Genomic DNA, 115,343 nt, shown 5'->3' with positions numbered 1-115,343 from the left:
GGAAACATTCTTTCATCCTCTTTCTGTGATGCCTGTGCTGAGTTCATGGATATCATCTTACTTCCGTCGCCACCAAATTATGCAATGGATATGGCGATAGCCGTTGTTGACTCTATGGTTTCAACAATGGCAGAAAGCAGTGATCACATTATCCTGTTCGAAACCGCCCTGAGCGGGGAGTCGAACACAGAGGTGAATTTACTGCTGATACCGGAAGCGACCCTATTTGATGATATCATGAAAATGCTGGAAGGACTATGACCAACGAAATACTATTCATACCAACTGCAAATGCAAATGCGGTTATTATGAGCCGACAAAAAACGATAGTAGGTACGTATTGTTCCCTTAGCGGAGCATGTCCTTCTGATAGGTGTCATGCACAATGTAACGTGCTTGTTGAAGCAAGAGGCCATCTTGAAGGAACAATGCTAAACTCAGATGCCCGTTTGCTGGATGGGGAAATGTCCGCCGGCATTGGTGAGTACAAAATTGGCAAAAATGTCCTGCTAAAAGCTATGGGCCTTGGCTCATGTGTTGGAGTTGCCCTCTTTGATTACTCAACCGGAATTAGCGGAATGGCACACGTCCTGCTTCCCGGAGCATCGAATGATGGGAAAACAAAACATGCTGAAAATGCAATTCGTGCAATGCGTGACGAAATGATTGAACAGGGAGCGGTAAAAAGAAGAATTGTAGCTAAATTTGCAGGCGGTGCCCAGATTTTCAAGCACATGAGCCTGGAAATGCTTCAAATTGGTGATCGTAACATTAAATCCGTAGAGGAAACCCTGAAAAGAGAAAGGATTGAGATCGTGGGTCAGGATACAGGTGGCGAAATAGGAAGAAATGTCCTTTTTAATGCCATCGACGGAAGCATGATCATAAAATACAGCAATGGAAAGGTACTATGGATCTAAATACAGGTGACTTTAAGCTCCTGATGAATACGATTTCTAAGCAATCAGGCATAGATCTTGGAGGATACCGGGAAAGCTATCTCCAGAGGAGAATTGATCTGAGGATGAAGATTGTCAATGTATCCGATTACTCAGAATACAAAAGGATCATCGAAGAAGATCCCGAGGAGTTTCAGGAACTCTTAACCCACCTGACAGTTAACGTAACAGAATTTATGCGGGATAAGACGCCATTTGTGTATTTCCAGAAAAACTTACTTCCAAATGTAATGGAAAGGAAAGCGCATGCAAACAGCAAGCTTGTCCGATTCTGGAGCGCTGGTTGCTCCTATGGGGAAGAGCCGCACTCAATTTCAATCTGTGCAAAAGAATTTTTCCCTGAAGACTGGAATGTATCAATTTATGCTACCGATATCGACGATAATTGCCTGAAAAGCGCGTCTGAAGGCGTATATGGTGAAAAACAGCTTCAAAATGTTGATGAAAAACTTGTAGAAAAATACTTTGATCCCTTTGAGGGAAATTTCAGGAAAAAGAAACTCCAAAACCTTACCATAAGGTTCAGAAAACATGATTTAACCGGAGATTCACCTGTTTCAAGGCATTTTGATGTTGTATTCTGCAGGAATGTAATGATATATTTCACCGAAGAGCAGAAAATTAAAATGTTCACCAACTTCCATGAATCCCTTTCAAATGGCGGATATCTTATCATTGGCAAATCCGAAACTATGCCTCCTGAAGTAAGAGATCTATTTACACCCGTGAGTTTAAGGGACAAGGTTTATGCAAAAGCCTGAGAATTCAAAACTCACACTTTTCCTTAATTTTCTTTCGTGCCTGTTTAACAGTTTTGATCCAACAGGACACAATAATAATTGTCAAAAAAGCCTAAACTATTCATTTAGTATAATCGCTAGAGAAAGCAACCTTCTTTTTTAATTGATTCTCTGGAAAGTTATTGCTGGAAATCCTGAACCCTTTTCAATCTTGTCTGGATGTCTTCAAGTTCGCTCTTTATGGTTCCGATACTAATGTCCTCACCCTCCAGAGCATCCATAAAGTTAATGCCTTCCTCTTCCACAACACGGACTTCACTTTTCAGCGATTCAATCAGGTTATCGCTGCCATCTCCGAAAGCAACTTGCACATCATCAGCATTGAATCCGAATCCATCCATATCCTCATCTGAAGAAGGTGAATCGGGACTTCCAAAGTCAAGACCTCCAAGATCTCCTCCCAAATCCCCGCCAAGATCATCTCCGAATGACATGTCCCCAAACGACATATCATCATCGGAAAATGCACCATCAAGAGAAATATCATCTGAGCCCTGATCTGCGGAGGGCAAACTGTCCGGAGGAGCAACCGGAGAACTCAAGCCCCCTCCTGGAACACTATCGACTTTAATTGCAGATGAACCAAAGCCATCAGAAAATGAGCCCTCTGAAGGAAGTGCAGCAGAACTTAGATCATCAGACAGCATATCGTCGGAAGACATCCCGTCAAAAGACAAATCCGGAGAAGGTATGTCTCCAAATGACATGTCATCGGAAGGGTCTACATCCCCTGGCTCAAATCCAAATCCAAAATCATCGGAATCAATTTCAAAATCACTATCTAAGGATGCACCCGCATCCATGGAAGGAGCTGGAGCTTCTTCAATTGGGGCAAAACCTGCGTCATCAGGAGTTATACTGCTTGCAGTTGCCATTTCGGAAAGTATATCATCTCCAAAATCCAGTTCACTTTGCTTGGCCTCAAGGATATCATCCAGATTCAAACCCCCTTCACCGCTCATTTCTACTGTGGGAGCAGCTTCTGGAGCAGCTACAGGTGCTGCTTCTTTAGCCGGGCCTCCGAAGTTTGTGAGATTGGGAGGTGAAGTTAGATTCAGTGACTTCATTTTTTCTTTCAGAATGCCTAAAATTGTCTGGATTTTCTCAGTGTCTACCTGAGGAAGTGTCAGTTTTATTTTCTTCGCCTTATCAGTATTATTTGAAGATTCATCTGAAACCTCGCTTAAAGCCTCACCCTGGGCCTCTGAATCGGAGTTTCGTTTCTTGTAGTAGAAAATACCTATAGCCAAAGCTGCAAAAATAATTCCTATCAGTATTATGGAACTTAACTCTAAGACCACGTTCAGACACCTCCTTCGAATATCATGTCAAATGCGAAAATCGAATCAACCAATGGTGGTACGATAATCATCATTATTCCGGAAAGTATGAAAAATATTGCCCCGTAGAATACATTAAGGTAAATTGGACCTCCCTTTACAATATTTACCGCAAAAATATTTGCCAGCGAAAGGACAATTATTACAACCACAACATATTGTCCCAATAATTCAACTGGAACTCCCCCGAATATGCCCAGGTTCATACCTCCCACACCTCCGGGAATACTATTCATTTGTTGACCATTAATATCAAACTGTTCAAACAGGTTTGAAATAACGGTTGTGAAAATTGTCAGAATCTGTCCTATAAAGAGAAGAAGGGAAACCATCGCAATGTGCAGAGGTACAACGAGGAATGTAAACGCTGAGGAAATACGATCCCTTTTCATCCTCAAAAGCACAATTTCAAGGTTAGCTGAACTTACAAGCTCACCAACCGTCTCTGCATCTCCACCCAGATCAACTGAGTCAACAAAAACACTTGTTAGCTTATGAATCAGATAGCTTCCGGATTCCCCGATGAACCTATCCCAGCTAAGGCGAGGATCAAGGCCTGAAGCAAGTTTCTTGTATAGCTCCTTGCTTATACCTTTGAGCTCTCCAAGATTCTTAGGATCAATTTTAGTCAGTGCGGCGGGAATTGTCAATCCGGAACCACTTACAATGGATCCGAGACTCTGGATGAAGGTTGTATAGCTCTCATCTCTCTTGTTCACCTTGGTAATATCCCGGTGGGCCATGATTCCCACAGGAACCATTATCAATCCTGCCAGAACCATACCAACCCCTTTGATATCAATGGGAAATTCAGCATTTGGAGCAAAAAATGCAGGAATCAGCGTAAGGAGTACGACTACCATAGCAGCCAATAAAAGCGTAATTTTAAACCATTTCTTGATGAAAACCTGTTCCTCGGATTTTATCGGCAGATTATGAACCGTCGAATCCACAGGAACCCCTTTGAAAAGCATCCCTACACCGGAAAATGACATGAGAGATATTGCAAATGCCGTACCATACAATGTTTCCTTCGGATCCCCGACACTGTAGATAATAACGGAAAGCAGGACGATGATGGATACAAGGGATGTTGACACAAGCAATGCCGTGTATGCATTTGACCACTCTTTTGTGGTTTCAAGCTGTCTCTCGAATTCATCCTTCCTTTTTGTTTTGTACAATTTCCATTCCTTGCGAAGGAAATCGGTATCCGGTTCACCCGCAGAAATTGCATTTGAGAACCTGTTGAAGAGCTCCTCCAGCCTGTCATTGGTTACCTTTCGGGAAACAAGTTCACATGCTCCTGCATAATCGTAATGCCAATTCTGGGAAAGATCCTTAACGTTCCTGAAATAGTGACTCGGGCAGTATTCCTTCTTTTCAGAAACATTTTCGAATATCTTATCCCTGCTCACATTTGCAGTTGATATGGAAGCCATGTATGTAAGTGAAAAAAGCAGATCATTACTCATGTAAAGCTCACGCTTGTAACGACGATATCTGCGGCCAAGCTGGTTGGAAGCCGACTTAAAGAGCTTTCCGTTTCCCAGCATTTCTTTCACATCTGGCTTGTCCATATGATCACCTGCAAATCAGAAGTCAACCTTCAACATACCGTGTTTTGTAATCTTTGCAGTGGTATCGAAGAATTCATAGAAATTCTTAATTCCTTCCTTGTGAAGCCTCTCGAGGATGCGTGCGCGTTTATCTATTTCATTATAGATAGCAATTTTTTTGTTGGCCGGTATTCCAAGCCTTGTTGCTATTTTTTGCTCCAGCAGGAATGAACTTCCCCATGCGCTGAAAACAAAATTATCAGTAACAGGATCCCAGGAGAAAGCTTCCACAAATGAAACTCCCCCACGGTCGGGGTCATATCCGACTATTTCATTGACACTAAGTACTCTTCTCACAACCTTTCCATCAGGTCTTCTGACCGCGGACTGTATTAAAACAAAATTCAGGTTGTCAATATAAGTTTTAGGAATATTAATTGGATCAGCAGTCAGCCTCTGGATCAGCTTCTCGACAGTCGCTGCGTGGAAAGTTGATGTTACGGGGTGACCTGTCTGCATAGCCTGGAAAGCTACATTACCTTCAACACCTCGTATTTCACCCACCAGAATATAGTTAGGCCTTTGTCTCAATGCTGCTTTCAGGAGATCGAACATTGTTACATCTGAACCGCTTCCTTCTCCCGTAGCTCCGGATCCTCTTGTACTACCACGAGTCATCTCACGGGTCCAGTTCTTGTGGGGAACCTGCAATTCCGGAGTATCTTCAATGGTTACTATTTTTGAATCCGGGGATATGAAACAGGTAATCCCATTCAAAGTCGTAGTTTTTCCACTTGCAGTCTCACCACAAATGAAACCACTCATTCCTTCAGAAAGCAAAAGCCACAGATATGCCGCAATCTGGTAGTCCATTGTACCGCTTTCGATGACCTGCAGGATACTAAATGGAACTTCATTAAACTTCCTTATAGTGAAGTTACTTCCGTTTTTACTGATATCGTTACCATAAACAATATTGATCCTTGACCCATCCGGCAACGTTGAGTCCACAATCGGATCCTTGAAAGTAATTGGCTTTCCGATTCTTTCCGCAAGACGTATGATGAACTGGTTAATGGTATCAGTTTCGATAAATTCAATTACACTTCTCAGGCCATCAAACACCTTGTGTTCAATAAATATCGGACCCAGACCATTGCAGGTAATATCTTCGATATGCTTATCGTTAATATAGGGATCAAGAACACCTAATCCCACTTTATCCCTGAGAAGGGAATACTTCAATGCTTCATACTGCTCTTTTTTAAGATAGATGTGATCGTCTTCTTTGCCTTCCTTCTTGGGAAGATATTTTGACACACCCAGCTTTTGAAAAATTGGAGAAGAAACATCAATTATCTTTTTTGAACCGATTACACAGATGTCATCAAGAGACTCAATAAGAATCCTCTTTTTCTCTTCCATGTCCTCAGGATCAAAATCAATTCCTGTAAGATAGTCAACAAGCTTGATTTCAAGCTCTTTCAGGAGGCTTCCGACACCTGTAAGAAGGATAGGTTCGATAGGGATGTAGAAGTTCCTGACATCATTTTTATTTGGATAGATGTGAACGTAAATCTTGTCGTTCACTTTGTAAATCAGGTTTGGACTGGGAATGTCCCCGTGTTTTGACTCAAGATTAGAAACATATCGTGGAATTCCAATTGTATCAATGGGAAGAATATGCAGGTATTCAAGAAGATGAAGATTCTGCTGGACCTCTTCCTGCAACTCGGGAGGTAGCAACCTGTAAAGACTGCATTTGTTCAGGTCCGAGTGATCATGGTTATCATATTTTTTTGGTTTGAATGGGAAACTCGCGCCAACCCCGGCTTTGAATTTGGGGTTTATGTCCCCTCCCATTGAATCTTCAACTATTTCCATAATAACCACGTTTTTTATAATCAGTAGCCGGTTAAGTCTTGGCCGATGATATTGGAATGATTCTCAATCCAAACCCAGGCTGGACTTCGAAACTGACAATATTACCGGTACTCTTCTTTGCGCCTCTTATTTTTGAGACTTCCATCACGCTTACATACCTGTCAGCAAGTTGCTCCTTCCTCAGGAAAAGATGACAGTCACATGCAGAGCGAACTCTCACGAGAGTATCTTCCTTGAAAGCATGCTGGTGAAGGGTGATGAAAATGGTATGACCTTTATCACAAAGGTTTTTCAGGCTGGTAAGGAATCCAAGGATATTGTCCTCACCAGTATATGTTGTAAACATAGTAAGTGAATCGATGATAGCTACTTTCTCTTTTCTGCTTTTGATGTGATCAGTAACAAGATTCAAGGTACCTTTCATTTGATCCTGTGACCAGTCAACGCCCTCAAGGTGGACGGGGAAAATACGGAAATACCCCCAGCTGTAAAACTCAGACACATCCAGACTCAGGCTTTCCATCTGCATAAGAAGGCTTTTTATTGTGTTTTCAGTTGTATAGTAGGCAATCCTATGCAACTGGTTTAGACCACCATAGATCATTTGCTGGCAGAGAACGCTTTTTCCAGTATCGTTTTCACCCTCAATTAAGATGAGGGAACCCAATGGAATACCTTCTCCAAGCTTTTTATCAATTTCATCCTTTCCACTTGAGATAATCTTTGATTTATCCATCTCAGTCACCTACTGTGTGTTCTGCAGAGGAAAGAATTCCGTTTGAAGTGGATACTTTTATAATTGCATGTTCCCCGGCAACAAATGTCTGGTTTATCTCAACATCCATTGTTTCAAGGGGATCGAGAATTCCAGGGTTTATTGTGTCGTTCTGGAAACTCATTGTCCAGTCATCACTATCCAGATAAGATGCGGATCCGTTTTTAACAACAATGACATCCCACAATTCAAAATTACTCAGTTTTGTTTCCCCGGTATTCTCGACTGTGAAGAAAATATGGCTGCTTGTATCATTGTACCATATAGATGGAATATCAATATCAGTGTGAATTCTATCAAATGCTACGTTATTGATTTCACTATATCCTTCATAAGCAGAATCTATAAGGTTTGTTGCACCGATTGCGAAAGTGTTTGCTACAAGGATTATGGTTGTAACAACAAAGAATGCTACAATTATAGTATCGAAACCCATAATATCACTTTGAGAAAATATCTGAATCGGAAACTCCGTTATAGAGTACAAAGTTGATATTGTATGTATCACTTGGAAGACTGCTAAGCTCAATATTGGCCATTATGGTTTCTCCGGAATCCCATGTATTGCCTCCTCCGTTCTCAAGAGTATAATCCCATGTCGGAGTGGAATTATCCTGAAAATTTGGATGCCAGTAGACCGAAGATGAAGTGATGAAGAAATCACTCATGGATAGGTGAGAGAGAGGAATCCTCGAGGAACCTACGTTTTTGATCCATACGGAGATATTATCCCCCTGGCTTGAGATGAATATTATGTCCATATCGGTTGTTACCTCGACTTCCATATCGTCTGCTAAAGAATTATACGAGTATGCCATCCCCTGAACTGAAGGAAGAATGGCATTTACAAAAGCAACAACTGCAATGACACTTGCAATTACAAGCAACGCTGAAGTTATCACTTCGTTTGACATGAATTACCTCTCTCACATTCATTGAGCATGAAATCCAGGACTTTGGAATCAAGACTTGAATCCCCAGGGTTTAGTACGGTATAAAGCCGATACAAATCCAGAACTGCAGAGTCAAGATTGTTGTCCTTTGAAAGGATAGATGCAATCTTAAGGATAATTTGCTTTATGTCATCTGTGAAATAACCTAATAATGAAAATACATCAACTAGTTCTTCGATGGTTTCGTAATCATATTTACTAACCATCTCTTTGCTCCATACAATGGTCTTATAAAAGGACATCGGATCAAATAATTCCAGATTAGGAATGTTTGGAACCTGTTGAAGAGGATCAGTTATTCCTGCCGGTACATCCATTTTTGGCTGGGTCTCCAGCTTTTCTTCTATTTGGATAGCCGCCGGTTCAACTTCAGCGGCCTCTTCTTCCTCAACCTGGGGAGTGGCAGGTGAAGCAGGGGGCATTAAAGCGCCCTCTGCTGCCATGTTAGCAAGGCCCTGAATGTTCTGGAAAGGGTTTTCGAGCACATTCATAGTCTCCCTTATATCAATAAGAAGAGTTTTGATTGCGCCTTTGACTTCGGAAACTTCAGCTTCCAGTCTGGCAACTTTTGACTCTATGGTGTCTTCTTCTGCACTCGCCACCATTGAGTCAATCATATCCTGATCGAAAGCTGCTGCATCGCTCATATTATCACCTAAACCTTCTACAGTCGTAGACAAAAAGGTAATGGTACTTACCGATCAATGGGCCATGCCCATTTCCTTAAAAAGGACTGATCAATAGAGTGTCATTACTCCATCTATCTGGGCAGGTACGGATCTCTCAAGTGTGTATGATGCTCCATCTGGCGGTTTTATCTCAACCTGGAATTTCTCGTTAACACCCAAGTTGTATGAGCTGAGATCAAGGGTTATCTCAAACTTCTCATATTTCTCAATCAGGTAATCTGAGTCACCGTTGAACGCATTGGTACGGGTCAGTTGCGCATCGTCTATTGTATAGGAGTCATGGTTAGACTGATCTGTATAGGTGACCAGTGTCTTATTGAGATCAACTGCATGCCCACCAGCTGTCAACTGCAGGAAAAGTGTGAGGTTTGCAACTGTATCCGAAGTTGTATTTCCTGTAGCAATAACATCACCTGTTAATTCAATGCTACTACTTGCCTGCTCGACACCTGTGTGAACGACTTCCTGACTCTTTTGGGTTGTGTAAAAACCTGCACCAAGCATGACGTAGCTAAAGACAGCGGCTACGACCACAAATGCAATCAAGACAATGGCAGCTTCAAGACCGGTGAAGGCTCTAGTATCATTTGATAGTTTTTTCATTGGAATCATAAAATCACCTCAGTATACAGTATAATAGGAATCTGCGGAGATTTCCGGAGGCATTGTCCTTGACAGGGCCAAAACAGCTCCCTCTGGTGGTTTGACTTCTATCTTAATGACTTCATTCATTGTTGGCTTGGACGTGATGCCGGAAGTAGCTGTGAAATTAACAACCACCTGATATTTCTCGCCTGCTTCCACAAGATTGTCAGGAGTTCCTTCGTCTGTTATTTCACCGGTGTATGACCAGTTACAATTGGATACGAAGTCACTTGTATCTGCATATGTAATCAACGTTTTATCAAGATCTACAGGTGCTCCACCTGCGGTGCTTGTAACATAGAATGTCAACGTGCTGGCATTATCACCATCAGAATCTCCTTTAATTATCACATCTCCGGATATTCCGATGCTGCTGCTTGCCTGCTGGACACCTGTGTGAACGACTTCCTGGCTCTTCTGGGTTGTGTAGAAACCCGCACCGAGCATGACGTAACTAAAGACGGCTGCCACGACTACGAATGCAATCAAGACAATGGCAGCTTCCAGACCTGTAAAGGCCGAATCATTTTTTTGGATTTTGCTAAACATGTACTTTTTCACCTCAAATGTTTTGGGGTTATAATGATGATGATGATGGTGATGATATTTATACCTTCCCCACACTTCACAAAAAGGACCTACAAAATAGTGCAAAATAACACATAGTTCGAGTGAAAATTAATAATTTTAATAAATAAATTTTTGATGCGAGTAATTCCACTTTTTGTTGAGTAATTAGATAATATTGTTAAGAGTCTCAGCTAGAGTGCTTATCGGTAGAAATGCACAGCTTTTGCTTAAGCATGCCAGTTAAAAATAGATTTTATGAAAATACGCATCTTGTTAACCCAATAATACAGCATTAGTGAGAACTGCAAAACACGAAATTTTTCAGCTGCTACTAAAAAGAAAGAATGGCACTATTAATAGGAGGACTCTCTTAGCAGCCTTTTTTTGCATTATTTTTATATAATATTATTTTGCTATATGTTTATAAAGCCGTTTGCCTCAGCAAATTCAGCGTGAAAGCCATGGCAGGGATCAGCGACCGATTTAAGGACCTCAGTACAAAACTTTTCAAAAAAAGTGGCTCTTCTGTTACAGATAGTGCATCTGGAGGGGAAGATCCTTTTGGTGAAAATAACTTTGGCGATCCAGATTCACCGTTTGAAGGTGACCCATTCAATGATACTCTGGATGATACAGCTGAAGATAATGAGCGAGAAGAGCAGAATAATTTTTTAGAAGAAACAAGCCAGAGAATGGATGCTCTTGACAGTCGTATTTCCAAAATCGATGTTGTTATATCAATGGTCCAAAAAGAGAATCAGGAAGTCAAGGAAACTGTTGAGAAAATTGACCAGAGCGTCCTTGATTTGCTTTCCCTTTATGAAATTGTATCCAATCAGGTTAATCCATTCGTTGGCGATGACCCTACAAGTAAAGCAGTCATCGAACGTTTTGATCAAAATGAGAAACGCATTGGAGAGCTGACAACCCTCGCTAAAATGCTTAAAAGCGAAATTGAAGGATTTGAACATCGCGAAGTTGCAACTGAACTTTCCGCTGAAGCAAAGCAGCAATTTGAAGACATCGAACAAAAAATGGAAGTCTTCGCCGATGCCATGATTAATCTCCACGAAAAGATAGAAGATCTTAATTCAACGCTTGCAGATATAGCAAACAGATCTGAGCAGCTGGAAACAAGCATGAAAGGGTGGGAAAAAAAGGCTGAAAACACCACTCTTACTGCTGTGAGGAAAAAAACCGTGGATAAAGCCCAAGGGTCCTCCCAACCATCTGCTTCTGATGAAGAAATCGAAGAGAATGAAAGTGATGAAAAACTACCTCTACTGATGCTGGCTTCTATCAAGAAAAATCCTATGAACATCGTTGTGCTTCTTAACTGGATAGAATTTCTGATGGAGAGGGTCGGGAGAAATAACCTGATGGACGCACTTGACTATTATGTGGACATTGGATGGGTGAGTGAAGAAGTCAGATCCGAAATAATGGCATACGCCAGAGGTATTGATTATTACGTAGAAAAACCAACCTGGAGGCTTCTTCCTGAAGACCACACCAAATCCCTTCTTTTCATTGAAAGACTGCGTGGAAAGAAGATAGATAAGAACCAGTTGAGTACTATCGACAGGGAAATGGCAAAGGTCAAGCACGGGCTGGAGGAGCTTTATGGGATTTGAAGTTGCCATTGTAGTTGCTATTTTTCTTGTGTCCGGCCTGGTTCTGGGAAGTTCTTACTATGGAGCAATCCATACAGCAGATGAAGTCGTTGAAGATGCACGTGCGGATTATTATACCCTCCAGCAGGAAAAATTACAAACTTCCCTTGCAATTGGCGACATACAAAGAATGGGAAGCGATAGTTCACATAGCCTTCTAATTGATGTCACCAATGATGGAAGTATATCCACCAACGGAGAGATTGTCAATCTGATCATTGATGGGGAACTGGTTTCAGCATCCTATTTATCTCCATATGAAATAATATTACCCGGCGAAACGGTCAGTTTTCTCGTGGATGACCTTTCAGGAAATCCTCACAAAATCAAGATTGTTTCCGAAAGCGGTGTTAGTACTTATGGCAATTATAGCAACTAAAATAATTTGATCCGATTATAAATATTAGATTTTTAAGATTTACAAAATACCAAAATGAGGGGATCTAATGCTAACTATCATGAAAAAGATGTTTCGTAATGATAATGCGGATAGTGCAATGACGCATTTGATCTTTTTTATTGCTGCAATTGTTGTAGCGCTGAGTGTGGTTGCTGTCCTGACTTCAAATGTCCAGTCCCTGACAGGATCTACCGCCGTTAGCAGTCAGATTATGGCCGAACAACTGAGAACAGACATAACGGTCATAAGCGATCCTGAAATGATACCTTATGATAGTTCTTCCTATACCTTTTATGTAAAAAACACAGGGCGGACAGAACTCGCAACTGGTTTTATAAATATTTTTATTGACGGCGAATTGATAGCGCCTGCGAATGTGAACATGACCCTTCCCGCGGGAGAAGTTATCTGGAGAACCGGGGACGTTCTTGAAATTGACATCTCTATCAGTGAACTATCTGCGGGTGATCATCGATTCCTGATAGCCGCAGAGAATGGAAAAACAGATGCAATCAACTTCAGGACAACATGAGGCTCAATCATGGATAAAAACGTTTTTTCGTTTCGGATAGACAGGGACGAGTTTAACGAAAAGCTCGGAAATGGATTTCCCAGAGGGTCACTTGTAGTCATTGAAGGAGGAAGCGGTGGCGGCAAGAGTACTATATGTCAAAGGATAACTTACGGATTAATTGAAAATGACATCAATGTTACCCTTGTTTCAACACAACTTACAACAAAAGGGTTCATCAACCAGATGTACTCCCTTGACTATCCCATTGCTAACCATCTCCTCAAAGGAAGATTACTTTACATTCCTGTGATTCCGCTTGTAAAGGCAGCGAAATCACAATTTGATTTCATAGAGAGACTTATGTCTGCTGAAGAACTCTTTGAGAAAGATGTTATTGTTATTGATACGATATCCTCATTGATTAAATACAGTGCCGATCCAGAGAAAAGTCTTGAATTGATCTCTTTCTTCAAGAAACTAAATGGAATGGGCAAGGTTATCATCCTGACAATTGAACCAAATCAGCTCACTGAAGAGCTGGCATCAATGTTCCGTTCGTCCTGTGATATTTTCATGACATTGAAATCAAAGGCAATGGCATCTGAAGTAAAAAGAATACTGGTGGTCAACAAATTCACCGGAGCAAAGGGAAGGGTTGGCCAGATGATTGGTTTCAGAATAGATACAAAAGTTGGATTGGTAGTAGAAATTGCCGCTGTTGCATGATAAGGAAGTGAAACTATGGCAGACAACGGATTCCAGAAAGCAATGCAAAGAAATCCCCATCTTAAACATTACATTAATAATTTCATGAAAAGGGGCGGCAAAATGCCCGACTTCGTAATAAATCTGCCAAGCGATCTGGATCAGGAAGACGTGAACCTCATTCTTCCTGTGGGAGATCCGGTTTTTATTCACCTGTATGGCACTCATGAAATGGGAGAAGCCAAATACTATTCCATCGAACCAAGATTGTCATCTAAGGAACAGAAAAAGTACCGGGTAATAATGGATTCAATTCTTGAGAAATCTGCAAAGGAACCTGTCCCTGAGTCCGAAAAACAACTTCGTGATATGATCCTCAAGCTCCTAAATGATTCAGTAGATGTTGGTTCCGGGGGAGATATTCCTGATAGCGGTGAAGGCAGTATTCTTCAGAAATTCAGGCCACAACTAAAGAAGGTACCTGTAAACAAAACGGAGTATTCCAATATCAGATATCACATCGAAAGGAACATCGTGGGCTCTGGCCCAATCGAACCAATTATCCGTGATCCGTATCTTGAAGATATTCACAGCATTGGCGTTTCAGGAGTATTCATTGTCCACAAAAAATTAGGAATGATGCAAACAGACCTTACTTTTGGAGATGAAGAGGGACTCGATGGTTGGCTCAGAAGTATGAGTGAACGTATCGGAAGGCCGGTTAGTGACTCAAAACCAATTGCTGACGGCGCACTTCCTGATGGTTCCCGTATTAACATCATTTACAGTTTGGATGTAAGCAAGCGCGGAAGCAGCTTTACCATGCGTAAATTCAGTGATGTTCCTGTAAGCATTATTCAACTGATTAACTGGGGTGCATTGAGTGCTGAAATGGCAGCATATATGTGGATGTGCCTGGAAAATGGAATGAGTGTTTTCTTCAGTGGGGAAACTGCAAGTGGTAAGACAACAATGCTCAACGCATGTCTTGTTTTTGTAAATCCGAAAGCAAAAATGTATACTGCAGAAGATACAGCTGAGGTTCAGCCACCACAAGCAGTTTGGCAACAATTGATTACCAGGGAAGACGGGCCACCCGATTCAAGGGTAGATACTTTTGCTTTGCTTAAGGCTGCTTTGCGTTCACGTCCTAATTACATCATTGTAGGTGAAATTCGTGGTGCAGAAGGAAATGTAGCTTTTCAGGGAATGCAAACGGGTCACCCTGTGCTTGCAACTTTCCACGCGTCCGCCGTAACCAAGATGATCCAGAGACTTACAGGAGACCCTATCAATGTACCTGTAACTTTTATTGACAACTTGAATGTTGCAATGATATTATCGGCAGTATATCGAAAAGGAAAATTCCTCAGGAGATGTCTTTCAATTGAAGAACTGGAAGGATACTATGAGGAAGCTGGTGGAGTTGTTACAAGAGGAGTATTCCAGTGGGATCCTGAAAGTGATAAACATCATTTCAGGGGAATGAACAATAGTTTCATTCTTGAAGACAAAATAGCTACAAAACTGGGATATGAAGACAAACGCCAGATATACGAGGATTTATTCCTCAGGGCAAGAATTCTGAATGAAATGAGAAACCGAGGGATTGAAGATTATCATGAGGTTCTCAAAATTGTTGTGAACTTTTACAAATACGGCGTCAACGGACTTCCATTTACAATCTGAGAGGATGGACAATGGACTACCATAAGGCATTCAAAGTAATGGAGATGGAACCTACAACCTATGTGTTGAAGTTTGCACTTCCATTGATTGCCATTGGTTTCCTTTTTCCCGCAATAATGTACACATTTTTCTCAGATCTTTTTACTGGATCAGCATATTATATTCCTGCTATAATCCCCCCTATTTGCATCCTCTTTGCTGTGTATTATCCTCTTTCAATACTCGGTGCAAAAGTCGGGAAAATAAATAACGAAATGCACTACTACATAACACAGATGGGTGTTATTTCAACGGCTGAAACCCCGCGAATTGATATTATCAGAATACTCTCTGAAAACAAATCATATGCCCTGCTTTCCGAGGAAAGTCGCAAAATTTACAACCTTGTTGTGGTGTGGAATCTCAGTCTTTCGGATGCCTGCAGATTCATCTCAAAAAGAACACCATCTGTGATTTTCCAGGATTTCCTCGATCGTTTCGCCCATGGACTACAATCAGGAGAAGATGTCCGAACTTTCCTTGAGTCAGAGCAGGCAGTAGTGATGCACGAATATGAATCAATGTATAACAGTGCACTCTACAATGTGGAAGTAATAAAAGAATTGTTTGTGTCGCTTGTCATGGCGCTCATTTTTATGGCTTCATTTGCAATTATCATGCCTGTAATTACAGGAATGGATGCAGTTCTTCTCATGACAATGGTAGCTGTAATGTTTTCAATGGTCTATGTTGCTATTTTGTTTTTCACAAGAAGCAAGGTTCCAAAAGATCCAATCTGGCAGCAGACCAAAAGGAACACAGAAAAAAAGGCCAGATTGTTTAGGACGATCCCAATTTCCCTGATAGCGTGCACAGTTATCGCTATTGTGCTCTTTTTTTATGACAAATTTCCGACGTTGATTGACATCCCTATGGTCATGACCCCCCTTATATACACAGGCAGAATGTCAAGCAAAATTGAAAAGGAAATCCGTAGAATGGATGAAAACTACCCTGCATTCATTCGTTCCCTTGGAAGCTCAGCCGGTGCCCGGGGCGGGATGATTGATGATGCGTTGAGATCCCTCACAAATCACGATTTCGGTGCACTTACTCAAGACGTTAATGACCTGTTTCGGAGAGTTAACACAAGGATTGACAAATTCCAGGCATGGGAAATGTTTGCCGCAAATACCGGAAGCAACCTAATCCAGCGATTCAGTGAGATTTTTGTGGAAGCGACAAATCTTGGAGGAAAACCGGAATTAATAGGGGATATGCTTGCAAGTAATTTCCTGAAAATTGTCAATCTTCGAAAAAAGAGATATCAGTCAGCTTCAAGCTTGGTAGGTGTCCTATATGGGCTGACTGCAGGTATCGCTTTTACCCTTAACATTTCTGTAAGCGTAGTCGGACTTATGCAGGATATGTTTACTTCCATGCAAATGGATTCGGATATGTCACTGGGAATGATCATTTACACTGACATCGGAAGTGTACAACTCCTTTCTCTTATGATCATGTTTATTGTGTTTGTGCACGCCGCTGTATCAGCACTCCTCATAAGAGTTGTTAACGGAGGGCATATGCTAAGCGGAACCACTGATTTCGTAATAATGATGTGGATAGGCGGAGTCGGTGCAGTGTTCACTGAAAACGCTGTAGGAGTCCTGCTGGGAACCTGAAAAGGATTTTAAAAATCAAACGCTGGAACGTAGTATCCTAACAACTTCCTATGTTAGTTCCTGAGTAGTTGCTTTTCCCCCAAGATCAGGAGTTTTGACACCGTTGGAAATCGCTTTTTCGACTGCCATCTCTACCTTTCCGGCAGCTTCGTCTTCGCCCATCCAGTTAAGTAACATTTTCACAGAAAGAATTGCAGCTATAGGATTTGCAATCCCCTGTCCTGCAATATCAGGAGCACTTCCGTGAACTGGTTCAAAAAATGCCTGGTTCTTACCGATGTTTGCACTTGGCACAAGGCCAAGACTGCCAACTAGAGCCGCCCCCAGATCACTCAGAATATCCCCAAAAAGATTGGTAGCAACAACTACACCATACTTTTCAGGAGAGCGGATCATATCGTAGGCCATTGCGTCAACAAGCATATCATTGTGTTCAACTCCCATAGAGTTCGCAACCTGTCTGCACGTATCCAAAAAAAGGGTGTCTGACTTGAGTACATTGGATTTATGCACTATTGTCAGTTTTTGATTGCGTTTCTTTGCAAATTTGCATGCAACCTCGGCAATACGGGCCGAGCCATGTTTTGTTACAACCCGCTTTGTGAAAGCTTCTTCTGAGCCTACTTCTTCGATACCTGAATACATACCTTCAGTATTTTCCCTGACTATCAGAATATCAAAATCGCTTGATGCATTTACACCGTGGATTCCTTTTATGGGATGAATAGGCCTTATATTTGCATAGAGATCAAGTTGCTTCCGAATCGTCAGAAGAACACTTTTGTAATTGGGATCAGGAGGGGTTGTAACAGCCCCAAAGAGGATACAATCGCAACCTCTGAGAAGTTCAATATCGTCGTCTGAAATTGCCTGTCCTGTTTTTTCCCAGCGCCCGTAGCCAACTTCAAATGGAACTTTTTCGAAAGAAATAGGAAAACAATCCAACACTTGAAGAGCAGCCGGTATAACTTCCTTTCCAACCCCATCTCCTTCAATTACTGCTAATTTCATCTGTTTTCCTCCTTAAGCCTCTGGACAAGGACACGAATCGCATCTGCAATCTGGAATTCCGAAGCACCCCAGTGGACTGTAGCTCCCGGAATATCATCAATTGTCACCTGTCCGGAACGTTCTGCTTGACAACAACGTGCAATAAATGGTTTTGTTGGTTTTACAATATCAGAACTAAAGGGACAAATACTGATAAATTTATATTCCAACCCCGGAAATCTGGATTCAAAAAGTGCTTGAGATATTTCACAACCTACGAGCAGGGAACCAGGCTCCGTAATAACATCATTGTCAAGGCATTTTCCTGAGAGCCCGGATGCAGAACATGGGAACACTGTATTATCCCCTTCAAACTGCTTTAGATCAACTATATTCTCAGTAAACCGCATTCCGAATTCACCAAAAATACCCGATTTCTCAAGTCTCCTGATCACATCACAAAGCCTTGAAGGATATGGAGGAGCCACATCAAGAATCTCAACTTCAATTATTTCAGAAATATCAGGATCATGAACAAAAGTCACATGATTGTCAATTCCCGTAAAAAGAACTGTATTGATATCTCCTTTGCAGAGAGAATGAGCAGTTTCAACCAGCAAATTCCTGTTTTTTATGTTCAGATGCTCTTCATAACTTAGTATGTTCTCAGGGCCAGCAAGCAACATAATATCTGTAACTCTCCGCAGCAGGCCTTCACCTTCATGCTGGACTTCGTAAAGCCAGTACTTTTTACTTGCTCCCTCAGGCTTGTTTACGATAATGTATTGTGAAAGAAAATAAACTGGTTCATTTTCACTCTCTTCCGGAGAGATGTGAGTCATACCCACATGCTTGTATTCCTGAGGGAAGATCATGAATTAACCCTGTTTCTGTTTTTTGCGGTGCTCCACAAGACCACCATCGGTAAGAATTTCAAGCAGGAAATCTGGCAATTTGTGACCTTCAAAGACCTTGTCACCAACTGTGATTTGCCCTTTAAGAAGATCGACTTCCACTTCATCCCCTTCTTTGCAGGTAACATCTGCTTCCATAAGGGGAAGCCCTACGTTAATGGAATTGCGGAAAAAAATGCGCCCAAAGGAATTTGCAATTACGCAGCCTACCCCCGCATGTTTCAGGGCAAGTGGCGCCTGCTCCCTTGAAGAACCACAACCAAAATTATTCCTTGCAACTATTATGTCACCGGGAGATATTTTTTTGGAAAATCCGGGATCAATGCCCTCCATTGCATGATCGGCAAAGACCTGCATGTCGGTGGTTCTCAAATATTTCCCGGGGATAATAACATCGGTATCAATATCATCCCCGTACAGCCATGCTTTTCCTTTGATCATGCTTTTCATGCTCTCACCCGAATGTACGATTTGCACGATGATATTTGTAAGTAGCGGAAAACAAAAACATGGAGAAGTTAAAAATTTAATTAATCGACTTTTTTGCACAAGTAATCCTTTACTTGAGAGCCAAAACTTTCGTTCTGGATTGCAAAATCAATGATTGCTTTCACATAACCTAATTTATCCCCGGTATCATAGCGCCGGCCTGCAAATTTATAAGCATAGACTTTCTGCATTTTATTAAGCATACGAATACCATCTGTAAGCTGAATTTCGCCCCCAACCCCGATTCCAGCTTCATTTATGCAATCAAATATTTCCGGGGTAAACACATACCTTCCTATTGCTCCAATATCTGATGGCGCTTTGTCAATTGAAGGTTTTTCCACGATGTCTTCAAGAATGTAAAGAGATTCTTCAAGTGGTTGCCCCTTTATGATTCCATAACTACTAACTTTCTTACGTGGAACTTGCTCCACTGCAATCGTAGAACACTGATATTTTTTGGATACTTCTATCAGTTGCCGAATACAGGGAGTTTTGTTAACAATTATATCATCGCCTAAAAGCACCGCAAATGGGTCGCCATTGACATGCTTTCTGGAACGCATTATGGCATCACCAAGTCCTTTTGGTTCTTTCTGCCTTATGTAATGGATATCAACCATTGAAGAAATATCTTCTACGATTTTCAAGAGATCATCTTTGTGACTATTGCGAAGGTGCATCTCCAATTCTGGGGATTCATCAAAATAGTCTTCAATGGAACGTTTACTTCTACCTGTAACAAAAATGATGTCATCTATACCTGCAGCAATAGCCTCCTCAACAACATAATGGATAACTGGTTTGTCAATTATTGGAAGCATTTCTTTCGGCATGGACTTCGTCACCGGAAGAAAGCGAGTACCAAGACCTGCAGCAGGAATAACCGCCTTTTTTATTTCCATTGTAAACAATCCTCAAATAATGAAAAAACAATCAAAAAGTAGCTATGAATCATAATTCGATCACATTCCCATCCAATACATCCCTTTCAGCAACATCTACTTTTTCCACTACATCACCGTAAGTCACCGCATATTGGCTAACAGGCATAGTATCAAATTGTGTCTCGCCAGCCAATGAGCCCAGAGTTGAATATGGAACAACGAATTCAAATGCACCATCCGAAACCATTGATTGTGAATAAAGGAATGTTCTACCTGTGCTCGTTTTAATTGTTGTGCTAATAGTCACAATTTCTCCTTCTGGAGCTTCACCTGCAATGGTCGCACCTTCAACATATTCAAAGATTTTTACATACCCTGTGTTTGATTCTTCAATATTGTTACCATTGGAAAATAGCACATTGTAGACTTGTTTGTATCCAATCTCTGCTGTGCTGGCAGCCGGTGTTTCGTGAACCAGGCGATATTGTTCAAGACCATTTCCGTCGAAAATATGCAAACGTGATTCCATAGAATTGAAATATCGTTCTCCTGGAACGGTTTGTGTACCCTGATCGGTTTGTACTCCGACATAATAATCATTCGTGTCAAGTGTCCATGCAGCCATAGCATAGAATTTTCCAGTTGCCATTTCAACATCTGATACTACATAACGTGCACCTGCTTTATCCGGATCAGGGTGGACTGCTTCAAGCACTGCAGTTGCTTCCCCTTCAGATTGAGCTGTGAAGAATGTGGATGCTCCGGGTTGATTTTCTTCATCAATACTATTTCTCCGCCCACCAACACCTTGCTGGAATGGGTTTGCATTTGGAATACGGTGCCCTATGACTTCGATCCAATGACCGTAATCCCACCATGACATTACACCATACGCTGTATCAGGATATGGGTATAACTCACCACTATCAATGACATCATAGCTCTCATAGTAGTCCAATCCCGGATCCGGTGTGTTAGAGTTTAGCCACATCGTAGCTTCTATCCAGTATCCATTAGGACCACCCGTTCCACGAGTCTGTTGGTCAGCTATATCATATGAAGGATATGCCAAAATCAGAACCATTATTATCAAGGAAACTACATGAAGTGGTTTGATTTGTTTGAACCACCTTCCAATGCCATCAGTAGCTTCCTTAAATGGATTATCCACATCTTTCCATCCTGCAAAGTCCAATACTTTGACTCCGAGATATGCAGCCAATATTGAAGCATTGACGGAGTAATAGTATGCAAAGCGGTTTTGCTGGAGCATCGCCCAGATGATCATTACTGACCAGACAATCAAAAATGTTTGTTCCCGATTGTTGTGTTTGTAGATAGCAACATAAGCCAGAATTGCAAGCGCTATGAAAGAAAATACTCCTGCAAGGGCAAAATTGTACCAAATTGGTTGGAGAGTGAAAACACCACCTTGTATGAGAAGAGGCGAGGCTTCTGCAACTGTTAATCCGCCCCCAGTAAGCGTGAAATAACTTGCCAGGCTTGTAACCAGTGAGTAAGTAGGTGGAGACAGTATTTTTGCAGCTGCAACCACAATTACAGATAAAAGTAAAATTGAAAGTGGATAGTAGTAATTCTTAAGATTCCTTTTATTTAGCTCCATGGAAATTAAAGTAAGAATGGGGAATGCAACAATTCCACCAGCTAGACCTCTCATCAATAAAGATCTTCCACGAAGTTCTGGTACCAAAAGTACCATCAACAATGCAATTGCAAAAACAACTACACCAGTGATTGCCAAATAATCAGTTGACCGTTTGTGCATATGGTCTACAACATGTTGCACCGTTATGTATATCCCAATTATGAAACTGAAAAAGACTGCTCCCAGCCATGCAAGAGAATATGCACCCAAAGAGATACCTGCAAGAATGATATACGGTAGAACCGGTTTTAATGCACTGAATTCATGATTTTTCAAGTTTGCAAAACTAATTGGATGCTCCTTCAATGTCCTTAAAGCCATTATCAAGAACATAACAATAATGGTGGTCAATAGTGTCTCAGCAATGTGGTGATCGTTAAAGCCTATTATTGACCTTGAAAGGAACTGTCCTGGTGCAACTGCAATCAAAAAAGACGCAAGTAAACCTACTCTACGATCAAATAACCACTTCGCAGCAAAATATGTTGGAATTACAACAAGTGCGCCTAAAAATGCAGGATAATAAGCCGCTGTTGTGTGGATAAGTTCTTGGCTAGGATTTCCAAATCCAAGTATCCATATAATTAGCGCCAAAAAGACATCATAAAGGGGTGCAAAAACCTGAGACGTGCCATAAGGATACTGTGTATAAGCATCAAACCATAGTATATTAGGGAAATTGTTCAAAATATAATCTACATTTCTTAAATGATACCATGGATCGTTACCCCCAAACCGTACGAATCCATTTGAAAGGAAAACACTTGCTGATGGACGTAGTCTGATGGATAGCGCAATTATAAACGAAATAGTTACTCCTAGGATATAGGGTAAACTACTGAGAAGCTGCTTTTTCCTGTTTTCAATATCCATATATTCCACTTGCCGTTATCTGTTATGAGTTTTGCATTATATGATTATATAATAGGATATAAGTATTATGAAAAGCCATTTTGAGAACGGATGCATTATATGTTAACAGTTGTAGCATCCCTTCAAATTGGAACAAAGGTTATCTACATTTAACACATGCCTTAGTGGTGCAACTCCAAACAATTAAATATTAGATTACTGAAGCAAACTTCTTGGCATAATTGACGAGGTAATTTGTTTATGCTTGTATCTGTTATAGTGTGTGCTTATGATATTGGCCGCTATGATGATTTCATAGAAGCAATAGAGAGTCTCTTTGATCAAGATTTCCGAAATGTCGAAATCATAGCTGTGGTGGATGGAAACAAAGAATTCTATGAAAAAATAATAAAATACAAAGAACTCAACCAATTGAAAATGAAGGTCCTGCTCAATAAAAAGAACCTTGGACTTTCTGAAAGCAGGAATCGGGGAATTGCGGTAGCTACTGGAGATGTGCTCGCATTTTTTGATGACGATGCAATTGCAGAAAAAAATTGGATCAGTGAGCTTGTGCGCATGTACGATAAATATGATGCCATTGCTGCTGGCGGGAAATTATTTCCACTATGGGTAGATGGAAAAGCTGATTTTCTTCCAGAGGAGTTTTACTGGATGATTGGCGCAACACACAAAGGATTTCCTGAAAAAGTTACCGAAGTTCGGAACACCTTTGGTTCAAACATCAGTTTCAAAAAAGAAGTTCTTGACGAATTTGAAGGGTTTAAAGGAGATATGGGAATTAAAGGTAAAGGGGCCCTTCAAGCTGAAGAAACTGAAATTTGTGAGCGCATGAAAAAGCTTTTCGGTAAAGGGGTAATGTATAATCCTCATGCAATTGTCCACCACAAGATTTTTAAAAGTCGCACTAGGCTTAAGTTTTTGTTGAGAAGAGCGTTTTGGCAGGGATACTCCAAAAAAATGATGGCAAATATGGGTTATTCCATGGATGTTGAGAGTGATTTCCTCAAGAGACTGATAAATCCAGGGATCTATGGAAGAGTAAAGGCTGTTCGTAGTATGGGACTCGGACCATTAATTCAAATATTCTTTTTGATTCTTTTTACATTTGTTGTTAGTTTAGGATACGCTTTCAAGTCAATAGAATTGTTTTCTTCATCTCTTACAGGAGCCAAGCAAGCATGAATGTAAATCAGGTTAATGTGGTTCCAAACGGAGTAGATACAACTCAATTCAAAATATACAATAAGGACGTTCAACGGAAATGGTTTGAAAGAAATTTTGAAACTGATCTTGCTGATGGCATTAATATAATCTATGTAGGACGTTTTTCTGAAGAAAAGGGATTACGTTATTTAATCAAATCACTTGACTACATTGATCTCCCTTTTAAGCTGTTTCTAGCAGGGGACGGACCTCAAAAAAGCGAAATTGCAAAGCTAATAGAAGCTTCCGGTTTAAACGGTAAAGTTTGCATTTTAGGAAAAGTCCCACATGAAAACTTGTCTAAACTTCTCAATGCTATGGACATTTTCGTATTGCCTTCAATTTCGATGGAAGGTTTTTCAAATTCTATGCTTGAAGCAATGGCTTGTGGGTTGCCAATTGTAACAACTCATGTTGGAGCGGGAAGCGAGGTAATAACAGATGATGTTGGGTTTGTTGCTGAAATTAAAAACCCAAGCCAAATTGCAGATGGAATCTTAAAATACGCGTATCTTGATAGAAATACAATCAGGGACTATACTGAGAGTCATTTTTCCTTTGATGTTGTTGCGGATAAGGTATATGCCCTTTATTCTGATCTTTGTGGAAAAGATGTCGATAGTATTTGCTATTGCTCTCTTTATTCACCACCTTATCAGTTGTCTGGGGCAGGTCGGCAAGTTCATGAATTATCAAAAAGATTGTCACAAAAATGTGATGTTTCTGTCATATCTACCGGAATTGGAGGATCTAAGGATGGGCAGCTAGAAGGTGTGAATTATTATCGAGTCAAATACGTAAAAGGAGAGTCCTTGTCACGATTCTGCTATAGTACTTTAGGTTGCCTTAAAGGTCTTTCATTGGATGCTTTTGATGTTGTAGATGGACGAAATTGGGAAGGCGGATTGATCTCCACATTTCTTTCCAAGCACAAAGGAAATCAGTCAGTTATCAGCTTCCGGGGAGAAGGTGCTTTAGAAGGACCATGGATTAAAAACCGCATTAACAAGTACATTGCAAAGAGAGTTGATCTTATGACTGCCACAGACAGCAGAACAGCGTCAAAAGCTGAGCGCATTCTAAATGGGTACAAAGGTGATGCTTGAGTGTGCGGCATAGCAGGCGTCTACGGACTGTCAGATCAACATCTTTTGAGAAAAATGTGCGATGTCATTGAGCATCGAGGACCCGATGACGCTGGCTACTATGTAGATGAGCAAATCTCTATTGGAATGCGCAGATTAAGCATAATAGATCTCTCAGGAGGGCACCAGCCCGTTTTTAACGAAGATGGAAGCATAGTTGTCGTTTTCAATGGGGAGATATATAATTTCAGAGAGTTAAGAGAAGACCTAGAAAAAAGAGGCCACATTTTTAGTACAAATTCAGACACCGAAACAATTGTTCATGCATACGAGGAGTATGGAAATGATTGCCTGAACAAGTTTAACGGAATGTTTGCAATCGCATTATGGGATACTGAAAAAAAAGAACTGTTTCTTGCACGTGACCGTTTGGGCATAAAACCATTGTATTATTCTCTTTTTGAAGATAAACTCATTTTTGGCTCCGAGATCAAATCCCTTATCGAATATGGTCTTAAGCCAGAAATAAAGGAAGAAGCCCTAAGTGAGTATTTTACATTTCGATATGTACCAGCGCCCTTGACAATGTTTAGAGGTATCTTTAAACTAAAACCAGGCCACTTCATTAAAATCGGAGCAAACGGATTCCATGCAAATAGCTATTGGAATTTAGATTTTACAACATCAGAAGGTAGTGAAGGCTACTTTAAAGACAAAATTCTTGAAATTCTTAAGGAATCTGTACGAAAAAGACTTGTTGCCGATGTTCCAATTGGCTCCTTCCTTTCAGGCGGATTGGACTCTTCTATAATAACGTCATTTGCAAGTGAATTGTCTAATGAACCAATAAAGACTTTCTCTGTTGGTTTTTATGGTTCAGATTATGATGAGACTCCTTATTCGAGAAGGATTGCAGAACACTTTGGAACTGATCATACTGAAGAATGGGTTGATATTGAAAACACTTCTGTTTTGCCCAAGCTGATATACCATCTTGATGAACCTCTAGCAGACCCTGCAATATTACCCACATACCTGATATCTGAAACTGCAAGGAAAAAAGTAAAAGTGATATTAAGTGGTGAAGGCGGTGACGAGGCATTTGCAGGATATGGGAGATATCAATCTGAATTGAAAGCTCATAATTTCTCAAAATATTTACCTCGCGTACTCAAAAACTCTGCTTTTAGACTAGGCAGCATAATCGAAGAAAGTAAAATCAAGAAGTACGCATTGTATGCAGGTTCTCGAAATGGACAAAAAAACAGTTATTACTACCGTTTGAAACTGAGGGATAATGGTCATCTCAATCCTAACATCCTGCAAATTGATGATACCAATCTTCCACTTGATCTTTTTTATGAATACGACAACTATTTGAAATCAATGTTGAAGTTCGACATCAATTACTGGTTGCCGGATGATCTTTTAATGAAAGTAGACAAGATGACCATGGCTACGTCCCTTGAAGCACGTGTTCCTTTTTTAGACCACAATTTGCTAGAACTGACGTCTACCATCCCTCCAAATTTAATGCTTAATAAACATTTGTTAAAGCTCTGTGCTAATGATCTCTTGCCAAAAGAAGTTATGGAAAGAAAAAAACATGGTTTCGATGTTCCAATTAGGGAATGGTTTGAGAAAGACACACTCGATGAGTTCCTATCTGAAGAAAAAATTAATAGCACACCTTACTTGAATAATAGTGAGATCCAGAAAATACGTGAAAGGCATCGTGCAGGAAAGGGAGATTATAGTGTTTTATTATGGAAATGCCTATGCTATACTATGTGGTATAATGAATTTTTAAGTGAGAATTAAATGTTTGATTGTTATGAATGGTAAAAATAAAATTGCTATGTTAACTACGACATTTTTCCCACAGGTCGGTGGAGCAGAATATCAGGTTAAATGGCTGGCTGAAGAATTATCCAAAAATGGTAATGAAGTTTCTTTGTTTACTCCTTATGAAGCAAATGGGTTCATCGAATCTTACGGTAAATATCCTCTTGTAAACATTTCTTTAAGGAAAAAGGATACGAATGTTTTCCAGGATGGAAGCAGAATGCTTTATAGGTTTATCAGCAATGTTTTAAAAATTAAACCTGATATCATTCATGCTCATTTTGCATTTTCATCTGGATTTTTGGCAGTCATAACCAAGCCAATTCACAAAGCTCCTGTAGTTATAACATCTCATGGAGAAGACATACAATTGGTTGAAAGCATTGATTATGGTTTAAGGAGAAGTAAAATCAAAAGCTATCTAATAAAATTTACACTAAGATACTGTGACAAACACGTCCTAGTAAGCAACTCGATGAAAAATGACGCTTTGTGCTCAGGAAGCTCTGAAAACAAAATAGAAGTGATACACAATATTTTCAATCCGCCAAATATAGAAATCACGAATTCCGATGAAATCGATTTAAAAGCTAAATACGGCATAAAACACAGCTCAAAAATTATTCTATCGGTATCAAGACTTCATCTTCAAAAGGGTTTAAATTACCTCATTGAAGCCATGGTTACTGTCCTAGATAAACATCCAACTGCGCTTTTAGTAATTGCGGGTACTGGACCAGAAAAAGAAAATTTAGAGAGGCTATGTCAAAGCAAAAAAATAGACAAGAATGTAATCTTTTTGGGATACATCACAGATAAAGAAAAGCTTATATTGACAAAAGCTTGTGATATATTTTGTTTGCCTGCAATTGAAGAAGCTTTTGGTATTGCCTTATTTGATCCAATGTATTTCTCAAAAAATATAGTTGCTACAAATGTAGGGGGCATCCCTGAAGTTTTGGGGAATGACAAGATGCTAGTTCCGAAAATGGATTCTGTTGGCTTGGCAAATGCTATCATTGACGTATTTGATGATGATAAAAATACTTTGCAATACTCAACTAATCAGTTAGAGACTTTTTATCCAAATTCTATTGTAAAGCAATATAGTGAACTTTATCGGTCCTTGCTAAGGTGAGTGGAATAATGGTATTTAACTATAATATTCATGGTTTGGTTACAATTTGCTCCGATCGATCTCTAGCGATTGACAACATTGAATTACCAGACGTTTTTCTTGTAGAAGACATTGAAGATCCTGATATTATTATCAAGATAAAAGAAATAGATCCAAAAGGTTTTGTTTCTGCTGAACGTGTGGGAGACAAATTTAGATGGGATGGAGAAACTCTGTATCTCAATTGGGGTGCCCCCTCTATATTTAATCTTAGTGCAGCAATAAAAGGATTGGAATGTGACAAAACTGAACTGACCTTCTCACCTTTCTTTTGGAAATTTGGTAATGTGTCCCATATTATTGGGTCATCCATTTCAATTCACTTACTGAAACACAATGTTACTCCTGTGCATGCAGCATGTATTTCCTTAAACGGACAAGATATTCTTATTTCGGGATTGAGCAATATGGGAAAGACTTCTACAATACTTAACCTTTTGTCACATTTCCCGAATTCAAAACTTTATGCCGATGACACTGTAATTTTAGGAGAAAATATTGCATATTCGTTTCCCAGAGAGGTAGGAATTTCTCCAGAAACTGATACTGGTAATATAGAAATGTCAAGCAAAAGCAAGTTTAGTAAAATTTTTAGAGATAAAGTTCTTAAGACCCCTGTAATCTCTGCTTTTTACAATAATCGAGGATCTATAAATTTGAATCAAGATATCATTGGTACTTCTTATCCTAATCAATGCTATTTCCTTAGAGACGGCCCACTGGGGATTAGCGAATTGGATAGTAAAGAAGCTGCAAAACTCCTCTTTGACAGCACTCAAACTCTTACTCACTTCAGAGCAAATTCTCATCACAGTGTTGCTACCTACTCATACATTATGAAAAGCAAAATGGACTTACATGAGTATGAAGTTGAACGTCGGTCTATTGTTGATAACTTCTTTGCCGATGTCCAATGTTACGAAATTTCCTCTAATAAGAAAGGAGAGTTTGCCCAGCTTATAAAAGATCAGCTGAGTTGACACTAAAGTTATCATGAAAGCGAATATCATAGATGGTTTGGATGAATCTAGGATTGATATTTGGAAAAGCGTATATTATCAATTCCATGGACTAATTGAGCAAAATAGAATTTTCTCTAAGATCCCTAATCGAATTATGATAAGGGCATATTACTCAAACGAGTATAAAAGTTTCAGAAACAAGGTACTTAATATTTGCAAAGGCCTCTTTCTCATTCCAACTCTACTTTTATGGACTATTCTCTTAAAGCCATTTGAGCAATTGTATTACAAAAAGAAGTATCCGGAAATAAGTTCTTTTAACGATATTCGCTCTGAAAGCTTTGATTATTTATTTGTACTCAATACAAAAGACCACACAATATCAGCCATTCCGGTAATCAAAAATCTTAGCAATTCGAAAAAGATTTTGGTAATTACTTTCAGGGATGTATATCGTAGATATAAGTCTGATTTTGATAGTTTTCATAATGTCAAAATTTTATTTTTTGAGGTCGAATTGAAAAATCTTCCAATTCGAGATTATGTCAATACTCTGCTGGAATCAAAGAAATATTTTTCATTATTGATGAATTTGGAAGTCGAAGAATATGTAAATAAAGTTCTTAAACTAGACCGTTTTTTTATAAAATTACATTTGACAGAAGAATTAGTACAATATTACGTTTTTAGAAGGGTGTTTGATTCCTATGATTTTAAAGGAGTAGTTTCAATTGTATTTACGACAGCTTTTGAAATTGCTGCTGAAAGAAGTATACCAACATTTATAATTCAGCATGGTATTGGCGGAGGCGGCCATTTGCCATATATTTCAGATTATATTTTTGCGTATGATGAACCTACTAAAGGTGAATTGAGTAAATGGACAGATGACACCGTATCAATTTTGCCATTGGGTGCTCCCAGATTTGACTATCTCAAAAATCTGAAACAAAGAAATTCAAATGGACTTAAGAGGGAATACGCTATTCCAACCAATAACAAAATTGTTACTTTTATCTCTGAAGGGGAACCTTACGACAATGACTTAACACTTCTATCTTTGAAGAAAATGCGCTCTGTTATGCCCGAATCTATTAATCTAATAGTAAAATTGCATCCACGCGAAAATTTGAATGAATCACATGTAAAAAAAGGTATTGAGGATATTTTTAATCAAAGTGAGTTGGCAAGTACAATATTCATCAGGAATGAAGTTGATTTTTACGAAGTATTAGCAAATTCTGATGCCATCATATCTACAGTTTCCACAGGAATATCAGAAGCTATAGCAATGGATATTCCCGTATTTCAGATCAATTTCACTGGAACATCGTATCCACCCAACCTAGATTTAGCATTTTTTGGAGGCACATCACCTTTTAATGATATCGATTCTTTAATTGAATCAGTTTCATCGATTTTAAACGACGACCTTGAGCACAACAATTTGGTAAAAAAACAAGAATATTTGAAAACTACTATGTTCAAAAACATTGGAAAAACTGGCAAATTGATTTCCGATGCCATCATTCAAAAATCTGAATTTATGAGTTGATTATGTGAATAAAGAGAAAATCATTGCCATTATCCCTGCCCGCGGTGGATCAAAAGGTCTGCCAGGGAAGAATATCAGACAACTGGCAGGCATGCCTTTAATTTATTATTCTATAAAAGCCGCCCTAGATTCAAAATACATTGACGCAGTATTTGTTTCTACAGATAGTGAACCTATTGCTAATACTTCAGAAAGGTGTGGCGCAAATATTATTAAGAGGCCTGCAGAACTTGCGAAAGATGATTCCCCGACAATTGACACAATTTTTCATGCAATTGAATTTTTAAAACATGATTACAATCCTTCAGTCGTTGTCCTTTTGCAACCGACTTCACCCTTAAGAGACACACATGACATTGACAGGGCAATTGAGCTATTTGTTGCAAATGATTACAGCTCAGTTTTTAGTATGTGTGAAGTAGAGCACTCTCCATATTGGGATTTCAAGTTTGACAATGCACACTTGAAGCCTCTATTAGGAGATGAATATTTAAAAAAACGCAGACAAGATCTACCAAAAGTTTATAGGCAGAATGGAGCAATATATATAAGTACTGTTCTCGATTTGTACAAAAACAATGATTTTTATTCAGGCAATGTTGTTCCCTTCATTATGCCTGTTGACAAGAGTGTTGATATTGACAATGAAATCGACTTTAAACTTGCAGAATTGTTGATTCAGGAGACAAAGGATGGAAATCAAGAATCGGTTAATAGGTAAAGACGCTCCTTGCTTTATCATTGCAGAAGCAGGAGTTAACCATAATGGTAATCTTGAATTAGCAAAAGAGTTGATTGATGCAGCAGTTGATGCGGGTGCCGATGCCGTGAAATTTCAGACATTTGTATCAGAAGAAGTTGTTAGTATTAATGCACCAAAGGCTGAATACCAAAAAATGACTACTGATGCTTCTGAATCTCAACTTGATATGATCAAAAGATTAGAACTATCAAAAGAAGAACATGAATATTTATTAGATTACGCTAGGAAAAAAGATATTCTCTTTTTGTCTACCCCTTTTGATGAAATGAGTGCAGATTTGCTTACAACCCTTGGGCTACCTTTAATCAAGATCAGTTCCGGTGAAATTACAAATCACCCATTTCTTAAATATATAGCAAAAAAAGATCTTCCAATTATCTTATCTACGGGGATGTCAACTCTTGAAGAAGTTGAAGAAGCCGTTTCGGCAATCAAAGAAATCGGATGTAACTCTTTAATTCTCTTGCATTGTACTTCAAACTATCCAGCAAGAATAGAGGACTGTAATTTGAGAGCCATGAAAACAATGTCTGATAGCCTAAGTTTACCGATTGGATATTCAGATCATACCCCCGATATTTATGCTTCTATTGCAGCTGTAGCTATGGGAGCATGTGTTATAGAGAAGCACTTTACAATAGATCGAAATCTTCCGGGACCCGATCATAAAGCATCCCTAGAACCTGAAAAACTAAAAGAAATGATTCGTGGTATACGGATGGTTGAAAAATCATTGGGTTCTCCTATTAAAGCACCTGTAGATGCTGAGCTTGAAGTACGTAGTGTTGCCAGAAGAAGCATTGTGGCTAAAATTGACATCCCAATGGGAGCTGAAATCACAGAAGATATGATTTCATTTAAAAGGCCTGGAACAGGGATCTCTCCAAAAAACTTGGCTCAAATTGTTGGTTCAAAATCTAAACAGGAAATAAAAAAAGATACAATAATAACTTTAGATGAACTTATGTTAAATTAACCCGAATAGACAAAATCCAAATAAAAACATTTAATATCTCTAGAACCACCACAAACTTAAATTTGGGATGTTGGTATTTGATGGTTAGAAAAATTGCCGTAATAACAGGAACCCGTGCAGATTATGGTTTAATGCGCTCTACATTAAAAGCTATTGATTCCCACCCAAAATTGGAATTGTGTTTAATTGCTACTGGAATGCATTTATCGCATGAATTCGGCTATACAATAAATGATATAAAGAAAGATGGTTTTTCAATTGCATCGGAACTAGATATTTTATTGAGTAGTGATTCAAAGACAAGCATGGCCACATCTGCAGGTCTGGGTATTATCAAGATTTCTCAAGCTCTTGAGCAAATAAAACCAGATATTGTAGTTGTTGAAGGTGATCGTTGGGAGGCAGCTTCTGGAGTAATAGCATCTGCATTTCTGAACATTCCGGTTGCGCATATTTCAGGTGGTGATGTTACAGAGGGTGGATGCATTGATGACTCAATAAGGCATGCTATAACTAAGTTTGCCCATATACATTTTCCTGGAACTTCCAAAAGTGCTGAAAGGCTTTCGAAGATGGGAGAAGAAGGATGGAGAATACATATGGTGGGAGACCCTGGTAACGATCTCCAAGATTTTAAATCAATTGAACCACAAGAGCTTGAAAATTACTTTAGTATCAATTTGAATGATCCACTTCTGCTTGTTGTCCAGCATCCAGTTACATATGAAATTGAGCACACAGCAGATCACATGCGCGAAACTATGGAATCAATAGTTGAATTAGGCTTGCAGACTATAGTTATATATCCGAATGCAGATTCTGGTGGCAAATTGGCGATTGAAGTTATAAAAGATTTTTCAGAGTATCCGAATATAAAAATATATAAAAACCTAACCCGAGATGTCTATTTGAGCCTAATGGCTGTGTCCAGCGCAATTATTGGCAATTCAAGCAGTGGGATTGTCGAGTCTCCATTCTTCAAAATACCCGCTGTGAACATCGGCACTCGACAAAGTGGGCGTGAACGTTCCACAAATGTTATTGATGTTGAATATGACAGACATGAAATCGTCTCTGCGATCAAGAAAGCTTTATCAGATAAAGATTTCAAAGAGAACGTTAAAAATTGTCCAAACCCTTATGCCTCAGAGAACACTGGAATAAAAATAGCGAATTTGTTATATAAAATTGAGATTGATAATAAATTGATAAATAAAAAATTCATTTTGTGAGGGTTACAAAATGGGCTCTTGGGACTCAAAGTGGGAAGAAGTTTATAGAAATCAGGAATGGGGGAAGTATCCTCCTGAAGAATTGATTAGATTTATAGCACGAAATTTTTATAATAACGATTTTAGAAATGACGTTCACATCTTGGATATTGGATGTGGAACCGGTGCAGAAACTTGGTTCTTGGCTCGAGAAGGATTCTCTGCTATTGGAATTGATGGATCTAAAACAGCAATATCAATAGCTAAAAAACGTTTCAGCGACGAAAACCTCAGCGGAGATTTCATTGAAGGGGATATTGAAGCCTTGAATTTTGCAGACGATTTTTTCGATGCAGTGATTGATATAGTTGCAGTCCAACACAATAAATAGTCTAATATTTGCATTATAGTTAATGAAGTGCATAGGGTGTTGAAACCTGGTGGCAAGTTTTTTTCAATGATAGTGGAAAAACGGTCGTTGGGATATGGATTAGGAAAAGAATTAGAAAAAAATACCTTTGCTGAAATAAAGGAAGGCCCTTATGCTGGTAAAGGAACAATCCATTTCACAGATATCGATGAATTAACTGAAATTTTTAGTCATTTTGAATGTTTTGATGTTGAATACAGTATGAGGACAATAAATAATCGTAAAGACAAAATTTGCCATCATGTTATTTCTGCAAAAAAATGATACTACGAAAAGAAAGCAATCGAGCCAATGGAACTCCACCATTCGGTGGCATCGGCAGTGAATTTTATTTGCCCACTAACACTATTTTCAAAAAAAATCATAAACAGTTTTACAAGTACTCATCAAACGGAAGGAGATCATTCGTATCAAGTGGCAGGGATGCATTACACTATGCTATCAAAACTCTTGGGTTATCTATAAAAGATGAGGTGCTTCTTCCATCATATTTGTGTGAAGAAGTTCTTAAACCATTCAAAGATAAGACTAGTTTTGTTTTTTACAAAGTAGATGAAAATCTATCAATTGATCTTGATGATATATGTTCCAAGCTTTCGGAACGTACAAAAGTGATTTTAGTTATACACTATTTTGGATTTCCTCAAAATCTATCTGGTTTAAAAGAGATTCAAGAAAGGAACTCTTTTATAATTATAGAAGATGTTGTTCAAGCCTTTTTGACTGAATGCAACAGCAACATGATTGGCCATTGTGCGGATATTAGTATATCAAGTTATAGAAAATGGATACCAGTTCCCGATGGAGCTTTGATCACATTTAGTGATAATGGGAGGGAAATTGATTCTCCCTTAAATTCTGATATTTCCCATCGTTTGTACATAGCACTTCGATTTTTAGGACTCCTAACCAAATATTTATACGTGAAATATAGAATCAGTAACCTTAAGCCTTTTTACACATATTTTTTTCAAAAATCAGAGCGTTTTTTGTTGAAATATAGTAAACCTGCTAAGATGTCAAAAATTACGGCATTTCTACTGGACAAATTCAACTACGATTTTATCATAACCCAGCGTCGCAGAAACTTTAAATATCTTTTATACAATTTGAAAAACGAAAAGACTATAGTTCCATTGTTTGAGACTCTTCCTGAAGGAGTCTGCCCACTTGGATTTCCTATATCGGTTGATGATAGAGATAGATTGAAAAAACTACTCATCGAAAATTCTGTTTATCCTCCAATACATTGGGAGTTACCTGATGACATTGACAAAAAAGACTTTCCGCTTTCTTGGGATATTTCAAAGCATATATTAACAATTCCAATTGACCAAAGATATACAGAAGAAGATATGGAGTATGTTCTAGGATTAATCAAAAGAAAGGACGTTTGAGATGGCCAAAGAAAAATGGAAACTTGAAATACTTCATAATAGCGGTTCTGATCTTATACGATGGAATAATCTGTTAGAGAGTCTTGAAAGTAAAGATTTATACTTTACTCCTACTTATATGAAATTATTTGAAGATGTACCTCTTGAAGTTTTCCAGAACTTTGGAGGTGAAGCCCTTTTAGCATTTTATGGGAATGAAAAGAAGTACGTCTTATATCCCTTTTTTAAGAGACCTTTGTTTGAATTAGACTTTTATAAACCAATGTTATCAGACTACGGAAAAGTTTATGACATAAGTTCACCTTGGTTTTTTAGTGGCCCATTAGTATCGAAATTTAAATTGAGCAATAGTGCTTCATATGAAAAACTTATGTCTAGCTTTTTTGAAGCATTCCATGAATATTGTGTTGAACAAAATATTGTTGCAGAATTCATCCGCTTGCATCCCTTCATTAAAAACCATTCCTTGCTAAGAAATGGTTCTGAACAACTTGAAATCTCTAATAGTGTAGTATATGTAGATCTAAACTCTTCTATTGAAGACATAGTGAAAAAATTCAAGAAGGCTAACCGGAATTGTATTTCAAAAAGCTAGAGAAGCGGTGTCAAAGTCTTCCAAAGTAATAGTAAGAAGGACATTGAATCCCTATATCAGTTATACACACGTACTATGGAGAGGATTGACGCGAATACCAAATACTTTTTCCCAAAATCTTTTTTTTACAATTTATTTGATCTCTTAGGCGAAAATGCCACACTATTCATAGCTGAATACAACAACAATCCAATTGCTGCCTCTGTATTTTTGAATGATCATGATTTTGTACACTATTATTTATCTGGTTCCAATCCAGATTTCAGGAACTTATGTTCTACAAATCTAATCTTGTATGAAGCAATAATATGGGCAAAGGCAGAAGGTTATAAGATATTCGAACTGGGCGGTGGTTACAAAGCTGGAGACAGTTTATACAAGTTCAAATCTTCGTTTTCAAGCACAACTGAAATTTTTTACATATACAAGAAAATACACAAACAAGAGCTATATGATCTCCTTTGTGATTTAAAAGCCAAATATGAGGGAATAGATGTATCTGATTTGATGACTTCTGGATATTTTCCTGCATACAGGAAATAAAGGCAATAATCAAGAAATCTTGACGCGAACTATTTCTAAGAAATGTTTAAGTAAATCACATGGGTAGGAATAAGTATGGATGAATGGAAAGTCCCACTTTTTAAGATCTTTCATACCACTGAAGACATTAACAGTGTCGTGAACAATATTAAAATGGGAGCTAACTGGGCTACTGGACCAGATGTTGGAAAATTTGAAGACGAAATAAACCAATTCATAAACTCTAAGTATGCAGTGACTTTTAATTCTGGAACTTCCGCATTACATGCAGCTTTAAGTGCATATGGAATTGGAAAGGGTCATGAAGTTATTGTACCTTCATTTACATTTATTTCTACAGCAAATGCACCTTTGTTTGTGGATGCAAAACCCATCTTTGCAGATATTGAAGAAAATACGTATGGCTTGGATCCTGAATCTGTTGTCGAAAGTATAACTGATAAAACAAAAGCTATTATCCCAATACATTATGGCGGTTGCCCTTGCGATATAGTATCCTTAAGAGAAATAGCAGACGACTATAACTTAGTCTTGATTGAAGATTCAGCAGAAGCTTTTGGTGCCGAAGTTAACGGGGAAAAAGTAGGAACTTTTGGTGATTCTTCAATGTTCAGTTTTTGTCAAAATAAGATCATCACCACAGGGGAAGGTGGTGCAATCACAACTGATTCCAAGGAGATATACGAAAAATTAAAGTTAATAAGATCTCATGGTAGATTGGAATCTCATGATTATTTTTCGTCTACAGAGTTATTTGACTATGTTACACTAGGCTATAATTTCCGTCTATCAAACATTTCTGCATCGCTAGGTAGATCTCAACTTAAAATGATAGATGAGATCATTAATATGAGAAGAAATAACGCTCGATATTTGATGTCAGCGCTTGATAACCTCTCTTCCATAAAAATTAGTGTACCACAAGAAAATTATTTCCATGTATACCAAATGTTTACCATTTATGTAAATGAGTACCGTGATGAATTAATGAATCACCTTAAAGAAAAGGGTATATTTACAAAAGTTTATTTTTCCCCCGTTCATTTGACTCATTTTTATAAACAGGTATTAGGATACAATCCAAATTTACCAATTACAGAGAATGTGTCAGATCACGTTTTAACTCTTCCAATGTATCCTAATCTTAGTAAAAGTGAAATGGACTATATGGTAAGTCAAATACAAAAATTTTTTGAGGTGGGTTTGTGATTGAATTACGCGATTTCTACAAAGGCAAAACTATTCTCGTAACAGGCGGTGTTGGTTCAATTGGAAGTGAGATTGTAAGAAGTATCCTTAAGTATGAACCCAAAGCTGTAAGAGTTTTAGATACAAATGAAACTGGATTGTTTGATCTGGATCAAGAATTAAAATCTGAAAAGATAAGATTATTAGTTGGGGACATCAAAGACAAAGAGAGATTAAGAAGAGCAATTGAAAATGTTGACGTGGTTTTCCATGCTGCTGCCTTAAAACATGTTCCCCTTTGTGAATATAATCCTTTTGAAGCTGTTAAAACGAATGCTGTTGGAACGCAAAATCTTATTGATGTTGCACTTGATGGTGGAGTCAGAAAGTTTGTTACTATAAGTACGGATAAAGCAGTAAATCCAATAAACGTAATGGGTGCTACAAAATTATTAGCTGAACGCTTAACGGTTTCTGCCAATTTGTATAAAGGTAAACACGAAACGGCATTCTCTTGTGTCCGCTTTGGCAATGTGACACACACTAGGGGTTCGGTTATTCCACTTTTCATGAAGCAGATCCAAAGCGGATCACCTTTAACTGTTACAAATATGGATATGACTCGATTTATTATGAGCATAAAAGAGGCTTCTGAATTAGTATTAAAAGTTCCTGAAATGTCTAAAGGGGGAGAAATTTTCATTCTTAAAATGCCTTCAATGCGGATGGATGACTTGGCAAATGCAATGATTGAAGAATTTTCTTCTAAATATGGCTACGACCAGAAGGATATCGGGATACAAATTATAGGAAAAAGGGCCGGAGAAAAATTATTCGAGGAGTTAATGTCGGAAGATGAATCGACCAATGCCTTCGAAGATGAAAACATGTTCATCATTTTGCCAGAGGCTATGATTGCCGAAGATGACATTCCGGCGACCTTTAAAAAAGTGCTCGATACCGAATATTCATCCGAAAATGCGAAACTGCTTACCAAAGAAGAATTGAAAAGGGTATTAACAGAATAAATTATGTTGCCAAGAAATGGACTTTTTTTCATATCCGATTATCGAGACGTAACTTGTGATCCAGGAAGAGATCCATCTTTTTGGATATTAAAAGCTCTTAATAAAGATGCAAGCTTCGATGTCCACAGTACAGCAAATACTATTTCCTACAGGCATTGTTTTGAAAACATTGATTTTTTACCTCTCAATTTTAGGGGCAGTATCAACATTCAGATCCCAAAATATAACTATTCTATTTATAAAGCATATAAGAAAGTTGAAAGCAAAGTGAATGTCATTCACCATTGCGAGAAATTTCAGTATGAAAAGGGATACAATTTAATCCCTTTATTATCTAATTTGGACGATAAGAATTTAATTATTGGCCCGGTGCAATTCCCCCACAAAGTTTTTGAGAATGACTATCTTGTTGGAAAAGCAGGGCTGGAAAGAATAATTCATAAATCTGTTTTCAAAAGCAAATATCTATTGAACCCCCTATTTAGTACATTGTTTAAGAAAACTATCATGGATGCTGATAAAGTAATTGTTCCAAATCAATATGTAAAAAAATCAGTGAAAAAATATGTCTCTCCAAAAGACATAAAGATAATCAACTATGGTGTTGATTTAGAACTTTATAATAATTATTCGTACTGCGCAGATGAAAACAATTTTAAAATTGTTTTCCCAAGCATGGCAATTGAGAGAAAAGGCGTTGAATACTTGCTGAACGCAATATCCATTTTAAAAAATGATTACCCCTCTGTGAAATTATGCCTTCTATCAAATGGATATTTAATAAATATGTATAAGAAAATGTCTGAAGAAATGGGCATTTCTGAAAATGTATTTTTCTATGGAACTATGAGCAAAAAAGACTATCTCGATTTTTTATCTGGATGCAGAATTTTGTGCTTACCTACCTTATCTGAAGGCTACGGCTGGACGATATTAGATGCGTTGTGTTTGGGCGTTCCAGTTGTTACAACTGATAAATGTGGATGTCCAGAACTATTTGAAAATGGAAATATTGGTTCCATTGTTAAAAGTGGAGATTCATATGCATTAGCAGAAGCTATATCCAAGTTATTTGAGAACTATGATTTATGCAAGAAGCTGAGTGAGAATGGACTTAGAAAGAGAGAACAATATGACTATGGGAAAATCGTTTTTGAGTATTTGGAATTATATGAACAATTTAAGTGAATGTGTTTAACAATATTATTTAAGCTTGAATTTATTATTGCCTTTTCATTCTTTTTCACGCTAAATTTTAATTTAGGGTTTTCTGCTAGACGGAAACTTATTAATTGCCTTTGTAATCCAACTCGCTTTTATGTTTAACTTCTCATTTAGATCACTCAATAACATTAAGTCTTCTTCTTCAAATCCCTTTGTTAAATAAATTAAAAGTAAATACACAATGCCAAACAATATAGTTCCAAAAATTAATGCCACAAATGAACTTTGGTTCAATCGTTGAGAAACTTCAAACACGATTATTATCGCAAATAGTGCAGATACGAAGGGCTTTATAAACGAGTTTCTGAAAGGATGAGTTCCTCCAATTCGATATGCAAAGATCAGATGAAATATGCTAACTAATGTGATTGAGATAGACGTTGCAATTGCAGCTCCGCTAACCCCATAGAGCGGTATTAATAAGAAATTTAAAATTATATTTATAATTGCTGTGAACGAACTGCCCCACATGATAGTTTTTGTTTTTCCATACACTGTTATGATTTGCTGTGCTGGCCCTACTGTTGCTGAGATAAACACTCCGAATGCTAATATTGCAAGCGCATTTGCTCCTGACACATAAGCCTCACCAAACAAAATTGCCAAAATATCATTTGAAAACAGTACCATTAATAAAAAACCTGGAAATACAATAGAAAATATCCATTTTGTGACAATAGAATATATGTTTCCCAGATGTCTCAATTTTCTTTCAGCGTACAGTGTTGCTAATACTGGAAATAGTATTTGCCCAATTGGACTTAACACCATGCGTAATAGTTGGGATGTTGGTAAAGCTGCATTATATATGCCAACTTCTGAGGAAGTTGCAAAATATCCAAGCATAAATGTATCTGTCCAACCCGTTATCAAACTCGCTAGTCCTGCAAAAATTAAAGGAAAAGAGAAATAATAGAGTTCCTTATCCACTGAAATAGCTTTTACTTTTTCTATAGAAGGTGATAATACTTTTTTTGTAAGGAAGTAGAAGGATAAAATAGTCATCCCTATTACTGCAATAATCCAACCAATAGCAGCCCCCAATACATCGTACCCTAATAGTAAAAGAATAAGGATCATTAATAATTTGGCTGAATCTTTAAACAGATACATTGTGTATACTTGGTATTTAATTTGATGGAATCCGATGTATATAGAGTTGAAAAAAGTTGATAGTGTCCAAAATGGGATGCCAATCGAAAATACTATTAATACTGGTTTTAAGTTGTCTTCATGAAATATGTTGCTGGAGATCCAATCAGAGCCTACTAAAACAACTCCCATTGAGAAGATACTCATTGGAACAATTATTTTCAATGAAGATACTATTGTCCCTTTTAGTCTTCTTTCGTCTCCTTTTCCGCTATAATATGCGATATATCTCTGGACGCCAGTGCTCAAACCCATTAATGAAATCGTTGCTGAGATCATCATGACTGAATAGCCAAGGGATATGAGACCATATCCGTCCGGTCCCAAAAACTGAGCTATTAGCATCCTTGATATGTAACCAATAAAGGTTCCGAAAAAAACACCTATAAAACCAATTCCCGATCCTCTTATGATTGTCTTAAGGGAATTGCTTAAATGGAGATCATTCATCAACTAGTCTCATCCTTACCCATTGGAACTAAAATAAACATGTACACTTCTGGTTTATATTTTCTATTTCGAACTCCGATTTTGGATTCTAAGTTAACCCAACCCCTTGTACCATTTTACAAAATTTCCGATGCCTTCGTGAATTTTAACACTTGGTTCCCATCCAAGTATTCTGATCTTGTTTGAATCTGCAAGAGTGTCGTTCACGTCTCCTTTCTGCTTTTCAATATATTCCACATTGGCTGTCATACCAATGTTTTCTTCAAGTATCCTAATCAATTCATTGACACTAATCTTTGTGCCCCCACCGACATTGAAAACCTCCCCCTCTACATCACCAAATGCAGCTTTGAGATTTGCATCCACAATGTCACTAACATAAGTAAAGTCTCTCGTTTGTTTGCCATCGCCATAGACTGTTATTAGTTCATTTCCAAGAATTGCTTTTACAAAAAGATGAATTGCCATTTCAGGCCTCTGTCTTGGACCATAAACCGTAAAGTACCTTAGTGAAACCGTTGGGATACCATAATTCTTATAATACAAATAGCACAAATTTTCAGCGGCAAGCTTGGTTACGCCGTAAGGAGAAACAGGTTTTAGTAACAAATCCTCTTTCATTGGTAACCCTGCATCCCCATAAACAGACGATGAAGAAGCATAAACAAACTTTTTAATTGACTTGTTTTTGTAATATTCTAATAATTTTTGTGTTACTAAGATATTATCACTTGTATATTGGCTAAAGTCTGAACCCCAGCTTTTTCGAACTCCTGCCTGTGCCGCTTGATGAAAAATATAATCTACTTCCGGAAACTCTTCTAACGACAAAATGTCTTCCTCAAAAAGAGTGAAATTTTTGTTCTTTTGAGCATTTTTCAAGTTGTTTTCCTTATATCTTCTTGGATAATAATCTGTAAAACAATCAATTCCAACAACTTCAATCCCTTTTTCCAGTAGACTTTCAGTTATGTGAGAACCAATAAAGCCAGCACAGCCTGTCACAAGAGCTTTCATTTTTTGCCTCTTTCTTTTTGCTAAAATTCAGCTTCAAATCTTTTGACTCAAAAGAGATTATATTTTGTAATTTTTAAGTCAACCGTTGCTTAGATGAAATTATATCAGAACTTGATCTTTCAGAGTTTTCGACTTTCTCTTTTGCAGATTTAAAACCTAAAAACGATTGTGAAATCTTACCAAGGTACTCTATATAAAGCACAATTAATCTTAAACATTTGGATTTGGAACTCTCTTAGAAATTACTTTTAAAATGCCACCTAAAAAGACTTCAAATTCACCAAAAAAGAAAAAGACTAAAGCTCCAAACCTGATTTTTCAGATCCAGAGCCAACCAAAATCAAAACTCAACTCCGCACACTCTCAGAGCACAAAACCACAGACACACCTGACCTAGTAACAATCTCGCACAAACCATCTATCGCCTGAGAATACTCCTCACTGCCAACCGGAACTCCCCTACAAAGCGTCTCCTGCAGCAACTCGTCATCCACATAGATACAATGTGTGCCCTGCATGGAAAGGCGATCATAATTTGCCTGTGCATCTTCCTTTTTGTCTCCGGAATACCTGATAACCCTGGCCTTTACAGATTCGCATCCTTTGGCGGGAGATACCTGACGGTACTTTGTAATCATGCCTGCAGCAGCAGTCTGGTTGGTATGTGGATCGATGACAATGAATGAACCTGTAATCTTATTCTCAGAGTAAATGTCCGCAAATATCGGGCTCTTTAATTCAAGGTTCACCTTTCCGATTTCATTCAAACTCAGGAACTCTGAGGATTTTTCAGTAATGTCATCCGGATCAAATTCGTGAAGAACTTCCGTAAAGCTTCCTTTCACAGTTTTAGTGGTATGCTTGATAAGATAGTCCTTCCCGATTTTCATGGAGTCGCTGTCCATCCAGACAATATTTGCTTCCAGACTTCCAGTTATCGCCGGGAGATCATCACTTTTTGCAATAACATCGCCGCGACTTATGTCAATATCATCCTCAAGGCAGAGAGTTATCGCCATGGGAGCAAAAGCATAGTCAAGATCCCCGTCATAGGTGACAATCCTTGAGATTTGGCTTGTTTTTCCTGATGGCAAAACCCTTACTTCATCTCCCTTGTGAATAACCCCGGAGGAAATTGTTCCACAATAGCCCCTGAAATCATCGCCACCCCCCCAGTTAACATACTGGACAGGGAATCTGAAATCAGTTAGGTTGCGACCACCGGATACATTTACATTCTCCAGGTAATCAAGTAATGTAGATCCCTTATACCAGGGCATATTTTCACTTCTCTCGATGACATTGTCACCTTTGAGAGCACTGATCGGTATGAAATAAATTGATTCTTCTGACAGCTTGTCAGCAAACTCATTGTACTCCTTTACAATGCTATCAAACACTTCTTCCGAATAGTCAACGAGATCCATTTTGTTGACCGCAACCACAAAATCCCGAATCCCGAGAAGAGATGAAATAAAAGAGTGCCTTTTTGTCTGGGTCACAATTCCATTCCTGGCATCAATGAGAATCAATGCGAGAGAAGCATTTGAAGCTCCTGTGGCCATGTTTCTAGTGTATTGCTCATGCCCGGGAGTATCAGCAATAATGAAGCGCCTTTTCGGGGTTGAGTAGAACCTGTAGGCGACGTCAATTGTTATTCCCTGCTCCCTTTCTGACTTGAGACCATCGGTTACAAGGGAATAATCAATTTCCTGATTCCTGTGGGTTTTTGAGAACGTCTTGATTAAATTAAGCTGATCTTCGAAAATTGACTTTGAATCATACAGAAGCCTGCCAATAAGGGTTGATTTTCCATCATCCACGCTTCCAGCGGTAGCAAACCTCAGCAAGTCAATATTCTGGTTTTGTTCAATTAAGGAATCGGAACCACTCAGAAGTATCCCTCCTTCTTCTTTTGTTCCATGGAACTATCCTGATCGTGATCTATCACCCTTGTAATACGTTCAGAGTGACGGGCAACCATCATTTCCTCAATGATTTTTGGCAAAGTGTCTGCATCTGATCTCACAGCACCGGTACAGTAATGACATCCAAGTGTCCTGAAACGGCACATAACTTCCTTGACTTCTTCCTTGTGCTCATCCGTATAAACCGGGATTAATTGACCATGTTTCTCGATAACCTTTCTTTTCTTCGCAAAGTAAAGAGGAACAATCTCAATATTCTCGTGGTAAATATATGTCCAGATATCAAGTTCGGTCCAGTTTGAAAGCGGGAATACCCTTATGGATTCCCCGGGATCTATTTTTGAATTAAAGAGATTCCATAACTCGGGTTTCTGATCCTTTGGATTCCATTGCCCATGCTTGTCCCTGAATGAGAAAATCCTTTCCTTTGCCCTTGATTTCTCTTCATCTCTCCGGGCACCTCCAAAAGCAGCATCATAGCCGCCTTCATTTAAGCCGTCAAGAAGGGCTTTTGTCTTCAGTTCAGCGCAGCACTTGACAGTCCCAACTGAAAGAGGATTAATTCCCCTTGCAATGGCTTCTTCATTCCTGTGAACCTTCAGGTCAAGATTGTGCTTTTTTGTATAGGAATCCCGGAATTCGTACATCTCAGGAAACTTGAACCCTGTATCAATATGTAGTAAAGGAAATGGCACTTTTTTCGGATAAAAAGCCTTGATTGCAAGATGTGCCATAACCGAGGAATCTTTCCCCACCGAGTACAGCATCACAGGATTTTCGAATTCTGCTGCGACCTCCCTCATTATGCCTATACTTTCTGCTTCGAGTGTTTTTAGATTAGAGAGCCGATAAGATTCTTCTGCTGCAGCCATATTTAAGCCTCCCCTATGCCTTTTTCACCACGATTTCCAATGGCTTTTTCGATTGGTGTATAATCTGTTTTACCCGGCATGTTTATCTGGAAAATTTCCTGAAAACGACCAATCCTCAAAAAAGATTGTAATCTCTATGCCGTGATTATCTTCTCACAATTATTATTCAACCTTTGATCTCAGAGCATATTTAATAAGAGTTTCTAAACAGGCAATTCAAGTGTTTTGATTGAAAAGCTCCTTCAAATCAGGGAAATCATTTCGAAATCGTGACCTTATAAGGTAATACCCATTATCCAATTTGTTTGCTATAAATAGCTCTTCGGTCAAATAATTCCAAAAGGACAAAATCCCTTTTAAGCAAATATTCGGGGAGAAACAGATGAAGGACAAAGTATTACTTTACAAGCAAGAAATAGGTAAATCAGACCCTGCAGTAGCCTTTTCAGCAGTTATGGATGAAAAGGGGAAGATTTACAGGAACAGATTGTATCGCTTCTATTCCGGACATGGTTATAATCGGAGATAATAATATCTCCATTTACTTCTTTTTCCTGGTTTTTTTGCTACTTACCAATGCTCCTGTAAGTCTTATGTACCAACAGGACAAAAGTCAATTATATGCCACACTTTGACAAAAATACCAACATTCTTGAAACCCTGTTGAGGGAAAGGGCAGACACGTACCTGATAATCGGAAATTCCAGTGATGCTGATCTCTATTATGCAACTGAATTCCTGGCGGCAGATCCGTTTTCCTACATGCAGACAAAACAATCAAAGGAGCTGTTACTTGTTTCCAGCATGGAACTCGGGAGAGCCAGGAATGAATCCCGAATTACAAATATCCTGACACTGGAAGATTGTGATTTCCGGAAGAAAGTGAAAGAAACCGGTGATTCCTCTCGTGCGTATGCGGAATGTTTGGCCGGCATACTCCAGAATGAAGGTGTAAGGACTATTTGTGTTCCCTATGATTTCCCTTATTACACCGCACAGGTTCTCAAGGAAAATGGGTTTTCAATCATCAGTACAAAAAGCCCTTTCAAAACGATAAGAGCTGTTAAGGCCAAGGAAGAAGTTTCACTGGTCCGGGGAGTCCAGAAGGCCTGTGAAAAAGCTATGGAAAATGCCATTGATCTGATCCGGAATGCTGAAATCAGGGATGATGTTCTCTATAGTGACGATAAAGCCCTTACTTCTGAGACAGTGAGATATGAAATAGAAAAAACTCTTCTGGAATATGGATGTGAGGCTGATAGTACAATTGTGGCCGGAGGAGAAGGATCTTCAAACCCTCACTGGGCCGGAGAAGGAAAGCTAAGCGCAAACGACCCTATTGTCATTGATATTTTTCCGAGGCACAAGGTGCATCGCTATCATGCCGACATGACACGTACTGTTTTGAAGGGTGAAGCAAGCGAAAAACTTGTCAGCATGTACGAAGCCGTAAAAGCTGCGCAGGAAGCTGCCTTTAAAGTTCTGAAAAGCGGGGTGCTTGCAAGTGAAGTTCATACCGCTGTTTGCGATGAATTCAGGAAGCGCGGATATAATGTCGGTACAACTGAAGGATTCATGCATTCAACCGGTCACGGTGTAGGCATTGAAATCCATGAATTGCCTGCTGTCAGTACTCTGGATGTGACACTTGAAGCAGGAAATATCATCACCATTGAACCGGGGCTTTACTATCCGGAAATTGGCGGAATAAGGCTTGAAGACATGGTTGTTGTAACAGAAAACGGCTATGAAAACCTCACGAATTTTCCAAAGGAATTTGTACTATAACATCTTTTTCTAAAGTCTACAGGTGTTGAATAATGGCAGACAAACTTCAGGAACTGGAAGAAATTCTCGTTAACTACCTGACCGCAGGTGAGATACTTTCAACGGTGAGGAAAGAAGCAAAAGAGAAAATCAAAGTGGGAGCACGTCTGCTTGACGTTGCGGAGTTTGTCGAGCAAAGAACTATAGAACTGGGCGGTAAACCAGCCTTTCCCTGCAATATTTCACGCAATGAAGAAGCTGCTCATGCCACACCCAGAACTGGAGATGAAGACGTCTTCGAGAAAGATATGGTGAAACTCGATCTGGGAGTCCATGTTGAGGGATATATCGCAGATGCAGCCGTTACAGTTGATCTTTCAGGAAATCCGGATCTTGTTAAAGCTTCAGAAAATGCACTTGCAGCAGCCATTGATACGGTGAAGGCGGGCGTAAATACCGCTGAAATAGGCGCGGTTATCGAAGAGACAATTCGAGGATATGGATTCAAGCCCATTACCAACCTTACAGGCCACGGTGTCTCCCGCTATCTCGCGCATACACCTCCAAGTATTCCAAACAGGCATGTTGGACATGGTGTTGAGCTTGAACAAGGGCAAATGATAGCGATAGAACCTTTTGCAACAGACGGTGCCGGTAAGATTTCGGAAGGGGCGCTTACGGAAATATTCCAGATCGTCCAGAACAAGCCAATACGTATGCCTGCAGCCCGAAAATTGTTGAAGGAATTGCAGGAATACAAGACATTGCCTTTTGCAAAACGCTGGCTCACTTCACCCAAACTTGATCTATCTCTTATGCAGCTCGAAAGGGCGGGTTTGATAACTTCTTATCCGGTTCTCAAGGAAGTAGGCGGAGGACTTGTGTCCCAGGCCGAGCACACAGTAGTTGTCACAGAAGACGGCTGTGAAATAATAACAACCTGAAACCGGGGAGATTTTGTATTGCTCTGGTTGCAATACACAATCTGTTTCTTGATTCTTTTAGAAAACAAGAACCAAAAAACAAACACAGAAACACTTTGACTTAGGCACAAAACCAGAAACGGTGAAGCAAATGATCATCGAGCAAATAAAGATCGGAGACAAGACTGCAGTTGGTCTCCAATGGAAAATGGAAAATGCAGCCCTGCTGGTTATCAAAGCGGATAAGGGCTTTGTTATGTGTGGATACCTGAACATCGAAACTGCCAACAAATTGGGAGATGTAGCAGCTGTTGTGAGTGGAGTTAGCACCTTTGATGATGTTTTGGAAGCACCACTAAAAGCAGTAAGCAAAAATGCGCAAAAACTCGGGATTAGCGAGGGAATTACCGGAAGAGAAGCCCTTGAATTGATGTACTGATTGTATGCTTTACGCTTTTGAACTCTCAGGCGATCATGAAGAGATCGCTGCGGCCGAAGTATTTGCCTGTCTGGAAACCGAAGGTATACATCCGGAAAACCACATTTTATTTGATCATTGTATTGTGGTTGATATTGCCGGTGATGAATCCCAAATAGAAAACGCTCTCAAAACAGTTGCCAGCAGGATTGCGATGTGCCACCATATCCTGAAAGTGATTGCAATAACTGAAAACGATCCCGGCTCCATACGCAAAGCAGCCGGAGACAGTGATATTTCAACTCATATTAATCCCGGACAGACCTTTGTGGTTCGTGCAAGGAGAGTAAAACATAATACCGACATCAATTGCGCACAACTGGAAGGCCGCATTGGAGGAGCCATTTTCGCAAAAGGTTTCCGGGCAGATCTCAAGAATGCGGATGTTACTTTCAGGATAGTGATGAGTGAGAAGGCCATATTCGGTTCAATAATCGCTTCAGTTGACAGGAAAGCCTTCCATGACCGCGCTCCCCACAAAAAACCGTTCTTTTATCCAGGCGTCCTGATGCCCATCACAGGAAGGGCTATTGTAAACCTGACCGGTGTCCAGGCAGGCATGAAATTACTCGACCCTTTCTGCGGAACTGCCGGTGTGCTTACAGAAGCCGGATTGCTGGGAGTTGAAGTGGTTGGTGTTGAAGTGCGCTACAATATAATTCAGGGAGCAAAACTCAACCTTGAATGGTTCAGTTCCGATTTCGCGCTGGTACAGGGTGATGCTTCCCGTCTTCCATTTACCGATAATTCATTTGATGCAATCGTCACAGATCCGCCTTACGGGCGCTCAGCGATGATAAAAGCAGAATCCCTGGAAAAATTGTACCGTGAATCATTCAGGGAAATGTTCAGAGTGCTCAAAAAAGGCAAAAAAGCTGTCATTGTTTCCGAAATTCCCGCTGCTGAAATTGCACGGGAAGCTGGTTTTACTGTTCTTTCGGAATATCAGCAAAGGGTTCACAGAAGCCTTACACGAAATATTGTCGTACTTCAGAAGTGAAAGGTCATTCCTGTGGCTCTCTCGGGAGAAATTGCTCCATCAATTCCGCCATTACCATGTGATATTTAAGATATTCCTGAACCTTTTCACCGGAGCGTTTGACAGCATAACCATCAGTTATCCAATCAACTGATTTACCATAATTTACATCCAGAAGAATCAGGCCATAAGGAGCTGAAGGCTCAAGCCCTTCCTCGAAAATTTCAGGTTGAATCATTTGTTCCAGCCATTCTGTGTCCCGCTCACCACTTCCAACAAGCATCAGGGAGGTAACAATCTTGCGAACCATCTTCCAGAGAAAACTGTTGGCTTCAACATCTATTTTCAGGAGATTACCAGTAAGTCTGACATCGATTTTCTCAATTGTCCTGATGGTGCTTCTTCCTTCTTCATTTACACAAAAATTAGCAAAATCGTGTGTCCCCAATAAAATGCGCGAAGCAGACCTGATCAGGGAAATATCGTGGTCATCTACCGGGACAATATAACGATATGTCCTGCGTCTTGCATAACGACGGGGATGGAAATCATCCGGGACTTCCGCATGTGCCCACGCCCAGATATCATTTGGGAGCTTTGAATTAATTACCCTGGGAATAGCGAGATTCGGCTTATCCGTATCAAATGCTACTACCTGACCCATGGCATTGACCCCCGAATCAGTGCGGCCTGAGCTGACAAAATTCGCGGAGGCCGGATTGTCAATAACTTCAAGTTCCTTAAGGGCTTCAAAAAGCTTTCCTTCTATGGTAGGTACATTCGGCTGGATCTGGAGCCCGTGATATGCGGAACCGATATAGGCAATTTTGAGAGCAACTCTCATGAATATTCACTTCTGCCCATCTATACGCTTTTTCCTCTTATATATTTCCCACACTGCCAAAATTGTCAGTACAGACAGGCATCCTATCAAAAACCAGACACTTACGTGGGAAAGGAGATCCGGAATGAATTGTGTGCCACCATCAGCAACAGAATCAGCCATTGACATTGAAGCGGCATCACTCTGAGGGATCATGGCTTCTTCAAGAACTTCCTCTTCCATTGCAGGAGAAACCATGGTAATGTTAAATTCTTCTTCAGCTGCCACATCAGCAGCTGCACCCATTTCGCTTTCATTTGCCATAAAAGCCATTTCGGGAAGAGATTCATCCATTACACGCATTTCCGAAGCCCCCATAAGAGGTTGCCTGGAAAAACCGTTTAATGATTCAATTCCTGCTGCTGCGAAAATTGCACCTGCACCAAGAGCCAGGTATTTCTTCAGCATATCGAGGACACTGGATTTATCCGGACGTTTGGTACCGGGCATTACGACAATCATTTTCTGGACAGGCTCATAGATCTTAATTTCCCTGCCTTTGCGGCTCCATCGGGTATCTTTTACCTGAATCAGATCAGCCTCAATCAGGCTGTCCAGATTGTATTTGACAGTTGTCAGTGGCAGGTCAAGAGAATCTGCAATTGAAGTTGCTGACATGGGTTCCTGAGCCAGCAGTTCCAGAATTTTCAATGCCTTCTCATTGGAAAGGGTCTGGGTAACCTGGCGGGACTCTTCGCTCAGGGGAAGAATCAGTAATTTTTCCGTATTGTCTCCAGTCATATCCTGTTCCATAAAGGAAATAGTCCCAAGAAACCTAATAAACATACCGTAATGTACGAATTGATTCGAAGTTTTCCTGTTTCTCCTGTCATCCGTAAACTTAAATAGCACCTCATACAATGTGTTGTAACTTTTGAGGCATTATTATGATTACAAAGCGGGAAATAGCTGATATTCTTAATTCGTATAACACCGATGAACTTTCTATTGCAACAGTCTGTTCACATTCCAGCCTCCAGATTTTCGATGGAGCACGCAAAGAAGGTTTCAAAACCATCGGAATCTGCATAGGAAAACCCCCGCGATTCTATGACGCTTTCCCAAAAGCAAAACCTGATGAGTTCATCGTTGTTGACAGCTATGAAGAAATTATGGATATTGCCCCCCTGCTTCAGGAAAAAAATGCAATCATTATTCCCCACGGTTCCTTTGTAGAATATATGGGAGCTAACAAGTTTCTTGACTTCGGCGTGCCTACCTTTGGAAACCGTGCGGTTCTGGACTGGGAATCAGATCGGGATAAGGAAAGAGAATGGCTTGAAAGTGCAGGTATTCACATGCCGCGCCTTGTCGAACCCGAAGATATCAACGGCCCTGTCATGGTGAAATATCATGGTGCCAAGGGTGGAAGAGGATTCTTTGTCGCAAAGAACTATGACGAATTCCTTGCCAACATTGACAAAAGCCAGAAGTACACTATCCAGGAATTCATCGTAGGAACCCGCTATTACCTTCACTACTTCTATTCCCCGCTTAAAACCGAAGGGTACAAGCTGAGCAAAGGTACTCTTGAAATGCTCAGCATGGACAGAAGGGTAGAATCCAATGCAGACGAAATTTTCCGTCTGGGTTCCCCAAGGGAGCTTGAAGAAGCAGGTGTTTATCCAACATATGTTGTTACCGGAAATGTCCCGCTCGTTGCAAGGGAATCACTGTTACCCAAGATTTTCGCGCTTGGTGAAATGGTAGTTGAGGAATCACTCTCCAGATTTGGTGGAATGATTGGTCCTTTCTGCCTTGAAACAGTATTTACGGATCAGCTGGAAATCAAGGTATTCGAGATCTCCGCCCGCATTGTAGCAGGCACAAACATTTACACAAACGGCTCTCCTTATTCCGATATGATCGAGGAGAATCTCTCAACAGGTCGCCGTATTGCGCAAGAAATCAAAATGGCAGCCAAACTCAACAAACTTGAAGAAATAGTATCCTGAAAACATTACAAAAAAAGTGTTGAGGAATACTGATGAGGGGATGAGTTTGGAGGATCAGTACTTAAATCACAATGGGGATTTGGGGGGTACTAATATCGTATTCCTCAACAGGACCCTTCATAGGCTGGATTCTATATATATTTTTGGTTCTACTGATTATTACTAAAAGTAATATTTCAGTTCTTATTTGTTTTCGTTCATAAGAAGAGAATAAACTTCATTCCATGCCGTAAGACCTTCATCTACCTCTTCAGCGGTAGAATTCATATCAAGGATCTCCAGATGAGGTGCATTTTCTTCCAGAGTTGTTCCCAATTCGTAGGAATTATCCAGAAAAGTACCATACCTATCCGAAACGTTCTGGATAGATGGAGAAAGGTTGTACGTAACCCTCACAAGGTTAGCTTCCATGCTATCCTGCCTCAGCTTAATAGCAGCTTCCGAAAGCTTTTCAGAATCCCTGGAGGACAATGAGTCACTGACATTTGTGTAATCGTTCCTGATTATTTGCATGGAATCTGTCATCCATGAAAGAAACTCCAGATCTTCTTTGGTTTGCGAGATGCTCTGGTTTACTTCCTCAACTGTATCCGTTATATCCGAACAACCTGAAATCAGTACGGAAAGAACAAAAATAGAAAAAAGAAGGAATTTCTTCATCGAAATTACTCCAGAGAAACAATATCAATAGGAAAAAGACAAGGGGACTTTATGCCCCTTGTGCGGTATAGACTTTTACAGAAGTTGGATTCTTTGTGATATTGCCCCTTTTCACTCCAACAAGGTTTTCTATTCCCCTGCTTGAGGCGATATCAAGTATTCTCTGGGTTATTACACCGTCAAATACGACACTTTTGATGTTTTCCTCAGACTCCTTTAGAGCGTTGACAAGATCCCTCACAGGTGTCTCGCTTATTACTTTATCCTCGTTATCCAGAAGTCTGGCGCCGAGGGTTCCAGTGAGATCTTCCGAGTGTTTCTTGAAACGACTGGCCTCCGGTGGATAAGATCTCCTTGCAGGAGACTGTCTTCTCTCCGGCCTGTGACGTGATTCCTTCCTTTCCTTGGGTTCAGCAAGATCTTTTGTTTTTGAAGCCGTTCTTGAGACATCCGGTTTAACAACCCTTTCCTTGCGTTTTGCAACACGTGGCAGTCTGCCTTTTTTGGCTGTTGCAGGTGTCTTGCCTGATGATTCGCCTTCAATGGAGTAAGCGTCAATTGCCTGCTCAACAGGAACTTTCTGCCTGAGTGACCTTACAATTTCACGCTGGACAAGATCTTCAACGCTCTTTCCATCGGGTGCACGGGCAACATAATCAATATCGGCAACCTGCAGGAGTTCCTTGATAATGAGTTTTCCTCCCCTGTCACCATCGGTAAATGCAGTAACTGTTTTCTTCTTCGTGAGTTCTGCCACTTCAGGGGGAACGTTAGTTCCGCCAACACAGATAGTATTCTTAATGCCGTACCTGAGGAGGTTCAGGACATCGGCACGACCTTCCACGACAACAATTGCATCAGAATCCAATACATTAGGACCGCATGGGATTTTGTTTTTCCCATAATACTGCATTTCTTCAATACGGACAGACTGCCTGACTTCCTCCGCAATCTCCTGGGATTCTGGAAGATTTTCATCAAACATGTCAGTGAGAATGTATTTTGCCCTGTCAATGATATGCTTCCTCTTAGTCGCACGTACGTCCTCAATCTGGCTTACCTCAATCTTTGCAGTGCAGGGACCCACCCTGTCTATGGTTTCAAGGGATGCTGCCAGAATAGATGTCTCGATACGGTCAAGGCTTGAAGGTATGTGGATATTTCCCCTTGTCTTCCCGCCTTTTGTGTTGACTATTACTTCAATACGGCCTATACGGCCTGTTTTTTGCAAATCCCTGAGATCGAGATCAGAGCCCAGAAGACCTTCTGTCTGACCGAAAATTGCACCGACAATATCGGGACGTTCAATGACCCCGTCGGCATTAACTTTGGAATGGATGATATATTTTGTTGTATCACTGCTTTGCATGATAATTTCTCCTTTTGCTTAACCGGACAAAATAAAAGAATCAAAACCAGAGGTAGAAAGAAGCAAAAAAATTCAGACGGTTTTCCATACCCCTGCATTTGATCGCAGCATCTCCCCTCCAAGAGATAGCTGGCAAATCTCCCCTGATTACAGGAGCCATAGAAGCATGCAAATAAACTTGATATCAACCAATTTTTATTGAGTAGTCTATTTGCACTACGGTATTGTTCAGTTACAGCACATATAAATTAAGATTGTAAGTTGAAATTATACCTTCTATGAGGCAATGAAACCCGAAATTGTGCTTCTTTGTGAATATTGGTTACCTTCTGATAACCAACGATGATGATTCAAATTATTTATGTTGGTTTTTAACCCATTGGATCATTCAGCACCCAATGGAATCATGATGATATGTGAAATGATCATTATTATGACCATTACCTAATTACCCTTTGGGTTTAAGAACTTTATGGTTCTTCCAAAAGATAATTAGCTATGCATCTCCACCAGAAATATGGTGGAAGAGCAGCATTTTTCTGGATTTAATCGTCGTCTTCAATGGAGATAAACTCTGAAGGTACATACTCCGTAAGTGCGATATCTTCGTTAGCACAGATGAATTCAATGCCTTCTTCTGAAGCTTCAAGAGCATTTATCTTTAAAACTATTGGATTGTCCGTATGAACAGAAGCAGCTTCATTTGCTCTCTGCCTGGAAGTGCTTAGGTGAACATATGTTTGCCTTATCGGGGAAATTCCCTGATCCAGCAGCATTTCAACTTCTTCCTGGCTGACACCATAATACAAGAACTCTGAATCACATACTGGATGATCCAGATCGACATCAACAGAATGCCCATAGCGTGCTCTTATGTACCTGTCTTCAATCTCATACCGCTTCTTGGTATCCGACTCCACAAGTCCAACCAGACGATCTTCACTTGTCCAGGGATATCGTTTCTTCATGACGGCACAGAACCTGTCAAGATCAACCCATCCCTGCAAATCCATCTGGAGTCCCAGATCATCAGGGAAATGGCGCAGAGCTCCGGAAACAAAACGTCCAAGACGTTGTTCCCTTTCGTCATCCAACAAATAACGACCCTTTTCACCACATTCCGGGCAGTTTTCTCCCCGGAAATAACCATGCTCCTGACACCTGCGAATCATGCTAACATTGAGAGTGCTTATACTTAATTACCTTATCGGAAAACTTTGACCTCTCAATCTTCAAATACCTTCAATCCCTCGTTAACTTTATCTCCTTCTCCGCAAAACTCCTCCCCTAAAAAGCCAGTCAAAGACAATGATCTTCAACTTTCAGGTGTTTTAATGGATAGCGAAATTGCCCCTATTTATGAGAAATTAGCAAGCGTGGTTTCTGAAGAAGAATTTCTGAGGAAAGTGAATGAGAAAATGGACAAAATGGGACCACTGTGTGATAAGAAAACCATTGCCCTACTTGTTGCAAGCGATCTGGGAGTGACAGATGCCTCTCAGGAACCTATGAAAATAGCCGACATTAATGAAAACAGTTCCAATGTTTACATCATTGGAAAGGTTGTTTCCCTATTCGATACACGTGAATTTTCAAGAAATGATGGTACAACCGGAAGAGTTGGAAACCTCATAGTTGCAGATAGCAGCGGCTCCATTCGTGTGACCCTCTGGGATGAACTGGCAGATCAGATGACAACCGGATCTATACAGGCAGGAAAATCATACAGGGTCAGTGGCTATGTTAAAGAAGGTTATTCAGGTCTGGAAATAAACGTTGGAAGATATGGTGGGATAGAAGAAGTCGATGAAGAGATCCAGATTGAATTACCTTCCATGAAGATAGCTGACATAAAAGAAAATGACTCCGATATTAACCTCAATGCTGTTATTTTACAGGTTTTGGACATAAGAACATTCAATAAGAGAACCGGCGGAGAAGGAAAAGTCCGTAACATCCTGGTGGGAGACGATTCCGGAAAAATCAGGGTCACCCTCTGGGACGAAAAGGCAGAACTTGACAGGAGCCTTCATGAAGGTGTTTCCATAGAAATTATCAATGGTTATGCACGCGTGAATAACTTCAACGATGAGGTTGAAATCCAGATTGGAAACCACGGTGTAATCAGGAAAGCAGATTCGGAAGTCCTGTACAAGGAACAATATACTCCTATCTCTGACATAATTCCCGGAGAAAGCTATTCTGTTCGCGGTTTTATCTCCGGTATAGGAGAAGTTCGGGAATTTTCCAGAAAAGATGGTGGTGTCGGAATGGTCTCAAATGTCTACCTTTCGGATGACACTGGCCGTATCCGTGTAACCCTGTGGGACGATATGGCAGAAATGGCAGAAAATGTTGACATTGATACAGAAATGGAAGTAATTGATGCTTATGCCAAAACCGGATTCAATGATGAAGTTGAATTGAATACAGGAAGGCGGAGCAGGGTTGTTTTCCTGTAACTACGATCAGATATATATGCTATTGAGAAGATAGTGATCTATGGAGTGTGATGCCGTTGGTCCTGCACGACAAAAACTCATCTTTTCAGGGCATCGAAAGCGAGGTTCCTATTAACGAAATAATGAACCAATGCGTTATCGAGCTAGACGTTTCCAGTACAGTACTTGAAGTTGCTAATGCAATGATGGAAAACGGTGTTGGAAGCATCATATTAACAAAAGATGGGGAAGCCGTAGGGATAATAACTGAACGTGATATCGTCGGAAAGGTAACTACAAAGGATGCGACTCCGAGCGCTGTAAAAGCCGGAGATATAATGTCCTCTCCGATAATATCGGCAGAACCTTCCTCAAGTGTGATCGATGCATCCAAGATCATGGTCAAATCGAATATCAGAAGACTTGCAGTTGCCAAAGGGGGCGATATAGTAGGTATTATTACGGATAGGGATATTCTCGCCATCTCACCTGTTCTGAATACTATTCTTGAGAATCTAATAGAGATGAACGAAGAAACCAGTTTACCTGAGGGAAAGGAAACGGGAAGAGGAATATGCCAGCGTTGTGGTGCCTATGTAGATATTTTAACCGAAACCGGTGGACTTATGCTTTGTGAAGACTGCATGGATGATGAAGGATATTTCGATTGAGGGCTGAAAACCAATAAATTGCATCTGCAAACAAAGGGGGAGATTAATACGCAGATAAAAGACATTATGACGGGAGACGCTGTCTACGTTCAGGAAGACAATACTGTAACAAATACACGCCAGATAATGAGAGACCACTTTCTGAGGGGTTTCCCTGTGGTGGATCATGATGGCAGGGTTAAAGGAATGGTTACGGATCAGGACATATTGAACATCACTTCAACGCGATCCGATGTGATTATTGGTGGATTTATAAGGGAGTGTCCACTCATTTGTCCTGACTGCGATATAGTCGCAGCTGCAAAAATGATGCTTGAGGCAAGGATGGAAAGATGTCCTGTCGTCAAATCTGAGAATGAAAGAGAACTTGAAGGGGTTGTGAGTGTCTCTGATTTGCTTCGAAATTTAAACTTCCCGAAAAGGGGGAATGTTACTGCATCAAGCATAATGAGTACGGACCTGATGACCTGTAATCCTGAAGACAGTATTTCAAAAGTATGGGCCAATATGCTCAACAATGATTATACCGGTATACCAGTGATTTCCAAAAAGAACGAATTACTTGGAATGGTAACCAGAAGAGACGTCATAAAAGCTGGTTTTGTGAGGGTAGTGCTTAGCGACAGTCACAAGAGTAATCCAAAGGATATGCCTCCTGTGGAGCGTATTATGTCAACGCCTGCATATACCGTGGATCCGCATGCATCCCTTGATGAGTGCAGGGATATTATCCTGCATAATGATGTTGGAAGAGTCACAGTGGTCGATGGTTCCAAACCTGTTGGGGTTGTAGATCGCAACGACCTGTTACGCGCATGTATAGACAATTCCTGATCGGCTTTTTTGCCTATAGGAATAAAATTGACCTAATGCAGACATCAGTTTTTGATGCCGATTTGTAATGCAAAGGACAGACAAACAAACAACTATTGAGAAAATAAAGATGGAGGTAAAACCATGAAAGATGTTTCCATAAAGGAAAGGCCAAGAAAAGACCCTCGTGCCTTTACTTCTGAGAGTGTGCTGGATCAAGGACCTGTGCAGTTCCATGATCGCATTTCGCAACACGAGGGAGATATTATGTCCATTGCAACAAGAGACGTTGTAACAGCTCAACCCACTACTCCCATCATTGATGCCCTGAAAACTATGACAAAGGGAAAATTCCGTCATATGCCTATTACAGATGCCGGAACAAATCGCCTCGAAGGAATCATTTCATCATTTGATGTAATTGATCTCTTTGGAGGAGGCGACAAAAGCCTTTTTGTGGAGAAAAAGTTTAAAGGGAATCTGCTTGCTTCAATAAACGCTGAAATCAGGGGAATAATGCAACATGAAGTTCATTCCCTTCCTGTAACTTCAGATATCGGTCGTGCTTTTGAATTGATGACAAAAAACAACGTTGGAAGCATTCCAATAGTTGACCGGAATGGCCAGGTTGTGGCAATTTGCACGGAAAGAGATTTCCTTGGATTCATGAGCGGTCTCAAAACAGATATTAAAGTCAGGCAGTACATGAAAGAAGGAGTTGAAACAGCAGATTACAGCACAAGCCTTTGGAACGCAGCAAAAATAATGGTGAAAGGACATTTCAAGCGTCTTCCTGTAGTCAAGGACGGAATTCTTGTCGGGATAATCACCGCCTTTGATATCATGAAGTATATCGGGGAGGGTGAAGCGTTTGAAAAGCTGGTAACAGGAAATGTGCATGAAGCTTTTGACGAGCCTGTAAGTTCGCTGATTGCCAGGGATGTTGTCTGGACTGATCCCGAAACTGATCTCGGGAAAGCAGCAGAAATTATGAATGAAAAGGGAATTGGTTCACTACCTGTTATTGAAAACGGGGAACTGAAAGGGATAATAACCGAAAGGGATATCCTTATTGCCCTAGCAAAGCACACCTAAACTTTGATATGGAGGAATTATTTTGAAAATTGCCGACATAATGAGCTCTCCAGTATACGCTATTGGACCTGAAGAGCCTGTATCGCATGCCAGAAACCTTATGCTGAGGCATAAAATCAGTACTCTCATCGTTGCAGAAGAAGAAAAAATGGTGGGAATTGTAACTAAAAGCGATATTGGAAACAGGCTGGCCCAGACAGAGCCAATGTGGAGAAGACGCCCAATAGACAAGGTTCCAATTCGTCTGGTCATGACTGAAGACCCACTGGTAACCATTTACCCGGATGCTTCAATTGAACAGGCCGTAGAGCTGCTTCTTGAAAACAACTTCAACAACCTGCCTGTAGTGGATGGTGATCTTCTTGGAATTGTAACTATAGGGGATATACTGAGATACATAGGAGATCAGCCTGGTGGAATAAAAATCAGCGAAGTTCTTGAAGGTGAACCTGTAATTGTACACCGCCACCACACGATCAACCACGTAATAGACGAAATCGAAGCAAATGAAGTCAGCAAAGTTCTCGTAGAAAACGATGCTGGAAACATTGTGGGAATGATCTCCACAAGGGACCTTGCCCTTAGCATGTTTAAGGATTCCGAAGGTAAATTGCCCGGAAAGAGTATCAAGATGGCACGCAGGCCTACAGCTGGAGGTGAAAAGACATACAGGTATGTAAAGGATGTTCCACTTGTTGCAGAGGATATCATGGTGGAACTTGATGGAATTGTACAGTATGAAAATACACTTGCTGAGGCAGCAAAACTGATGGTTGAAGAGAATCTCACCGGTGTGCCTGTTGAGAACGAAGGAAAGATTGTAGGTATGCTAAGCAGACACGATGTAATACGTGAAGCAAAATAATTTCCAGAGAGGGATTTGAAATGCAAGTACAAGATATAATGGTACAGCCTGTTAAGGTCGATAAAGCGGACACACTTTCCCACGCATTGGATCTGATGGAAAAAAACAGTACCCGAAGACTTCTGGTAACTCATGATAGCAAGCTTCTTGGAATCCTGACCATGAGAAACCTTACCAAAGAACTTGGGACCCGCAAGAAGGGAACTAAACCGGCATCTTCATTGCATGTGGCTACCGCAGTTTCGGAAAACTTTACCAAGGTGCTCCCTGATACAGAAGTAGACGACGTCATTACGCTGATGGCAAAGAATGGCGGGGTTGTAATTGTCACAGACAATGAGAACATACTTGGATGGGTGACCCCCCAGCAAATCATGGAGAACATGGAATTTAATGGCTATGCAGGAGAAATCATGCATAAGGAGCCTACCGTCGTTTCTCCAGCCGACAGGGTAAGCCATGTGAGGCACATTATCCTCGAGAATGATATGGGAAGGTTCCCTGTAGTTGAAAATGGAAGACTCATGGGAATGGTTACCGAAAAGGATATTGCAAAGGCTATGAAGGCTTTCAGGGAAATTGTTTCCGGAAACCAGCAGGATTCCAGAATTAAGAATCTGATAGTCGAGGACATTATGAAAACAGGTGTCCAGTCCGTGAAGACAAATACTCCTGTTTCCGAAGTAGCCAAACTCATGCTGGAAAGCAACTACGGAGGCGTTCCGGTGATGAATCTTGAAGATGAAATGGTTGGATTCATTACAAGGAGGAGTCTCCTGAAAACACTGGCATGATATGTCAATGAAAATAGCAGAAGGAAAGCTTGATATTCCGGCAGCTGCGGGATATCTTAAGCTTCCTGAGGAAAGGCTTGAAAATCTTACGCAGCGCAGACTGCTGGTACCAAATAAAGGCAGGTATCAGCAATTATTCCATTTTGAAACATCCGTGTCCGGTATTGAGCGTGGAAGTGTTCTTTACCAGAAGGAAAACGGTGAGTTTGAACTGATACATGGTTTTCCCAAGATTCGCAGGGCCATGCTCCTTGAACCTGCAATCAGGAAGCAGTTCATAAACACCAAAACTCTTTGTGTTGAAGAGAAAATGAACGGCTATAATGTTCGTGTCATTCTCTTTCAGGAAAGGCTTATTGCACTCACACGTGGCGGTAACGTCTGCCCTTATTCTACGGAAAAAGCAAACCTTTTATTAAATATTGATTTTTTCAGGGACAATCCCGATTACGTATTGCACGGGGAAATGATAGGCCCGGAGAATCCCTATGTTCCAAAAGAAATCTATGGGATTGAATCACTGGCATTTTTTGTATTTGATATCAGAGAAAAGAATACCGGTGAACCTGTTTCGATTTCCAGAAGACGCCAGCTTGCAGAGGAATACGGGTTTCTGGAAGCACCGCTGCTTGGGAATTATAAGCTTGAAGAGTCAGCGGAAGCAATTTTTAAGCATATACAGGAACTGGGAAAAATTGGGCACGAAGGAGTTGTTATCAAAGATCCCGAAATGATTGTTTCCCCCATAAAATACACCTGCTCACAGAGCAATTGCTCAGACCTTCTGCATGCATTTAAGTTTTACAATGATGTCGGTAGAGACTATCTTTTTTCCAGAGTCGTTAGGGAAGGATTCCAGAGTGCCGAATGGTCAGAAAGTGAGAATGAGAGAAGTGAACGTTGTCTCAGGCTTGGTGAGAGCATCCTTGTCCCGATGATTGAAACCGTGAAAAAAGTCCGGAAAAATGAGAGAGTCATTGATGAGGTTCGTATCCGTGTACAGGATCTGGAAACCCTCAAGGAATTTGAAGACTATTCAAGATTGCTGGGTCTTGAAGCTATTTTCAGTGAGCCGGAGAAGGTCGGTGACGAATACCTGATCCATATTCACAAAATAAACCGTAGTACCAGTGACAAAACAGAAGCCATGTGGAATGGCGATCTCTGGTAATTCGGGATAAACAGTAGCCTTTTTATGTTGTGAAGCTCTGTAAGGATTCAGGGATTTGACCATGACAAAAGTTGCTATTATCGGAAGTGAGCAAAGTGGCAGAACTTCTCTGGCCGCAAAGCTCGGTAAAAAAGGAAATGTTGCCGACATTACAATGTATGATTTTTCAAAAAACGATGTTGTGATGACCACAATAGATGCAAATGGTTATCCGAAATCTCTCAAATCCCTTGTTACTGCTCTTAATTTATCTGATATCGCACTTCTCTGCATCCCTCCTGAAGGACCGGATGTTTCCACAGGCGAATGCCTGGTTGCATTGGACCTGCTTCAATATAAGCATGGAATGATTGTACTTACAAAAGCTGATACAAGCTATGCCTATGCACAGGAAGAACTTGAAAAGAACATCAGGAAAATCATCACAGGAACCTGTATGGAAAACTGGGAGTTCATCAACATTTCAACCCAATCATTTGAAGGACTCGATGAACTCAAGGAAAAGATCCTTGAGCTTGACGAAAAGGTAGCTGAGGATAGCAGGAAACAGGATGATAAACCTGTGCGTGTGATGGTTGACCAGTCTTTCAACGTAACGGGTATCGGTTGTGTAGTGCTTGGTGTCGTCTCCCAGGGTACTCTCAATGTGAAAGACAAACTGACAGCTTACCCATCTGCAAAACCTCTTGAAGTTCGTTCAATACAAATGCATGATGTAGACGTGAAAAGCGCACCAACCGGGGGAAGGGTCGGGCTTGCGCTTAAAGGAATACAATCAAAGGATATCGAGCGTGGATTTGTTATTTCGGAAAAAGAGACGGTGGCAGAATCCTTTATTCTCAAATGTAAAATTTCCCCATTCTCAGCTCCTTTGTCCGTTTCAGATGTCCCTCATCTTTTCGTGGGATTGCAGTCTGCTCCTGTGAGACTGGAGAAAATTGAAATTAATGGGGAAGCTGCAGAAAAAGCAAGTCCCGGAGATGAATGTATTCTTCACCTTAGCGGTTCACATGAAATTGCTTTCAGCTCCTCAGACAGATTTATTCTCTCAAACCTTGACGCAAAACAGAGATTTGTAGGTTATGGGTTTGCGGAAACAGAAAACTAAAATAGTTCTCATTTTTCAAGTGTTATACCCTGTTCCCCAAAAATAAAAGGAACTTTTTCAGAGCTGTGCCTGGAACCACGGATTTTCATAATCTGAATAGTTGATGCCAGATTTTCATCCGGACTCTCCAGAAGGATAATTCCATCGGCGGTGCAATACTGGGGCGCTTCAAATGCCACGTTGTTACCTTCCGTAAGCATCATCACTGTGCATCCAAGACGCTTCAGGTTGCGTATGAAACGTGCCATTTCTTTCTTTTTCATGCAGGCATCTTTTGCTGCAAAACGAATTGCTGAAACAGGATCTATCACCAATCTCTTAACATCGTAGCTCTCAACATATGAGGCGATTTCCTTGAAAACAGTTGCTGCAGAAGGTGCGTCGTTTTCAATGGGAGCGTAAGAGGGAGCAAGTTCGGGGCTAATCACTTCCTGCAATTCATCAATGTAACCATATTCCATGTCGGGACTTAAGTCTGAAAACAGGACCTTTTTCATCTTAATCAGGGCTTCCAGATTCATGTCGTAGCCAGACATATTTGCTACAATATCATCTGATGTTTCCAGTAAGGTCAAATAGAGCCCTACGTCCCCAAAAGATGCACCATTGGTTAGAAACTGAATTCCGAAGGTTGTTTTCCCACATCCGGGAGCACCACTAACAATGTATGCTCTTCCTGCGGGCAGGCCGCCACTGCAAAGACTATCAAAACCTTCAACGCCTGTTTGTACTTTCATTTCCATCCCAAACAATAAACTATAAAGGAAGCATGCTATATTTGTAACCTGCTATTTATAAATCTATTAGATTATTATACTATATTATATATTAAAGTTATAGGTAAATTTGAGGAAGAAACATGATTAACATAGCCATTCCAAAAGGAAGCCTTGAGGAACAAACGCTTTTGCTATTCAAGCAGGCAGATCTCCCTATAAAGAAAACTTCAAGAGAATATAATCCGAAAGTTGAAGACCCCCGGATTGACAGGGTTAAAATTCTCCGCCCACAGGAAATCCCAAAATACGTTGAAGAAGGATACTTTGACATTGGTATCTCCGGAAGGGACTGGGTAATTGAATCTGATTCCGATGTTATCGAAATTGCGGATATGCCTTACAGCAAAACCGGTGCTGGAAATGTAAAAATTGTAATTGCTGTTCCACAGGAAAGTGACATCCAGACCTCTGCCGATATCAAACCCAATAGCAGGGTAACCACGGAATACCCCAACATTACCAAAAGACACTTTGAAAATCTTGGAATTCCTGTTGATCTCCATTATTCCTATGGCGCAACCGAAGCCAAAGTGCCTGATCTCATGGACGTAGTCGTTGACCTTACCGAAACCGGTTCAACCCTCAGGAAAAACGGTTTAAAAATTGTCGATGTAATGCTGGAATCTTCCACAAAACTCGTTGCAAACAAGGAAAGCTGGGAAAATCCCGAGAAGCGTCAGGAAATAGAAGAGATTAAAACACTGCTCTTATCAGTTATCGAAGCTCGTGGAAAAGTATTGATTGACATGAACGTGCCAATAGCCAAACTTGAAGACGTTATCAGCGCATTGCCTTCCCTGAAAAGGCCAACTGTATCCCAGCTATATGGTGCCGATTACTACGCCGTGGAGACTGTTGTCAACAAGAGCGATGTCAACATACTTATTCCAAAGCTCAAGGCACTGGGAGCTGAGGATATCCTTGAACTGGATATTTCAAAAATTGTCCACTGAGATAGTTTCAAATGGAACATGATGAAAACAAGCATGAGCTGAAAAAAGGGTTTTTCTGGTCTGCCAGATTGTTCCTGCTTTCAGCAATCCTTGCTTTTGCTGTTGCCATACTTGTGTATGCAGCAGTAATCTTTTTTTCCCAGACTCCGGCACCAATAAATCAGGCTGTTTCAGGCACAACAAACAGTGCGCTGGCAAAAGTCGAAGTCGGTGCCCGGTATGTGGGTCTCACTGCTTCCATCTTTGTTTTCAATAGCATTGCGGCATTCACCGGATCAGCCGGTGCTGCCCTAATTGTTTTTGTTCACAGGATGCTGCTTTCAGATCTTGATTTGCGCAAGAAATATCCCATTTATGGAAAGCTATCAAAGAAAACGGAAAGCTGGGGCAGACCCTTTTCCGGTCTTTTCAGACGCTTGTTTCCATCAACATACGCCTCATTTTCCAATGATGAAGTACATAAAAGTGAGGATTCAATCTGGAACTATTACGGCTATGACCGGGGTCAATACCGCATGTTTGCCTCCATGCTGCCCTATGCACCGCCCTTCCTCGTATCCGTAGCCAACGGAGTCCTTGCAGGAATTCTGCTTGCATTCATGGCTGTAAACGGCTCGGTTGAAGGAATGAACATCTTTGGAAACACAGGAATATTTACAGGTGCACTGGCAGGAATAGCATATTTTATGGCTTTTATCATTCCACATGGAATAATTGAAATTCCCGCTCTTTTCCTTTCAGCGGGCCTGGGTTATGTGTTTGCAAGCCGCCAGGCTACTGTTGTCAAAAATGAACTGCTTTTTTCAGGAAATTATGTCGATGATCTGAAGAAAGACATCAGCAAAACCGAGAAATGTGCTTCAAAATTCCTGAAATCCGCTTATTTCAGGAAAGCGATTTTTGCATGCGTCTGCCTGCTACTTATCGCTTCTTATATTGAAACCGAGATAACACCTGAAATAGGTGCAGCAATTTTTGAATTCGTGCTGGATTATCTCAACTAAAAAGAAAATGAAGTTCAGGAATCAAAGTTCCTAAGGGCAACAGCAATATTCTCCAGCAGCTTGCCTGCAATAGCCTGCGTGGGCCATGAACCCAGACCACAATCCGGCCCCACATACATCACACGATCGCCAAACCTGCTGTAAACTTCCCTCAGTCGCTCCTCGATGACTTCAGGGGTTTCCAGATCGGTAACCAGCTTTTCAAGCAGTTCAGGTTCCTTCCATGCATTGGTGTTGTATTCTTCGTTTAGACCTGCCACCAAATTGAAAACATCTGTTCGGGCAACTCCCGCACGCAGGTAGGAATCGGTTTCCTCCAATAATGCTTTGTCAATAAGATCAAGGTAGCCAGGATTGGAAGCCGATTCGACACCAATTACATTGATACCCCGTGTACGGCAGGGGATTTCGTAATGCAAAGCTGAATGGAGATGGATTTCCACGTCCAGCCCTTTTTCATGGGAATAGCTGCTTGCAAGTTCAAGAGCCTCGATAAGAGCGGCGTTATCAAATGAAACCTCTGGATTGATACCAAGGCTGGGCTCATCAATTGATATTGTGCGAACGTTGAAATTTTCCGCATCTTCTATGGCATTTTTGATGAACAGGTTGATACTTGAAGCAATTAGATTCAGTATATCCGGATAGACGGCGGAACCAAACTGCTGCAAATACAGCTCAAGAGGACCTGTGACACACACCCTTACATCGGGTTTGTTTCCGGTTTTCTCCCTGTATTGTTTTGCATAATTCTCGAGCACTTCAAGTTCTATGATTTTAGCGCATTCCGGTTTTACACTGAAAGGTCCATCCGTACAATCGGGATCATTGAGAATTGAAAGGAATTGTTTATTCATATCCTGAAACTGTGGATATGTTGGAACAGCAACTCCGGCTTCTAATTTTTGTAAAAAGGCAGAGCCTATAATCTCAGCGACTTTTTCTTTCTCCCCATCAAAGGCCGCTTCAACCCATTCCCGGGAAACGCCTTCAGGAAGCGGGTAACTTCCAATGTCGTCAAATATGAACTCTACCATGCCTTTTGTTATCCGTACATGATCATTTATAGCTAACGATTTCAGGGAAGCGGAATATGCCAGAGTAATCTGGCGACTATCAGGAAATGAACAATAAGAATCAATGGGAAGCCAATCCTGAACTTGGCCCTTCTGGTTTTATGCCGGAAAACATACATCCCCAGATAAGCTCCGGCAGATCCACCCGCCAGTGCCCATACGAACAAAGTTTTCTCCGGGATACGGTAAGCACCCTTGCGGGCTTTCCTTTTGTCCCACCACATAATCGACAGGGCGCCTGCATTGATTACCAGAAGGTATAAAAGCAGGAGCCTTTCAAAGAGCAGCATCGAAATCACATTGATTGAGGTGCATCAATTCCCAGAGTATCCAAGACATTTGCAATAACAACCCTTGCACAGTCCACAAGTCCCAGACGAGCCTGCCTTATTTCGTCGTCCTCAGCGGCAAGCACAGGTGAGAAGCGGTAGAACTGGTTGAAAGCATCTGCAAGTTCCCTTCCGTAAATAGCAAGATGATGAGGCTTGAGTTCGGATGCACACTTTTCCAGTACCTGGTCAAAGAGGGCCATTTTCTTGATGAATGCAATTTCCGAATCATCTATGAGAAGAGCCGGATTCAGCTCAGCTTCAGGATTCCACAATCCCTCTTCCTCTGCCTTCTTGAGAATACTGCAGGCTCTCGCATGTGAATACTGGATAAAAGGTGCTCCCTGCTTTTCAAAATCCAGTGCCTCTTTCCAGTCGAAGACGGTGGATTTCTCCGGAGTCACTTTGACAATATCATAACGTACTGCGCCAATGCCAACCATTCTTGAGACTTCCTTCTTGAATGAATCCTCCATCTCCGGCCTGCGGATGGTTACTTCCTCAAGGGCTCTTGCCTCAACCTGCTCCAGCAATTCATCTGCACTGATGAACTTACCCCGGCGGGTACTCATGGAACCTTCAGGCAAGGATACGAATTCAAAGATTACAACTTCAGGCTCCTGAACACCAACTGCATTCAGGGTTGCCCTGAGCTGTCCGGAAATGAGTTTGTGATCTGCGCCGAAAACATCGATAACCCTGTCTGCACGGGTTGCCTTCCATTCATGGTAGGCGAGGTCCCGGGTTGTGTACAGGGATGTGCCGTCACTGCGCTGTATAACTAAAGTTTTTTCATAGCCATAATCTGATAGATCAACTACTGTTGCCCCATCGTCGACTTCGGTGCGTCCGGTTGCCTTGATTCTCTCAACAATATCACCAACCGCACCCGAGCGGATAAAGCTTGATTCGGTTACAAAAGAGTCGTGATGAACGTTCATCTCAAGCAGCGTTTTCTTGATACCTGCCACTGCAAAATCAACTGCTTCGTCAAAACGTTTTATTGTGGCTTCATCACCACTTTCCACAAGCTGCATGAATTTGTCGATCTCTGCCACTTTTGCAGGATTTTCTTCCAGTGCAGCATTTGCTTTTATGTAAATCTCTGCGATTGCATGATCGCCTTTTTTGGTCTTGTCAAATTCAAAATGATCAAAAGCCCAGGAAACAATTGCAATCTGCCTGCCCATGTCGTTAACATAGTACTGGACTTCCACATCATAGCCGACTCTCTTCAAAAGGCGTGAGAGGGTGTCACCAAGAATGGAGTTACGTATATGACCCACATGCAATGGCCCGTTGGGATTTGCAGAGGTGTGTTCCAGCAGGATTTTACCACTGGCGAAGTTTCCACCGAAATTCTCCCTGTCAGCGCGAATGGACTGATAAGTCTTGTGAATGTAAGTGTCACTTGCACTGAAATTAATGTAGGGACCTGTTGCCGCTACTTTTCCAACAAGGGAATCTTCTGGAATGGAGATTTCTGCTACTATTTTGTCAGAGACTTCCTTCGGGTTCTGCTTTGCACTGGCTGCAATCTGAAAAGCGATTCTTGATGAAAGATCAGCGTGTTGGGAGGGCTCAAGGGAGATTTCTCCTGCTTCAAACCCTGCCTTTTCGATTGCTTCTGCAAGAATAGACTTAACCTGTTCTGTGAATGTAAGGTACAAGAAAACCACCTTAAATACCTGTGTTATAGCGCAATATTGCCACTATACCACCAAAAGCGTTCATCAGTTGCGCTCCTTCCTCAAAATCAGTTGAAATGAAGGACACCTGACTTCCCATCTGGTCACTGAGAGCCGATAATTCATCAACAACATCCACCTTCTCCGTAACTTCCAGTGGAGAACCGCATTTGGTACAGTTGCCCAGCTGAAGACTTTCAGCACGCGGACCCATGTCTTTTATGATTTCTGTTTCATCACCGCAGGAAACACAGCGTATTTTGAATTTCTCTGACCTGAGATCTTCGGAAATAAGAAGGGTTTCAACAGCGCCTATCAAAAGGTTCTGCCGTACCGCTTCCTCACCATAGGCAACCTTCCCGGAATCGGATACTAATTCCTTAAAGAAAGCCTGCATCAGGTTTTTCTCAACCATCAGGTCAAGATCCGCCAGCCTGTCACCGGCAGCGTTCACAAGTTCGCTCAAGCCCGATTCATCGGTATAGGCAACATCAAAAAGACCAAGGACCTTCCTCTGTATTTCGTGGTGCAGGAATTCACCTGACTCAAATTCTTCCTTGGTAGGTGAAGGACCGCCAATGAGGACGCCTTCGAAATCCTTGTGATTAACAGTAAGGAAAACTTCACTTGCAGCATCCCCGATTCTTTTGTAGAAATCGTGGATTGCAATAAGCCTGAGCTGCTGGAAACGATGAGCACTCTGACCACCCTTCCTTTGTTTTCCAGGAACAGTAGATGTTAAATGACGATAGGAATCGATGTGTTTTCCAACCAGCATTCCCACTGTTGCTTCACGCCTGTCCAGAACCAGAAGACCATAAGTCTTAGCATCCTTGAGCATCTCTTCAAGGGGCTGCAGATAAAAGGCAGAATCACAGTGATATTTGTAAATTGTAATGGGTTGTGGAGGGACAATAATGGTTGTTTCCATGTTGGTCTTGTCAGCTCCAACGTCAACTGCACCGGTGAAATAAACGATGCCGTTTTCAGGGACTTCCCCGTACCTCAAGCGTGAAAGAAGGGAATCGATTGCTCCCTGTACATTTGTTTTTGTGACTTTGGATTTGATATTGGAAGCCTGACTGTGTTCTTCCCTCAGCTGGGAAGTCACATCGGAAATCTGTTTGTCAGGAGGAATGTAGAGGGAGATAAGTTCCGTACCCCGCCCTTTTTTATCCCGCAAGCTCTCGAGCTTTTTCTTGAATTCATATTTGTCATGGGCAGATTGTTCAGACATTGTGAAAATACTCCGTGATGAGAATAATGATTAAAGGAAATTGGTAGTTTGCGTTACTACGCAGTAGTTATAAATATAGATTATGTCCCGCCTGCCAGCTGTCAAAGGGGAAGCGACTTTGTGTATTCGGCTTCCCTTGAAAGCAGAACCACGCGGCTTATAGGTGAAGAATCAACTAAGTAGTAGCCCAGAAAATCGGCTACCTGTGATGCAAACTTCTCAACTTCTTCGTGCGTTGGCATTGCATCCCTCTCAAGTCTCCTTCTGGAAAAACCAAGATGCATATAGGCCTTAACTTCAACAAAATCAGGATCGGCTTTTTTTATCAGCGAGGCATAGCCCTCAGGATTAAACATATTGACTCCCTTAACAAGCGTAATCCTGATAGCTGTTCGGCAATCCTTTTTCCTGAGGATTTCAAGGGACTGGTTGATACGCTCCCATAGATCAGGATTCTTCGGATTGCAAACCTTATCATAGGTTTCAGTATCAGGCGCATCAAGACTCATGTATAATTGGGATGGTGATATTTTTTCCATCATATCCGGATTTGTTCCGTTGCTTACCACAAAAGTACTGAGACCCTGTTTCCTGAATTCTTCAATTAGTTCCGGGAGGTGGGGATACATTGTAGGCTCCCCTGAAAGGGAAATTGCTACATGTGCAGGCTCATTGGCCTCTTCCCAGAGTTCCCTGGAAGCAGAACCTCCAAAACCTGATACCAGTTTTTGCTGCGATTTAATGCAAGACCCCACGATTTCCATTGGAGAATCCCACTTTTCAGGAACCGGGGAATCCACCTCAATTGGTCTCCAGCAATGCAGGCAACGCTGATTGCAGATGAGAGTGGGTGTCATCTGCATACACCTGTGAGAAGTAATTCCATAAAACTGGGATTTGTAACACTGTCCTTCTTCGCGCAGGGAACGTCTCAGCCAGAGACAGGTCTTAACGGCAGAATGAGAGCCTGCAAGGCTGTAACCCTGTTTTTTCAAAAGACTATTGATATCTGTTTTTTCAGGAAGGTCAGGTGAATCCATCAGGATGGTTAGTTTTTGTTTGCCATATATAAAATGCTCGGAAGGACCTAAAAATCAGAACTGTAAGAGGAAAGTTTTGAAATTGCAGAGATCAACTACCGGAACCTGCGCGGGGGTTGGAACTACATTTACCCTCTTCTGGAACTCGGTCTGTGACTGCCATGTTCCTGAATTGATCAGGAGAACACCACGATATTGTTCCACTCCCACAGTATGCACATGTCCACAATGGAGAATATCAGGAATTCTATCAATCACGAAATGATCGTTTTTCTCAGGTGCAATGGACACCCTGCTTCCATATATGGGGGAAAGGTGTCTTCGTTTTATCATTTCCACCATGGCCTTTGCAGGATCCTGATAGGAAACTCCCGGAACCGATGCTACAAAATCGTCAATTGACCTGCCGTGATACATTAGTACGTATATTCCATCGAGGTCAACAAGTGCGGGATTTCCCACAAAAATGATCCTGTCATCAAACATTTCCCGTATATGCGCGGGCAAAGCTGGCTGTGGTTCTGCCTGTCTCACAGCGTCGTGGTTTCCAGGGCACATTATAATCTTGATATGCTCCGGAACCTGGTTAAAATACTCAGCCGCCTTCTCATACTGTTTGTAGACATCCTGAATCACCAGTTCATTTTCCTGTCCGGGATAGATACCTACTCCATCCACAATATCTCCTGCAACCACAAGGTAACGAAGTTCCTTTGCTAATTCCCTTAGCTTTTCATCCGGGCTTTCCCCTTTCAGGAAAGCAACAAAAGCTTCCCATTGTTCATCAAGGAAAGTAGTACTCCCGATATGAACATCCGAAATAAAAATGGCTTTTCCACTGGAAGGTGCCGATCTGAAACAACCGTTTGGCACATCGGGGAAAACAAGCTTGTTGGCTATCAAAAGCCTTCCATCATTAGTCAACTTGCCATTAATACCCACGACATCATCCAGCACAAGATGACTGGCCTGTTCAAAAAGATCCTTCTCGGAAGTGGTAAATAAAACCGGGAAAGAACCGGTCGGATCCTCAAACTGGATAAGCCGATGACCATTTGCAGTGCTTCTGATATCCGAAACCATGCCGATTATGGATATTTCCCCATATTCACCGGTACCACTTCTTCTTCCCCTGTTCAGGCTTTCAAGGGGCCGTGCATTAACCCTTCCACGGATGAGTTCACTCAACCTGCTATATCTGTTGCGGAAATACTGAACAAATTCCATGTATTCCCCAACGCAGGTAGAACTGTCAGTTATGTCTGAAAGGATATCCACTGGATTATCGCTGAAAAGTGGTTCACTTTTTGTAGCTGCAAATTCACTTTGTATTTCTGAAAACGCCAGATTGGTGGAATTCCCAGCAAAATTTTCAAGATCCAGATGCTGGGTGTCTATTACAAAAACATCGTCTCCGAGATTTGAAAGGATGTGTTCGGCAAGATCCGGGGACTGACATTGGCAATTAATTAATTCAGCAGCCTCAGGGCTCACCTGGTAACCTTCTTCCATTAACCTGAATAGAACCTGCTGCCGGGATTCGCCACTCATCTTGGATCAAATTTTTTATTTTTCGTTTTTAGAGTATAGTGATATACAGACCAATAGGTTTAAACTATTACTACTCATATCCAAAGACAGTCTCAAACCCTTTGGCTAAAGGAGATTTTAACAACATGGACCTACCAGATTCTATCAGGCAATTCAAAGAAAGTGAGAATTTCTGGGTGAGCCTTGCCAGAGACGGGATTTCAATTCTTGCTATAGTCGCAACATTTGCGCTTCTCTCGCAGGCGGTATTCGGTCTCTGGACTCCAATGGTTGCCGTGGAATCAGGCAGTATGGAACCCCATATGAATGTAGGAGATATTATTTTCATACAAAACATCGATCGAACCGAAGTAATTTCCCATGGCTCCGCTGATGATTATTCTTCTTTTGGGATGGAAGGAGATGTTATTCTCTATCGTCCCTACGGACAGGAAGGTGTGACTCCCATAATCCACAGGGCCATGTATTTTGTCGAAGAAGGTGAACCAATGTGGGAAGATGGTCCGGCTGCACCTCATGCCGGTTACATTACCAAGGGTGACAATGAGAATACTAACAGATACTATGATCAACAGGGAATGGTCAGCTACCTGACCCCTGTAAAAGAAGAATGGATAATAGGGGTTGCTCGTTACCGGATCCCCTATATCGGACACGTAAGGTTAATCTTTTCCTGATAGCTTTTAAAAACGATTACAGGTGCATCTGTGCCGTAATTACTGGTTTGAAATCAGCAAGCAGATTCAGGCGGTAATCCTCAAGCAGGACATTCTTTGTACTATCAAGCGGGACACTTAACACGATTTCCTTGGTACGTCCATATCTTCCTTTACTTACCACGATAGCATTCAGGATGCCAAGCATATCCAGCTCAGAAATCAGATCCGTTACCCTGCGCTGGGTCAGGATATCCATTTCCGCACTCCTGCAGAGCTGCCGATAAACATTGTAAACCTCACCTGTGGTAACATTCCTGTGACCGTGGTTGCGGAGGAGCATTACACTATAGAGTGCAAGTTTGGATTGAGTCGGAAGAGTACGGACCACCTCAACAATCCTGTCAACTTCAATTTTCTCCTGGGCCTGCCGGACATGGCTTTCTTGAACCTGATTCTTCTTTTCCCTCTCGGCAATTTCACCTGCAACACGCAGAAGATCAAGAGCACGACGGGCATCACCATGTTCTTGGGCAGCAAACGCAGCACATAATGGGATTACCATTTCCGCCAGTGAATCATCCTTATAGGCTATACCCGCCCTGTACTTTAGAATGTCACTTATCTGCTCGGCATCATAAGGTGGGAAAATAATTTCTTCTTCTCCAAGGGAACTCTTTACCCTTGGATCAAGGAATTCGGTGAATTTGAGATCGTTTGATATTCCAAGCATACTGACTTTTGCATTCTCAAGTTCTGTGTTAATCCTTGACAAATTGTAAAGGACATCATCACCTTTTTTGATCAATTTATCTATCTCGTCAAGAACGATAATAACAACTTGCCTGCTGGAATCCACTGCTTCCTTGAATTTATGGAAAACCTGATCAGTTGGCCATCCTGTCATAGGCACATCCTCACCAAACTGCTTGGCAAGATTGGCCAGAAGCCTGTACTGAGTATCGATTACCTCACAATTAATATAGAGCACAACACATGGCACGTGCAATGTTTCACTTTTCTTTTCAAGCTCAATGCCTACATATCTGGCAACCGCTGTTTTTCCTGTTCCAGTTTTCCCATAAATGAGAATATTAGAAGGAGTGTCTCCCCTCAAAGCGGAAACCAATATTGTTGCAAGACTGTTTATTTGATCACTCCTGTGGGGAAGTGTCTCAGGAGTATACGAAGGACGTAATACTTCCTTATTCTTAAACAATGATTCGGTTTCCAGTAACTCCTGAAATAACCCGTCTAATGATTCGTTAGCCATCCAAACACCTTCCAATTAAGATCCTCTAAAACCCATACGATAGTCAGGAAAGGTTGATGATTGTAACATCAAACCCTGTTAGGTATAGCGATGATAATTCGTTGTAACAAATCCAATAGAAACAGAGGTTATTAATGTTTATGGTGAAGACCCCATTGTTTCTACTGGAAAACAATGAACAATAGAATATTTTATTGAAGAAAAAATAAATGCGAATTTGTTACTTTTCTGAGAAACAGTGTCTAAAGACATATTTTAAAGATTTTTCATTAAATGACCCCTTAATTTCTATTGGAGTCTATATAATAGGGGGACACCCTATGGTTTCGTGTGGAAATAGAAAAAAGATGTTTTACATCTTTAATTAAAAAAACAGAAAAAAAATGGTTGTGTAAGTATAGGAAAAATAGTACTTATAATTAACTAATACAAAAGTAACATTTTTTCCTATTTTTAAATTCAAAAATAAGATTTTTGTTTTTTCAGCCGTTATTCTGCCTAAAAAAAACTAAGGTTCTAACTACTTCCAATAGAAACCATGGGGTACCTCTCTTCCAATTCAAACTTCCCAGAGGAAAAAGAAAAGAAGATAAATTATGGGAACAAAGACAAATCATTTAAATCAGGTAATGCTATTTTTACATCGATCCCGATGAACAAAAACGGAGTTCCTGAAAAAGATGTACTTAATGATCTTGCAAAGATAAGATCACTTGATACACCTTATGAAAAAGTTCTCAGTTCCATGTGTACATATCCTCATCCCATAGCAGCCTTAGCACATCAGGATTTTCTTGAGGCAAACATGGGAGATCCGGGACTCTTTAAGGGAACAACTATTCTTGAAGAAAAAGTCATTAAACTTCTCGGGGAGTTATCCCATAAACCAGATGCCTGTGGTTATCTGAGTACTGGTGGAACTGAATCAAACATTCAGGCTATTAGAGCTATGAAGAATTGCAGCAATTCAAAAAAACCTAACGTTATTCTTCCCCAATCAGCTCATTTTTCTTTTGAGAAAACCGCTAATCTCACAGGAGTTGAAATGAGGAGAGCAAAGCTTGACCCGGATCTTCGTGTTAGCATAAATTCCGTGGAAGATTTGATTGATGATAATACCATTGGACTTGTGGGAATTGCGGGAACCACAGAATTCGGTCAGATTGATGATATCCAAAGGCTTTCGTACATTGCAGAAAAAAACGATTTATTCCTGCATGTGGATGCGGCGTTTGGAGGTTTTGTGATTCCATTCCTGAAAAAGCACTATTCTTATGATTTTGAAGTTAGTGGAGTTTCTTCTATTACTGTAGATCCACATAAAATGGGTTTGAGTACAATTCCTTCGGGTGGCTTACTTTTCAGGGATAAAACTCTTTTTGAATCCCTTTCTGTTCATACACCTTATTTAACAGTAAGAACCCAGAGTTCCCTTACCGGTACCAGAAGTGGCGCTGCAGTAGCTGCTACCTATGCTGTCATGACTCACCTTGGAATGGATGGTTACCAAAGAATCGTTGATAATTGCATGGAAATGACCCGGGATCTGGTCTCAGGGGCAAAGGAAAGAGGTTTTTCAACTGTAATTAATCCGGTAATGAATGTAGTTTGTCTGGAAACCGATTTTCCGGAGGATTTACAGAATAGTCTCCTCTCAGAATATGGCTGGAGGGTTTCGGTTACCCACAGTCCGCAATCACTCAGACTTGTTGTTATGCCTCACCTTAGCAAGGATATTATTTCCGAATTCCTTGACGATCTTGCCTCTCTTGTATAACATAAAATATTTCCTTGTCCTTTCTTCACTTATCATTTCTTCAAACCAAAGTAAAACAAAGAGCTGATGCTATTTGGTATAAAAAAAATAAAAAGAGGATGAAAGCAAATCACGGAGGATGGATTAAATTGAAGAGCACCTAGCCTTGAAGCTTGTAAAGGCGTGTACCCTTCAAATCCGTGACTGATCTAAACTATGCCTTCTGCTTATATATCCTTGAAGATAGCAGGGTGAAAGTATTCGGACTTTAAATCCGGATAGAGATAAATAAGATTAAATTGAAAAATAATGATATGGCTAGCTCCTTCAAGATTGGAACAATAATGGGAATTCCCATATTGATTCACATTTCGTTCCTTATTGTACTGCCTTTATTTGCACTGGTTTTTGCTTCAGCTCCTGCGCCCTATGGATTTGAGGATATCCAGCCTCCCTATTTGAGCTATTTACTTGCACTCCTCACAACAATCCTGCTTTTTGCCTGCGTGCTCCTACATGAACTGGGACATTCATATTTTGCAAAACGATTTGGGGTAAAAATTGAGAATATTACTCTTTTCCTTATTGGTGGGGTTTCCTCAATGGAAGAGATACCACGCAATCCCGCGCAGGAAGCCAAGATGGCCTTTGCAGGTCCCATGGTCAGTTTCATAATTGGTTTTTCTCTTTTCATCCTTAATTTTGGTATTGTAACAGCTGTTGCCTCATATGCTGCCACTTCCGCTTACAGGGTAGTGGAAATACTGGCTACTATCAACATTGTACTGGGTATTTTCAACCTGATACCTGCGTTTCCAATGGATGGAGGTCGCATTCTTCGTGCCTGGTTTGCCAAGAGAATGAGCTATGCCCGCGCAACCCACAATGCCGCAACTGTCGGGAAGTTTTTTGCATTTCTGATGGCCCTTGCCGGGTTGCTTTCCAGTCCTTGGAATCCCTGGTTGCTTTTGATAGCAGTATTTGTTTACATGGGTGCTTCAGGTGAAGAACGCTCAACTGTTGTTACCACTACACTTGAAAATGTGCATGTCCGGGATCTGATGTCAGATAATGTGGTTTCGGTGTCTCCTGATATGACCATTGAAGAACTGATGCAGTTCATGTTCAAGCACAAACATATGGGCTATCCTGTTCTGGAACGCAATGATTTAAAAGGAATCATTACATTTACGGATGTGCGTCATGTGGTTCCCGTAGAAAGGGTTGCCCTGCTGGTATCCGAAGTAATGAACAGAAATGTTGTTTCCATAGCTCCTGATGCATCCGCAACTGATGCTTTTAAGCTTCTGACTGCAAATAATATCGGAAGGCTTGTGGTTGTGGAAAACGATGAAGTTGTGGGTATCCTTTCCCGTACGGACCTCATGCATGCCATGGCCTTGTTAAGTGAGTGAGGGCACACAAGAGGATTATAATGGAAAGGGAAGCTCAGTTAAGTGGCTCCAGTAGTCATGATATGGATTATTCCTACGATAACGTTTCTTCTTCAGGGGATCATCCATCTGCGTATAGTGATTCAGCTGCAGAAGTTCCTGAAGGTGCAGAACCTCGCAAATCTAGGATAGTAATTGTTGGGACTGCCCATGTCTCGGAAAAAAGTGTGCAAGAGGTCAGGGAAACTATCCAGCGGGAAAAACCTGATATTGTTGCAGTGGAACTTTGCCGGGCACGCTATGAAGCCCTGCAGAATCCGAATCAGTCTTCTTCTACGGAACTTCCAATCAAAGAGATGCTTACAGGGGGCAAATTCTACTTCCTTCTAATCCAGGTGCTTCTTTCCTATGTACAGAAAAAAATCGGAAGTGAAATGGGAGTCGATCCGGGCTCCGAGATGATTGCTGCCATTGATGCCGCTAAAGCAGAAGGACATGAAATAGCTCTGGTAGACAGGGATATACAGGTTACAATGCAGCGTTTCTGGTCTTCCATGGGATTTTTTGAAAAAGCACGTATGATGTGGGAACTCATAAGTGCTGCCTTAGGTATTGGCGGAGGACAGGAAGTTGATATGGACAATATCACAAGTTCGGATGCCATTTCCGTGCTTACAGAAGAACTCAGGGACACGGCACCAAATGCAAGCAAAACCCTGATTGACGAACGGGATGCCTACATTGCGGGTAATCTGGTAAATCTGGTTTCAGGTGGCGGGAAAACCGTTGTTGCTGTCGTGGGTGCAGGTCACAAACCCGGAATCCAGAAGTATCTTACCAATCCTTCAACTATTCCTCCCATGCAATCACTTGTGGAAATACCCAAACCCCGCTTCAATATTGTAAAAATGGTAGGGTTTGCGCTGGTAGCACTTGCATTGTTGACTTTCATTTTATTGATTTTCTCAGGTACACCTGTAGAACTGCTATTGCTTGCTTTTGCATGGTGGTTTATCATCAATGGTGTGCTCAGTGCCGCGGGGGCGGCTCTCGCAAAAGGTCATCCCTATTCTGTTCTTACGGCTTTCGGAGTTGCATGGCTCACATCACTAAACCCCATGATGGCAGCTGGCTGGTTTGCCGGGCTTATGGAAGCAAAACAGAGACATCCCACAGGTGCGGATCTCAAGGAAATCACAGAGCTTGAAACATTTGGTGAGATGCAGAATAACAATTTCTTCAGGGTTATAATGGTTGCAGCCCTTGCAAATATTGGAAGTGTTATTGGTACAATCCTTGGTGTGTATGTTATGGTAACCGTAACAGGACTTGATCCCAGGGATATCATCGAAGCCGGTTTCAACAATTTGATGATAAGACTTGGACTGTAAAGTTTCAGAAGTTCCAGTCCTTCATCTTTTCTTTTTCCCGATTATCAGGACATCCGGCAGATTCTCAGCTACTTCATCAAATCTTGAGTACTTTTCCAGCACGTCAACAACCACAGGAAGCGGGTCCGGCCAGATTTCAGGCAAATCCATTTCATCTTCAAAGTTAATCCCAAAGGCCAGTTGTTCTTTTGGAGGCGTGAATCGGGCATCTACTCCTTCCTTATTGCCGCGGGCATCCATACGATACCAGCCGATTTCTGGAAGGTATACAGCATTCAGAGCATGCAGACAAAATGGTTCTCCATTGTCATCTATGCTTAATCGCTGGTAGCAGATTCCGCATGGAATGGAGTTTGCCCTGAGCAGAGCTGCCAGAAGGTGGCTTTTAGCATAACAGTAACCTGTACCGTATTTTAGGACTTCTGAGGCTTTCAGGGTCACGGAATTCATCTTGTGATCATTACTATGCATTATTTCATCCCGCACCCATTCAAAATAACGTCTTGAGATTTCAACAGGGTCTGTACGATCGCCTGCAAGCTCCTTTGCCTTTTGCAGGACTGCGGGATTTATCCAGTCGATTATTTCCGTTGCTCTAAGGTAATCCTGCATATCTGCCATTTTAGTTCACGCAAAAAAAGTCAGCATCAGGAGTAATAAGATTAACGTCCGGGAAACAAGAAAGTTAGGAAAAAGTAAAAAGAAAGAAAAAAGGGACGACCTTAGACAAGGTCGTGAAGGTTGAATTTGTATGGACCGAGGCTGCCACCGTAGTTTCCTGCGGTGATTTTCTTGACACCCGGTACTTTTACGGAAGCCTTGATACCAGCAGACATTGCGTTTGCTACTGCCTCTTCGCTTATACCGTTGATGACAATCTCATAGACTGCACCGACATCTGCAGGAATTTCGGTTCCCTCGATCTGGTCTTTGATTGATGGGCAGAATTTCTCGTTCGCAGTTGCTTTCAGGAACTTGTACTTGTTAGCACCTGGCTTGGAACCACTGGCAACAATTCCTCCTGGGAAAGGTGTGATTGAGCCTTCGACTTTCTCGATTGCTTCAACGGCAGCTTCTGCAGCGTTGAGTGCACTCATCTGGCAGTCTCCGAAGATGAAGAAGTTACCACCTGCAACACCAGCTACTGCACCAATGGAGTGTTCAATAACAAAGTCGCCTTCCATCATTGGAATCTTGTAGGCTTTCCTTCCGCCGACTTCTGTCTCGGATTCTGTTCCGTCTGCGAAGAATTTGAGTTTGAAACCTGTGTCAAACTGCTTTTCTGCATCAGGGAGAGCGTTGAAAACAGCGGTTGTTGGTGCGGTCAGGATACACTGGCTGACTCTTTCAAGGAGCTGTTCTTCAAGTGACTTGTATCCGAATGTGCAGAACTGGACAATTACACCAGGTCTTCCGTCAGGGGTTTCGTCTGCACTGACCATTCTTTCAATACCTGCTTCTGCAGGACACATAATAACTGAAGTACCAAAACCGGTTGCTTCCTAGGCTGCAATTCTTGCCCAGCGCTCGTTTACAGCTGTGATTAATACTCTTCCGATCTTTATTGGAAATGCTTCTGCAAATGTATCTTCGATTTCAACGCCATTAATTTCCATGAAAACACCTTTAAAATGTTGTTTTAAGAGTACAGATTAGATGCCCTTTGCCATACAAATACTCTTCGACATTGTTTTGGGGTTATGGGCTCAAAGTTTAGTCCCGCAACGCTTGCAGTAGGACGCGTCGCTGTCGTGTGTATCCAAACCACAGTTGTTGCAGGTTCCCGAACTGCCACTGTCTTCCTGCTCAAAAACCTGTGGTCCGGTTGTGCGACTGGAAACCCTGATTATAGAGTGGGTTACAATCCCGGTGGGTACCGCAATTATTGAAAAACCTGTTATCATGATTATTGAGGCTATCACATGTCCAAGCGGTGTGGTCGGGACAATGTCACCATAACCCACCGTGGTTATCGTTGTGATTGCCCAGTAGATACTTTCCGGGATACTTGTAAAATCCGGGTTTTCATTTTCGACAACATACATCAATGAACCAAGAATTATCACAATATTTAGAACAGCAAAGAGAAAAACCACAATCTTACGCTGACTTTCACGGAAAGCTTCCATGAGGAGTTCAGCTTCACTGAGGTACTGGACAAGTTTGAGAATCCTGAAGATCCTCAAAAGCCTGAGGCTGCGTATTACCAGCAGGAATTGCCCGCCGGGGAGGAACATCGTCAGGTATGTTGGGAGCACTGCGATGAGATCAATTATCCCGAAAAAACTGAGAGCATATTTCTTTTTTTCCCGGACACATGCTATTCTCAACAGGTATTCGATTGTAAAGAGGATTGTGAATGCCCACTCCATGAAATGAAATGTGTTGTGATAAGTTGTGCTCAGGGATTGAACACTATCCAGCATTACTACAAGCACGCTGGCTACTATTACAAGTATGAGTCCCAGATCAAAAGATTTCCCTGCGGCTGTGTCGGCTTCAAAAATAATGCTGTATATGGGCTCTTTCCAGCTTCCCTTCTCAGGAGCGTTTTCATACCTGTATTTGCTCTTCACCTGAATCCCCCGATTGTTTCAACTATATACCCTAGTTTACTACAGTCTTTTTGCTTAAAATATTATTTTTGTTCAGTTTACGTTGTCCTGCATTCATACAAAATATTCCTGAATTTTGGACGAAGTTTTATTTATAAGTGAAATTAATTAAATGGTATGGATTTGGCACCAATGATTGATCAGTTAACTAACCCCAATATTATTGTTGGATATATCATTGGAATAGTTGGTATCATTATAGCCATAAAATCAAGAAAAGAAAAGAGACCCTCTTATTCTACACGTAGCTTCAATATCATAGATAGCTCAATTAGCAAATTTGAATCCTTAAACATTCTTTATTCTGATGAGCAAATTGAAAATTTAACTGTATCAAAACTTATTTTTTGGAACAAAGGTCGAGAAACAATTGACGGATCAGACATCACACCTGCAGAACCACTATTTATTGTTCCAAAAAAGAATTGCAAAATACTTGACGCCAAAATTATTGATTCTAAAGAACCTGCAAACAATTTTTCTCTTGAAAAAATAGCAGATGAAAAGGGATTTCAGCTAAAATTTGATTATGTAGACAAAGATGAAGGTATAATTGCAAAAATTGTTCACACCGGCACATCGGGAGAAGATTTTGAAATTATAGGGAAAATAAAAGGAGCGGGGAGCCCAAAATATACAGAAGTAAATCGAACGCCTCTAAAATACCCTCGTTTATCATACAGGCAAAGCCAATTGCTCATTATTCTGGTGTTCTCTCTTTTTGGAATTATTGTTGTTTATATGGGTATAAATACCACAAGTCTGTTTTTAAAATTCATGTTGGCACTAATCATAGGAGCTATATTTAGTGCCGTCTACCTCCTCTTCAAAGCGATTGTTCCTAGAGGTTTTGATGCATTTTATGATGATTTTTAACTTCGACTAATCGGCAGGATAATAACATTACGTGAACCTTTAAGCAATCCTTTAGCCAACCTTTATCTAACAAAAATCCCATATATGAGATACGTCTCAAAAATGAGAGGTTACGTTTTATGCATACCATTCCTTCACTTAAGAATCTGGGATTGCTGGGCGCACTGGACCGGCCCATCAAGCTTTCTTCAGCCGAATTTGCGGAATACCTTTCCACAAGCTCCAAGACAGCTGCGCGGATACTCAAGATGCTGGAGGAAGAGGGGTTTGTTGACAGGAGACTTGTTGCAGGCGGGCAGATGATCCAGATTTCCCTGAGCGGGAAGGCAATTCTTGAGAAGGAGTATGCAGATTATCTTCATATTTTCGGTGGCAATGGAGGTCATGAGCATGTTGAGCTCCACGGCCATGTGGTGACAGGTCTTGGTGAAGGGCAGTATTACATCGGGCAGGAAGGTTACCAGCGGCAGTTTCATGAGAAGCTGGGTTTTTCCCCGTATCCGGGAACCCTGAATATCCATCTGACGGATTTCAGCATGAAACTGCGTGAAGGGGCAGAGAAGGGTGCAGTGATACCGCTGGCTGGGTTTACCGACGGTGAGAGGACATTCGGTGGTGTCAGTTGTTACCGTGTTTACATTAACGGTGTCGAGGCAGCGGTAGTGATGCCTGACAGGACACATTATCCAAAGGATTTGCTTGAGATTGTTTCCCCGGTGGAATTGCGAAAGGAATTGAAACTCAAAGACGGGGATGAAGTGCGTATTGTTATTGACGGGAGTTAAGAGGAAAGAAGAGGCGAGTTTAATGGAAGATTCTGTTTTTAGTCCAAGTATCCGAAAAGGTATTGAAGCTGTCCGGGAAGGCAAGATGATCTTTATTTTCGATTCGGATAGCAGGGAAGGGGAGACTGATTTCACAATTCCGGCAGCAGCGGTTACAGCCGATGATGTCAGGTGGATGCGTGTTGACGGCGGTGGGCTTATCTGTGTAGCACTTGCCGATGACGTTTGTGAGAAGCTCGGCCTGCCTTTCATGGCGGATGTCCTGCATGATGTCGAATCGGAATGGCCTGCCATCAAGAGTATTGCAGAGAAGGCCGGTGATCTGAAATACGACAACCGATCCTCATTCTCCCTCTGGGTAAATCACCGTGACACAAGAACCGGCATTCCAGACAGGGAGCGTGCCCTTACAATCAATAAGCTCGCGGAAATCAGTGAGATAACCCGCAACAGCAATCCCGGAAACGTGGATTTCGGTGCTGAATTTCGTGCACCCGGCCACGTAGCATTACTTCGGGCGGCACCCGGACTCATGGAGAACCGCAGCGGCCAGACCGAACTCTCCATTGCAATGGCGGAAATCGCAGGCATTTCCCCGGCTATGGTGGTCTGCGAGATGCTGGATGACAGCACAGGTAAAGCCCTGACAAAAGAAGATGCAAAGAAGTATGCAGAGATGCACGATTGTGTTTTCCTCGGAGGCGCCGAGATTACCGAAGCCTATGAACTGTGGAAATCCTCATCCGCCTGATAGATCAGGTCATCGGAATCAGACCGTCGAAAACTATCAGAAAAAGTGATATAGATAAAGTTCTAATTAGATGCTCAGACCCCGTGGGGCCGTAGGGTAGCCTGGTCCATCCTGCAAGGCTGGGGGTCTTGCGACTTGAGTTCAAATCTCAGCGGCCCCACCATAAAACCCGATATTCGCTTCCCGAAACTCGCTTCGGGAGCGCGAGGTCCGTTTCGCTATCACGTAAAATCGAAGATTTTACGGGAGATTCTGATTTTCAATCAGAATCATGCTCAAGCGGACTGGAATTGATTTCTTCTGATTGCTTTTGCTTGATACGAGCAATTCTTTTCCTTGCAATCTTTCCCCACTCTCTTTTAATGCCTTCATCTTCTATGATTTCCAGCTGTTTAATTGCTATATCTGTATTATCTCCCAAATGCACTGCATTTTCACCTATTTTTTGTATTGCATCTAATACAAACTCGAGTTCTAGTCTAGTTTCATGTCGAACCATTTCCCGACCTATGTTTCCTAGTGGAATCAAGGTGAGATATACAGAATTTGGGCAATCATTTTGTGCAGCTTTTTCACCAATTCTTGCGTATGCATGAATTATGTTGTCAATATCCCAGTAAGATTCAGTTTGTAGTACTCTGTCTTCGATAAACCCCAGTGAATAGATTATTTGTTCGACCTCTTGACACCATTTTTTTTCGATTACATCTTGGCTAACACGATCTAATGCACTTATTAGGCTTGAATCCACGCCTTTAAAGCTAGGATACTGACAAAAGGTATTCAACGCAGATATTACGTTGCTAGTAGCAGATTTCTGTCCCTTTTCTCCTGCCATTATTCCTATTTTTTTCAGGGTATAAATCGAAGAAACTACCAGATAGTTTTGATTGCTGAGTGCTTGTACCCCAATCTCTTCCAATACGCTAACAATAGATTTGGTTGCCCTTTCCAAGCCATTTTTGACCGTATTATTTGCTATCTTGGCGAAACAACCCATAAAAATCTCAAAAGATTCCTCATCGCCTCTTTTTAGAGATAACATGCTAACTCTTTTTAAGTGATTAGCAACATGCTCTGAAACCTCTTTTTCATGCTCCTTGCTCAATATTTCGCTTGTTTTGATGGAGAGAGCATTTGATCCTGTTCTTAAGGTTGCGTAATCATACTTCATCATGGAGGCAGTGAGAATATCAATGATGGGTAAGAAAGGATCTTCTTCTCCATTTTTGTTCAAAATTTTCAAGTCTTGTGTTTGATCGTTTGTGGAAGTTGTAGCAAAGTCCATTTTTTCTTTTGTTATACTTTCTGACAGCAATCGTATGATCTTGGTGGGATTCATTAAAGACATGGTATTCCAACTGTAGGGGAAAAGGCATAGAAAAGCTCCCACTCCAAACAAATATTCTAATGTAAGAAGGTATTTGAAACTCAGAATCCCGTCAGCTGGTAGAACATCAGTGCCAACACTGTTTATTAATCCCAGTCCAAAGACGATAGCGATTACATAGACGAATATGAGTATCCATAAGTCTGGCATCGTCTTGTAAAAATCAATTACTCTTGATGAATAAGACTGTGCTGAAAGCTGGATTGCTACCAAGCTAAGCGTAACAACAATTGCAATAACTGCAGCCAAGCTCTGCACCAAGGCACTGAGCATGTATCTGACATTATCTTCATTTACTCCACTTTGCAGGAAGCTGTAATCTGAGATAGCAGGTATTAATAGAGTTGCCAAGCGAAATGCTAGACCAATACAGGCAAAAAAGAAAACGTAAAACGTCACACGATTAGCCCATTTTGGCTCATTCAACCATCCCAGTTGTTCCTGTAAGTTCTCAAACATTTCATTGGAAAAAGCAGTTGTAAATGATATAAAAGTATTGAAAGAGGGCTGAAAAAATAAAAGTAGTGCCACCAAATCCGGCGGCATCCACAAATTCACTTACGGCTTCTCTGCACAAGCAGGAAAGCAGCCAAAAGTCCCAAAGGCATCAGCAGGCTTCCGAGGGGTGTTGCGTTGGCAGGTGTTTCCTCGGCTGGTGGGAGTTCTTCGCCTTCAGGCAGGTAAACTTGTGTGTCCGGGTGGAAAGCGTACCAGGCGAACCAGAAGTCTCTTTCCTTAACGATTTCCTCTCCTGTATCCGTATTTGTGATGGTGACTATTCCTGCCTCGTCTCTTTCCACAAGTACATTTGTGCCGTTTACGGTGTCTTCAATTGAGCCCATTTCAACGAGGTCATCCTCGCGGTAGGCCTTGAAAACGCCCTCTATTTCCACTCCAAAAATCACTGTTTTTGGGTGAATCCTGTTGTCTTCTTCTTCAACCGGGAAGAACACAAAGCTGTTCTCGTAGTAGCTGCCGTAGGGATCGGTTCCGTAGCGTCTGTCGAAGCCGGTATTCTGGCTCAGAACCTCGGAATCCGGATGAGCAACCTTCCAATCCCTCCAGGCGACGGTATCGATGGATATGGCTGTAAGCTCCGTGCCTGTGAGTTCGCCGACGATAGCAAGCCCGTCAATCTGAGTCCAGTAGGAATTCGTCTTCCTGTCATACATCACAAGATTGGAATTGTACAACTTTCCTGAGGTTCCGAATTCCACGGGTTCGCCATCGATTGTCCTCTCATAGGCAATTCCGGAACCGCATAGCGGGCAGTATGTGATAAGAATTGGCTCACCGTTTATTTCCTCGTTGACAATCTCATGCCAGACCATAATCTGCAGCGGATAGACACGTTTCTTATCGTTGTAGATCAATGCCAGCACAAGCTCGTTGTCCGCAATCCAGTCATCAGCTTCTGCAACACTTACGAATTCGGGATTGTCGATTGAGGGGATACCGTCCATTGGAGGTCCCCCGGAGACGATTTTCTCGGGGTCAACAATGTATTTGACTCCTAAGTCGGTCAGCATTATACCCTGCTCAATTTCCATCTCGTCGAGCTCAGGAATCCTTTCAACAGGTCCCTCTTCCTGTGCAGCCCCAACGATAGAAAGTATGCAAATCGCCAGCAATGCACACATAATTTTCAGTTTCATATTATTCCCTTAAAGATCTTGAAAACGAACAGCAGGTAGTATACCGAAATCACCAGCATGATGGAACCGGTTGCGAGATTGATCCTTCTCTTGTGCTTGATAAGGAATCCGATAATTGATTTGCTCCTTGCGGATGAAATTGCCGAGAAGACAAGCAACGGGAAACTTATCCCGACGCCAAAGGCTACGAAGTTCAGGAAATTCTGGATGAAATCAACAACCAGCAGGGTCTTGGTGAAAAGGGCCGCGATGAAAAGCGGGTTGCAGGGAACAACGATTGCTCCGAAAAAGAACCCGTAAAGGAATGCACTGACAAACGGATTGCCTTTCCTTCCTACCTGTTTCTGTGGAAGGAACTGTCCGATATCATAGTCCAGTATGAGAAGGATGCTGATCACAAACAGTATCCCGAAGGCTATCGGGGAGATAACTCCTATAACATTTGTCAGTGAAACCTGCAGGATGGTTGTAAATACCAGTCCCAGGAGGGTCATGAAAAGGATAGCACCCGCACTTACCAGCAATCCAAAGATAATCGGTAGCTTGCTTTTTTCTTCCACATTCTTCATCTGGTTTGAAAGATAGGTCAGGAATGCAGGATACAGTGGAAGTACGCATACTGCAGTCAGCGGTGTGAGCAATCCCAGCGTGAATGAAACGGAAAGATCAGCCAGGAACGCGAGAAGTGTTGCCATTTCAGCAACCTTCCTCGACTTCTGCTATCAATTCTTCTGCGGATTTCACATTTCTCTGGAGGAATCTTGTGGACTGGTCCTCACACACAAGGATGACCGGTGCACCTGGAGCGTTGACAACTTCAAGTCCGAACTCGTCAATTAAAGCCTGGGTATATTCATCCGGCGGGACGGCGAAATACCATTCAAACCCATGCTCTGTAAAGTGTTCCCTGACCGCTTCCTCGTCCTCGTTGGGATCAGTGTCAAGGGAAATGTGAATTATCCTATCGCCTTCTAGATCGATGAGTTCCTGCATCTCCCTTTGTTGCCTGAGACAGGTAGGGCACCACACTGCAAAACTCTCGATAAGGACAGGGGTTCCCTCAAAATCGCTTATCCTGAAAGTCTCACCTGTAGCAATGTCGGTCAGTTCCATGTTCTTCCAGTCTACAGTTTCAGCAGGAGTTTCGTCGGTAGTTCCCTGCTCGGTGCATCCTGAAATGAAAAGAAATGATATTACCACAGCTAAAGCTAATATTTTCTTAAAAGCCATATTACCAAACCAATTAAATTTAGAATGCTATTTATGTTAAAGATTTCGCGAGTTATCAGAGAGTCTGAAGAAGATCACTCGAAGCTCAGAAATGTATTTTTCCATAAAACCTGAAAGAAAATTACTCCAAAAGTTACAAATACATGATGTGCGGTAAATCTAATATTAAGTTTGAATTAGATAACTTTGAGGGTAGCTACAATGGCTATAGACATATTCAGTTTTATACCGGTAATCATTGGAGTAGTGGTTGGATTTCTGGTTTCCAGTAGGAAGCGAAGTAAATCTGGAGAGCCTGAACACGACGAAAGAACTGAAAAAGTGGCAGGGAAAGCTGCAAGAAGTACTATTGTTGTGCTGATGATTTCCTTTGCAGTGATTCTCTGGGGAGATATCTTCAATCTATTCAAACTGGAAACAAGAGAAACAATAGCCATATTGTTTCCTGTTTTGCTGCTATCAATGCTGGGATTTGTTACTTACTACACGTCAAAGGATCTATAATGGGGGATTATTATGAAAATAAGATTTGATAAGCACAGTCTAAGGTTTCTGACAGCCATTGCCGTGACCTTCCTGCTTGGAATTGTCCTTTGGTACTCTCCGTATTCTTGGATTGGCATGTATTTCATAATTACATCCCTGATTCTTGTAGTGATGTTTTTCTATGCATCTTTCCAGCCACGGGATCACATCACATGTGATGAAAGGTCCACACGGGTTACTGAAAAGGCGGGATATCATGCTTTCTGGGTTCTCTTGATGTCCATGCTAATCCTGACAGTGATAGACCGGCATACTGACCTGTTTTACGACAAAATGTTACTCAGGGATGTAAGCACCGAGCTATTTTTAGTTGGGATATACTCATTGCTGATTCTGAAATGGTATTATAATAAGAAAGATTTATGAGACATACCCATGAAAACCAGAATCAAAGAACTTCGTGCCAGATATGACCTGACTCAGGAAGAGCTTGCAAAAAGAGTTGGGGTCAGAAGGGAAACAATCCTTTTCCTGGAAAAGGGAAAGTACAACCCCTCCCTGAAATTAGCTTATGCAATTGCGCGGGTCTTTGATTCAAGTATAGAAGACGTTTTCATTTTTGAAGAAGAAACCGGGCCGGAATAAACAGCATTCTTCTGTTTTTCCTTCCAAATAATAGTTACATTTTTGTCCGATAGTATCATTTTCATCTTAATCAAAATCAGTGGTGGCCATACTATCGAACCGGTAATTGTTGCTGAAAACCTGAAAAAGCACTTTAATGGCTTCGTTGCTGTTGATGATGTGAGTTTTACCGTCAACAGCGGAGAGGTTTTTGGATTCCTTGGTCCAAACGGCGCAGGAAAAACCACCACCATGAGAATGATACAATGTGTTTCTCCCCTTGATGGTGGCAAGCTTGAAGTTTTCGGGCTCGATGTCAGCAAAAAACACCGCGAAATAAAAAGTTTCATGGGCGTTGTTCCGCAGGAAAACAATCTGGATCCTGATTTTTCCGTGTACAAGAACCTCTATGTTTTTTCACGTTATTTTGATATTCCCAAAGCAGAAGCAGAAAAAAGAATTGGGGAATTGCTGGAGTTTGTCCAGTTGAATGAGAAAAAGGACACAGTAACCGATGCTCTCTCCGGAGGTATGAAAAGGCGGCTGATCCTTGCCCGTGCCCTCATAAACAATCCCAAACTCCTGATGCTCGACGAACCCACGGTGGGACTGGACCCGCAATCCAGGCACATAATGTGGGATAAACTCAGGGAACTCAAGAAAAACGGGGCTACCATTGTAATGACTACCCATTATCTTGAGGAAGCCGCCCAGCTATGCGACAGGCTTGTGGTAATGGATAACGGCAAGATCCTCGTGGAGGGTACCCCTGAAGATATAATACAGGAAAACATAGGCAGCGACATCGTGGAAACCGAAGATAGCGAGGAAATACGCACCTGTCTGGAAAATAACAAGGCCCGCTATGAAGTAATAGGGGATATCATTCAGATCTATACCAGCCATCCCCAGATGATAACGGATCGTTTGATGAATGAGTGCACTCTTGTAAAAATCACGGCACGAAAGGCAACACTGGAAGACGTGTTCCTGAAACTTACCGGACGAAAACTGAGGGAATAATCATGGGATATTTCAGCATTCCTGACATAACCACAAGATCCTTCAAGGTCTGGTTGCGCAACCGTGATGTGTTCGTGAGCTCATTCAAAGTAAATTTCCTACCTCCCCTTGTCGAACCCATACTCTACCTCTTTGCGCTGGGTTTCGGGCTGGGGAACTACATCACCGACATTGACGGTGTATCCTATGCGGAATTCATCGCTCCCGCACTCATAGCCACATCGGTGATGTTTGCCGGCTTTTACGAATGTACGTTCGGCTCTTATGTGAGGATGTATTACCAGAAAACTTTCGACGCAATCATAGCAACTCCGCTGAATATCGATGAAGTAATAGCAGGAGAGTTGTTCTGGGGTGCTACCCGTAGTGTTATAAATTCCATTATAGTGCTTCCGGTCATGGCAGTATTCGGGCTTGTGGTCTTCCCGCATTCCCTTCTGATAATACCCTTCGCATTTCTTGCAGGACTCCTGTTTTCCTGTATTGCCATGTGCTTTACCGCCGTAACCCCAAATATTAACTCACTGACCTATCCATCTCTCCTTTTCATCACACCGATGTTCCTCTTCAGCGGAACATTTTTCCCTCTTTCACTGCTCCCACAGGCGGTCCAGTACTTCGCTCTGGCAACACTACCGCTTGCGCATATAGTGATAGTTATACGTTCCCTGACGTCAGGAATTCTTGATGTTTCAATCCTATTCAGTTTGGCATGGATGATTGTTGTAACAGCTCTTCTCTTCCTGCTTTCAATAAACCTTATGAAGAAAAGGCTTGTCGTCTGAAAAGGAGATACGTGAAATGAACAAATATGCAAAAATGGCTCTGTTTGGTTTTATACTGTGGGTGATTCCGTTTTTTTCCGGATTTCCCTTCGTGGATTCAAGTGGGAACTTCCTCATCGATGAGATTTTCTTCAAGACAATAATGATACTTGTGGGCGGCTTTACCGGGGTGATACTTGCGGTTGCATACTTCAAGGACATCCGTACAGATTATGTGAAGGACGGTATTCTTCTTGGGGTCATCTGGCTGGTAATCAGTCTCGGCCTGGATCTGGTCATGATGAGTGCAGGTTTTTTCCCGATGACAGTTGCAGAGTATTTTGCTGAAATCGGACTGAGATATCTTATAATGCCGATGTATACTATCGGTATGGGATATGCTTTGATGCAGAACAGCCAGTAATCTATACCGATAGAAAACTGGCCTTTCCTTTTTTTTAATAGTTATAGCTTCGAACAATTTTGTAGCTTAAGCTAAGTTTATACCCAATAGTTACGATCTTTTCCTTATTCAAAAATCAAATCAATCGGGTAGTGTTAAAAATGAGATCCATAGGGGTTGTACAGGGTTCTTTCCTTGTGTTGTTAATATTATCAGGCATCTTCGCAGCAGGATGCATCGGTCCAGATGGGGAGGGTGATTTCCCTCCTGCAAATGAAGCTCTTTCCTGTGAGGAAGGAGGCACTTACTCAACAGAAGATGAATATCTCCTGCTGGTTCCAAAAATGATGTTCTCAGGCGGGGAAAGCTCTGTGACCATGTCCGCTTTCCTCGATGAGGAGTCGGTGAGCAGGTGCTTTGAATACACACTGACCGATGCAGCCGGTGAGATTATTCCACTGGTCAAGGCATCAACATCCGATGCAGGAAACACTGTTGCAAAGTTCGATGTGCCTGACATTGAGGAAGGCAGCTACACCCTGACTGCAACACCTGTTGGTGCGGATTCTGGTTTCACAACGACTATACAGGTAATCCAGAACAATCCCATTTTCATTGAGACTGACAAACCGATTTACAAGCCCGGGCAGACCATACACGTTCGCCTGCTTTGCCTGAACAACAACCTTGTTCCGGTGGTTCAGGACACAGAGGTCGAAATTTCCGATGCAAAAGGCGTGAGGATATTCAAGGATGAACTTACCACCAATGAATACGGAGTTGCATACTTCGACCTGCCACTGGCTTCCGAACTGAATCTGGGAACATGGAAGGTAAAGGCAACATCCGGAACTTCGATGTCCGAGGTGGATATCAGGGTGGAGCAATATGTTCTCCCAAAGTTCGATCTGGAATTATCCACGGAAAAGAATTGGTTCCTTGTGGACGATCCGATTACGGGAGTCGTTTCTGCAGAATACTTCTTCGGCAAGGACGTTGAGGGTACAGTCGAGATAGAAGCCATGAGATACGTGGGTGTTTGGGAAGAATACACCACCTACTCAGGCAATCTTGAAGACGGATTTGTTGAATTCGAACTCGATCCTGTGGAATACGTAGCAGGTACCTTCGGTGCCGCCGGACAGGGCAGTGTCATGCTCAATGTAACCGTTACCGACACAGGTGGTAATGTTGAGGAAACCACTGAGCTGCTGACCATTGCACAGCATCCGGTTGTACTGCAGATGATACCCGAATCCGATTCCATCAAACCGGGAATGCCCTTGCAGGTTCTCATAGTTACAAAAGACCCCGGAGGACAGCCACTGGAGCAGGAAGTGACGATTTCCGCAGATATCTATGATGAAAGGTATGAGAGAACAACTCAGGAGGAAACCGTTGCCACGGAAAATGGGGTTGCATTGCTGACATTTGACATCCCCGTGGATACCACCAGCCTTGAACTTCGTGCAGAATCAGAAGGCATAGATGTCTTCAGTTCCCTGACGGCAGCTTATTCACCAAGCGCCAGTTTCCTGCACATAAGCCAGGTGACAGATGGTGTACCCGAAGTTGGTGACACAATTTCCTTCAAGGTTTACTCAACCAACAAGGGTACAGTGTTCTATGATGTTTTCGCCAACGGCAGGACAGTATATTCTGCCACAAGTGACGAGTCCCAGATAAACATCCCGATAACACCGCAGATGAGTCCTTCTGCGAAAGTGGTTGCCTATATGATAAATCCGAACAACGAAGTCTCCGCTGACAGCCTACCCTTTGATGTGAGATTCAGTTCACAGGTGGACCTTTCTTCAAGCTTTGACAGGGAGATTGTTGAACCCGGAGCTGATGTCCTCGTTGAGCTTGACGCAGGAACCAAATCAATGATCGGGGTGTCCATTGTGGACGAATCTGTCTTTGCATTGAGTCAAGGCAGGCTCAACCTGAAACAGGTGTTCGACGAACTTGAAATCCGCTTCATGGAACCCCAGGTGGAGGCACATCCTTCATGGGGTTATCAGGAATCAGCTTATGATGTTATTGACGATGCAGGCATGATTGTGCTGGCATCGGGCAGTCTGGAAATTCCCCAGAACCAGAGAAATGTCTGGGAAGTCCAGGAATTTGCCGGCTTTGAAATGGCTCTCGATGCAGTAGAAGTCGAGGAAGAAGCTGAAATGGAAGTACCAATGGAACCTTCGGCAGCAGATGACGGTACAGGCGGAGAACTCGCAGAAGTCCAGAGAGTGAGGCAGTTCTTCCCCGAGACATGGGTCTGGATGCCTGATATCATAACTGACGATAGTGGTAAGGCAAACCTCGACCTTATCGCGCCCGATTCCATTACAACATGGAGATTGCATGCGGTATCTTCCAGTCCGGAGGGTATAGGCATATCCGAGACCGGATTAACCGTATTCCAGGATTTCTTCATTGATCCTGATCTCCCGTATGCTGTAATCAGGGGTGAGGAGTTCCCTGTTCAGGTGCAGGTTTACAACTATCTTGACAATCCGCAGGATGTGAAACTGACCTTGAGTGGTGCAGACTGGTTTGAACTTGTGGGCGAGGATGTGGTTGAGGTAAGTGTGGATGCCAACAGTGTGACATCTGCAAGCTTTACAATCCGACCAACGGAAGTTGGTGTTCAGGAAGTCGAACTGACCGGCCAGACCACCGAGAAAGCCGATGCAATACGCAAGACTGTGATTGTTGAAGCAGAAGGTGCCACAAGGGAAATTGTGAACAATGGTATCCTGAAGAACGGCAGTGTTGAACTGGATGCCACACTTCCGGAAGTTATTGTCCCGGATTCCGAGAAAGTACTTGTGAGTTTCACCCCGAGCATTGTGGCCCAGAGTATCAGCGGAGTCGATGACCTGCTTGGTATGCCATACGGATGCGGTGAGCAGAATATGATGCTGTTCTCCACGGATGTTGAAGTATTAAGGTATCTCAAGGCAACCAACCAGCAAAATCCCGAGTTGCAGGCAAAGGCACTGACCTTCATCACAACTGGTTACCAGAGGGAACTGACTTTCCAGCGTACAGACGGATCATTCTCTGCATTCGGGGAAAGTGATCCTGAAGGAAGCCTTTGGCTTTCCGCTTTTGTGCTTTCACAGTTTAGCGGGGCACGGGATCTCACAACCATTGATGAGAATGTTCTCAGGGACACGGCTGACTGGATAGGATCACACCAGAAAGAAGATGGTTCTTGGGAGTCTGTTGGTTTTGTAATCCATCAGGATATGATGGGTGGAGTCAGCGGGACCTACGCACTGACAGCCTATATCGCTCTTGCACTCGATGAATACGGTTTTGCAACTCCTGAAGTAATGGACGGTGCACGCATTTATCTTGAGGACAATCTTGACTCCCAGGATGACCCATATGCTCTTGCCATCAGCACTCTTGCACTTGAAAAACTGGGAAGTGAGAGGGCAGATGATGCAAGGAACATGCTTCTGGAACTTGCAAAGGAAGACGAGAATGGTATGTACTGGGGATACGACGACGTAATTCCGGAACCCTATGAATATGGGGGATATGGCATATATCCGGTTTCAAGCAAGAACGTTGAAACAACAGCTTACGCCACTCTTGCACTCATTGAAGTAAATGATCCACGTGCAAGCTCTTCCCTGAAATGGATAGCTGCACAGCGCAATTCCAATGGAGGATTTTCCAGTACTCAGGATACCGTGATGGCTTTCAGGGCATTGATGACTGCAGCAGCTTCAGCTGGCAAGGATGTGGATGCCACCATAACTGTCAGTGGTGATGGGGAGGAAATCAAGAGTATAAGGATCACTTCCGAGAACTATGATGTTGTGAATGTCATTGAGATTCCTGAAGGAACGGAAAGATTGGAATTGAGTCTTACCGGAAGCGGGGAGGTTAATTACCAGCTTGTCAGGCGTTTCAATGTAATCCTCCCCGAGGTAATTGAGTATGAGGAAATCGAACTGGATGTGGAATACGATTCCACGGATGTGGCAGTTGATGATATTGTAACAGTTGATGTTCGCCTGAAGTACAACGGGCTTCCGGGAATCCGGGGTGTTGTTGAGTCCAGCGGTATGATGATAGTTGATATTGCAGTACCCACAGGCTTCACACCGGTATCTTCAAGCCTTGAAGCACTCAAGGAAGATGGAACCATTACTCGTTATGAAATAGCGGGTCGTAAAGTTGTGCTCTATATCGACGAGATGAGTCCCGGAGAAAGAATGGATTTCTCCCTGCAGATGAGGGCTAAGTTCCCGGTAAAGGCCATGGTGCAGGAAAGCAGTGCTTACTCATACTATAATCCTGAGGTCAGGGCTGAAGCAAAAGGAATGGACATTGTTGTGACGTGATATTTCCTTGGGAAAGTGGAGTCTTCGATTTGGCTCCACCTCTTTTTTGTTTTTACTGTACAATCTGTTCTATCTATTTCATTTTTATAAAATCACTAGCAATAACCAATAGTTAACTATTTAAGGAATAAACGTTAACACCTTATTCGTAGTAATACGAACAGGCGTGGGGCGCCTGGTGTATTCGGAGTGGGGGATCATTTCCATCCCCTCTCCCCTCCTCCGTTTTTGAAAATATTGCTTTCTAATTTTGTTTGTATTATCCGTTATTGGATTCAACCCTTGTCAGTATGTTCAAAGTTACTGCATTCTCTTCCGCGATAGCTCCCTCAATGCGGTTCACCAGAAGCTTGAAAGCATCTGTATCAGCAAGATCAGAATAATCCCCAATTCTATGAACAAACAGTTGTTTCTGTGTTTCCAGATATTGCTCTGTTGAACGGTAATTTTTCCATTGTTCCCTGTAGTGGAAAACACCTTCAAGAGCAATTGCGAGGGCTACCAGAATTCCAATAACTGTTACAGACACTCTTGCATAATCCAGATTTAAGTTTCCAATTGATGCTTCGAAAGATATATTGTTGACAACAGGAACCAGAACCGCCCCAATTGCTGCCAGAGCCTGAGTAAACTGATATCTTCTCTTCATCTTCACGGCTTTATTATCATACCATGATCTGTATTGTTCAAGTCTGTTTTCAAGGTATTTTTCAGCAGTGCTTTGTGTAGCATCTACGTCATTGGTCATAGATAGAAATTAGGATTGTACTATTTAACAGATTTGAACATGTGACTATATTTTTCTGAGAACTGTGTTATAGGTATTTTTTGCAATCCAAACACAAAAATACCAACAAACAGATAAATTCACCAGACCTATTCAGTGCGGAGTAAGAATGAGCAAACTAACGCCTGCTATGGAGCAGTACTACAGTGCAAAAAAAGAGCATCCTGATGCCCTGATTTTTTTCAGGATGGGCGATTTTTACGAGTCCTTCGGTGAGGATGCGAAAACAATTTCCCGGGAGCTTGAGATTACTCTTACCAGCAGGGGAAAAGGAAAAGACGGCTCAAAAATGCCTCTTGCAGGCATCCCCTATCATGCAATTGACAATTATCTTCCCCGCCTTGTGAAAAAAGGCTACAAGGTAGCCATTTGCGAACAACTCGAAGACCCCAAGAAAGCAAAAGGTGTTGTAAAGCGGGGAGTTGTCCGTGTTGTAACCCCCGGAACTGCTATTGATTCTTCTATTCTTACTGATTCTGCCAATAATTACCTCATGGCAATGTCACAGGAAAAGGATAACTTCGGGATATCCTTCCTTGACGTATCTACCGGGGAATTCCTGACCACCAGTATACAGGATGATTTTCCTTACGATGGTGTTGCAGCCGAAATATCGCGTATGCATCCAGCAGAACTGATTCTTCCCACAAGTCTAATGGAGGAGACAAAGCTTGTTCGGCGACTTGAGGAACTGAATCTCATTGTCCATGAGTTTGTCTCAGAAGCTTTTGATACTGAAATCGGAAGGCAAAAACTGATGGATCACTTCGGCGTCAAGACGCTGGAAGGCATGGGTTGTGACAATCTTCCCGCAGCAATTTCATCAGCTGCTGCAGCCCTTGAATATGCAACAGAGACGCAGATGCGGGAATTGGGTCATGTCCAGACACTCAAGACATATTCAAGCTCTGAGTACATGGTTCTGGATTCAATCACCCTGAGAAACCTTGAGGTTGTAAGAAATGTGAGAGGAGATGGCAAGGAAGCAACATTGCTGAAAGTGCTGGACGAAACCTCTACTCCCATGGGCAGCAGGACTCTTTTGAAGTGGCTTACCAAACCATTGCTTGATGTAGATGACATCAACAGGCGCCTCGATGCGGTTGAGGAATTCAGCAGCAATACCATGATGCGATTTGATGTACGCTCACATCTTTCCTATGTAAGGGATATAGAAAGGCTGGTGGGAAGGGTTGTTTACGGTAACGGGAATGCCCGGGATCTCGTAGCTCTCAAGAAATCCATGCAATCCGTAGGTCCAATTCTGGAATCAATGGACTCGGATACTCACAGTTTTCTATTACATGAATCAATTGATACCTTAAACTCATTTTCTGCAAGGGAAGAACTTATTGATCTCATTGACCGTGCAATTGTTGAAGAACCGCCCCTCTCTGTCCGTGAGGGAGGGGTGATCAAGCGGGGCTACAATGCCGAACTGGATGAACTGAGGGAAGTCTCCAGCAATGCAAAATCATGGATTGCATCTTTCCAGCAACAGGAGAAAGAGAGGACAGGTATCAAATCCCTGAAGGTTGGATACAACAAAGTCATAGGCTATTATATAGAGGTCACAAAAACGAACATTTCCCAGATTCCTGAAGATTACATTCGCAAGCAGACCATGACCAATGCCGAGCGATTCTTCACTCCCCAGCTCAAGGAGTGGGAGAGCAAGATACTATCTGCTGACGAAAAAATGATTGCTCTGGAGCACCGGATTTTCACGGAAATATCATCTTATGTTGCCTCTTTTTCCCGGGAATTACAGGAGACTGCATCATGCCTGGGAACACTCGATGTGCTTGCTTGTCTTGCTGAGGTAGCAGCCAACAATAACTATGTCCGGCCGAGCATCACAAACGATTGCAAAGTACTTGTTCGTGAGGGAAGGCATCCGGTAGTTGAGGATTCTGTTGAAGGAGGTTTTGTACCCAATGATATTGAGATGGATTGCTCTGACAGCCAGTTCCTCCTGATAACAGGCCCCAACATGGCAGGAAAGTCTACCTACATGCGACAGGTTGCCCTGATAGTAATTATGGCACAGGCGGGTTCCTTTGTACCTGCATCCCACGCTTCCGTCGGGATTGTTGACAGGGTTTTCACAAGGGTTGGAGCCTTCGACGATCTTGCAAGCGGGCAGAGTACCTTCATGGTGGAAATGGTAGAGCTTGCCAATATCCTGAACAATGCAACCTCAAGAAGTCTTGTCCTGCTGGATGAAATCGGTAGGGGTACAAGCACCTATGATGGCTACAGTATTGCCAAGGCAGTCGTGGAGTATATTCATAACAAGGGACGTGTTGGAGTAAGATCGCTTTTTGCAACCCACTACCACCAGCTTACGGATATAGCATCCCAGCTCAAAAGGGTGAAAAATTACCATATTGCTGTTAAAGAGGAAGGCGATGAATTGGTTTTCCTGCGCAAGATTGTTCCCGGTGCTACGGATAAGAGCTATGGTATCCATGTTGCCAGGCTTGCAGGAGTTCCTCGCAAGGTTACACAGCGCTCCCTTGAAATTCTTAACGATATTGAAAATGAGAGTATAATCAGCAAGGAAAACACCGCTGAGAAAAGGCGCAGCTCAACCGCTAAATATACACAGGTTTTGCTCTTTGATCCCTATGCCGGTCAGGAACCTGACTACAGCATGGAAATACTTGATGAAATACGGGATATTGATCTCAATAACATGACCCCGATTGAATCTTTTACAAAGCTTCATGAAATCCAGAAGAAGATAAAGGAGAACGAGCTCAATGGATGACAATCGTCGCATACATATACTGGACGAAGCAACCATCAATAAAATAGCCGCAGGAGAGGTAATAGAGCGCCCGGCATCGATCGTCAAGGAGCTTATCGAAAATTCAATTGACGCTTCTGCTACCGATGTTCGAGTGGAAGTGAGGGGGTCTGGTTCGAAACTAACGTCCGTACTTGACAACGGTGAAGGCATGAGCCGTGAAGATGCCGAAATTGCATTCAACAAACACGCAACAAGCAAAATAAGGAACATTGAGGATATTGAAGAAGTCCAGACCATGGGTTTCAGGGGCGAGGCTCTCTCATCAATTGCCGCTGTTGCCCACGTTGAACTTGTGAGCAGGAAACACGATGCCCTTTCAGGTGTGAAGGTTCAGGTAACCGGGGGGATTGTTGAGGATGTTAGTGAAATTGGTTCTTCCCCCGGAACAAAAATTGTGGTAAAAGATCTTTTCTATAACACACCTGCAAGACGCAAGTATCTCAAAAGTGCAAGAACTGAGCTTTCCCATATTACCGATACTGTCATGCGTCTGGCACTTGCCAATCCAAATGTATCGTTTACTTTGGTGAGTGAGGGTAGGGTCATACTCCGTGCGCCGGCAGGTGATATATTTGACAGGATAATACAGTTACTTGGAAGTGATATTGCAAAAACAATGCTTCCGGTGAAGTATGAAGGAGAACTTGTCAAAGTTTCGGGTTTCATTTCAAAACCTGAGATTAGCAGAACCGGAAAGGATATGCAGTACTTTTTCGTGAACGGACGCAGCATTGCTTCGGCAGCTATGAGCAATGCTGTGCTTATGGGATATTATTCACTTCTTCCTAAAGGACGACAGCCACTTGCTGTTCTCAATGTGAGTGTAAATCTCAAGGAAGTGGATGTCAATGTGCATCCTGCAAAACGCCATGTTCGTTTTAGTCGTGAATCCGATGTGATGGATGAACTTACCCGGGCCGTGGAAGATGCCCTTGCAAATCAGGAACTGATTCCCGAAGTGAAACTCAAAAGTTCTAAAAAAGCACAATTCCAGATGCCTTTGAACCCTGAGAAACCGATGATAGAAGCTGAAAGTCCTGCTGTACCGGTTGTGAAAGAAAGCAAAGCTGCTTACAGGGCATCGGCAAAAGATACCGAAAAGCGCATCAGGAGATCAGAAAGAACGTTTTTGGACGAAGCTCCTGAAAGTATCCGTATTGCTTTGAAGGACATGAAAATCATAGGGCAGGTACATGATCTTTACATAATTGTGGAGTCCGAAGACGGGCTTATGCTGATTGATCAGCATGCTGCACATGAAAGGATAATGTATGAGCAGATACGCAGGAAGGCGTCAAGTGGCTGGCAGGAACTTCTGGAGCCTTTGACAATTGATTTGACTCCTCGCGAAAAGGCGATAATGCAGGAGTATATACCTTACTTTGAAGAGATGGGTTTTGCCCTTTCGGAATTCGGCCCTAATACTTACATCATAACTGCAGTACCACATGTTTTTGGGAAAGTTCAGGATCCGTCGGGAATCCGGGACATGGTTTCTGAAATTCTTTCAACAGGCCGGATCAAGGATAAGAATAACATTTATGATCACATGTACAAGACGATGGCCTGCAGGGCTGCGATTAAGGCCGGAGCTCCATGCACGATTGAGCAGATGACCAATCTGCTGGAGCAACTCGAAAAGGCTGAAAACCCATTTACATGTCCCCACGGACGGCCGACAATTATCAGCCTTACCATGGATGAACTTGCCAAACTCTTCAAGAGAACAGGTTGATTGCAAATAAAAAGTCGGTACTTTTATAACTTTAGAGCTGTGATTTGATGACAATGATCGACCCCGTGAACAAATCAAAAATCCCCGAAGAATGGATGGCCAAATCCAGTTTACCAAGAGATGAGCTGGAAGAAGGCATCAAAAATGGTATGCTTGTTTTATTGAGTGATGGTTCTGTACTAAAACGTGGATATACGACAGGAACAACAGCTGCTGCAGCAGCCAAGGCTGCCGTTCTTTCTCTCGGGAAAGAAGTTTCCGATTTTTCTGTACCTACTCCCTCAGGTGTACGTGCAAATTTCACTGTGATTGAGGCAAAGGATGGCTATGCAAAGGTTGCCAAGATACAGAACGATCATGAAACAGATATAACAAGGGGCCTTGAATTTGTAGGTCAGGCAAAACCTTCTGATACTATTTTGATAACTGCCGGTGAAGGTGTGGGAATTGTCACAAGAGGTGGCTTGCAGGTGAAGAAAGGTTTCCCTGCAATTAATCCTAAACCTCTGGCACAGATCAGGGCTGCCGTTGAGGAAGCCGTCGAGGAACTTGGTCTTTCCGGAGCAGAAGTGGAAATATCCCTCCCTAAAGGTAAAGAAATCGGAAAACAAACATTAAATTCCACAATTGGTGTTGAGGGTGGCATTTCAATTCTCGGAACTACCGGTTTTGTGGAGCCATGGAACGATCATCTTGGAGAGATGAAAAGTGAGCTAATAAGCTCCTCTCCAAAAGTTGTACTTACAACGGGGCGTATCGGCATTCGCTATTCCACAATGCTGTTCCCTGATTACACTGTTGTACTTGCAGGTAGTCGGATTTCTGAAGGCCTGGAAGCTGTAACCGGTGAAGCAGTAATATGCGGATTGCCGGGACTTGTTCTTAAATGGGGAGATCCTGAAATCCTCAAAGACACGGGCTTTGCTACTGTTTCTGAAATGGTTGAAACCGAACCAGACGGAGAACATCTCAAGGCTGCATTCAGGAAAACCGTTGAAAAAGCAAACGGTGCACGTGTTGTTGTCGTTGATAGAGATGGAACAGTCCTGATGGATAGTGAGGACTTCGAATGATCATTGTGGGTGTAGGCGTAGGCCCGAACATGCTTACCGAGGAAGCTATTGAAGCCATAAGCAACGCTTCCGAGGTTTATGGTTCTCCAAGGTCACTTGAGCTTGCATCCAAGTACATCAATGGGGAAGGGCAGAAAATAAAGGACTACAAAAACCTACACCTTCTCCCAAAGGACGCTGTTGTACTTTCCACAGGTGACCCGATGTTTTCGGGATTGGGAAAGTTTGCCGGTGAAGGCGACAAAATAATTCCGGGTATTTCTTCAATTCAGGTTGCATGTGCAAAAACGGGCGCTAATATGGCAGGACTTGCAATCATAACGGCCCATGGAAGGGACCCTGCCCCTGCAAAGAAAGAGTTTCTTGAGCAAATCAATCTGGGAAAAAACATTTTCCTTCTTCCTGCCGACACATTCGGATCAACCGAAGTTGCTGAAATCCTGAAAGACAAGGGAATTGAAGCCAGCATTTACGTGTGCGAGAATTTCGGATATCCCGAAGAGCGTATTGCCCAGGGAACTGTAAATGTTCCACCGGTAGCGAAAACCTCTCTTCATTGTGTTGTAGTTGTTTTTTAAAAACTACAAATATTGTTTTCTTTTCTTCTGATTTTTTCAGATATTCACTATCAACAAAGCATTTCAAGAAAAAAACTAAACTTTAGTTGATTAAAGGACAACCTATATATACAATAATTTCATATTTGCAATCCAACCAGTCTTTATTTCAATAAAGTAAAATTGTTATTATAGAGGAATGCTTGTATGCATATATTTGAAGGTTTTTTACCCGGCCCGTGGTGGCAGATCTGGTTTGCAATCTCCATCCCGGTAATATTCTTTGGTATGTACAGAATGAACAAACTCATCAGTGAAAGACGCGAACTTCTGCCTCTTCTGGCGGTTGCAGGTGCATTTATCTTTGTATTATCTTCACTGAAACTCCCATCAGTTACCGGTAGTTCTTCCCATCCAACAGGAACAGGAATGGCTGCAATTCTTTTCGGTCCGGCAATAACTGCCGTACTCGGTACAATTGTATTGCTCTACCAGTCTCTCTTCCTTGCACATGGTGGATTTACAACTCTTGGTGCCAATGTGGCTTCAATGGGTATCATCGGTCCTGTGGTTGCTTACGTGATTTACAAGGCAGGAATGAAAGCCAATATGAACTTCTATGTCGTAGTTTTCCTTGCAACTGCCTTTGCTGACTGGGCAACGTATGTGGTAACATCGATACAGCTTGCTTTAGCCTTCCCGGCGGAGGTCGGGGGATCGATGGCCTCGTTCCAGGCATTTGCAGCGATTTTCGCCACCACACAGGTGCCTCTGGCAATTATGGAAGGAGCGCTCACCGCACTTGTATTCAAGTACATCGTTCAGGTCAAGAGTGATGCACTTGTGGAACTAAAAGTGATAACAGCTGAGACGGTTGAGAAACTAAGAGGTGTAGTAGCATGAAAGGTGAACTGATCTTTGGAGCTCTAGCCCTTCTTTTTATTGCTTCTTTCTTCTATGGAATGGCATTAAACCCCGGATCCGAATTCGGTGGTGCAGATGGTGCAGCCGAGGATGTTATTGCAGAAGTAAACCCTGATTATGAGCCCTGGATTGGCAACCTCGGTTTCGAGCCACCAGGCGGTGAAACTGAAAGCTTGCTCTTTGCTCTTCAGGCAGCAATCGGTGCTGTAGTAATCGGTTATTTCTTCGGTTACTACAGGGGAAAAGGTCAGTCTCAACAATGACCTTTTCATTTTTCTATTTTTTTCCTTTTTTAACGTTACATATTAATAGGGTGCTTCCAAAGAAGCACAAAAAACATCTCAAGCTGATATCATGACAAAAATGCTGGATGATTATGCTCTCATGAGTCCTTTGCGCCATACAAATAATTGGCTTAAGATAGGACTGGTATTTTTCGGAATTCTCATGGGCGTATCATCAACTTCACCTGTAGTTCCTTTTTTGATAGCTTTATGCATGGGAGTTGCAACGGTCTTAATCGCTAAGATGCCTTTGAAAGATTACTTGAAAATGCTGTCAGCTCCGGCTTCTTTTGTAATTCTCAGCGTAATTATCATCGCCTTTTTCTTTGGAGGAGGACGGGAACTCTTTGGTTTTGATATATTCAGCTACAGAGTGGGAATCAATATAGAAGGGCTTGAAATGGCCTTTCTTGTTTTCTCCAGAACACTTGGTGGAATGACATGTTTGTTCTTCCTCGCATTGACAACACCTATGGTTGAGCTCTTCGCAGTGCTCAAAAAATCAAGACTTCCGGATTCGTTTATCGAAGTTTCCATGATGATGTACCGTTACATCTTTGTTTTCCTGGAAGTTGCATTGAGCATCAAATATGCCCAGACTGTTCGCCTTGGCTACAAGGATCTGAGAACTTCACTTAATTCCCTTGCCATGCTCGCATCGACCCTTTTTTTGAGATCATGGGAGCAGGGTGAGAAAATATTTGTTTCAATGAATGCAAGATGCTACGACGGAAAAATGGCCTTCTATGAAGAGACAAGGCCTTTAAAGGCCTCGGAAGCTCTTTTGACGCTTTGCTATGTATCCGTAATTGTGGCTGTGTGGTATATTTCCAATGGGGTAGGAGGACGGTGGTAAATAAATGACAATACTCGAAACACAGGGTCTTAAATTCTCATATCCTGATGGAACAAAGGCGATTAAGGGCCTTGACATCAAACTGATGAAAGGAAAAAAGATAGCTTTTGTCGGGCAAAACGGTTCAGGTAAATCAACCCTTTTCCTTCTTCTCAACGGCACCCTGAAACCTACAGAGGGCAATATTCTCTTTGATGGAAAAGAGGTTCAATACGATTCCAAATCCCTTAAGGAAATACGCCAGAAAGTGGGCATAATTTTCCAGAATTCAGATGATCAGATTTTTGCTCCCACGGTTTACCAGGATATTGCTTTTGGTCCTTCCAATCTCGGTCACAGCAATAAAATTGTCGAGGCAAAAGTCAATGAAATGCTGGGCTACTTCGGTATTGAGGAACTCAAAGACAGGCCTCCTCACCATTTGAGTGGAGGACAGAAGAAAAGGGTTGCAATTGCCGGTGTTGTGGCAATGGAACCAGAAGTTGTCATTCTGGATGAACCTCTCGCAAATCTGGACCCGGTTGGTGCTGATGAATTAATGGATATTCTAAATGAACTCAACCATATGGGAACAACCCTTATCATTTCGACTCATGATGTCGATCTTGCCTACAAGTGGGCAGATTATGTTTTCTTCCTTGTGAAAGGTGAGATTATAGGGGAAGGTAAACCCTCGGAGGTTTTCAGGGATCATGAATTACTCCGGAAATCTCATTTGCGCCTTCCGGTCACTTTCGATATTTATCGTGAGATAGAAAGGCGGAATCTTGCACATTCACAGCGGAATCCCCGGACAGTACCTGATATTGTAAACGCACTCAAACCACCTGATTTGATGTGGGTGGATGTTCCCCCGGAGACACAGGAAGGGGATGAACTTAACCTTGGAATCCTTTACGGTGACTATGCCCTTGAATCTCCTTACGAAGCTGTAAATGGAAAGGTCTTACACATTCATCCCGAAGGAAAGGCAATCGTTGAACTCACAAGACATGGGTTCAAGGCTGGCGGGATTACAATTTACGATATGGATGGATTTGATTCCAAAGCCTTTGACGAATTTATACAGAACGACGGAATTGACGTAATCGGAGCCATGGGTAAGCGCAGCAAAACCCTTGCAGAACAGAATTCTATTGCCGTGGATATTTCTTCGGGTGTCATTGACAGGGCTATTCTCATGGCATTGTGCGGCAAAAGATGTATGATACTGACAAACGGCGGGATGATTCCCCACTCGTTGAATCGTATCAATGAGTATGTAGACAGAAGTGGAATTGCAATCAGCGTATCTGTTGCAAATCCACAATGATCTTTTTTCCGAATTTATTCTTTTTACCGGCTTCTCGTTTTTGCCAGCAGTCTCAGCATTTCAATGTAAAGCCAGACGATGGTTACCAGTAAACCAAATGCTGCGTACCATTCCATGAATTTGGGTGCACCTCTTTCTACACCTCTTTCAATGAAGTCAAAATCCAGTACCAGGTTGAGGGCTGCAATTATTATCACGATAACAGAAAACCCAATGCCAATCAACGAACCTTCGTGGATGAAGCTGATTGAGTTCCCGAAAAATCCCATCACAATATCCACCAGGTATATGAGGAAAATACCTCCTGTTGCAGCCACTACACCAAGTTTGAAATTTTCCGTGACTTTAATGAATCCGCTCTTGTAAACCAGCAGCAGGGCAACAAATACTCCAACTGTTCCGGTAATGGCATCCACTACAATTCCCGGATAAGTGATCTCAAAGAATGCCGAAATAATTCCCAGGGCACAACCTTCAAGGATCGCATATGCTGGAGCGAGGTAAGGTGCAAGTTCTTTTTTCAGAACAAGAATGACTGCAACTATAAGAGCGCCGAAAATCGTTGCGTATAGCCAGATTGGAATTAAAGGAAGGGCGTTTTGACCTTCCGGGAATACCAGATCCCATGTAAAGGCTCCGGCCATGAAGACAATAAAGATTAGAATTAGAGATTTATTCACTGTTCCCGACAAAGTCATTTTCTCAGTAGCTGTAGTGTATCCCTGAAAGACTTTATCGCTCAAAGCAGGATTAGCTGTTCTCATAACTTATCTCCAGAATTATACAATAGATTGTGTAAGAATTACCCGATACTCCATGGTTTTATGAGGTCATATATTTTTTTGCCATGTACTTTTGTATTAATCAAATGCTTCTTGTACAATAAAAGCAGATATTTTAGGGGGAATCTTTATGTGCCCGGCGCAGAGTGATGAAATCTTTAAGGATCCAGATAATCCATCAGCAAAATTCCGAGTTGCATGTTCACAGGTATCTGTACGGGATGTCATGACCAGAGACCCCGTCTCAATCCACGAAGGGGAATCTGTGGAGAATATATTTGAGTTATTCAATAATTATCATTTTCACACGTACCCAGTTGTTGATGATAAGGGGTCCTTTATCGGCGTTGTGGATCAAAATCTCATTTTGCAGCTCCTGCTTGTCAACAGGACTCCAAGACTTGATCATACCCATCTCATGGCGGTAAAATCATCCAGCGATGATGCGAGAGGCATAATGGTGTCCCACCCGGTTACAGTCCCGTCCGATACATCCCTGTGTGATGCTGCGGATTTGATGATAAAACACAAAATGGATCGCTTTTGTGTGGTTGATGATGGCAATCTTGTTGGTATCATTTGCAAGGCAGATGTTATCAAGAAGGTTTACGAACTCAGAGGTCTTTGAGGATGGAATTTCTTCTTCATATACTTCTAATTCTTCTGGTAGCCAAATTACTGGGTGAGTGTTTTGAACGTATAGGAATGCCTTCCATTCTTGGTGAAGTGCTGGCCGGTATTCTATTGGGCTTTGCTCTTCTTTCAGAGACGGAAATCCTGACTTCTTTAGCTGAATTAGGGGCAATTTTCCTTCTTTTTACAGCCGGGTATAAGGAAGTACATTTGCAGGATCTGAGAGCTTCATCAGGAAGTGCTTTCATTGCAACCCTTTTCCAGATTGGTACGGCCTTTATCTTTGGATTTGGACTAGGTGTATACTTTGGGTTTGGATTTGTAGAAAGCATGTTTCTGGCTGTTGCTTTTAGTCCCACAAGCATTGGGGTCATTGTAAAAACCCTGATTGACATGGATTACCTTTCAAGCCGGCCGGGTTCAATGATGCTGACTTCTGCCATATTCGATGACATCATCGGGATTTTCCTGCTTTCAGTTGTTGTAACCATGGCACAGTACAATCAGTTCCCTTCCGGAATCCAGCTTTTAGTACTTACAGCAAAATTGGTCTTCTTTGTTTTGATAATGGGTATTCTCGGACGTTACGTATTCCCTGCTATTTTTGATTATGTTCACAGGATGCATGTCAAAGAATCAGTGTTTGGGACGGTTGTAATGGTTGCCCTTTTTTCAGCATACCTCGCGGAATTGTTCCAGCTTCATGCAGTAATCGGTGCCTTTATCGGAGGAGTATTGATTTCTAATATCCCGATTGCAAAGATAGAGGATGTGCAAAGCAAGGTTTCAGGTGTTGCTTATGGAATCTTTGTTCCTATTTTCTTTGCTTTTATTGGTCTTTCCGTAAACTTTTCAGTACTTGGTGGAGTGGGACTCTTTGCCTTCCTTGTCGTAGTTCTCGCATTGCTTGGTAAATTGATTGGTGGGTTTGCCGGAGCAAAAGTAATCGGTTTTGGAAATCACGAAAGCCTGATTTTTGGGGCCGGGATGATGCCAAGGGCCGGTGTTGAACTTGTGGTCATTTCCATCGGGAAAAATCTTGGACTGATAACCGATGAGGTTTTTTCTGCAGTCGTGGTCATGGTTGCGGTATCAATATTCATATCACCAATCTTGCTGAAAACTCTTATAAGAAAAAAACAGGGGCAAGATTATGTTTCTTAAAGGTTAAATCATCAGGCTTTTGAAAGGTGGAACCAGAATTCACTGCCCTTCCCTTCCGGATTGTCACGAACTCCCACATCTCCTCCGTGGAGCTCAACGATTCGCTTCACAATTGCCAGTCCAAGCCCTATGCCTTTCACACTTCCCTTGTTAATCCGTTCAAAACGATGGAAAACATTCTCCTTTTCAGAATCCGGTATTCCTTCACCTGAATCCGTAATCCTGACTTCCCAATTGTTTTCGCTGCTTACAATTGAAGTTTTTATCGTGGAACCTTCGGGACTATACTTGATAGCATTGGATATCAGGTTAGCGAATACTTCCTCAATGATGGGGTTTACAAGGGATGTGCAATTTTCCGGAAGCTCGCCTTCTACATGCATATTTTTACTTGCAAGTTGCTCCTTGAAATTATCCACAGTCTTTTTCAGGAACATGCAGAGGTCGGCTTCCTGAAGTTCGAGGTCTTTGGAGGAACGTAGTTTTGAAAGTTTTGAGGCGTTATCAATTATTTCAATTATTTTCTTGGACTGTTCCTCAATACGCAACTCTTCTTCCTTTTTCTTTGAATCTGTTTCTGTTCGTGCAAGCAAATGTGAGTAACCCTTGATGACGCCTGCAGGATTCAACAAGTCGTGGTGTAAGATATCCAGGAAAATATCTTTTAGCTGGTTTGATTCTTCGAGTTCTGTTGTCCTTTCATAGACCATTTTTTCCAGATCACGTTGATATTGGAGTAAATCTTCCTCGGTTTGCTTCAGCTCTGTAATATCAAGAATGGAAGTAACTATTCCAACGATGTTTTTTTCCTGATCGACCACCGGATTGGCACGAATATTCCAGTATTTACCCTCTGAGGTCTTGATTTCCAGATGTTGCTTTTTTCCTGTTTCTAAAGCTATTTTTGCAGGACAGTCGTCGGGAATGTTTGTTTTTTTATGTAGCACTTCACAGCATTGCTTTCCTATAATTTCACTTGAAAATATTTCCTTGGCATGTGGGTTTGCCCATTTAATTGTTAAGTTTCTGTCAAGGTAAAGTACAGTTTCACTAAGTGAGTCAAGAATTGTCAACTTTTGCTGTCTTTCCTGGAATAGCTCTGCTTCGGATAGTTTTCTCTGACTGATGTCACGGGCAATGGACAGAATTCCAGTTTTACCTTCATATTCGATGACCCTGCTGCTGAGTTCTACAGGAAACTTTTTTCCTGTTTTTGTTCTCTGAACAATTTCAAAGAGAGCAGTTCCTTTTATCAACACCATCTCAATCTTGAGACCTATCATTTTTGCATATTCGAGGGCATCGATATCTTTTTTGTTCATTTGTAAAAATTCGTCCCTTGAATATCCATATCTGTTGCATGCTATGTCATTAACTTCAAGGAAATTTCCTTCCAGATCGTGAATGAATACTGCATCGCTGAGGCTATTAAAAAGATGCTGGAACTTATTCTCCTTATCCTTGATTTGCTTCTCAAGAACGTGTTTTTGTGTGAGAAGTTCCTTGTCACATTGCTTTCTCATCAAAAGTTCCCGGGTTCTTTCATTAAGAGACTTTATGTCAATGGTTCCTGATTTTACATGCATTACGGGAAACCCGGCGTCTTCTAATTCTGAGCAAATAGCACTCTGGTTCTTTTTAGAATCATCTACAACTAACATTATACCATCAGGATTGCTATCAAGAACCAGCTTAGATTCTTCGTAAGAGTATGTTGTCTCAATGATGGTATCAGTCAATTGCAAACAATGCTTCATCTGGTTAGCTGCGAATTCATCGCCAGCTACAATTAATAATTTCTTTATAGGCTGCGTTTTTATACCCCGTTTACCCCAACTCAGATTGCCACGACATGGGCTTTCAATATCTGATAGATCAGCGTTTTTCCTTAATACGATATAAAGGTTAAGCTATAATATTAAGGACAAATAATATTAATTCAGTTGGCACAAGTTAAAAGCAATCGTTCGCCTCTGCAAGGGCATCTCAAGCAAGGCTTAAAATGGTTAGTTTTCATAATAGGATGTGGCGGTAGTCGATGGCGGGGGTCAAAAAAGACTTTAATGAATATTTTGATGAGTACTCCAGTTCAACTGACGGTATTTCTGCCAGAGAAGCAAAAAAAAGACTTTCCGTTTACGGGCTTAATGAACTCGAAGAGAAACAAAAAATCACTCCCATTAAGGTTTTTTACCGCCAATTGGGCAATTTTATCATCTGGGTGCTGGCGGCTGCGGCTTTGATCTCCTATTACATAGATGAAGTCATCAATTTCTGGGTAATTAATTCAATTATCGTTTTTGTCCTGATCCTTGGATTCGTGCAGGAATATCGCGCGGAAAAAGCAATGGAATCCCTTCGAAACATCATGATGCCGACAACGCGTGTTGTCAGGGACGGGATTTTGACGGACGTGCAGACAAGAGAAGTTGTACCGGGTGACGTCCTTGATCTGGAAAACGGGGACAATATACCAGCTGATTCATGTATTTTTGAGCTTAACGGATTCAGGGTTGACGAATCTTCTCTTACAGGTGAAAGTGTTCCAGTTGAAAAAGATGTTAATGATCTTATTTTTGCCGGAACCCAGGCAGTGGGGGGAAAATGTAAGGCTGTTGTTATTTCAACTGGTATGAACACCGAGCTTGGAAAAATAGCGGGCTTGATACAGGAATCCGAGGAAGAGACACCATTACAGAAAAGCATTTCAAATCTTGCAAAGGTACTTGCAGCAATAGCCCTCTCAGCATCAACTTTTTCTTTTCTTCTGGGCGTGACAATCGGAGCACCCATCGGGGAAATGCTTGTTATAGCCCTTGCTCTGGCAGTTGCTTCTGTACCATCAGGTTTGCCCCTTATTATTACTATTACTCTTGCACATGGAATGCGCAAGATGGCGGAAAATAATGCCATAATAAGGAAAATGCTTGCAGTTGAATCGTTAGGGTCCACAAGTGTTATTTGCACTGATAAAACCGGAACCCTGACACAAAACGAAATGACTGTAGAGTGCCTCTTTGTTGATGGACAGATAGTTGAAGTTACGGGTTCGGGTTATGTGCCTGAAGGAACTTTTTTGGTAGATGGAAATGCTGCAGATTTGGAAAATTATCCAGATATACGGTTTCTGCTACAGATATCTGCATTGTGCAATAATTCGGGTCTGGTGGAAAGTAACGGTGCCTGGCAATCAGCCGGTGATCCTACGGAAGTTGCACTATTGACCGCTGCATTAAAGGCTGGTTTCTCAAAGGAAAAACTGGATCTGGATTTCGAAAGAATCGATGAGATAGTATTCACCTCAGAAAGAAAAATGATGACCACCATTCATCGTTCTAAAGGTTCTAAAATCGCATATACCAAGGGTGCATGTTCCATCGTTCTGGACAAATGCTCCCAAATTTTGGAAAACGGTGAATTAAGAACAATTAATTCAACTGACAAAAACAGGATTCTTTCTGAAAATGATCGCATGGCAAATGATGCGTATCGTGTGTTGGCGGTTGCTTTCAGGGATATTCATGGAAACAAAACAGGAGAAGAGATTGAAACCGATCTTGTTTTTGTGGGTCTTATGGCAATGATAGATCCGGTCCGTGCAGAAGTTCCAAAAGCCGTCTCGTTATGCAGGGAAGCAGGAATTAAAGTAATAATGATCACTGGAGACAATGGGAAAACTGCCAAAGCTATTGCATCAAGAGTTGGAATCAAAACAGATTATTCCCACGATCCAGCATTGTTAGAAGAGGGGATTGAAAAGATTGTTAGTGACGGAGTCATTACCGGTGAAGAACTGGAATATCTTGATGATTCTGAATTCCAGCAGGTTGTGGAGCATATTTCCGTCTATGCAAGGGTGATGCCAAAACAGAAACTGAGAATTGTAAAAGCTCTTAAAAACAAAGGGCATGTTGTAGCGATGACAGGTGATGGTGTTAATGATGCACCTGCCCTTAAAACCGCTGACATTGGGGTTTCAATGGGGAAAAAAGGAACGGATGTAGCCCGGGAATCCAGTGTTATGGTGCTTCAGGATGATGATTTCAGTACAATTGTTGAGGCAGTGAAACAGGGAAGAGCTATTTATGAGAACATTGAAAAATTTACTTCATATCTCGTATCCCGCAATTTCACAGAATTAATCCTGATCCTGTTGGGAATCTCCATCCTGGGATTCGATCTCGTTCCTCTCCTTGCTTTGCAAATTCTTTTCATCAACATGTTTGATGAAATAATGCCAGCAATAGCTTTAGGTCTCGATCCTGCAAAAGAAGATGTTATGAGACGTAAGCCGCGTCCCATAGGTGAAAAAATACTTGGTGGCAGCAGGCTTGCATTCGTAGTTATTGTGGCGATGTTTATGGGTTTATCGTGTTTTGGAGTGTATCTTCACGCAGATCCTTTCAATAATCTTATATATGCAAGGACAGTGACGTTTGCAGCAATTGTGAGCATGATCCTTTTTGTTCCCTTTGCATTCAGGTCTCTCAAAAATCCAATACTTAATACGGGTCTTAGAGACAATCCGTTGATGATTGTAGGAGTGGTAAGCGCTTTCTTGTTGACAATGGGGGTTATGTACATACCCTTCTTCGCATCAATTTTCGAATTGGTTCCCCTGGGTTTAGCTGGCTGGATTGTGCCGGTTTCAGTAGCCTTTGGGGTTCTTGTCGGGATAGAGGCTCTAAAAGTGATTATATTCAAAAAGGGTTACAGCATTAGCTAACGGAAGAATTATATTGTCAACAATCATATATATTTAATGAGGAGGTTTGAATGAACTACAGGTGTTCCGTATGCGAAGGGAGAATGAATCGCTGGATGTATCCCCCGATTAAACGTTATGATAAATTTGGCCGCAGTCTGGCTATTTATAAATGTGTAGAATGCGGCAACGAAGAAACCCATCCAGATATATAATCATTTTTTATGATTTTTAGAAGCTAGTGTAAACTTCTTCGTGTGGATGAATTACGAAACCTTCCTTTTCAATATCGTAAGGGTGTACTTTCTTACTGTGATCAGATCCTCTCATTTTGTAGATTTCTACACTCCGGGAGCGGACATTGTCACGTCTGTCGTAGTAAAGTGCGAAAGTACCATCAGTGACGAAATTCTCAACCCCGAATCTGGAGGGCTTTGATTCATCAATTATCTCACAGGTCATCATAGATGTTAACCCGATAATTTCCAGAGTGGTGCTAAGCTTGAGGAGCTCCACTCTTATCCTTGCAGGATCATGAAGGTAAAAGCTGATTGATGTTGTAGAATCCACTAATGCCCTTTTTGCATCAATTTCTTCCTGAGTTGCAATAATCTGGTCCATCATGGAGCGAGTATCAAAAGGTCTTACATCCACATATTTCTCCTGGGATGGAATTCCTATTTTTGTGGAACATGCATCAATAATGGCTAGTTTACCTTCATCTTCAAGGGCTTGAAGATCCCAGCCAAAGTTGAGCATGTTTTCCCTGATCTGCTCGGGACGTTCCTCTGTTGCAACAATAATTCCGTTTTCACCGTGATTTACAATACCGTTATAAATGAACTGGATAGAAAAGATGGTTTTTCCGGCACCGGATGTGCCTGAAACGAGGTATGTCCTATCCCGGATGAGGCCCCCTCCGCAAAGCTCGTCAAAACCAGGAATACCGGTTTTTACCCTGTTTGCGGCATCTTCCATTGATATTTCCTCTGAACCGTTAAACATTTTATAATCGCACTCCTCGTGATCGTATACAGTCTTATACTGCTTAATATATTGAAAGCATTAAATTTATTTCGTAGTGACCTTATGGAAAGACTTACATATAAATGTATTGAACTAAAAAACAAAATATCAATAGGGGATTAAGTGTTCTTGTTCCAAAGACAAAATGAGTATTAAATTTATTTCTTGAGGGAAATATGAACATCGACAATATGTGAAGATTTCATGGTAAATTAGCGTTGAACTATTTAATCAATGCAGAAAGTCTTCGGCATATGACGTTGCAAATGTCGATATTCACTATCAAAAAGAGCGATTTTTTGGCCATGAGACCACAAAAGATTTAAAAGGCAATTGTCTTATTACACAGTTGCTAACCAATATGACGGGATTAGAGGGTGATG

The 115,343-nt window shown here is 41.6% G+C and carries 108 protein-coding genes, 1 tRNA gene and 1 pseudogene (1 of these 110 only partly in view); 68 read left to right on the top strand and 42 right to left on the bottom strand.

Annotated features, from left to right (window positions below; genetic code table 11):
- The 3 genes in view from J2755_RS04480 to J2755_RS04470 are tightly spaced (each overlapping or abutting the next) and all read left to right on the top strand, a layout consistent with a single transcriptional unit that may run on beyond the window.
- On the top strand, positions 1–261 hold the end of the coding sequence (locus tag J2755_RS04480; protein WP_209680415.1) for a chemotaxis protein CheC. The gene continues 342 nt to the left of window position 1, outside the view; the window shows 261 of its 603 coding nt (coding positions 343–603); its start codon lies off the left edge, out of view; its stop codon occupies positions 259–261.
- Positions 258–920, top strand: a complete 663-nt coding sequence (locus tag J2755_RS04475; protein WP_209680413.1) for a chemotaxis protein CheD — start codon at positions 258–260, stop codon at positions 918–920. The genes J2755_RS04480 and J2755_RS04475 overlap by 4 nt, the downstream gene beginning before the upstream one ends.
- A complete protein-coding gene (locus J2755_RS04470) occupies positions 911–1,720 on the top strand; it encodes a CheR family methyltransferase (protein ID WP_209680411.1) in 810 nt (269 codons plus the stop codon). The genes J2755_RS04475 and J2755_RS04470 overlap by 10 nt, the downstream gene beginning before the upstream one ends.
- A gap of 158 nt (positions 1,721–1,878) precedes the next feature.
- On the opposite strand, the gene J2755_RS04465 is transcribed toward J2755_RS04470, so the two are convergent.
- From J2755_RS04465 to J2755_RS04425, 9 genes are all read right to left on the bottom strand, one after another.
- Positions 1,879–3,060 carry a hypothetical protein gene (locus J2755_RS04465; RefSeq protein ID WP_209680409.1) on the bottom strand — a complete coding sequence of 394 codons (1,182 nt, stop codon included), beginning with the start codon at positions 3,058–3,060 and terminating at the stop codon, positions 1,879–1,881.
- Positions 3,061–3,062: 2 nt separating this feature from the next.
- The gene (gene flaJ / locus J2755_RS04460; protein ID WP_209680407.1) at positions 3,063–4,679 is read right to left on the bottom strand and encodes an archaellar assembly protein FlaJ; all 1,617 of its coding nucleotides are present in this window, start codon (positions 4,677–4,679) and stop codon (positions 3,063–3,065) included.
- 15 nt (positions 4,680–4,694) lie between these two features.
- Positions 4,695–6,542, bottom strand: a complete 1,848-nt coding sequence (locus tag J2755_RS04455) for a type II/IV secretion system ATPase subunit (RefSeq protein ID WP_209680405.1) — start codon at positions 6,540–6,542, stop codon at positions 4,695–4,697.
- Between the two features lie 31 nt (positions 6,543–6,573).
- Positions 6,574–7,278 (bottom strand): ATPase domain-containing protein, encoded by a 705-nt coding sequence (locus J2755_RS04450; protein ID WP_245312701.1) that lies wholly within the window; start codon positions 7,276–7,278, stop codon positions 6,574–6,576.
- Between the two features lies 1 nt (position 7,279).
- Positions 7,280–7,753 carry a flagellar protein FlaF gene (locus tag J2755_RS04445; protein ID WP_209680401.1) on the bottom strand — a complete coding sequence of 158 codons (474 nt, stop codon included), beginning with the start codon at positions 7,751–7,753 and terminating at the stop codon, positions 7,280–7,282.
- Between the two features lie 4 nt (positions 7,754–7,757).
- Positions 7,758–8,231, bottom strand: coding sequence for a hypothetical protein (locus J2755_RS04440; RefSeq protein WP_209680399.1), 474 nt, complete (start codon positions 8,229–8,231; stop codon positions 7,758–7,760).
- A complete protein-coding gene (locus J2755_RS04435) occupies positions 8,216–8,917 on the bottom strand; it encodes a hypothetical protein (protein WP_209680398.1) in 702 nt (233 codons plus the stop codon). Before J2755_RS04435 ends, J2755_RS04440 begins: the two co-directional genes overlap by 16 nt.
- Before the next feature lie 90 nt (positions 8,918–9,007).
- Positions 9,008–9,571 (bottom strand): archaellin/type IV pilin N-terminal domain-containing protein, encoded by a 564-nt coding sequence (locus J2755_RS04430; protein ID WP_245312699.1) that lies wholly within the window; start codon positions 9,569–9,571, stop codon positions 9,008–9,010.
- Positions 9,572–9,580: 9 nt separating this feature from the next.
- Positions 9,581–10,153 (bottom strand): archaellin/type IV pilin N-terminal domain-containing protein, encoded by a 573-nt coding sequence (locus J2755_RS04425; protein WP_209680396.1) that lies wholly within the window; start codon positions 10,151–10,153, stop codon positions 9,581–9,583.
- Between the two features lie 431 nt (positions 10,154–10,584).
- Between J2755_RS04425 and J2755_RS04420 the strand changes: the two genes are divergently transcribed.
- The 6 genes from J2755_RS04420 (at position 10,585) to flaJ (J2755_RS04395) (ending at position 16,819) form a co-directional block, all read left to right on the top strand.
- On the top strand, positions 10,585–11,808 hold the full coding sequence (locus J2755_RS04420; RefSeq protein ID WP_245312697.1) for a FlaD/FlaE family flagellar protein: 1,224 nt from the start codon (positions 10,585–10,587) through the stop codon (positions 11,806–11,808).
- Positions 11,798–12,226 carry a hypothetical protein gene (locus J2755_RS04415; protein ID WP_209680394.1) on the top strand — a complete coding sequence of 143 codons (429 nt, stop codon included), beginning with the start codon at positions 11,798–11,800 and terminating at the stop codon, positions 12,224–12,226. Before J2755_RS04420 ends, J2755_RS04415 begins: the two co-directional genes overlap by 11 nt.
- A gap of 67 nt (positions 12,227–12,293) precedes the next feature.
- Positions 12,294–12,779 (top strand): flagellar protein G, encoded by a 486-nt coding sequence (locus J2755_RS04410; RefSeq protein ID WP_209680392.1) that lies wholly within the window; start codon positions 12,294–12,296, stop codon positions 12,777–12,779.
- A 9-nt stretch (positions 12,780–12,788) separates the two neighbouring features.
- Positions 12,789–13,487, top strand: coding sequence for an ATPase domain-containing protein (locus J2755_RS04405; RefSeq protein ID WP_209680390.1), 699 nt, complete (start codon positions 12,789–12,791; stop codon positions 13,485–13,487).
- 15 nt (positions 13,488–13,502) lie between these two features.
- Positions 13,503–15,155: a type II/IV secretion system ATPase subunit gene (locus J2755_RS04400; RefSeq protein ID WP_209680388.1), complete on the top strand. Its 1,653-nt coding sequence runs from the start codon at positions 13,503–13,505 to the stop codon at positions 15,153–15,155.
- An 11-nt stretch (positions 15,156–15,166) separates the two neighbouring features.
- The gene (flaJ, locus tag J2755_RS04395; protein WP_209680386.1) at positions 15,167–16,819 is read left to right on the top strand and encodes an archaellar assembly protein FlaJ; all 1,653 of its coding nucleotides are present in this window, start codon (positions 15,167–15,169) and stop codon (positions 16,817–16,819) included.
- 48 nt (positions 16,820–16,867) lie between these two features.
- Here the strand turns inward: flaJ (J2755_RS04395) and J2755_RS04390 are convergent, their stop codons facing one another.
- The 5 genes from J2755_RS04390 to J2755_RS04370 all read right to left on the bottom strand — a co-directional run bounded on the left by J2755_RS04390 (position 16,868) and on the right by J2755_RS04370 (position 22,638).
- Positions 16,868–17,830, bottom strand: a complete 963-nt coding sequence (locus J2755_RS04390) for an isocitrate/isopropylmalate dehydrogenase family protein (RefSeq protein WP_209680384.1) — start codon at positions 17,828–17,830, stop codon at positions 16,868–16,870.
- Entirely contained in the window at positions 17,827–18,684 is an 858-nt protein-coding gene (locus J2755_RS04385) for a DUF7714 family protein (protein ID WP_209680382.1), read from the bottom strand. Before J2755_RS04385 ends, J2755_RS04390 begins: the two co-directional genes overlap by 4 nt.
- 3 nt (positions 18,685–18,687) lie before the next feature.
- Entirely contained in the window at positions 18,688–19,173 is a 486-nt protein-coding gene (locus tag J2755_RS04380) for a 3-isopropylmalate dehydratase small subunit (RefSeq protein ID WP_209680381.1), read from the bottom strand.
- Between the two features lie 80 nt (positions 19,174–19,253).
- Complete coding sequence (gene galU / locus J2755_RS04375; protein WP_209680380.1) at positions 19,254–20,117, bottom strand: UTP--glucose-1-phosphate uridylyltransferase GalU; 864 nt, start codon at positions 20,115–20,117, stop codon at positions 19,254–19,256.
- Positions 20,118–20,166: 49 nt separating this feature from the next.
- A complete protein-coding gene (locus J2755_RS04370) occupies positions 20,167–22,638 on the bottom strand; it encodes an oligosaccharyl transferase, archaeosortase A system-associated (protein ID WP_209680379.1) in 2,472 nt (823 codons plus the stop codon).
- A gap of 240 nt (positions 22,639–22,878) precedes the next feature.
- On the opposite strand from J2755_RS04370, the gene J2755_RS04365 reads away from it, so the two are divergent.
- The 17 genes from J2755_RS04365 (at position 22,879) to J2755_RS04285 (ending at position 39,787) form a co-directional block, all read left to right on the top strand.
- On the top strand, positions 22,879–23,823 hold the full coding sequence (locus J2755_RS04365; RefSeq protein ID WP_209680378.1) for a glycosyltransferase family 2 protein: 945 nt from the start codon (positions 22,879–22,881) through the stop codon (positions 23,821–23,823).
- The gene (locus tag J2755_RS04360) at positions 23,820–24,950 is read left to right on the top strand and encodes a glycosyltransferase family 4 protein (RefSeq protein WP_209680377.1); all 1,131 of its coding nucleotides are present in this window, start codon (positions 23,820–23,822) and stop codon (positions 24,948–24,950) included. The genes J2755_RS04365 and J2755_RS04360 overlap by 4 nt, the downstream gene beginning before the upstream one ends.
- The gene (asnB, locus tag J2755_RS04355; protein WP_209680376.1) at positions 24,951–26,750 is read left to right on the top strand and encodes an asparagine synthase (glutamine-hydrolyzing); all 1,800 of its coding nucleotides are present in this window, start codon (positions 24,951–24,953) and stop codon (positions 26,748–26,750) included. It begins immediately after the preceding gene.
- 13 nt (positions 26,751–26,763) lie between these two features.
- A complete protein-coding gene (locus J2755_RS04350; protein ID WP_209680375.1) occupies positions 26,764–27,912 on the top strand; it encodes a glycosyltransferase family 4 protein in 1,149 nt (382 codons plus the stop codon).
- An 8-nt stretch (positions 27,913–27,920) separates the two neighbouring features.
- On the top strand, positions 27,921–28,931 hold the full coding sequence (locus J2755_RS04345; protein ID WP_209680374.1) for a hypothetical protein: 1,011 nt from the start codon (positions 27,921–27,923) through the stop codon (positions 28,929–28,931).
- A gap of 13 nt (positions 28,932–28,944) precedes the next feature.
- Positions 28,945–30,468 (top strand): hypothetical protein, encoded by a 1,524-nt coding sequence (locus J2755_RS04340; RefSeq protein WP_209680373.1) that lies wholly within the window; start codon positions 28,945–28,947, stop codon positions 30,466–30,468.
- A 4-nt stretch (positions 30,469–30,472) separates the two neighbouring features.
- The gene (locus J2755_RS04335) at positions 30,473–31,189 is read left to right on the top strand and encodes an acylneuraminate cytidylyltransferase family protein (protein WP_209680372.1); all 717 of its coding nucleotides are present in this window, start codon (positions 30,473–30,475) and stop codon (positions 31,187–31,189) included.
- Positions 31,161–32,207, top strand: coding sequence for an N-acetylneuraminate synthase (gene neuB, locus J2755_RS04330; RefSeq protein WP_209680371.1), 1,047 nt, complete (start codon positions 31,161–31,163; stop codon positions 32,205–32,207). Before J2755_RS04335 ends, neuB begins: the two co-directional genes overlap by 29 nt.
- Positions 32,208–32,287: 80 nt before the next feature.
- A complete protein-coding gene (neuC, locus tag J2755_RS04325; RefSeq protein WP_209680370.1) occupies positions 32,288–33,439 on the top strand; it encodes a UDP-N-acetylglucosamine 2-epimerase in 1,152 nt (383 codons plus the stop codon).
- A gap of 10 nt (positions 33,440–33,449) precedes the next feature.
- Positions 33,450–33,809, top strand: a complete 360-nt coding sequence (locus J2755_RS04320; RefSeq protein ID WP_209680369.1) for a class I SAM-dependent methyltransferase — start codon at positions 33,450–33,452, stop codon at positions 33,807–33,809.
- A 39-nt stretch (positions 33,810–33,848) separates the two neighbouring features.
- Entirely contained in the window at positions 33,849–34,112 is a 264-nt protein-coding gene (locus J2755_RS04315) for a hypothetical protein (protein WP_209680368.1), read from the top strand.
- Entirely contained in the window at positions 34,109–35,245 is a 1,137-nt protein-coding gene (locus tag J2755_RS04310) for a DegT/DnrJ/EryC1/StrS family aminotransferase (protein ID WP_209680366.1), read from the top strand. The genes J2755_RS04315 and J2755_RS04310 overlap by 4 nt, the downstream gene beginning before the upstream one ends.
- 1 nt (position 35,246) lies before the next feature.
- Positions 35,247–35,840: a hypothetical protein gene (locus J2755_RS04305; protein WP_209680364.1), complete on the top strand. Its 594-nt coding sequence runs from the start codon at positions 35,247–35,249 to the stop codon at positions 35,838–35,840.
- Positions 35,841–35,882: 42 nt separating this feature from the next.
- A complete protein-coding gene (locus J2755_RS04300; RefSeq protein WP_342591066.1) occupies positions 35,883–36,383 on the top strand; it encodes a GNAT family N-acetyltransferase in 501 nt (166 codons plus the stop codon).
- 75 nt (positions 36,384–36,458) lie between these two features.
- The gene (locus J2755_RS04295; protein ID WP_209680362.1) at positions 36,459–37,592 is read left to right on the top strand and encodes a DegT/DnrJ/EryC1/StrS family aminotransferase; all 1,134 of its coding nucleotides are present in this window, start codon (positions 36,459–36,461) and stop codon (positions 37,590–37,592) included.
- Complete coding sequence (locus J2755_RS04290; RefSeq protein WP_342591054.1) at positions 37,589–38,599, top strand: UDP-N-acetylglucosamine 4,6-dehydratase family protein; 1,011 nt, start codon at positions 37,589–37,591, stop codon at positions 38,597–38,599. The genes J2755_RS04295 and J2755_RS04290 overlap by 4 nt, the downstream gene beginning before the upstream one ends.
- 3 nt (positions 38,600–38,602) lie before the next feature.
- Positions 38,603–39,787 carry a glycosyltransferase gene (locus J2755_RS04285; RefSeq protein ID WP_209680360.1) on the top strand — a complete coding sequence of 395 codons (1,185 nt, stop codon included), beginning with the start codon at positions 38,603–38,605 and terminating at the stop codon, positions 39,785–39,787.
- A gap of 72 nt (positions 39,788–39,859) precedes the next feature.
- Here the strand turns inward: J2755_RS04285 and J2755_RS04280 are convergent, their stop codons facing one another.
- The 4 genes from J2755_RS04280 to cysD form a co-directional block, all read right to left on the bottom strand.
- Positions 39,860–41,425 carry a flippase gene (locus J2755_RS04280; RefSeq protein ID WP_209680358.1) on the bottom strand — a complete coding sequence of 522 codons (1,566 nt, stop codon included), beginning with the start codon at positions 41,423–41,425 and terminating at the stop codon, positions 39,860–39,862.
- Positions 41,426–41,518: 93 nt separating this feature from the next.
- A complete protein-coding gene (locus tag J2755_RS04275; protein WP_209680357.1) occupies positions 41,519–42,442 on the bottom strand; it encodes an NAD-dependent epimerase/dehydratase family protein in 924 nt (307 codons plus the stop codon).
- 347 nt (positions 42,443–42,789) lie between these two features.
- A complete protein-coding gene (cysN, locus tag J2755_RS04270; RefSeq protein ID WP_342591065.1) occupies positions 42,790–44,316 on the bottom strand; it encodes a sulfate adenylyltransferase subunit CysN in 1,527 nt (508 codons plus the stop codon).
- Between the two features lie 17 nt (positions 44,317–44,333).
- Complete coding sequence (gene cysD, locus J2755_RS04265; protein WP_209680353.1) at positions 44,334–45,242, bottom strand: sulfate adenylyltransferase subunit CysD; 909 nt, start codon at positions 45,240–45,242, stop codon at positions 44,334–44,336.
- A gap of 382 nt (positions 45,243–45,624) precedes the next feature.
- Here cysD and J2755_RS04260 point away from each other — a divergent pair, with 382 nt between their 5' ends.
- The 5 genes from J2755_RS04260 (at position 45,625) to J2755_RS04240 (ending at position 49,410) form a co-directional block, all read left to right on the top strand.
- On the top strand, positions 45,625–45,771 hold the full coding sequence (locus J2755_RS04260) for a hypothetical protein (protein ID WP_209680351.1): 147 nt from the start codon (positions 45,625–45,627) through the stop codon (positions 45,769–45,771).
- A gap of 92 nt (positions 45,772–45,863) precedes the next feature.
- Positions 45,864–47,030, top strand: a complete 1,167-nt coding sequence (locus J2755_RS04255) for a M24 family metallopeptidase (RefSeq protein ID WP_209680349.1) — start codon at positions 45,864–45,866, stop codon at positions 47,028–47,030.
- A 32-nt stretch (positions 47,031–47,062) separates the two neighbouring features.
- Positions 47,063–47,953 carry a type II methionyl aminopeptidase gene (gene map / locus J2755_RS04250; RefSeq protein WP_209680340.1) on the top strand — a complete coding sequence of 297 codons (891 nt, stop codon included), beginning with the start codon at positions 47,063–47,065 and terminating at the stop codon, positions 47,951–47,953.
- Positions 47,954–48,083: 130 nt separating this feature from the next.
- On the top strand, positions 48,084–48,371 hold the full coding sequence (locus J2755_RS04245; RefSeq protein WP_209680338.1) for a YunC family protein: 288 nt from the start codon (positions 48,084–48,086) through the stop codon (positions 48,369–48,371).
- A 4-nt stretch (positions 48,372–48,375) separates the two neighbouring features.
- Positions 48,376–49,410, top strand: a complete 1,035-nt coding sequence (locus J2755_RS04240; protein ID WP_209680337.1) for a TRM11 family SAM-dependent methyltransferase — start codon at positions 48,376–48,378, stop codon at positions 49,408–49,410.
- Between the two features lie 4 nt (positions 49,411–49,414).
- Here J2755_RS04240 and truA read toward each other — a convergent pair whose 3' ends face one another.
- Both truA and J2755_RS04230 read right to left on the bottom strand, forming a co-directional pair.
- Complete coding sequence (gene truA, locus J2755_RS04235) at positions 49,415–50,233, bottom strand: tRNA pseudouridine(38-40) synthase TruA (RefSeq protein ID WP_209680335.1); 819 nt, start codon at positions 50,231–50,233, stop codon at positions 49,415–49,417.
- Positions 50,234–50,239: 6 nt separating this feature from the next.
- Positions 50,240–51,025, bottom strand: a complete 786-nt coding sequence (locus J2755_RS04230; RefSeq protein WP_245312695.1) for an ArsR/SmtB family transcription factor — start codon at positions 51,023–51,025, stop codon at positions 50,240–50,242.
- Positions 51,026–51,159: 134 nt separating this feature from the next.
- Between J2755_RS04230 and J2755_RS04225 the strand changes: the two genes are divergently transcribed.
- Positions 51,160–52,227, top strand: a complete 1,068-nt coding sequence (locus tag J2755_RS04225) for a formate--phosphoribosylaminoimidazolecarboxamide ligase (protein ID WP_209680333.1) — start codon at positions 51,160–51,162, stop codon at positions 52,225–52,227.
- Between the two features lie 183 nt (positions 52,228–52,410).
- On the opposite strand, the gene J2755_RS04220 is transcribed toward J2755_RS04225, so the two are convergent.
- From J2755_RS04220 to J2755_RS04210, 3 genes are all read right to left on the bottom strand, one after another.
- Complete coding sequence (locus J2755_RS04220) at positions 52,411–52,887, bottom strand: hypothetical protein (protein WP_209680332.1); 477 nt, start codon at positions 52,885–52,887, stop codon at positions 52,411–52,413.
- Between the two features lie 49 nt (positions 52,888–52,936).
- Complete coding sequence (dnaG, locus tag J2755_RS04215; RefSeq protein WP_209680331.1) at positions 52,937–54,256, bottom strand: DNA primase DnaG; 1,320 nt, start codon at positions 54,254–54,256, stop codon at positions 52,937–52,939.
- A gap of 545 nt (positions 54,257–54,801) precedes the next feature.
- A complete protein-coding gene (locus J2755_RS04210) occupies positions 54,802–55,428 on the bottom strand; it encodes an RNA 2'-phosphotransferase (RefSeq protein WP_209680330.1) in 627 nt (208 codons plus the stop codon).
- Positions 55,429–55,590: 162 nt separating this feature from the next.
- On the opposite strand from J2755_RS04210, the gene J2755_RS04205 reads away from it, so the two are divergent.
- The 8 genes from J2755_RS04205 (at position 55,591) to J2755_RS04170 (ending at position 63,214) form a co-directional block, all read left to right on the top strand.
- Positions 55,591–56,718, top strand: a complete 1,128-nt coding sequence (locus J2755_RS04205) for an OB-fold nucleic acid binding domain-containing protein (RefSeq protein ID WP_209680329.1) — start codon at positions 55,591–55,593, stop codon at positions 56,716–56,718.
- Positions 56,719–56,768: 50 nt separating this feature from the next.
- The gene (locus tag J2755_RS04200) at positions 56,769–57,368 is read left to right on the top strand and encodes a CBS domain-containing protein (RefSeq protein ID WP_209680322.1); all 600 of its coding nucleotides are present in this window, start codon (positions 56,769–56,771) and stop codon (positions 57,366–57,368) included.
- Positions 57,369–57,386: 18 nt separating this feature from the next.
- Positions 57,387–58,202 carry a CBS domain-containing protein gene (locus J2755_RS04195; RefSeq protein ID WP_245312693.1) on the top strand — a complete coding sequence of 272 codons (816 nt, stop codon included), beginning with the start codon at positions 57,387–57,389 and terminating at the stop codon, positions 58,200–58,202.
- 123 nt (positions 58,203–58,325) lie between these two features.
- Positions 58,326–59,276 carry a CBS domain-containing protein gene (locus J2755_RS04190; protein ID WP_209680313.1) on the top strand — a complete coding sequence of 317 codons (951 nt, stop codon included), beginning with the start codon at positions 58,326–58,328 and terminating at the stop codon, positions 59,274–59,276.
- 22 nt (positions 59,277–59,298) lie between these two features.
- On the top strand, positions 59,299–60,141 hold the full coding sequence (locus J2755_RS04185) for a CBS domain-containing protein (protein ID WP_209680303.1): 843 nt from the start codon (positions 59,299–59,301) through the stop codon (positions 60,139–60,141).
- 20 nt (positions 60,142–60,161) lie between these two features.
- Positions 60,162–60,935 (top strand): CBS domain-containing protein, encoded by a 774-nt coding sequence (locus tag J2755_RS04180; RefSeq protein WP_209680293.1) that lies wholly within the window; start codon positions 60,162–60,164, stop codon positions 60,933–60,935.
- A gap of 1 nt (position 60,936) precedes the next feature.
- Positions 60,937–62,106, top strand: coding sequence for an RNA ligase (locus J2755_RS04175; RefSeq protein ID WP_245312691.1), 1,170 nt, complete (start codon positions 60,937–60,939; stop codon positions 62,104–62,106).
- Positions 62,107–62,167: 61 nt separating this feature from the next.
- Entirely contained in the window at positions 62,168–63,214 is a 1,047-nt protein-coding gene (locus tag J2755_RS04170; protein ID WP_209680282.1) for an EF-Tu/IF-2/RF-3 family GTPase, read from the top strand.
- A gap of 8 nt (positions 63,215–63,222) precedes the next feature.
- Here the strand turns inward: J2755_RS04170 and J2755_RS04165 are convergent, their stop codons facing one another.
- Positions 63,223–63,951: an RAD55 family ATPase gene (locus tag J2755_RS04165; protein WP_209680279.1), complete on the bottom strand. Its 729-nt coding sequence runs from the start codon at positions 63,949–63,951 to the stop codon at positions 63,223–63,225.
- 122 nt (positions 63,952–64,073) lie between these two features.
- Between J2755_RS04165 and hisG the strand changes: the two genes are divergently transcribed.
- Together hisG and J2755_RS04155 are read left to right on the top strand one after the other, a co-directional pair.
- Positions 64,074–64,946: an ATP phosphoribosyltransferase gene (gene hisG / locus J2755_RS04160; RefSeq protein ID WP_209680276.1), complete on the top strand. Its 873-nt coding sequence runs from the start codon at positions 64,074–64,076 to the stop codon at positions 64,944–64,946.
- An 11-nt stretch (positions 64,947–64,957) separates the two neighbouring features.
- Complete coding sequence (locus J2755_RS04155) at positions 64,958–65,950, top strand: stage II sporulation protein M (RefSeq protein ID WP_209680273.1); 993 nt, start codon at positions 64,958–64,960, stop codon at positions 65,948–65,950.
- 14 nt (positions 65,951–65,964) lie between these two features.
- On the opposite strand, the gene J2755_RS04150 is transcribed toward J2755_RS04155, so the two are convergent.
- The 6 genes from J2755_RS04150 to J2755_RS04125 form a co-directional block, all read right to left on the bottom strand.
- Positions 65,965–66,987: a methionine synthase gene (locus J2755_RS04150; protein ID WP_209680270.1), complete on the bottom strand. Its 1,023-nt coding sequence runs from the start codon at positions 66,985–66,987 to the stop codon at positions 65,965–65,967.
- A 41-nt stretch (positions 66,988–67,028) separates the two neighbouring features.
- The gene (locus J2755_RS04145) at positions 67,029–67,316 is read right to left on the bottom strand and encodes a DUF1294 domain-containing protein (RefSeq protein ID WP_209680267.1); all 288 of its coding nucleotides are present in this window, start codon (positions 67,314–67,316) and stop codon (positions 67,029–67,031) included.
- Positions 67,317–67,321: 5 nt separating this feature from the next.
- Entirely contained in the window at positions 67,322–69,025 is a 1,704-nt protein-coding gene (gene argS, locus J2755_RS04140; protein ID WP_209680264.1) for an arginine--tRNA ligase, read from the bottom strand.
- 10 nt (positions 69,026–69,035) lie between these two features.
- Positions 69,036–70,280, bottom strand: coding sequence for a peptide chain release factor aRF-1 (gene prf1 / locus J2755_RS04135; protein ID WP_209680260.1), 1,245 nt, complete (start codon positions 70,278–70,280; stop codon positions 69,036–69,038).
- Between the two features lie 101 nt (positions 70,281–70,381).
- The gene (twy1, locus tag J2755_RS04130; RefSeq protein ID WP_209680257.1) at positions 70,382–71,320 is read right to left on the bottom strand and encodes a 4-demethylwyosine synthase TYW1; all 939 of its coding nucleotides are present in this window, start codon (positions 71,318–71,320) and stop codon (positions 70,382–70,384) included.
- A 54-nt stretch (positions 71,321–71,374) separates the two neighbouring features.
- Positions 71,375–72,871, bottom strand: coding sequence for a DNA-directed DNA polymerase II small subunit (locus tag J2755_RS04125; RefSeq protein WP_209680254.1), 1,497 nt, complete (start codon positions 72,869–72,871; stop codon positions 71,375–71,377).
- Positions 72,872–72,996: 125 nt separating this feature from the next.
- Here J2755_RS04125 and J2755_RS04120 point away from each other — a divergent pair, with 125 nt between their 5' ends.
- Positions 72,997–73,548, top strand: coding sequence for a signal peptidase I (locus tag J2755_RS04120; protein ID WP_209680251.1), 552 nt, complete (start codon positions 72,997–72,999; stop codon positions 73,546–73,548).
- A 16-nt stretch (positions 73,549–73,564) separates the two neighbouring features.
- Here J2755_RS04120 and J2755_RS04115 read toward each other — a convergent pair whose 3' ends face one another.
- A complete protein-coding gene (locus J2755_RS04115) occupies positions 73,565–74,800 on the bottom strand; it encodes an ORC1-type DNA replication protein (protein WP_209680249.1) in 1,236 nt (411 codons plus the stop codon).
- A gap of 538 nt (positions 74,801–75,338) precedes the next feature.
- Here J2755_RS04115 and mfnA point away from each other — a divergent pair.
- From mfnA to J2755_RS04100, 3 genes are all read left to right on the top strand, one after another.
- On the top strand, positions 75,339–76,577 hold the full coding sequence (gene mfnA, locus J2755_RS04110; RefSeq protein WP_342591053.1) for a tyrosine decarboxylase MfnA: 1,239 nt from the start codon (positions 75,339–75,341) through the stop codon (positions 76,575–76,577).
- Positions 76,578–76,870: 293 nt separating this feature from the next.
- The gene (locus J2755_RS04105) at positions 76,871–77,971 is read left to right on the top strand and encodes a CBS domain-containing protein (protein WP_209680246.1); all 1,101 of its coding nucleotides are present in this window, start codon (positions 76,871–76,873) and stop codon (positions 77,969–77,971) included.
- 20 nt (positions 77,972–77,991) lie between these two features.
- The gene (locus J2755_RS04100; protein ID WP_209680243.1) at positions 77,992–79,341 is read left to right on the top strand and encodes a TraB/GumN family protein; all 1,350 of its coding nucleotides are present in this window, start codon (positions 77,992–77,994) and stop codon (positions 79,339–79,341) included.
- 21 nt (positions 79,342–79,362) lie between these two features.
- Here the strand turns inward: J2755_RS04100 and J2755_RS04095 are convergent, their stop codons facing one another.
- From J2755_RS04095 to J2755_RS04085, 3 genes and pseudogenes are all read right to left on the bottom strand, one after another.
- Positions 79,363–79,962, bottom strand: a complete 600-nt coding sequence (locus tag J2755_RS04095; protein WP_209680240.1) for a transglutaminase-like domain-containing protein — start codon at positions 79,960–79,962, stop codon at positions 79,363–79,365.
- Between the two features lie 101 nt (positions 79,963–80,063).
- Positions 80,064–80,957 (bottom strand): annotated as a pseudogene (gene fhcD / locus J2755_RS04090) (formylmethanofuran--tetrahydromethanopterin N-formyltransferase).
- A 90-nt stretch (positions 80,958–81,047) separates the two neighbouring features.
- Complete coding sequence (locus J2755_RS04085) at positions 81,048–81,917, bottom strand: ion transporter (RefSeq protein ID WP_209680236.1); 870 nt, start codon at positions 81,915–81,917, stop codon at positions 81,048–81,050.
- 156 nt (positions 81,918–82,073) lie between these two features.
- Here J2755_RS04085 and J2755_RS04080 point away from each other — a divergent pair, with 156 nt between their 5' ends.
- The 4 genes from J2755_RS04080 to J2755_RS04065 all read left to right on the top strand — a co-directional run bounded on the left by J2755_RS04080 (position 82,074) and on the right by J2755_RS04065 (position 84,531).
- Positions 82,074–82,832: a hypothetical protein gene (locus J2755_RS04080; RefSeq protein ID WP_209680232.1), complete on the top strand. Its 759-nt coding sequence runs from the start codon at positions 82,074–82,076 to the stop codon at positions 82,830–82,832.
- Between the two features lie 119 nt (positions 82,833–82,951).
- The gene (locus tag J2755_RS04075; protein WP_209680229.1) at positions 82,952–83,617 is read left to right on the top strand and encodes a winged helix-turn-helix domain-containing protein/riboflavin kinase; all 666 of its coding nucleotides are present in this window, start codon (positions 82,952–82,954) and stop codon (positions 83,615–83,617) included.
- Between the two features lie 22 nt (positions 83,618–83,639).
- A complete protein-coding gene (ribB, locus tag J2755_RS04070; RefSeq protein ID WP_209680226.1) occupies positions 83,640–84,368 on the top strand; it encodes a 3,4-dihydroxy-2-butanone-4-phosphate synthase in 729 nt (242 codons plus the stop codon).
- Between the two features lie 85 nt (positions 84,369–84,453).
- Positions 84,454–84,531, top strand: a tRNA-Pro gene (locus tag J2755_RS04065).
- Positions 84,532–84,627: 96 nt separating this feature from the next.
- Here J2755_RS04065 and J2755_RS04060 read toward each other — a convergent pair.
- Genes J2755_RS04060 through J2755_RS04045 form a run of 4 tightly spaced genes read right to left on the bottom strand, consistent with a single transcriptional unit; the run spans position 84,628 to position 88,643 of the window.
- Positions 84,628–86,304: a DUF2254 family protein gene (locus tag J2755_RS04060; protein WP_209680223.1), complete on the bottom strand. Its 1,677-nt coding sequence runs from the start codon at positions 86,302–86,304 to the stop codon at positions 84,628–84,630.
- Between the two features lie 8 nt (positions 86,305–86,312).
- A complete protein-coding gene (locus J2755_RS04055; RefSeq protein ID WP_209680220.1) occupies positions 86,313–87,413 on the bottom strand; it encodes a DUF3179 domain-containing protein in 1,101 nt (366 codons plus the stop codon).
- Positions 87,410–88,108 carry a cytochrome c biogenesis CcdA family protein gene (locus J2755_RS04050; RefSeq protein WP_209680217.1) on the bottom strand — a complete coding sequence of 233 codons (699 nt, stop codon included), beginning with the start codon at positions 88,106–88,108 and terminating at the stop codon, positions 87,410–87,412. Before J2755_RS04050 ends, J2755_RS04055 begins: the two co-directional genes overlap by 4 nt.
- Before the next feature lies 1 nt (position 88,109).
- Positions 88,110–88,643 carry a TlpA family protein disulfide reductase gene (locus J2755_RS04045; protein ID WP_209680214.1) on the bottom strand — a complete coding sequence of 178 codons (534 nt, stop codon included), beginning with the start codon at positions 88,641–88,643 and terminating at the stop codon, positions 88,110–88,112.
- A 201-nt stretch (positions 88,644–88,844) separates the two neighbouring features.
- Between J2755_RS04045 and J2755_RS04040 the strand changes: the two genes are divergently transcribed.
- The 7 genes from J2755_RS04040 (at position 88,845) to J2755_RS04010 (ending at position 96,307) form a co-directional block, all read left to right on the top strand.
- Positions 88,845–89,147, top strand: a complete 303-nt coding sequence (locus J2755_RS04040) for a DUF2178 domain-containing protein (RefSeq protein ID WP_209680211.1) — start codon at positions 88,845–88,847, stop codon at positions 89,145–89,147.
- 12 nt (positions 89,148–89,159) lie between these two features.
- A complete protein-coding gene (locus tag J2755_RS04035) occupies positions 89,160–89,555 on the top strand; it encodes a DUF2178 domain-containing protein (protein ID WP_209680209.1) in 396 nt (131 codons plus the stop codon).
- 9 nt (positions 89,556–89,564) lie between these two features.
- Positions 89,565–89,774, top strand: a complete 210-nt coding sequence (locus J2755_RS04030; RefSeq protein WP_209680207.1) for a helix-turn-helix transcriptional regulator — start codon at positions 89,565–89,567, stop codon at positions 89,772–89,774.
- Positions 89,775–89,816: 42 nt separating this feature from the next.
- A complete protein-coding gene (locus J2755_RS04025) occupies positions 89,817–90,776 on the top strand; it encodes an ABC transporter ATP-binding protein (protein ID WP_245312690.1) in 960 nt (319 codons plus the stop codon).
- 2 nt (positions 90,777–90,778) lie between these two features.
- Entirely contained in the window at positions 90,779–91,561 is a 783-nt protein-coding gene (locus J2755_RS04020; RefSeq protein WP_209680205.1) for an ABC transporter permease, read from the top strand.
- 16 nt (positions 91,562–91,577) lie between these two features.
- Positions 91,578–91,964 carry a hypothetical protein gene (locus tag J2755_RS04015; protein WP_209680195.1) on the top strand — a complete coding sequence of 129 codons (387 nt, stop codon included), beginning with the start codon at positions 91,578–91,580 and terminating at the stop codon, positions 91,962–91,964.
- Between the two features lie 140 nt (positions 91,965–92,104).
- Positions 92,105–96,307 carry an alpha-2-macroglobulin family protein gene (locus J2755_RS04010; protein WP_209680193.1) on the top strand — a complete coding sequence of 1,401 codons (4,203 nt, stop codon included), beginning with the start codon at positions 92,105–92,107 and terminating at the stop codon, positions 96,305–96,307.
- 259 nt (positions 96,308–96,566) lie between these two features.
- Here J2755_RS04010 and J2755_RS04005 read toward each other — a convergent pair whose 3' ends face one another.
- Complete coding sequence (locus J2755_RS04005; protein WP_209680191.1) at positions 96,567–97,055, bottom strand: DUF4231 domain-containing protein; 489 nt, start codon at positions 97,053–97,055, stop codon at positions 96,567–96,569.
- A 148-nt stretch (positions 97,056–97,203) separates the two neighbouring features.
- Here J2755_RS04005 and mutS point away from each other — a divergent pair, with 148 nt between their 5' ends.
- The 8 genes from mutS to J2755_RS03965 all read left to right on the top strand — a co-directional run bounded on the left by mutS (position 97,204) and on the right by J2755_RS03965 (position 106,650).
- Positions 97,204–99,867 carry a DNA mismatch repair protein MutS gene (mutS, locus tag J2755_RS04000; protein WP_209680176.1) on the top strand — a complete coding sequence of 888 codons (2,664 nt, stop codon included), beginning with the start codon at positions 97,204–97,206 and terminating at the stop codon, positions 99,865–99,867.
- Positions 99,860–101,644 carry a DNA mismatch repair endonuclease MutL gene (mutL, locus tag J2755_RS03995; RefSeq protein WP_209680174.1) on the top strand — a complete coding sequence of 595 codons (1,785 nt, stop codon included), beginning with the start codon at positions 99,860–99,862 and terminating at the stop codon, positions 101,642–101,644. Before mutS ends, mutL begins: the two co-directional genes overlap by 8 nt.
- Positions 101,645–101,697: 53 nt before the next feature.
- A complete protein-coding gene (locus J2755_RS03990; protein WP_209680171.1) occupies positions 101,698–102,717 on the top strand; it encodes a cobalt-precorrin-5B (C(1))-methyltransferase in 1,020 nt (339 codons plus the stop codon).
- On the top strand, positions 102,714–103,295 hold the full coding sequence (locus tag J2755_RS03985; RefSeq protein ID WP_209680168.1) for a cobalt-precorrin-7 (C(5))-methyltransferase: 582 nt from the start codon (positions 102,714–102,716) through the stop codon (positions 103,293–103,295). Before J2755_RS03990 ends, J2755_RS03985 begins: the two co-directional genes overlap by 4 nt.
- Before the next feature lie 186 nt (positions 103,296–103,481).
- Positions 103,482–104,177 carry an energy-coupling factor ABC transporter permease gene (locus J2755_RS03980; RefSeq protein ID WP_209680165.1) on the top strand — a complete coding sequence of 232 codons (696 nt, stop codon included), beginning with the start codon at positions 103,482–103,484 and terminating at the stop codon, positions 104,175–104,177.
- The gene (locus tag J2755_RS03975) at positions 104,174–104,461 is read left to right on the top strand and encodes an energy-coupling factor ABC transporter substrate-binding protein (protein WP_209680162.1); all 288 of its coding nucleotides are present in this window, start codon (positions 104,174–104,176) and stop codon (positions 104,459–104,461) included. Before J2755_RS03980 ends, J2755_RS03975 begins: the two co-directional genes overlap by 4 nt.
- 91 nt (positions 104,462–104,552) lie before the next feature.
- Positions 104,553–105,338 carry a cobalt ECF transporter T component CbiQ gene (cbiQ, locus tag J2755_RS03970; RefSeq protein ID WP_209680160.1) on the top strand — a complete coding sequence of 262 codons (786 nt, stop codon included), beginning with the start codon at positions 104,553–104,555 and terminating at the stop codon, positions 105,336–105,338.
- Between the two features lie 4 nt (positions 105,339–105,342).
- Positions 105,343–106,650, top strand: a complete 1,308-nt coding sequence (locus tag J2755_RS03965; protein WP_209680157.1) for an energy-coupling factor ABC transporter ATP-binding protein — start codon at positions 105,343–105,345, stop codon at positions 106,648–106,650.
- Between the two features lie 23 nt (positions 106,651–106,673).
- On the opposite strand, the gene J2755_RS03960 is transcribed toward J2755_RS03965, so the two are convergent.
- Entirely contained in the window at positions 106,674–107,414 is a 741-nt protein-coding gene (locus tag J2755_RS03960; RefSeq protein ID WP_209680154.1) for a Bax inhibitor-1/YccA family protein, read from the bottom strand.
- A 148-nt stretch (positions 107,415–107,562) separates the two neighbouring features.
- Between J2755_RS03960 and J2755_RS03955 the strand changes: the two genes are divergently transcribed.
- Positions 107,563–108,060: a CBS domain-containing protein gene (locus tag J2755_RS03955; protein ID WP_209680151.1), complete on the top strand. Its 498-nt coding sequence runs from the start codon at positions 107,563–107,565 to the stop codon at positions 108,058–108,060.
- Positions 108,061–108,062: 2 nt separating this feature from the next.
- Positions 108,063–109,229, top strand: a complete 1,167-nt coding sequence (locus J2755_RS03950; protein WP_209680135.1) for a cation:proton antiporter — start codon at positions 108,063–108,065, stop codon at positions 109,227–109,229.
- Positions 109,230–109,240: 11 nt separating this feature from the next.
- Here the strand turns inward: J2755_RS03950 and J2755_RS03945 are convergent, their stop codons facing one another.
- Entirely contained in the window at positions 109,241–110,986 is a 1,746-nt protein-coding gene (locus tag J2755_RS03945) for a sensor histidine kinase (RefSeq protein WP_209680132.1), read from the bottom strand.
- A 281-nt stretch (positions 110,987–111,267) separates the two neighbouring features.
- Here J2755_RS03945 and J2755_RS03940 point away from each other — a divergent pair, with 281 nt between their 5' ends.
- Positions 111,268–113,955: a cation-translocating P-type ATPase gene (locus J2755_RS03940; RefSeq protein ID WP_209680129.1), complete on the top strand. Its 2,688-nt coding sequence runs from the start codon at positions 111,268–111,270 to the stop codon at positions 113,953–113,955.
- A gap of 210 nt (positions 113,956–114,165) precedes the next feature.
- Here J2755_RS03940 and J2755_RS03935 read toward each other — a convergent pair whose 3' ends face one another.
- Positions 114,166–114,939 carry an ATPase domain-containing protein gene (locus J2755_RS03935; protein ID WP_209680126.1) on the bottom strand — a complete coding sequence of 258 codons (774 nt, stop codon included), beginning with the start codon at positions 114,937–114,939 and terminating at the stop codon, positions 114,166–114,168.
- Positions 114,940–115,343 lie beyond the last annotated feature (404 nt).

Source organism: Methanohalophilus levihalophilus, assembly GCF_017874375.1.
Classification (GTDB): Archaea; Halobacteriota; Methanosarcinia; order Methanosarcinales; family Methanosarcinaceae; genus Methanohalophilus; species Methanohalophilus levihalophilus.
Note: the sequence above shows the minus strand (reverse complement) of the source record. Positions and strands in the feature narration are given on the sequence as shown.

Excerpts from the sequence above, each read along its gene's own strand:
- J2755_RS04475 (WP_209680413.1), top strand. The coding sequence starts at position 258 with ATGACCAACGAAATACTATTCATACCAACTGCAAATGCAAATGCGGTT.
- J2755_RS04470 (WP_209680411.1), top strand. The coding sequence starts at position 911 with ATGGATCTAAATACAGGTGACTTTAAGCTCCTGATGAATACGATTTCT.
- flaJ (WP_209680407.1), bottom strand. The coding sequence starts at position 4,679 with ATGGACAAGCCAGATGTGAAAGAAATGCTGGGAAACGGAAAGCTCTTT.
- J2755_RS04455 (WP_209680405.1), bottom strand. The coding sequence starts at position 6,542 with ATGGAAATAGTTGAAGATTCAATGGGAGGGGACATAAACCCCAAATTC.
- J2755_RS04450 (WP_245312701.1), bottom strand. The coding sequence starts at position 7,278 with ATGGATAAATCAAAGATTATCTCAAGTGGAAAGGATGAAATTGATAAA.
- J2755_RS04445 (WP_209680401.1), bottom strand. The coding sequence starts at position 7,753 with ATGGGTTTCGATACTATAATTGTAGCATTCTTTGTTGTTACAACCATA.
- J2755_RS04440 (WP_209680399.1), bottom strand. The coding sequence starts at position 8,231 with ATGTCAAACGAAGTGATAACTTCAGCGTTGCTTGTAATTGCAAGTGTC.
- J2755_RS04435 (WP_209680398.1), bottom strand. The coding sequence starts at position 8,917 with ATGAGCGATGCAGCAGCTTTCGATCAGGATATGATTGACTCAATGGTG.
- J2755_RS04430 (WP_245312699.1), bottom strand. The coding sequence starts at position 9,571 with ATGATTCCAATGAAAAAACTATCAAATGATACTAGAGCCTTCACCGGT.
- J2755_RS04425 (WP_209680396.1), bottom strand. The coding sequence starts at position 10,153 with ATGTTTAGCAAAATCCAAAAAAATGATTCGGCCTTTACAGGTCTGGAA.
- J2755_RS04415 (WP_209680394.1), top strand. The coding sequence starts at position 11,798 with ATGGGATTTGAAGTTGCCATTGTAGTTGCTATTTTTCTTGTGTCCGGC.
- J2755_RS04410 (WP_209680392.1), top strand. The coding sequence starts at position 12,294 with ATGCTAACTATCATGAAAAAGATGTTTCGTAATGATAATGCGGATAGT.
- J2755_RS04405 (WP_209680390.1), top strand. The coding sequence starts at position 12,789 with ATGGATAAAAACGTTTTTTCGTTTCGGATAGACAGGGACGAGTTTAAC.
- J2755_RS04400 (WP_209680388.1), top strand. The coding sequence starts at position 13,503 with ATGGCAGACAACGGATTCCAGAAAGCAATGCAAAGAAATCCCCATCTT.
- flaJ (WP_209680386.1), top strand. The coding sequence starts at position 15,167 with ATGGACTACCATAAGGCATTCAAAGTAATGGAGATGGAACCTACAACC.
- J2755_RS04390 (WP_209680384.1), bottom strand. The coding sequence starts at position 17,830 with ATGAAATTAGCAGTAATTGAAGGAGATGGGGTTGGAAAGGAAGTTATA.
- J2755_RS04385 (WP_209680382.1), bottom strand. The coding sequence starts at position 18,684 with ATGATCTTCCCTCAGGAATACAAGCATGTGGGTATGACTCACATCTCT.
- J2755_RS04380 (WP_209680381.1), bottom strand. The coding sequence starts at position 19,173 with ATGAAAAGCATGATCAAAGGAAAAGCATGGCTGTACGGGGATGATATT.
- galU (WP_209680380.1), bottom strand. The coding sequence starts at position 20,117 with ATGGAAATAAAAAAGGCGGTTATTCCTGCTGCAGGTCTTGGTACTCGC.
- J2755_RS04370 (WP_209680379.1), bottom strand. The coding sequence starts at position 22,638 with ATGGATATTGAAAACAGGAAAAAGCAGCTTCTCAGTAGTTTACCCTAT.
- J2755_RS04365 (WP_209680378.1), top strand. The coding sequence starts at position 22,879 with ATGCTTGTATCTGTTATAGTGTGTGCTTATGATATTGGCCGCTATGAT.
- J2755_RS04360 (WP_209680377.1), top strand. The coding sequence starts at position 23,820 with ATGAATGTAAATCAGGTTAATGTGGTTCCAAACGGAGTAGATACAACT.
- J2755_RS04350 (WP_209680375.1), top strand. The coding sequence starts at position 26,764 with ATGAATGGTAAAAATAAAATTGCTATGTTAACTACGACATTTTTCCCA.
- J2755_RS04345 (WP_209680374.1), top strand. The coding sequence starts at position 27,921 with ATGGTATTTAACTATAATATTCATGGTTTGGTTACAATTTGCTCCGAT.
- J2755_RS04340 (WP_209680373.1), top strand. The coding sequence starts at position 28,945 with ATGAAAGCGAATATCATAGATGGTTTGGATGAATCTAGGATTGATATT.
- neuB (WP_209680371.1), top strand. The coding sequence starts at position 31,161 with ATGGAAATCAAGAATCGGTTAATAGGTAAAGACGCTCCTTGCTTTATC.
- neuC (WP_209680370.1), top strand. The coding sequence starts at position 32,288 with ATGGTTAGAAAAATTGCCGTAATAACAGGAACCCGTGCAGATTATGGT.
- J2755_RS04320 (WP_209680369.1), top strand. The coding sequence starts at position 33,450 with ATGGGCTCTTGGGACTCAAAGTGGGAAGAAGTTTATAGAAATCAGGAA.
- J2755_RS04310 (WP_209680366.1), top strand. The coding sequence starts at position 34,109 with ATGATACTACGAAAAGAAAGCAATCGAGCCAATGGAACTCCACCATTC.
- J2755_RS04305 (WP_209680364.1), top strand. The coding sequence starts at position 35,247 with ATGGCCAAAGAAAAATGGAAACTTGAAATACTTCATAATAGCGGTTCT.
- J2755_RS04295 (WP_209680362.1), top strand. The coding sequence starts at position 36,459 with ATGGATGAATGGAAAGTCCCACTTTTTAAGATCTTTCATACCACTGAA.
- J2755_RS04285 (WP_209680360.1), top strand. The coding sequence starts at position 38,603 with ATGTTGCCAAGAAATGGACTTTTTTTCATATCCGATTATCGAGACGTA.
- J2755_RS04280 (WP_209680358.1), bottom strand. The coding sequence starts at position 41,425 with ATGAATGATCTCCATTTAAGCAATTCCCTTAAGACAATCATAAGAGGA.
- J2755_RS04275 (WP_209680357.1), bottom strand. The coding sequence starts at position 42,442 with ATGAAAGCTCTTGTGACAGGCTGTGCTGGCTTTATTGGTTCTCACATA.
- cysD (WP_209680353.1), bottom strand. The coding sequence starts at position 45,242 with ATGGCTGCAGCAGAAGAATCTTATCGGCTCTCTAATCTAAAAACACTC.
- J2755_RS04260 (WP_209680351.1), top strand. The coding sequence starts at position 45,625 with ATGAAGGACAAAGTATTACTTTACAAGCAAGAAATAGGTAAATCAGAC.
- J2755_RS04255 (WP_209680349.1), top strand. The coding sequence starts at position 45,864 with ATGCCACACTTTGACAAAAATACCAACATTCTTGAAACCCTGTTGAGG.
- map (WP_209680340.1), top strand. The coding sequence starts at position 47,063 with ATGGCAGACAAACTTCAGGAACTGGAAGAAATTCTCGTTAACTACCTG.
- J2755_RS04245 (WP_209680338.1), top strand. The coding sequence starts at position 48,084 with ATGATCATCGAGCAAATAAAGATCGGAGACAAGACTGCAGTTGGTCTC.
- J2755_RS04240 (WP_209680337.1), top strand. The coding sequence starts at position 48,376 with ATGCTTTACGCTTTTGAACTCTCAGGCGATCATGAAGAGATCGCTGCG.
- truA (WP_209680335.1), bottom strand. The coding sequence starts at position 50,233 with ATGAGAGTTGCTCTCAAAATTGCCTATATCGGTTCCGCATATCACGGG.
- J2755_RS04230 (WP_245312695.1), bottom strand. The coding sequence starts at position 51,025 with ATGGAACAGGATATGACTGGAGACAATACGGAAAAATTACTGATTCTT.
- J2755_RS04225 (WP_209680333.1), top strand. The coding sequence starts at position 51,160 with ATGATTACAAAGCGGGAAATAGCTGATATTCTTAATTCGTATAACACC.
- J2755_RS04220 (WP_209680332.1), bottom strand. The coding sequence starts at position 52,887 with ATGAAGAAATTCCTTCTTTTTTCTATTTTTGTTCTTTCCGTACTGATT.
- dnaG (WP_209680331.1), bottom strand. The coding sequence starts at position 54,256 with ATGCAAAGCAGTGATACAACAAAATATATCATCCATTCCAAAGTTAAT.
- J2755_RS04210 (WP_209680330.1), bottom strand. The coding sequence starts at position 55,428 with ATGATTCGCAGGTGTCAGGAGCATGGTTATTTCCGGGGAGAAAACTGC.
- J2755_RS04205 (WP_209680329.1), top strand. The coding sequence starts at position 55,591 with ATGGATAGCGAAATTGCCCCTATTTATGAGAAATTAGCAAGCGTGGTT.
- J2755_RS04200 (WP_209680322.1), top strand. The coding sequence starts at position 56,769 with ATGCCGTTGGTCCTGCACGACAAAAACTCATCTTTTCAGGGCATCGAA.
- J2755_RS04190 (WP_209680313.1), top strand. The coding sequence starts at position 58,326 with ATGAAAGATGTTTCCATAAAGGAAAGGCCAAGAAAAGACCCTCGTGCC.
- J2755_RS04180 (WP_209680293.1), top strand. The coding sequence starts at position 60,162 with ATGCAAGTACAAGATATAATGGTACAGCCTGTTAAGGTCGATAAAGCG.
- J2755_RS04175 (WP_245312691.1), top strand. The coding sequence starts at position 60,937 with ATGTCAATGAAAATAGCAGAAGGAAAGCTTGATATTCCGGCAGCTGCG.
- J2755_RS04170 (WP_209680282.1), top strand. The coding sequence starts at position 62,168 with ATGACAAAAGTTGCTATTATCGGAAGTGAGCAAAGTGGCAGAACTTCT.
- J2755_RS04165 (WP_209680279.1), bottom strand. The coding sequence starts at position 63,951 with ATGAAAGTACAAACAGGCGTTGAAGGTTTTGATAGTCTTTGCAGTGGC.
- hisG (WP_209680276.1), top strand. The coding sequence starts at position 64,074 with ATGATTAACATAGCCATTCCAAAAGGAAGCCTTGAGGAACAAACGCTT.
- J2755_RS04155 (WP_209680273.1), top strand. The coding sequence starts at position 64,958 with ATGGAACATGATGAAAACAAGCATGAGCTGAAAAAAGGGTTTTTCTGG.
- J2755_RS04150 (WP_209680270.1), bottom strand. The coding sequence starts at position 66,987 with ATGGTAGAGTTCATATTTGACGACATTGGAAGTTACCCGCTTCCTGAA.
- J2755_RS04145 (WP_209680267.1), bottom strand. The coding sequence starts at position 67,316 with ATGCTGCTCTTTGAAAGGCTCCTGCTTTTATACCTTCTGGTAATCAAT.
- prf1 (WP_209680260.1), bottom strand. The coding sequence starts at position 70,280 with ATGTCTGAACAATCTGCCCATGACAAATATGAATTCAAGAAAAAGCTC.
- twy1 (WP_209680257.1), bottom strand. The coding sequence starts at position 71,320 with ATGGATTCACCTGACCTTCCTGAAAAAACAGATATCAATAGTCTTTTG.
- J2755_RS04125 (WP_209680254.1), bottom strand. The coding sequence starts at position 72,871 with ATGAGTGGCGAATCCCGGCAGCAGGTTCTATTCAGGTTAATGGAAGAA.
- J2755_RS04120 (WP_209680251.1), top strand. The coding sequence starts at position 72,997 with ATGGACCTACCAGATTCTATCAGGCAATTCAAAGAAAGTGAGAATTTC.
- J2755_RS04115 (WP_209680249.1), bottom strand. The coding sequence starts at position 74,800 with ATGGCTAACGAATCATTAGACGGGTTATTTCAGGAGTTACTGGAAACC.
- mfnA (WP_342591053.1), top strand. The coding sequence starts at position 75,339 with ATGGGGTACCTCTCTTCCAATTCAAACTTCCCAGAGGAAAAAGAAAAG.
- J2755_RS04105 (WP_209680246.1), top strand. The coding sequence starts at position 76,871 with ATGGCTAGCTCCTTCAAGATTGGAACAATAATGGGAATTCCCATATTG.
- J2755_RS04100 (WP_209680243.1), top strand. The coding sequence starts at position 77,992 with ATGGAAAGGGAAGCTCAGTTAAGTGGCTCCAGTAGTCATGATATGGAT.
- J2755_RS04095 (WP_209680240.1), bottom strand. The coding sequence starts at position 79,962 with ATGGCAGATATGCAGGATTACCTTAGAGCAACGGAAATAATCGACTGG.
- J2755_RS04080 (WP_209680232.1), top strand. The coding sequence starts at position 82,074 with ATGGATTTGGCACCAATGATTGATCAGTTAACTAACCCCAATATTATT.
- J2755_RS04075 (WP_209680229.1), top strand. The coding sequence starts at position 82,952 with ATGCATACCATTCCTTCACTTAAGAATCTGGGATTGCTGGGCGCACTG.
- ribB (WP_209680226.1), top strand. The coding sequence starts at position 83,640 with ATGGAAGATTCTGTTTTTAGTCCAAGTATCCGAAAAGGTATTGAAGCT.
- J2755_RS04060 (WP_209680223.1), bottom strand. The coding sequence starts at position 86,304 with ATGCCGCCGGATTTGGTGGCACTACTTTTATTTTTTCAGCCCTCTTTC.
- J2755_RS04055 (WP_209680220.1), bottom strand. The coding sequence starts at position 87,413 with ATGAAACTGAAAATTATGTGTGCATTGCTGGCGATTTGCATACTTTCT.
- J2755_RS04050 (WP_209680217.1), bottom strand. The coding sequence starts at position 88,108 with ATGGCAACACTTCTCGCGTTCCTGGCTGATCTTTCCGTTTCATTCACG.
- J2755_RS04045 (WP_209680214.1), bottom strand. The coding sequence starts at position 88,643 with ATGGCTTTTAAGAAAATATTAGCTTTAGCTGTGGTAATATCATTTCTT.
- J2755_RS04040 (WP_209680211.1), top strand. The coding sequence starts at position 88,845 with ATGGCTATAGACATATTCAGTTTTATACCGGTAATCATTGGAGTAGTG.
- J2755_RS04035 (WP_209680209.1), top strand. The coding sequence starts at position 89,160 with ATGAAAATAAGATTTGATAAGCACAGTCTAAGGTTTCTGACAGCCATT.
- J2755_RS04030 (WP_209680207.1), top strand. The coding sequence starts at position 89,565 with ATGAAAACCAGAATCAAAGAACTTCGTGCCAGATATGACCTGACTCAG.
- J2755_RS04020 (WP_209680205.1), top strand. The coding sequence starts at position 90,779 with ATGGGATATTTCAGCATTCCTGACATAACCACAAGATCCTTCAAGGTC.
- J2755_RS04015 (WP_209680195.1), top strand. The coding sequence starts at position 91,578 with ATGAACAAATATGCAAAAATGGCTCTGTTTGGTTTTATACTGTGGGTG.
- J2755_RS04010 (WP_209680193.1), top strand. The coding sequence starts at position 92,105 with ATGAGATCCATAGGGGTTGTACAGGGTTCTTTCCTTGTGTTGTTAATA.
- J2755_RS04005 (WP_209680191.1), bottom strand. The coding sequence starts at position 97,055 with ATGACCAATGACGTAGATGCTACACAAAGCACTGCTGAAAAATACCTT.
- mutS (WP_209680176.1), top strand. The coding sequence starts at position 97,204 with ATGAGCAAACTAACGCCTGCTATGGAGCAGTACTACAGTGCAAAAAAA.
- mutL (WP_209680174.1), top strand. The coding sequence starts at position 99,860 with ATGGATGACAATCGTCGCATACATATACTGGACGAAGCAACCATCAAT.
- J2755_RS03990 (WP_209680171.1), top strand. The coding sequence starts at position 101,698 with ATGATCGACCCCGTGAACAAATCAAAAATCCCCGAAGAATGGATGGCC.
- J2755_RS03985 (WP_209680168.1), top strand. The coding sequence starts at position 102,714 with ATGATCATTGTGGGTGTAGGCGTAGGCCCGAACATGCTTACCGAGGAA.
- J2755_RS03980 (WP_209680165.1), top strand. The coding sequence starts at position 103,482 with ATGCATATATTTGAAGGTTTTTTACCCGGCCCGTGGTGGCAGATCTGG.
- J2755_RS03975 (WP_209680162.1), top strand. The coding sequence starts at position 104,174 with ATGAAAGGTGAACTGATCTTTGGAGCTCTAGCCCTTCTTTTTATTGCT.
- cbiQ (WP_209680160.1), top strand. The coding sequence starts at position 104,553 with ATGACAAAAATGCTGGATGATTATGCTCTCATGAGTCCTTTGCGCCAT.
- J2755_RS03965 (WP_209680157.1), top strand. The coding sequence starts at position 105,343 with ATGACAATACTCGAAACACAGGGTCTTAAATTCTCATATCCTGATGGA.
- J2755_RS03960 (WP_209680154.1), bottom strand. The coding sequence starts at position 107,414 with ATGAGAACAGCTAATCCTGCTTTGAGCGATAAAGTCTTTCAGGGATAC.
- J2755_RS03955 (WP_209680151.1), top strand. The coding sequence starts at position 107,563 with ATGTGCCCGGCGCAGAGTGATGAAATCTTTAAGGATCCAGATAATCCA.
- J2755_RS03950 (WP_209680135.1), top strand. The coding sequence starts at position 108,063 with ATGGAATTTCTTCTTCATATACTTCTAATTCTTCTGGTAGCCAAATTA.
- J2755_RS03945 (WP_209680132.1), bottom strand. The coding sequence starts at position 110,986 with ATGAAGCATTGTTTGCAATTGACTGATACCATCATTGAGACAACATAC.
- J2755_RS03940 (WP_209680129.1), top strand. The coding sequence starts at position 111,268 with ATGGCGGGGGTCAAAAAAGACTTTAATGAATATTTTGATGAGTACTCC.
- J2755_RS03935 (WP_209680126.1), bottom strand. The coding sequence starts at position 114,939 with ATGTTTAACGGTTCAGAGGAAATATCAATGGAAGATGCCGCAAACAGG.